Origin of the sequence: Acinetobacter sp. IK31 (assembly GCF_035615195.1) — a bacterium.
GTDB classification, from domain to species: domain Bacteria; phylum Pseudomonadota; class Gammaproteobacteria; order Pseudomonadales; family Moraxellaceae; genus Acinetobacter; species Acinetobacter calcoaceticus_C.
In genome coordinates, this window is sequence record NZ_JANBOB010000008.1 from 173,015 (window position 1) to 285,191 (window position 112,177).

Sequence of the window (112,177 nt, forward strand, 5' to 3'; positions counted from 1 at the left end):
TTTAATGATTCTCCCATTGCATTAAAAGGGATTTATGCTATTGATATGCAGGCAAACTGTGTAGGACTTTATTGGGATGAGGAATCAGACCTAAGAGCAACACAATTAGATGAGATGAAGGCTTATCTGTTGGCCTTGGCTACAGCCTGATTTTTAAATTTATTGGTATAGGAATAACATTTTATATGGCGAATACCTCGCGCTCTGCATCTCAAAGCACAGCATCTACTGCACCTGCTGCACCTAAACGTGCCTTAGTGATTGTGGAGTCGCCTGCCAAAGCGAAAACCATCAATAAATATTTGGGTTCGCAGTTCATTGTAAAGTCTTCTGTAGGTCATGTACGTGACTTGCCAACGGGCGGCAGTAAATCAACAGAGAAAAAGCCGGCTGCTCGGACCAAACTCTCTGAAGCCGAAAAAGAACAAAAAGCTAGTCAAGCTTTAGTTAACCGTATGGGAGTTGATCCAGAGCATGGCTGGGAAGCTCATTATGAAGTTCTGCCAGGTAAAGAAAATGTCGTTGCTGAACTAAAGAAACTTGCCAAAGATGCAGATGCGATCTATCTCGCAACGGATTTGGATAGAGAAGGGGAAGCCATTGCTTGGCACCTAAGAGAAGTTATCGGTGGTGATGACAGTCGTTATCACCGCGTAGTGTTCAACGAAATTACTAAAAATGCCATTCAAGAAGCATTTAAACAGCCAACACGTCTAGATCTAAATCGCGTAAATGCTCAGCAAGCACGCCGTTTCTTAGACCGAGTCGTGGGCTTTATGGTTTCGCCATTACTTTGGGAAAAAATTGCCCGTGGTTTATCTGCCGGACGTGTACAGTCTGTTGCAGTGAAACTGGTTGTTGAACGTGAACGTGAAATTCGCGCATTTATTCCTGAAGAATATTGGCAAGTTTTTGCAGATACGGTTTCTAAAAAAGATGATATTCGTCTTGAAGCGGTTAAACAGGCTGGAAAAACATTAAAGCTAAAAAATAAAGCTGAAACTGATGCTTTATTAGATGTTTTAAAAGGTGCTGAATATAAAGTTGCACAACGTGAAGATAAACCGACTAAGGTTAATCCAAGCGCGCCTTATATCACTTCAACTTTGCAACAAGCTGCAAGTACACGTTTAGGTTTTTCTGTGAAGAAAACCATGATGTTGGCGCAGCGTTTGTATGAAGCGGGTTTCATTACCTATATGCGTACTGACTCAACTTTCTTGAGTGATGATGCAGTAAGTATGGTCCGTGCACATATTGAAAGCCAATATGGTGAAAAATATATACCGGCAAAGCCAAACCGCTACGGTAACAAAGCGGGTGCTCAAGAAGCCCATGAAGCGATTCGTCCGTCAAATGTTGCGCTTACTGGTGATCAACTTGCGGGTGTAGAGCGTGATGCTCAACGTCTATATGATTTGATCTGGCGTCAGTTTGTTGCGTGTCAAATGACACCAGCAGAATATTTATCTTCTACTTTGATTGTTGAAGCAGCGAATGTTGAGTTAAAGGCGAAAGGCCGTACGCTTGTATTTGAAGGCTTCACTAAAGTACGCGGAGCGAATAAGTCAGATGACGATATTATTTTACCTGCAATTAAAGTAGGTGAAATCTTAAAGTTAGAAAAGCTCGATCCAAGTCAGCACTTTACTAAACCACCTGCACGTTTTACTGAAGCATCTTTAGTTAAAGAGCTTGAAAAACGTAGTATTGGCCGTCCTTCGACCTATGCAGCTATTATTTCTACCATTCAAGAACGTGGTTACGTTAAGTTAGAAAACCGTCGTCTTTTTGCCGAAAAAATGGGCGAGATTGTGACGGATCGTCTGGATGAAAGTTTTAATAACCTGATGAACTATGCTTTTACGGCAGATCTTGAAGGACAGCTTGATAAAGTCGCAACGGGTGAGCGTAACTGGAAAGAACTATTAGATACTTTCTATGGTGACTTTAAGAAACGTTTAACCAATGCTCAGGGTGAGCAGGGAATGCGCCGTAACCAACCGGTTGAAGTACCTGCAGTACATTGCCCTGAATGCTCACGTCCAATGCAGATTCGTACGGGTACAACTGGCGTATTCTTAGGATGTTCTGGCTATAACTTGCCACCTAAAGAGCGTTGCAAAGGTACACTGAACTTAACACCTGTTGAGTCGTTAGCTGCTCTATCTGATGATGATGGTGCTGAAACTGCTGACTTGATGTCAAAGCATCGCTGTGAGAAATGTGGCACAGCCATGGACAGCTATGTGATTGATGGTGGCCGTAAGCTTCACGTATGTGGTAACAACCCGGACTGTGATGGTTTTGAGCTTGAAGAAGGTGAGTTCAAGATTAAGGGTTATGATGGCCCAACCATTCCATGTGACAAATGTGATGGCGAAATGCAACTTAAGACGGGACGTTTTGGTCCATATTTCGCTTGTACGAGCTGTGACAATACCCGTAAAGTCTTGAAAAGTGGTCAACCTGCACCACCGCGTGTAGAACCAATCAAGATGGAGCATTTACGCTCAGCGAAACATGATGACTTTTTTGTGTTACGTGATGGCGCGGCTGGTCTATTCTTGGCAGCGAGTAAATTCCCGAAAATTCGTGAAACACGTGCACCAAAAGTTGCAGAGCTACGAAGCGTTGCAGCTCAGCTTGATCCAAAATATCAATTTATTTTGCAAGCCCCAGATGTAGATCCTGAAGGGAATCCAACAGTTGTGAAATTCAGCCGTAAGAATCAATCACAATATGTAGGTTCAGAAACACCAGAAGGTAAACAAACCAAATGGAGCCTGATTTATCAAGATGGTAAATGGGTTGAGGGCTAAACAAGTCCACAATAAAAAATGCTAGCTCAGCTAGCATTTTTTATGTCTAAAACAATAAAAGAAAAATTTAATTTTATGGGGAACAAGAATGTGGAAAAACATTCGAGTCTTATGCTTATTCATTATTTTAATGATTGTGGCAGTTCAGGCATGGCGAGATCAAAATCAAGACTGGAATCAGACAGTTGTAGTCGTTTTACATCCAGTGAATGCTGATGGTTTACAATCAACACAGAGCTATATTCATCAGTTAAAAAACGAAGATTTTTGGGCAATCAGAAACTATTTAAATGAGTGGGCACAGCATTATCGCGGGCAATCAGGGAACTTTGAAATTCGCTTAGGACAACAGTTGCAGCAACGACCACCTGAGGTTCCTCAAAATGCCAATATCTTGCATGTTATGTGGTGGAGCCTAAAGTTTCGTTTTTATGCATGGCGACAACAACAACCCGAGGATAGTGGAGCCTCACTCAAACTTTACTTAAATTATTATGATCCGAATTATCAGAAAGTCTTGATCCATTCGACTGCTTTAGAAAAAGGTCGTATTGGTAGCGTTAATTTATTTGCGACCAAAACACAAGCTTCACAAAATCAGGTTGTGATTGCTCATGAGTTATTGCATGGCTTTGGAGCACAGGACAAATATGATTTAAAAACAGGACAACCTATTTATCCTTTAGGTTATGCCCAACCTGAAAAAGTGCCTCTATATCCACAGACTGATGCCGAAATCATGGGTGGTCGAACGCCCTTATCTGAGCAGAGCAGTAAAATGCCGAATGGCTTACAAGAAACAATCATAGGGTTACCTACTGCCCAAGAAATTGGCTGGGTGAAATAAAACTGTGGATAAATACTGCTTTATCCACATCAATTGTTAAGAAACGATGCAGATTTTATACAGACAAAAAGTGTGAAGTACATCACTATTGTTGGGTAGATGAAATTCTAATACCTGATAATAAGAGTAGCCATGATGAAAACTGTAGGTAATGATTTGGTACGTAATCAGTTACATGCTGACCGTAAATGGTATTTGATATTAGGCTTTGTGCTTATTGGTTTTGGTCTGATTTTATTTAGTTCATTGCCATTTGCGACTTTTTCTGTCGTTTTTTTATTTGGAATACTCATGATGGTCGGCGGTGTGTTACATCTCGTCGCGGCTATGAGTGTTTTTAAAGGTGCAAGCCGATGGTTATGGGCACTGTTTGGTGTGCTGTATCTCATGGCTGGCTATTACGCTTTTTCTACTCCAGTCACTACAGCTGTTGTTTTGACAAGCCTATTGTCTATAGCGCTGATTATTGCTGGTGCTATACGTACTATAAATGCAATTTTACTTAAGCCTATTACAGGATGGGGCTGGACCTTGTTTTCAGGATTGCTCACCTTATTTACAGGTATTCTAATTTTAGTATCTAAAGATTCACCTTTCTGGGTGCTGGGAATGTTCCTTGCTGTTGATATCTTATTTCAGGGAATTAATTTCCTTGGTCTGGCTTCTGCTATCAAACATCTTCCATCCAGTTCAAAAACAGTATTTTGATAAGCGATATACTTTCAAAGAGCACTTTAAGTGCTCTTTTTGTTTTTAAGAGTCTAAGGTTCATCTCTGTTCTGGGTCTGCTAAACTATGCCTTGGTGTGTTAGCGATATGTGTTATGAGTCTTGCAAAATTAATTAATGAACTAAATGCTCAGCAAAAAAAAGCAGCGACTACCTCCGCACAGAACTGTTTAGTTTTGGCGGGTGCTGGTTGTGGCAAGACTAAAACGATTGTTGCGCGTGCAGCCTATTTAATTGATCAAGGCTTACCAGCAAATCAAATTCAGATTTTAACTTTTACGCGACGTGCTGCGAGTGAGATTGTTGCAAGAGTAGAGCAACATGTAGGAGCACAAGCAAAAGGTTTGCGAGCTTCAACTTTTCATACTTTTTGTATGTATTTACTACGCCGTAACCCACAAGCTTTTGGGTTAAATCAATTTAGTATTATTGATCGCGATGATCAGTTGCTCATGTTTCGTTTATTAAGAGGCAAAGATAAAGATAATGTTTTGCCTAAAGCCGCAGAGCTGTGTGATTTATATTCTTATGCTCGAAATACTCAAACAAAGCTTTCGGAAGCATTAATCAAACAGCTTCCAGATGCATATGAGCATAAAACTCAAATCGCAGATTTGATGAAAACCTATGAGCAGCGAAAAAGAGAACGTAATTTTTTAGATTACGACGATATCTTGTCGATTGTGGCTGTACATTTACAAAACTCGGAAGCACTCACCAACTGGGTTGCAGGTTTTTGTCAGGCACTGCTGGTTGATGAAATGCAAGATACCAACCCTTTGCAATGGGCTTTATTGCAGCCGTTAATTGGTAAAGTGAAGCTGTTTTGTGTTGGTGATGATGCGCAGTCAATTTATGGCTTTCGTGGTGCAGACTTTGAAAATATCCATTCTTTTAAAGAGCGGATACCTGACGCAGTCATTCATACACTGGATTTAAATTACCGCTCGACTCAAGAAATTTTAGATTTATCAAACTGGTTATTAGCAAATAGCCCAATTGATTATCAAAAACAGTTACAAGCACATCGTGGTCAAGGCCAAAAGCCACAGCTACATTTGTTTGGTAACGAGTTCGAAGAGGCGAATTGGATTGCGCAAGACTTAATTACACGGCATCAGCAAGGTGCGGGCTGGTATGACCATATGGTTTTAGTCCGTTCTGGTTATAGCGCTCGTTATTTGGAAGGGGCTTTTATTGCTGCTGAAATTCCTTATCGTTTTATTGGTGGTGTAAAACTTCTTGAGTCGGCACATGTGAAGGATGTGCTTAGCCTACTAAGGATTGTGAGTAACCCTCACGATGATTTAGCTTGGATGCGTTTTTTAACCTTGTGGGACGGTATTGGCGATGTTGGAGCGAGTAAGCTCGCTCAAGAGCTAATGGGAATTACTGATGTTGAGGAGCGCTGCAAGCGTCTAGAGCGCCATGGAAAAGTTCCCTTACAAGCGATTTTAATTTTAAAACAGCTAGATGTATTACAGCAGCATGTTGAAGCAAGTATTGGTTTAGCACTTGATGCTTTAGGTGAACAGCTAGAACAAAATTATAAAACTAAAGATTGGTCACGTCGGTTAAAAGACTTTGATTTGGTCAAACAACTTGCACGCAAACATGCATCTTTGGGCGAATTTCTTGAAGAATATGTGCTTGAACCAATTTCAATTTCTGAAATTGAAAAAGCAGCTGATCAGGATTTAGTAACTTTAATTACGATTCATTCAGCTAAAGGTGCGGAGCAGAAAGTCTGTTATGTACCTCATGTATCGCCCAATCAATATCCTTATGCAAGAGCACAGGGCGATTTTGATGATGTCGAGGAAGAGCGCCGCGTATTGTATGTTGCATTAACACGCGCAGAAAATGAATTAATTTTGACCAAGCAAAACCTCAATACATGGTCAGAAGACAATTATGATGAGCAAGGCCGTAAAATCGAAAGTTATTTCCTAAATGACCTTCCAACACATTTGGTTCAGGCAAAGATTCATAGGCAAGTACCTCAGCCGTTTGCCAAAAAGCAATGGAACCGTTCACCTACAGTAAATTTAGGTTTTGGTATCGATCTGGATTAAACTACTGTATAAGACACTGTGATTACTTAAATATATATTGGCTGCTCCCTTTTATTGCCAATTAAGGTTAGAAAATGAAGATATTAGTTCGTAATTTAGATCGTGCTGTGAGTGAAACTGAAATTTTAGAGTTATTCAAAGCATATGGTAAAGTTGAGACGTGTGTTCTTGTTACTGATAAAGACACAGGTAAATCAAAAGGTTTTGGTTTTGTTGAGATGCCTAACCCACGTGAAGCAATTAAGGCAATTAAAGGCTTAAACCTGCTTAAAGTTAAAGGCAATGGAATTCGAGTTAAAGCAGCCGAAGAGTAAGTCTTTATTGTGAAAAGACAGTTTTTAGCTCTTTCGATTGTCGCGCCAAATGGTACTCGCATAGCTGAAGGTATAAAAACACTTGAAGTGCGTTCATGGGTGCCGACACAGTTACCAGTGAAAGATCTATTAATTGTCGAGAACCAAAATTTTTTAGTCAAAGATACTGATGAAGAAGAGGGAATTGCTGTCGCTTTGGTTGATGTCGACTCTATTCATGCTTGGCGAAATGACGAAATTGAGTCTGCATGTGCAACTGCTTGGGACGAAGGGTATTTTGCTTGGGTTATAAGTAATGTCCGTCCTATAAGGCAGCCATTAAAAACTTTAGCTAAACGTAAAATTTATCAGGTTGAGCTGGATTTACCATAAATAACGTTGATTTTATTAATGGAGTCGTTAAGCTAAAGAATAGCTGTTGCAATAGCGATTTTAGAACAGGAAAGTTTAGTTATGTCACGTGTTGCTCGTTATCATGCCGATCGTACCAATCAGAAGCTCTATTTTGCGCGCTTAGCGTGTCAACAGGCAGAACAGACCGATCATGTGCAACAGATACAAGCTTATCGTGAAGCAGCTGTATTCCACTTACATGGCGCAATGTTAGCTTTCTTACAAGAATTGGTACGTTATTACCGTTTAAATGATTTGCAACCTACCTTAAAATCTATTGAGGAACATATGGCGGCAAAAGGGCAAGTTTCTCCTGAAGTGTCCGTTTTGCAACAATTGGCAAAAGATGGCTTCGTTGCTGAATTAAAACGAGCTTATCGTATGTGCCAATATGCGCCGGAACCTAAAGAGCCGACCCCTGAAGAAGAAACATCTTCTAACCTGATTATTAAAGTGACTCAAGGTCCACAATCTTGGTTACCAGATGTTAAGATTTTGCGTGAATGGCATCGCGAATTAAGCCATTTAATCGATGGTTTTCGTAATGAAATGGTCGAGTTCTAAAATTAAACTGCCCGAGTGCTTGAAATTTACTCCGGGTGTGCCTATATAAATAAGACAAGAGATGCAAAGTGCAAGGGTGCTTTGCCACCATGTTGAAACATGGAGGAAGTATATGTCTATACAGCAATTGAAAGAGTTATTTGGGAATCAAGAAGCCGTTTTGGAATTAGTCCAACTCGAAGGTGGCGAACTCGCCTTGCGTAATGCAGGTTCTGAGAATGAACCCTTGGTTAAAATTCAATTTAGCGATGAAGTAAAAGCAATCTTGGGTGAGCAAACTCCAGTTGTTGCTCAGCATATGATTCAGGCTGCATTGTTTGGGCTGCTTGAAAAGCAGGTAAACGAGTGGCAGGCTGAGGTATTAGACGAACAGCCTAAATTCTTGAGTTAAAAAAAGCGTACTCTTGAGTACGCTTTTTTTATCGGGTTAATGAATAGTTGACTGATGGGCAAGCTCGATCTGATTTAATATATGATGGCTCATATTCTTTGCCATTTCCTCTTTGGCATAGAACACCTCACCAATATTTTCATCTCTGATCACCGCAGCTTCTTCTTTACTTTCCGCACAAATTAACACCTGAATTTGAGGGTTTAATTGCTTAGCAATAGCCACAATACGGTGAATGTCTAAAATATCCATAGGTGAGATCACCAAGAGTCTTGCATGCATAATGTGTGCTTGAATTAAAACACTTGGTTCAGTTGCCACACCACTCACAGCAGCAATGTTCGAATGACGTAGCTTTTCTACGATTTCACGATTCTCTTCGGCAATAACGACTTTAATATTTTCATTAATTAAATTTTCAGTAATACGCCGTCCAACACCGCCATATCCGACAATAACGACCTGATCGCGTAAGTAAGCTTGATCAACTTCATCAGGTAACATGGCTAATGGGTCGCCACTACGTTCAAGAAGACGAGCTAAATGAGAGCGCTCTCGAATCCAGCGTTGTACAGGTTCAATGGCTGAGAATATAAAAGAGTTAAGCGTAATTGAAAATAAAGCACCTGCCAGAATTAGGTTTTGCGCTTCTAAAGTTAATAAACCTAATGAGACACCGAGAGTTGCTAAAATAAACGAGAACTCACCAATTTGGGCCAAACTCGCCCCCACTGTAAGGGCTGTATTGATGGGATAACGAAAGAATAAAACCAAAGCCATTGCCGCAAGTGTTTTCCCCACCATGATAATTGCGATAACAGCCAAAATATGTAGTGGACGTTCTACAAGAATATTTGGGTCAAACAGCATTCCCACCGAAACAAAAAACAGAATTGAGAAAATTTCACGTAGTGGAAGCGTTTCTTCTTCTGCACGGTGACTAAAGTCCGATTCTTTAACAACCATCCCAGCAAAGAATGCGCCTAATGCCATGGAAACCCCAAAAATGGCATAAGATCCGTAGGCAATTGAAACAGCTGCTGCAACAACAGTTAGAGTAAATAGCTCTCTTGAACCTAAACGAGCAACAAATTGCATGATGATAGGAACAACACGTTTACCCACAATAAGCATAAAGGCAATGAAGCCGATCACTTTTAATAAAGTTATCCCAAGAGTTAACCAGATGTTGCCGTCAGCACCTTCAGGGGCTTTGCCACCTAATAAAACAGCAGTGGCTGGAAGTAGGACTAAAACCAGTACCATCACTAGATCTTCGACCAGCAGCCACCCCACCGCAATTTTGCCGTTGACTGAATCTAAAAGACCTCTGTCCCCTAAAGCTTTTAATAATACAACCGTACTCGCACACGACAGACTTAAGCCAAAAACGAGTGCAGAGCCAAAGCTCCATCCCCATAGCATGGATACGCCAACTCCCAATAGAGTAGCGACCGCAATTTGTAAAATCGCGCCTGGCAGGGCAATACGGCGAACGAGCAACAGGTCATTTAATGAAAAGTGCATTCCTACACCAAACATCAGAAACATGACACCGAGTTCTGCAAGCTGGTTAGCAAGATGAATATCTGCTTCTATACCCGGGGTATTCGGGCTAATAATAATTCCGGCAATTAAATAGCCGATAAGAGGGGGAAGTCGTAATCGGGCTGCAATATAGCCAAAAATGAGGGCAACGCCGAAACCAACAGCAAGTAAAATAATTAAATCTACGTCATGCGGCACTAAAAACTCCTTTTACGTGAGTTAGGCTAAAGACAAGCATAAAAAATGCCAAGGCGAAATATGTGGAAAGTTTAACAAAAAAAAGCTACGTATAAAAAAAATGCAAAAAAAAACGACTTCATTGTGAAGTCGTTTTTTTGCGAGGCTAAAATTATTTGATTTTAGCTTCTTTGAAAATCACGTGTTGACGGATTTTTGGATCAAATTTTTTGATTTCCATTTTTTCCGGCATAGTACGTTTGTTTTTAGTCGTGGTATAGAAATAACCTGTACCAGCTGTAGAAACGAGACGAATCTTATCACGCATTGTTCAGACTCCTTAGATCTTTTGACCTTGAGCACGAAGGTCTGCAACAACCTTTTCGATACCCAATTTGTCAATAATACGCATACCTTTAGTGGTTAAACGAAGACGTACAAAACGTTTTTCGCTTTCTAACCAGAAACGGTGGTGGTGCAGGTTCGGCTCGAACCGGCGCTTGGTTTTGTTGTTGGCGTGTGAGACGTTGTTACCAACGACTGGACGCTTGCCGGTAACTTGGCAAACCTTAGACATGGTGTAACTCCATTGATTCAGCCAACAGCAAATCTGTGGCCAGTCATACTAAATGTAAACGGATGAATTCATTCAAGGGGCGTTTTATACCAAAAATACGATTAAAAGACAAGCGGAATTGGTAAAAACGAGGCATGATTTAGTATAACAGATCATGCCTTGATCAGTTAGCGCAACAAGGTTTTCGAAATGAAACGATGAATGGGCTTATTGAACGGTGGAAGAATGTATTTAAGGCTATAAAGTTTTGGATTTGACATTACCGAACGTTCATGAGAAAGGCTAAAAAAGCCCTCTGGTCCGTGATATTTACCCATACCTGATGCCCCAATTCCGCCAAACGGTAAATCATCCTGAGCCACATGGGTAATAACCATGTTGATTCCGAAATGTCCTGAGTGGGTGTGCTGTGCAACATAATCAGCACGCGCCTGATCATAGTCGAAATAATACATCGCTAGAGGACGTGGGCGACTATTAATGAATTCGACGACTTCTTCTAGTTGGTCATATTCTAAAATTGGCAGGATAGGACCAAAAATTTCATTTTGCATAATGTCCATTGCAGTCGTTACACCTGTAACTAAAGTCGGTGCAATTTTACGGACATCATCTAAAATTTCATTTTGTGGGTTAATTTCAACAATACGAGCACCTTGATCGCGGGCATTTTCAAGGTAGCCCTGAATACGGTTGTATTGCTTGTCATTAATAATAGAAGTGTAATCTTGATTATTGCGGAAGTGTGGATACATGCCAGCCACAATCAATTTAAAGTTTTCGATGAACTCAGCAGTTTTTCCGCGCGGTAAGAAAATATGGTCAGGTGCAACACAAGTTTGTCCTGCATTCCATAATTTCCCTACAGCAATACGTTGGGCCACATCTTTCATATCCATTGATGCATGCACAAGTGCAGGAGATTTTCCGCCTAATTCAAGAATAACAGGAACTAGATTTTGAGCTGCGGCTGCCATGACTGTTTTACCAACAGAAGTTGAGCCTGTGAAAATCATTTTGTCAAAAGGCAAATGACTAAAAGCATCTGAAATAACGCCACCACCATTTACCACAGCAACTAATTCTTGTGGAAAGGCTTCTGCTAATACACTTTCAAGAACTCGCCCAAAGTTTGGGGAGGCACTAGAAATCTTGATCATGGCATGGTTGCCCGCTGCCAGCGCACAAATTAATGGCCCAACTGAGAGCAGCAATGGATAATTCCATGGTGTAATAATACCAATTACACCCATAGGTTGATATTGTACCCAACCTTTTGCGGGTTGATGTAATACACTGATATGGCGTTTTGAAGGTTTCATCCACGCTGTCAGATGTTTACTATAATATTTGATTTGTTCCAAACTGGTGAGTAACTCACCAATTTTTGTTTCCATAACTGCACGATTGCCATAATCAAGGTTAATTGCGTCGGCAATCTGATCTTGATATTTTACCAAGACTCTTTTAAGACGAGCTAAACGATCAATACGCTCTTTAGCAGTGGGTACCGGATGACGTAAATAAGCAAGCTTTTGTTGTTCAAGCAAATCATGTAAATGCTTAACATCATAAGGAAGCTGAGTCTCTGGATTTGTTTTTGTTTGACTGTTCATCGGTACTTACCAAATATATTGATATGTTTATTTTTTAGAGTAAATACTCTAAATAGTCAAGTCAGTTTATGTGTTTAAGTCTTAACCATTTGAATTATTAAAGGTTATTAAAATGTCTCAACCTAAAGCTCTGAAGACAAAAGACCGGATTTTACAAATCAGTTTGCAGCTTTTTAACGAGCGAGGTGAACGGTCGGTTACAACCAATCATATTGCTGCGGAGTTAGGTATCAGTCCTGGGAACTTGTATTATCATTTTCGGAACAAGCATGAAATCATTAAGGAATTAATGTATCTATATCAGGCCGAGACGTTGGAAGTACTTTCTTTACCTGACGATAGACCATTAACGACCAATGATAAAATCAACTATTTTCAAGTGCTCAGTGGCCAGTTATGGAGCTACCGTTTTATTCATCGTGATGTTTATCATTTAGTTGAAAGTAACGAAGACTTTAAAAAGATTTATCCACGTTTTGCAGGGCAGGTCATGCAACAGGGGCAAAAGATTTACCAAGCCTTTGTAGATGCAGGTCTTATGAAAATGACGGCATCGGAAATTGAAGCGCTCATTATTAACCTCTGGATTGTATTAACAAACTGGACAAACTTTTTATATATGTCTGGTCATATTAGTGACAATAACCATTTAGAAGAAAAATGGGTTTGGCAAGCATTACGCCAAATGGTTTTCCTTGAAGGGCCTTATCTGATGGGTGAAAGCCGAGCAACTTATGAGCAGTTGCTTGAATCTCTTGGCCCTTCAGATCTATTTGCCAGCTTATCGTCCTTAAAAGACGAATAGTTGTGCTTGTTTATTTAGGGCGCTAGAATACTCGGCCTATTAAAAAATTTATCTCAATTAAGTGATATTAACCAAATGAATATGACCACTGCCAATACAGCCCGTTTACTGATTACTTGTGAAGACAAGCCAGGGATCGTACAAGCGGTATCGAGCTTTTTGTATCACCAAGGTGCAAACATTACCGCGCTTGATCAGTATGCGACGGAAGCTCAGGGCGGACGTTATTTCATGCGTGTTGAATTTGAACTTGATCATTTACAGTCGCGTAAAGATGCATTAATTCAAACTTTTGCTGCGAACGTTGCTGAGCGTTATGGCATGCAATGGCGCCTTGCTTTCGTAAACGATGTTAAAAAAGTTGGTATTTTAGTTTCTAAAGTTGACCATGCATTGCTTGAGTTGTTATGGCGTCATGCACGTGGTTCATTACCTTGTGAAATTACTCATGTCATTTCAAATCATGAAGATCTACGTGAATCTGTTGAAAACTTTGGTATTCCATTTACGGTAATTAAAGTCACCAAAGACAATAAAGCTGAAGCTTATGCGCAAATTGATGAATTGATGCAAGGCAATGATTTATTAGTTCTTGCACGTTACATGCAAATTTTAAACGAAGATTTTGTTGCGAAATGGGAAATGAAAATCATCAATATTCACCATTCTTTCTTGCCAGCATTTGTGGGTGCAAATCCATATAAGCAAGCTTATGAGAAAGGTGTGAAGTTGATTGGTGCGACAGCTCACTATGTGACTGCTGACCTTGATCAAGGCCCAATTATTGAGCAAGACGTTGAGCGTGTGAGTCATAACTATAATGTTGAGCAATTACGTGAGCTAGGTGAAGATGTAGAACGTAATGTATTGGCTCGTGCCGTAAAGTGGCATTTAGAAGACCGTATTATTGTAGATGGTAATAAGACCGTTGTTTTTTAAATAACGCTTATTCTAGAAAAGCACGCTTCTTGCGTGTTTTTTTATATTCAAAACACATTTGGAATAATATAACATATCAGTGATTGGATAGGTCTGTGGTAATATTGGTTTTGTTCAATATGAAATTATTCAAGCAATACAAATTTGATTAAGTGAATGATGAGCAAGTGATCAACACTGATGTAACTATGAGAAAACTAAAGTAAAGACACTCAATAGTTACAAATGGATGACATAGCGCAGATGATTTTCTCAAAAAATAGTTGCAAATGAAAACACTTCTCATTTATTATTGTGGCACTTTATTGTTCTATCCGATGTTTGAAATCGTTTCTATAAATAGAAGTCGGAAATCATCATCCATTAGGTAATTAGATTCTTATGAGTCAATCTTCCGCAGCCTTAAATTCTCCCAATCCGATGAAAAAGAAAGTCATCACAGCACTAATTGCGGTTGCAATTGGTCATATCGGGGTTTTATGGGCAGTCAACCATATTAAGCCTGCTGAATTAAAGCCAATCGAGAAGAAACCTTTACAGGTACGTTTCGTAAAAATTCAAGAGCAACCAAAACCACTACCTCCTAAGCCAAAGGAACCGCCAAAAAAACCGGAACCTAAGAAAGAAGTGAAGGAAGTTAAAGTTGTTGAAAAACCTGTAACACCACCGAAAAAAGTGGAAAAGATTCAACAGGTGAAAAAGGCTGAAACTCCAAAAGAAACAGTAAAGACAGAACCTAAAGTTGAAACCAAAGTGGTGACAACGACAACAACTGTTACTGAAAAAGTCGTTGAAAAACCAAAGCCAGTAGTACAAGAAGCACCTAAAGCTCAACCCGCTCCAGATCCATCACCGAAACGAGTTTCAATTGGTGGTTCGGGTGTACAGTGGAGTCGTTCACCGAAGGTATCTATAACGACGAAAGAATTAGATAATAAAGCTTGTTCTGCAAACGTTTCTATAGATGCGGATGAGAAAGGCCGAGTGACTGATGTTCGCTTCTTGCGTAGTAACTGTCCTCCTGTTGTAGAGGCAAAGATTTTGCGTGCTGTAAAAAGTGCGAAGTTTAAACCTTATATGGAAAACGGGGTTGCTTATCCAATTAAAGGTCCAGAGCAACCATTTGATTTCGTTCCTTAAATAACTTTGAGTCCCAACGGCTAACCTTAATCAGGAGTTCAATATGAACTTTTCAATCTATTGGCAACATGCAGATGCAGTGAGTAAAACCCTGTATTTCATCTTATTGGCAATGTCGATTGCTACCTGGACAGTTTTCATCTTACGTTTGATGGGGACTCGCCAATTAAAGCAACAAGCTTATGCTCAACTTTCTCAGGCTATTACTTCGCTAAAAGCAAAGTTACAACCTTTGACTTTTGAACAGCGTAAAGCGGTTGCAGAACAGGCTCTACTTCGTCAAATTTCTGCTGAAAAAGTCAATGCTGAAAAAGGTATTTCTGTTTTAGGAACAATTGCTTCAATTGCACCATTCGTTGGTTTGTTTGGTACGGTATGGGGTATTTTCCATGCACTTGTTGCAGTAGGTAAGAGCGGACAGGCAGGATTGGCTCAAGTGGCTACACCAGTAGGTGAAGCGCTTATTATGACGGGTCTTGGTCTTGCAGTTGCGATTCCTGCGGTATTGGCTTACAACATCTGTGTACGTGCTAACCGTGGTCTTGCTCATGATTTACAAGATCAAGCGCACAGCTTGTTAATTGACACGATGTTGCAGCAAGACTCAACTGTAAAATCTGATGTTAAAACTGCGCAGCAAAGTTATGTTGGAGGTCAAGCTTAATGGCTTTTCAATTGGGTGAAGACCACGATAGTGGCATAAATGAGATGAACCTCATTCCGCTAATCGACATTATGTTGGTGTTAATGATCATCTTTTTGGTCACAGCAACAGTTGCCAACCCATCGATTCCATTAACGCTTCCTAAAACAACTGCTGAAATTATTGATCCACCACCAAAAGCTATTACGATTAGTATTAATGCAAATGGTGAAGTGGCTTGGGATACTCAAGTAATTAGCCTTGATGAGCTTCAAAAACGTTTTCAAGAAGCAGGTCAAGGTGATGTTAAACCAACAGTTCAACTTCGCGCTGATAAAGAGTCGAAGTACGATACTGTTGCACAGGTAATGTCTCGCGCCAGTGAAGCCGGACTGAGCGATATTGCCTTTGTAAGTGAAAACTAAAATTTAGTTTACTCAATAAAAAAGCAACCTCATCGGTTGCTTTTTTTATTGCTTTAATTTATTGATCTTTCATAAGATGCTGGAATTTACTATATAGCTTGAGCAACTTAGGTGGAATCGCAAAGTTGCAATAACCTTGGGACGGATTCTTTGCATAGTAGTTCTGATGGTATTCTTCTGCTGGATAGAACGTCGGAACAGGAGATAACTCAGTCACAATATCAAGCTCATCATCTTTTAGAGTTTGAATCGTATGTTCTGCTGCCTGCTTTTGCTCTTCATTAAAATAGTAAATAACAGAACGGTATTGAGTGCCCATATCATTACCTTGACGGTTTAAAGTCGTTGGGTCATGAGTCGCAAAGAACACATCGAGTAACTGAGAGTATGTTACTTGCTCTTCATCAAAATCTACCAAGATAACTTCAGCATGCTGAGTATCGCCCTGACAAACTTGCTCATAAGTGGGATCAGTTGTATGCCCACCCGCATAGCCACTTGTCACTTTTTCTACGCCACGAATTTGTAAAAATACGGCTTCGACGCACCAAAAGCAGCCGCCGCCAAATAATGCCTGTTGCATTGTTTTTTCCTCTATTTCCTGCCTATTACAATAGGGTTTATATATTTAGATTACAAAGTAAAGCATGTATAAAAAAGTAAAGAAAAGTGCCTTACTTATTTCGGTTTTGGTAAACCTTGGCGAACGATTTGAGAGAAATGTTCACTACTTTGATCTGAAAGACGCTCAAAATTTTCAGTACGTGGGTTGATGTGTGCAATTTCATACCACTGTTTTAAACTAATATTTTGATTAAGCGCTTTAAGATCATATAAATAATTAGGTAAGTAACCTGAAGCGATTAGACGATAATCTTTAGGAAGTTGATAGGGGTTAATCGCTTGAACCATATCAAAAATTAAGGTGGTACAATTACTGGTTAGGGTGTTGTACCACTTAGGTTCTGCACGAAGTTCATCCGATTTCTTTAGATATTCTAAAAATAAGGCCTTCTGCTCGCGACGTGGCATGTTGACTGGAAAATTATAAACTTGCTCTTTGCGAATGTTACTGCGGGTGTAGACAATATCTTTTTCATCAGAAGCAATTAGACTAAGTTCATATTTCCTAAAAAATCCACCAATTGCCGAAAACTCTTCGCTTTTTTCTTTACGAATTTCGATTGAAAACACTAAAGGTTGTTGGTTGTTAAATTCAAAGCTCACAAGTGTATGAGCAATTTGCGGTCCCATCCAATAAGAAGCAATGATATTTATACCATTCAACTGGTTAAGATCAAAAGTTCGAGTTTCCCACCGCACATCATAAGTACCATCAGGATGCCAGTTGAAGTTACGCACATTATGCAGAGTAACTACATCGCCGTGCTTTTCGTAGCTCAGCATATTGGCAACTTCAGGGTTCCAGTCGCGGTCCTGACGTGCAGTAATCGAAAAATACCAAACAAGTGAACAGGCAAATGCCAAAAGGTAAATCAGGATATCAGTACGGCGGCTAATAATATGGCCTTCAACATATAAGCCAGCCATACTGAGCGCAAAAGCGATCCAGATACCAATGAGTATGCGGCTACCTAACCAGCCAAAAGGGTGTTGAACCCAGAGCGCTACACATACCCAAATGCTAGAGAGCACAATAAACAGCGTGAATAGACTATGTAAAAACCCGAAAAGTAGGGCAGTAATAAATTCACGCGATCCAATATTGTGCATAGATGTCCATAGAATTATTTTTTATAAGTTGCAAATTCGAATGAAGTTCCTGATTTTTCATCTATTTGCTGTTCACTCGCAGTTTTATGAAATTCACTCGGGATTGTTGGATAATGTGCATCACCTTGCACATCTAAGTCAACATGAGTGAGTTCAAGACGGTCTGCAATTGACAAAGTTTGCGTAAATATTTCACCGCCACCAATAACGAAAAGCGCCTGCTTCTCGGTATTTTTTACATCTTCTAATGCTGCGTTTAAAGCATCTTCAATTGAATGGGCAACTTTAACACCGTCAAATTGCCAGTTAATGTCACGGGTAATGACCCAGTTCACACGGTTCGGTAGAGCACGGCCCATCGACTCAAGCGTTTTACGACCCATCACGACCACGCCGCCTTGTGTGATTTCTTTAAAGTGTTTTAAGTCGGCAGAAATATGCCATGGCAACGCATTGCCTTTACCAATACAGTGGTTTTTGTCCATTGCCACAACGTGAACAACTTCTACATTTTGCCATGCCATAATCTTATTCTCTAAACCGTAAATCTAATAAAAATTGAGCCTTCGTTATACTGCAACGGGTGCTTTAATTGCAGGGTGTGACTCATAACCTACAATTTCAACATCTTCAAATTTGAAATCAAATAAGTCTTTTACTTCTGGATTCAGTTTCAATTGGCATAGTGGTAAAGGTTCACGTGTCAATTGAAGTTGTGCTTGTTCAAAGTGGTTAACATAAAGATGCGTATCACCGCCAGTCCAGACAAAATCACCTACACCTAAGTCACACACTTGAGCAATCATATGAGTGAGTAGAGCATAGCTGGCAATGTTAAAAGGAACCCCTAAAAACACGTCTGCACTACGTTGATAAAGCTGGCATGACAACTTGTTATCTTGTACGAAAAATTGAAAAAGCGTATGACAAGGCGGTAAGGCTACTTGTCCAGCTTCGTTCGGGTTCCAACCAGAAATAATTAAACGACGTGAATTCGGATTGGTTTTGATTTCATTAATTAACCATTTAATTTGGTCAAAACCATCTTGGTTATAAGTGCCATCAGCATTTTTAGTTGCGCCGAAATTACGCCATTGATGACCATAGACAGGTCCAAGTTCATGCTCTGGGCGGCCAAAACGGGCAGTTTGTTCTGCTGTTGCCCATTCATCCCAAATTGAAACTTTATTGTCTTTTAGATATTGGACGTTGGTGTCGCCTTTTAAAAACCAAAGTAACTCAATCACAATAGAACGGAAGTGAACTTTTTTTGTGGTGAGTAAAGGAAAACCTTTAGAGAGATCAAAACGCATTTGATGACCAAATACAGAACGGGTTCCTGTGCCTGTACGGTCGCCTTTGTCACCGCCATTATCAAGGATATGTTGTAGAAGGTCTAAATATGCACGCATAACACTCTCGAGTTCGGATTAATTCCATAAAATAAAGGGGGAGATAGCTCAACGATAAATAATTACGCAATAGAGCTGCTTCATCATGAACCACTGAAGATGATACCTGTTGTAGCTCAAGATGAAAATCTAAAAATGGTTCTATGGCCTTCCGATGAACATAATTAGTCAAATCGTTTAGCACGATTTTGGTAAATCGAAACAAGAAAAAAGCCAACCAGTACAAAGCCTAAAGCTTGTAGCACAAGAATCCATTTATGTTGAGCAGGAAGCAGGTACATCAAAATAATAACGATGAAAATAGGGTAAATTCTCAGCAAAAACTGGAAGCTAGATTTGTATGAGTTGCCATCTGGAATTTTTGTTTGTAGATATTGCCCAAAATGCAGACCTAATCCGAACACGAGACTCAGCACGGTATAAACAGGGGGCAACGGTTGAACTTGATTAGCTAAATAAACTGCCACACAAACGGCAACAATACAGATGAGTTTGATATGGCGTGGAGCGTTGTACCAATAAGCCAACATGAAAACTAAACCTGTTTATTAAAAAGCGATTGAGGTGAAAAAATAAAAACAGCCAGCGCCATAAAAGCAATCCCTTGTATGCCCCAGATGAGTAAATTAGGCATAGCTTTCACAAAAATAAGGGCAAATAACAGTGCAATAGGCACCCAAGTTAGCAGGCGGTAAAGTAAACCAGTCGGATTTTTTTGAGCAAAATGTAATTTGAAATAGCGACAAATTAAAAAAATAACCCCAGTTCCGGTGAACATCAAAATCGTATCTAAAGGCAATGGTTGGTATTGATAGAGCGCAATACAAATGGCTAAAGTAATAATTAAAATCACTAATTTTTTAAATGACGGGACTTGAGTGTTAAACCAGAATTCCAGCATGGTATATCTTCATTTTGGGAGAATAAAAACTGTAGCATAAAAAAGAAAAGAGGAGCCGAAACTCCTCTGATTTATCATGTTAACTATTTTTTTGTGGACCCCAGTCGTAAATTTTCTTTTGGTAGGCGTACCACATCATCCAAAGACCAATCAGCAACATTGGAACGGTTAGGATCTGACCTTTCGTCATCCAGCCAAACAGAATAAAGCCTTGGTCTGCATCGGGCTGACGGAAAAACTCCATCACAAAACGGGCAACCCCATAGCCCATTAAGAATAGAGCAGAGACGGCCATACGTGGACGTGGTTTTGAACTAAACCACCACAAGGCAATAAATAGGATTAAACCTTCACAAATGGCTTGATAGATTTGTGATGGATGGCGAACCAGCTGTAGAGGATCGGTTGGGAAGATCATACCGAATGGGTAATTCGGGTTTGTTACCGCACGACCATATAACTCGCCACCAATAAAGTTACCGAAGCGTCCAAACATTAAACCTGTTGGTACACATGGAGCAATAAAATCGAGTGTCTGGAACCATGTTTTTTGGTATTTTTTACACCAAAATAACATTGCAATCATGACGCCTAAAAAGCCACCGTGAAAACTCATGCCACCTGTCCAGACTTGAAATAGCCAGATTGGGTTTTCGAGGAATTTATCAAACTCATAGAAAAAGACATAGCCGACACGACCGCCCAGAACAACACCTAGGGCACCATAGAATATTAGGTCGGAAACCATTTCTGATGTCCAGCCATCACGTTGTTTGGCACGGTAGGATGCAAGCCCCCAAGCACATAAAAATGCCAATAAATACATGAGTCCATACCAATGGACTTGAAGAGGTCCTAGATGTATTGCGACCGGATCGATATTAGGATAGGTCAGCATTGCTGCTCCTTGATCTTACGTTTTGACAGATTGTAGCGGAATGATGTGAAAAATGTTGTACATTCAATGTGTAAAGATAGGGAACAAGAAAAGATGTGTATTGTGGCTTTAGCATGGCATGTTCTGGATGATATGCCCTTGTGTCTTATGTCAAATCGAGATGAGTTCTATCATCGACCAACGGCGTTGTTGCATGCTTGGGAAAACACACCAATTGTTGCAGGGCAGGACTTACAGTCGGGTGGTACTTGGATGGGGGTAACACCTCAAGGCCGATGGGCTGTTTTGACCAATTTCCGTGATGGGCGAGACCAAAAAACTTATAAGACTTCTCGGGGCCATTTAGTTCAGGCCTTTTTAGAATCTGATCTATTACCCATCCGTTTTGCCCAACAATTAGAGCAACAGCAACAAAATTTTGCTGGCTTTAACTTATTTATGGGTAACTCTGATCAAGCTGTCTATATGAGTAACCGAGGTGAGGCACCGCAAGTTTTAGCCAATGGCGTCTATGTCGTCTCGAATGGACTGATGTCTGAACATTGGGAAAAAACCAAACATTTGCGAACACGCTTTACGCAAGAGTTTTTACCCATGATTCAACATGAAACAGAAGAGTTGTTTTTACAAGACGTTGCGTGGGATATTTTAGAAGATGAGCGTAAAGTCACAACGGCATTATTACCCAAAACGGGCATTCAACCAGAAATGGAAGAGTTATTATCTTCGACCTTTATTCAGAGTCCCGTGTATGGAACACGTTGTTCGAACTTTCTAAGAATGACCAATAATGAGTGGCTTTGGTTGGAAAAGACTCAACAAGGTGAACACAGCGGTCAAATTGTGCAGCAGCAGATTCCTTTAAATAGATAGAAATAAAAATGCCGATCAATTGACCGGCATTTATTCTTAATGAATATAACAATTATCCAGCAATTAAGCCGCCATCTTTACGGGTGATTACAACAGTTGCTGAACGCGGACGAGCCGTTTTATTGCTTGGGTCTTTTTGGGTTGCAGGCCAACTACTCTCTGGCGTTGCATAGCTAGCAGAATCTTCACCTGGATGCTGAACATTAATAAAGATTGCTTTGTGATCAGGTGTCATGGCGATGCCTGTAATTTCACACTGCTTTGGTCCAACCAAGAAACGGCGTAATGTTGAGTCTGTAACTTTAGCGCCGACTAGCGTTTGTTGGCCATTTGAAGTGGTTGCAGTAGTTCCATCACCGATTTGGCCCGGTAGTGCAGCAAGCATCATACAGTTGGTAACATCGGTGTAGGCACCATCGTCTGTTTGAATCCAAAGCACACCACGTGGGTCAAACCACATGCCATCTGGTGAAGATAAGTCGTTATTATCAGTTAAACCAGATAAGTTAATATTTGAAGCCATAGATGCTTCTGCACCGAACAAGTAGATATCCCACTTGAACGTTTCAGCAGTGGTTTTATCATTGGTTTCTTTAAAACGGATAATATGACCGTTCACGTTACCTTTTTGCTCTTTGGTGCCGTTATATAAATCTGTGTAGTTACGTGGGTTGGCTGCGTCTGTTGGGTAGTCTTTACCACGATTTGAGTTATTGGTAAGAGTTACATAAATTTCGCCATTCACTGGGTTGACCGTACACCATTCTGGGCGGTCCATTTTTGTAGCACCGACAGCGTCGCCAGCCAAACGTGCAAATGTAACAACGTCTGCTTGAGATTTGAATGGGTAAGTGGTGTTGCTTTCATTTAAGCCATTTTTGCCATAGGCAAGTTCAATCCATTGACCTGAACCGTCGTTATTAAACTTGGCAACATACAATTTGCCTGCATTCATATATTTATCGCCGGCCGTATAGCCGCCGTTTACATCTTTAGCATCCCATACAGCGGTAGAGACAAATTTATAGATGTATTCTCCGCGAGAATCATCACCCATATAAAACGCTAATGGTTGACCTACAACGGCACGGCAAGCACTATCTTCATGTGCAAAACGACCTAATGATGTTCTTTTTACTGGGTTTAGGCGGTTATCAAAAGGATCAATCTCAACCATCCAGCCGAATGTATTAGGTCCATTGCGGTAGTCTTGTGTCGGCTGTGCAGCTTTTACATCTGCATTCCAGCGGTCATATAAGTCTTGTGACTCTACTTGACCAATTGCTGTTTCCCAACCGTAACGTGAACTTGCGCCTAAATAAATTTGTCGCCCTTGTTCATCAACGTTAGGGATTAACTCACCATTTTTATCTTTTAAATAAATAACCTTGCCATCTTTATCTTTTTTAGGGGCACCTTTTTCATCTTTCTCGTAAAGATACGGTTCATCTTTTTTAACGCCTAAACCGTAACGTTTTAATGCAATTTTTTCTGCATCTGTACGTGCATATTCATCGCTACCTGAACGTTGGAAATAACCAATAAAGTTTTCTTCGGTAGTTAAATACGTGCCCCAAGGAGTATGACCATTACCACAGTTATTATGTGTGCCGCGAGTTTGACGGCCAGCAGGCGAGAAGCGAGTTGCAAGCAAGCCAGAACCAGCTGCTGCACCTGCAAAATCCATTTCTGTTGATGCTGTAATACGGCGGTTAAAAATAGAGTTTTTATCAATTACTACTTTTTGAGTTGCAGCATCTTTTTTAATGTGAACGACAGATACGCCATGTGCATTTGTTTCACGAATCACTTCATCTTCAGGGCGGCGTCCATCAACTTTTGTTGGACCTTTTGGATGAAGGAAGGTCTGATTGATATATTCGTGATTCATCACCAACAAACCTTCAGCTGAAACACTTTCATCGAAGTTATTTTTCGAAGTATTTAAACCAAAGAAATGCATACCGTCATGGCAGTCGCCAGAGCGGAACTGGAAACTTGGACCCGATGGGATATTATTATCATTCCACTCTCCAAAGGTTGGGTTGATTGAGTCCCCTAAAGCATAAATGACATTCGCTTCATAACCTTCAGGTACAGTCACAATATCGTTGTGGTTTTTTGCAACTGCTGTAAAAGTTAGTTTTTCTGGTCTTTTATTTGGGTCTACAGGTGTGGTTCCACCATTATTAGAGCCAGAGTCATCATCGCTATCATTACAGCCAGTTAATGTAGAAGCTAAAGTTAATGCTACAGCACCGCTTGCTGCTTTGGTGATTAAACTACGGCGGCTTACATGTTGTTCTAAAATGTCACGGAAGTGGATGTTGTCTGAAGTATTGTTATCCAGTTCTTGGTCTTCATGATATGGCGTCAGCTCTGTCATGGGAAATTCCTAAGTAAATATAAAGAGATTGTTCTAAAAGTCCTCATGAGCTTAGTTTGTGAATGTGACGTGACGTTGACGTTTTGATGATAAGTTGGTTAAAAATTCTAGTGATTTTTCATTTCATTTTTATAAAAAGTAAAAACTCTATTTAAAAACATTAAAGCTGACCTTAGCCAGCTTTAATGTTTGGAGCATATTAAAAATTATTTGGTTGTGACTGAAGGGGCAATTGGGTCTGCTGTAATATAACCCACGTTAGCGCTATAACCATTGTTATAATTTTGGTTAATTAATGCCTTAACGTCTTCAGGGACACTGCTGCTATCGCCTGGGTGCTGGAAGTTACTCATGATATAAGTCCAACCATTGATTGAATCTACTGCATGCAAACCAGTTGACTCAGCACCAGCCGGTGTAGAAAGTAATCGAATTAACTCTTTGGTATCTACATTGTAGGCCCACAAGAAGTTATTAACATGATTGCCTGAGTCTTCACCAATGAATAATGTACGTAAAGTTTCAGAGAACTTCAGATTGTCTGGGCTGGCAATTTTGTCTGGATGAGCTGTATTACCTAAGCTATCTTTCGCAGCAAGATCTTCGCCCATTAACAACATATATGAGTAAAGAGGAACCCATTCACTATTAATTGCGCTACCTTGATTATCTGTAAAGCTATTGCCTAACTTATGTGCAAGAACCCCACCCGCAGTAATTTTTTTAGAGAACCCTACATTATGTTCTGCAACATAACCTTTACCGCCCACGACCATTGAATCTTGAATATTAGCTAAAGCAGAGTAGGCCACTTTATCTTTAATATTCACGTTTGTTCCTTCCATCTTGGTAAACGCCATACTTGCACCTTTTAGTGCTGCATAGCGATGTGTTTCCAAGAAAGCTGCTGCTTTTTCCATACCTGGCTTAAGTTTGACCCAAAGCGTTTTCTTTGCCAAAGTAATTTCAGTATAGCTGGCATCATTTGGGTTCGTTGTTAAACTTTCCATAATGTCAGTTGACTTAATTCCACCCGTAACTAAATCTTCAATTTCTTTACTTGTCGCATGACCAAGTTTGATCCATTGAATACTTGCAGTTGAAGTTTCAGTTAAAGTATTAATGTATTTAGCGACGTACAGCGTACCTGCCGATAAGTCTTTTTCTTTGTCAGCAATGAACATGAAGAAACCACCATTTGTGTAGTCATCTCCCATAAGTGCTGTGCGGTTGTCTGGCATTACATGAATAAGTTCATGAGAAATACGGCCTAGGCAGTAATGCTTTTTAATACTACCTGTACCATCAATATTGACAGTAACTTCTGGCAAATGACCGTAGTTATATGGGTTTGCTTTAGTTTCATCACCAAAGAAGTATTTACCAAGATATTTTGGATCTGTACCACCAATACCTTGATTAAATGCATCAGGTTCATACTCTTCACTTGATAAGTGAGTATTCCAAGGCGATAGGCTAGCACCGCAAGTAATCCATAGACCGTGGACCGGAGCGGTATCAATATTGAAGTATTTTTTAAGTTCTAAATGACCAGTTTTTTGGTCTTGATCTAAAGTCAAAATTGCAATTGGTGATGGCAGTTGTCCATAAGTATCTCCACCAGCTTGGTCTTTTGAGCTGTACTCAAATTGAACAACATGAAATACAGGATTTGCTACGCCATCAACTTTCGCACCTTCTAACTGAATTAATGATGAACCATCTGGACAGTCTGAAAAGAACTGACGCTCTTTACCCGCAACAGACTTATCCATAATTGGATTGCCGTTAACATCAAAATAACCACCAGCGATAATTGTTCCACCACCAAGTTTTGGTACGCTATCACCAGTTTTAAAGAATGATTTATAAGCAAGTTGGTATTCAGTACTAGTTGAGTTTTCCCAATCAATTTTTAATTTAGAATTTACTAAAGTTGTTGCACGGTCTGCTGCTGCTGTTGGAGCTGACATTGCCGTAAATTTTGCATTTTTTAATTTGCTTGGTTGCGGTGTTGGAGTGACTACAGAACTGTCATCACTATCATTACAACCTGCTAACGTTGCTGCCGTAGCCATCGCCCCTAATGGTAGAAAAGGAATCCCCGAGAACCATTTTAAAATTTCGCGACGTGTTGGTTGAGTAGAAGCAGTTGTCATAATAAATCCGTAACTTTTGTGGGTATATTTGTTGAGTTGATTCTATGGCCTGAAAATGACACTTTTCTTACATTTTTAAGTCACTTTGAAGACAGTTTATGGCTTTGTAGATTGAAAAGTGCTCTAAAAGAAAAAAGCCTGAACTTTAATATTCAGGCTTTTATATATTCATTTTATTCAGCAGAATGAGTTTTTCTTTTCTCAAGAATTTTACCAAAGAGCAATCCGAGCTCAAAAAGCAGCCACATTGGAATAGCTAACATCACCATTGAAATTGCATCTGGCGGTGTAATGAACATCGCCACAAAAAAACATCCCACAATAATAAAGCGTCTTTTTTCAGCAAGACTTTTTGTGTCTACTACACCTATTAAAATGAGTAGTAGGGTTGCAATTGGAATTTCAAAAGTGAGACCAAAAACTAAAAATAGCTTTAAGCAAAAGCTTAAATAGCTATTAATATCTGTCATAGGTGCGACGGTTTCAGGCGATACACTAATAAAGAAATGTAAAATAGCAGGAAGGGTAATGTAATATGCAAAAGCAACTCCAGCATAGAACAAAACAATACTGCCAATGAGTAACGGAATCGCTAAATGTCGTTCTTTTTGATATAACGCAGGGCGAACAAAAGACCATATTTCATAAAGAATAAATGGCATTGCTAACACGAGCGCGACAAATAAATTTAATTTAAATGGAGCCATAAAGGTTGCAGTCACATCTGTAGCGATCATTGAAGATGATGCCGGAAGTTGCAGCCTTAAAGGTTCAGATAATAGTTGGTATGTATTATTTCGAAAGGGTAATAAACAAAAGAATAAAAATAATGTTACCCCAACAATTCTAAATAAATGACGCCTTAAAATAACCAAATGGCTCATGATGGGCATTTGGTCTAGATTTTCCTGAGAATTTACAGTGGTTGAAGGCAGTTGGTTCATACGGCGATCTTCAAGTTAACGGGAGATGTCTCTGAAATTTCGGGTGTCGATACCAAAGGAATAAACTTTCCAATGTACGGCACTTTATACTGACCCGAGATAGGCAGACATATCCGAATAGGCTTTGGCAATATTTTAGAAGCCTCAGTTTTATCTACAGTTTCGGAAATATTCTGTTTTTGTATTTCTTCAAGTTGTTGTTGTACTTTCCGTTCCAGTGCTTCAATGCGGTTGAGTTCATCCTGCATTTCTTTTCGAAATTCAGAAAGACGCAACTCTTGATCAATATCATTTTGCAAATTAGTAATATAACGTTTTAGGCGAACATACCAACGACCAGCAAAGCGTGCAGCTTCCGGAAGTTTATCTGGGCCTAAAACTAAAATTGCAATAATTGCAAAACAGAGTAGCTCTGTCATTCCTACATCAAGCATGGTTGAAAACCTTTAGCTTTTTACTGATGTGCTGTCAGGCGTTTTGACTTGGGCATCAATTGTACGTGGAGTATTAAGAGCAGCAGCTTCGTCTTCTTCACGAACTGATTTTTTAAAGTCTTTTACTGCACCGCCTACGTCTTTACCGATATTTTTTAATTTAGATGTACCAAATAATAAAATAACGACAATTGCAAAAATAACGACGTGCCAAATAGATAAACCAGCCATGATCTTATACCTCTTTTCAGTTCGCTTTATATCAACAGGTTGCCATGACAGGAATGTGACATTTATATGTCATTTTTAAGACAGTGATAGTCAGTCGAGACATAAAAAATGATATCTATAAAACTTATTTCTTATTTTTTTCCTTGTGTAGGCCTAAAAAAGAGAAGCTTAAATTACTTGAAATGGAGAGTACATTTTAGTTTGAAAAGGTGTAGCATTACAGGCTGGTTTTGATGGGGGAAAGGAGAAAACGTGGCGTTATTACTCCCAATACTGGCATTTATTACAGGTCTTCTACTTGCCCAAACGTCTATTTCAGAAACGATAAAACCCATCCTTTCAGCTTGGCTTGCACGTCTACTCATTCCAGTTGTTATTATTTACAACATGGTATTTTATCAAGCGGGTAGTTTGAGTTTAATGCTGTTCAGCTTCGGTTCAGCATTTCTTATTTTCTTTGCTTATTTAGCTTTATTTAAAGACAGATTATTGGCGCTTTGTGTGAGCTATACCAACATGGGCTGGCTAGGTTTTCCTTTTGCCATGGCTTTATTTGGTCCTGAAGCGACTGCACCTATCGTCGCGTTATATATTGGTATGTCTCTGTTTGGCAATGCCTGGGCTGTGACTGCCGTAACGACTACGCCGCAAAGTAAACTCAGCATATTAAAAAAGGTTTTAACTTCTCCACCATGTATTTCAATATTCGTTGCGCTTGTGCTCAGGCTTTTAGGTGCTCAACATATTGAACATCCAGCCATACATTGGGTTTATGAAGTTGCCAAGTTCGCAATGACTTTTGCTGGGATGTGTGTATTGGGAATGTGGCTGCGCCGTACCCGAGTTCATGTAAAAGACTTAATCTATAGTACGAAAGCTCAAGCTTTTAAGGTGGTATGTGGGATTATTCTTTGCGGGCTTACTTATAGGTTTTTACCTATTCCAAATATGAGCCAGCAAATTGGAGTGATGTTTTTAATGTTCTGTCTGCCACCCGCAGCCAATATTGTAGCGTTAGAAACGCACTATCAAGGAACAGGAAGATCTGCGGCTTATATTGCTTCAGGTACGATTGTGAGTTGTGTGTGTATTGCGATTTATGCAGTGTTTTTACACATGTTCGTCTAATTAATTATTTAATTCTAACCCTGCACTTGCTTGTGCGAAGGCAGCATGGATGCAGCCATGTCACTTGCCTTGCGCTGATTTCCAAAGCAGTGCTTTGGAAATCGCTCAGGATGTACCGTCAGTGACATAAATGGTTTTGTTACTTTTGCCTAAACAAAAGTAAAGTAGTACCTATACAAAGCCGAATACTCTCTAACGTGGTATTCAAAGGCTATAGGGAGAGAAAATTTATACTAAGCTCTCTCTAAATAACTGCATCGCTTGTCCACGATGGCTAATCTTATTTTTGTCTTCTTTAGACAGTTCAGCACTAGAAACTTGCAATTCAGGTAACCAGAACAGCGGGTCATAACCAAAGCCATTTTCACCACGTGCAGCTTCTAAAATTTCGCCGTGCCAAATGCCTTGGAAAATTTGTGGTAAAGGATCTTCTGCATGAGTCACTAAAGCAAGTACACACACAAACATACCTTCAATCACTTCACCATTTTTACGAAATGGTAATAAATCATTAAGTAATTTTACATTATTTGCTGCATCATCACCGTGTTCTCCAGCATAGCGTGCTGAGTAAATACCAGGTGCACCGCCTAAGACAGGAACACAAATACCTGAGTCGTCAGCCATAGCTGGTTTGCCTGAAATTTTAGAGGCATGACGAGCTTTAATAATGGCATTTTCAATAAAGCTTAAACCATCTTCAATTGCATCAGGAATATTAAGACGACCTTGAGGAATAATTTCTACAGGTAACTTAAGCTGTTCAAAAAGTTTTTCAAACTCTGCGACTTTACCTTTGTTATTGCTGGCAAGAACTAAACTGCCCTGATCAAACCAATGTGGGGTAGACATAATAAAACCAAACTTTATAGCGAATATCGAACGTGAGTTATGTTACGTGTTTTTTAAGAGGGGATATAGAGGGAAATAGATAGAATATAAATGGGATGATCTAAACTAAAACCACCTTGTAGAGCATACAAGGTGGTTTTAGTCGAGTAAGTTTTTTTACGGATGAACCGTTATTATTGTGCTTGAATCCATTTGTCTGCACGGTCACGTGCTGTACGAATTTGTTCTTGAGTCAAGTTCGCCGCAAGAGCAGTTTTCTTACCTTCAGATAAGCTAATTACTTTATTGTCGAGCATGCCGTCACGAGTTGAAAGCTCATACCACTGGTAAGCACCTACGTAGTTTTTCTTTTGCTCTTCCATCATCGCAAGGTTATAGCTTGCACGGTTATCACCATTGCTTGCTGCTTTTTCAAAGTATTTACGAGCCATTGACTCATCTTTCTTAATACCAATACCGTCGGCGTACATGCGGCCTACGTTTAATTGTGCTGGCGATAAACCTTGATCAGCCGCTGCTTTAAACCATGCAAAAGCCTGTTTTTCATCTTTTGCTACATCTTTACCATATTGGTAGTGTGTACCAAGATAAAATTGTGCGCCTGCTTGGCCTGCTTTTGCAGCTTTCTGAAGGTCATTAACCCCCATTGTTGAAAAACGTGCAGCCTGACTCGCAACCGATTGTGGCTGGGCGATATAATCTGCATGAGCCTGCATACTTAGCAGTCCTGCAAATAGTGTGCTAAATAATGTCTTTTTCATAGTGCACTCACTCGATAAATAGCGACTTCACCAAACAAATTAGGAATATGTTTGCTTAACAGGCTTCCCTGCTGGTTTCCATTGACGGCGAGTCGATTAATAATTTGTATCTGATTTTCCACACACAGTGCTTCGAAATCTTTAAATGTACATAAATGAATATTGGGGGTGTTATACCACATATATGGTAGAGCATCCGATACAGGCATCATACCTTTTAATGCAAGAAAAGAGCGAGTCTTCCAATGCGCAAAGTTTGGAAAAGTAATAATTGCCTGTTTACCCACACGCACCATGTCTCTTAATAAAACATCCGGTGCATCTACGGCTTGCAAAGCTTGTGCCATGACCACATAGTCAAAAGACTGGTCAGCAAAGCGGCTTAAACCGAGATTCAAATCTTGTTGAATAATATTTAACCCGCGACTGACGGCAATTGCAATCTTTTCTTGATCAATTTCTAAACCATAAGCACGAATTTGATGTTTTTGGCTCATATGAGCAAGTAATTCACCGTCACCACATCCCAAATCGAGTACGCTTGAGCCCGGTTTAATCCACTTTTCTGCCAGTTGTTGATCAATACGCATTAGCTTGCCTCCAGTGATGTCGATTTTAAGTGTTCTTCACCGCCTAAGAAAGCGCGCATGGTTTTGACATACAGTGGAATCGGGAATAAGAACGAATCATGGCCCTGTTCAGCATCAATATCGAGATAACTTACAGGCTTATGATTGGTAATAAGCGCATCAACAATCTCTTGAGAGCGACTTGGTGCAAAACGCCAGTCTGTTGTGAACGAGACAATCAAGAATTGGCATTTAGTTTTACCCATCGCTTCAGTTAACGAATGACCATACTCACGTGATGGGTCAAAATAATCTAAAGCTTTGGTCATGATGAGATAAGTATTGGCATCAAAGTTACGGCTAAATTGTTCACCTTGATAACGCAGATAACTTTCAACCTGAAATTCGACATCAAAACCATACATAAATTTGCCGGACTTTAAATCGCGACCAAATTTTTGTTTCATGGCTTCTTCAGAAAGATAGGTAATATGGCCTACCATGCGGGCCAAAATCAGACCACGACGTGGATAGCTATCATTTTCTAGATAACGTCCATGATGAAATTCAGGATCAGATAAAATAGATTGGCGTGCAACTTCGTTAAAGGCAATATTCTGTGCTGAAAGCTTTGGCGCGCTGGCAATAATGACGCATTTTTTTAAGCGGTCAGGGTAGTCTACCGACCATTGAAGCGCTTGCATGCCCCCTAAAGAACCACCAACAACAGCGTACCAAATATTTACACCCAAACGGTCAGAAAGCATGGCCTGAGTTTTTACCCAGTCACGTACTGTAACTAAGGGGAAATCTGGTCCGTAAGGACGATTATCATTTTCAGGATTTGGCGACGTTGGGCCGGTTGAGCCGTTACATCCACCAATGTTATTGATTGAAACTACAAAAAACTTATTGGTATCGATTGCCTTACCCGGGCCAATACAGCTATCCCACCATCCAGCTTTTTTATCATCTTCATGGTGATAACCCGCTGCATGATGATGTCCAGAAAGAGCATGACAGATTAAAATAGCATTTGATTTATCTGCATTTAAAGTGCCGTAAGTTTCGACCATTAATTCAAAACGTGGCAAAACACGGTCACACTCAAGATGTAATGGTTCTTCAAATTGGAACTTTTGCGGAGTGACTAACCCCACTGAATCAGCTGGAAAAGACACGGGAACATTTCGCCTTTTAAATCTTTCAGGAATAAAAAGAAAGGATACCAAGCTAGGTATCCTTTCAAAAGAGTTTTTTTTAATTAAACAGCAGCGGCAACAACCTGGTCTGTGCTTAAAACCCCTTGATCAATCAAACGGTTGGTACATGCAATAATTGCTTCAATTGATGAGGTGACTGTATTGTCATGAACACCCGCACCAAATGAGCCTTTACCCGTACCTTTCACTTGAAGCTCAATTAAGGTTAATGCTTTTGCATTTGCCCCTGAACTAATACTACGTTCTTCATAGTTCAACACGTCAATTGGTAATTGAAGCGCATTCAAGAATGCAGAGATCGGGCCGTTACCTTCACCACGAAGTTGTTGTATTTCACCTTCGACTTCAACGTCAAGTTCGATGATTTGAGTACCGTTAATGTCAGATAATCTGTAGTTTTTGACCGTGTAGTGATGGTTTTTCACATCGACATAAGTGTCTTTAAATAAAGTCCAGATTTCTTTGGCATTAATTTCTGTACCGTTGTCATCAGCATATTGTTGAACAACCTGACTGAATTCGATTTGTAAACGGCGAGGCAACACCACGTTGTAATTCGCTTCCAATAAATAAGCGATACCGCCTTTACCAGACTGACTATTTACACGAATAACTGCATCGTAGTCGCGGCCCAAATCTTTCGGGTCGATTGGTAAGTAAGGCATATCCCAAATTTCTTCGTTTTTCTGGAATTCGAAACCTTTTTTGATTGCATCCTGATGTGAACCCGAGAATGCGGTAAATACTAAGTCACCTGCATATGGATGGCGAGGGTGCACAGGTAAACCAGTACATTCTTCAACCGTTGCAATTACTTCATTAATATTAGAAAAATCTAACTCTGGCGCTACGCCTTGGGTATACATATTCAATGCAATAGCTGCAACGTCAACGTTACCTGTACGTTCACCATTACCGAACACACAACCTTCAACACGGTCAGCACCCGCCATAATGGCAAGTTCTGATGCAGCAATACCACAGCCGCGGTCATTGTGACAGTGAACAGAAATGATCACGCCATCACGACGTGCCAAATTACGGTGCATCCATTCAATTTGGTCTGCATACACATTTGGAGTAGAGACTTCTACAGTCGCTGGTAAGTTTAAAATAACTTTATTGGTTGGAGATGCTTCCCAAATTTCTGTGACGGCATCACAGACATCTTTAGCGACTTCTAATTCTGTTGCAGAGAAACACTCTGGGCTGTACTGGAAAATCCAGTCAGTTTGAGGATACTGTGCAGCATATTCTTTAACTTTTTGAGCAGCATTAATTGCTAATTGTTTTGCACCATTAGCATCTACATTCAATACCTTTTGACGGAAGGTTGGAGAATTAGAGTTATAAATATGCACAATTGCACGTTTAGCACCTGCCAAAGATTCAAAGGTACGTTCAATTAAATGGTCACGCGCCTGAACCAAAACTTCAATATATACGTCATCAGGAATATGATTTTCTTCGATCAACATGCGTGTGAAATCGAAGTCAATTTGAGATGCAGAAGGGAAGCCGATTTCAATATGTTTAAAACCGATTTTCACAAGCATTTTGAACATTTTGAATTTTTGTTCCATGTCCATTGGTTCAAAAATTGCTTGGTTCCCATCACGTAAATCGGTACTCATCCAGATTGGCGCTTTTGTAATTTCGTTATTCGGCCATTGGCGATCTGGTAAATCCACTCGTTGGTACATACGGCGGTATTTTTTGCTTGGGTCAGCCAACATCATGAGAAAACTCCTTGTCTCGTAGCGCGGTTGCTCTGGATAAATTTAAAAGGCAACGTCTCTACAGTTATATATGGTATCTAATTCAGAAAAATTAAAGCTAATTTCGAAGTGCTGCTTTAAAAAGCAGACAATATTTATACGCGCGCTGGGCGCAGCATCAGGAGTTGCAGATGATGTCTTGCTTGAAGAGGCGGGGCAAACAAGTAATTCGTTTTCATCTCTAGACCATGAAATAATAAGTTTGGTGGTTTGCTGGTATGTTTATTATTTAGATATATCACATCTAAACAATGATTACACCTTGTGCAAAATTCTTATAGTAATTTTAATCTCAGCAATAAGAAAATAATTTTCTTATTTTGCGCTGTTTTAAGTTTTGTGGAAAATAATTTTCATATTTTCACCATATTGAGATAAAAATAATTATCTATCCTCAATAAGGTAAAAATAAATATAGTTACAGCTCAGACCACATGCGAATTAAATTGTGATAAATGTTGGTGAGTTTCATCACTTCAGAATAGCTATCGCCATGTGCTTTACGCAGTTCCCGAATACTTTCATCTAAGTTAAATAAAAGATGTCGCTTACTATCATCGCGTACCAAACTTTGTACCCAGAAAAAAGAGGCGAACCGTGTACCTGAGGTAATACTGCTGACTTCATGTAAGCTCGTCGATGGATAGAGTACGACATCACCTGCTGGTAATTTGACTTCATGATAACCATAGGTGTCTTCAATAACCAGATCACCACCTTCGTACTCATCAGGTTCACTTAAAAATAATGTACAAGATAAATCGGTACGAATTTGTTCTGAAGTACCCCGAATAAGACGAATCGAGTTATCAACATGAAAACCGAAGCTTTCGTACTCATCATAACGATTAAAAAGTGGGGGAATAATTTTGTGAGGAAGGGCAGCGGCCTGAAAAACAGGGTTTTGCCAAATTGCTTTAATGACAATATCACTTAAATGATGAGTCAGCAGGTCTTGTTCAGAGAGTTGCTGATTTCTTTTAACTGAAGCTGATAGGGTGCCAGCAGTTACTTTTCCACCCACCCAATTCGCCTCTTTCATAAGCTTCCGAAACTCGGCAACTTGTTCTTTGCTTAACACATTAGGGATATGATGAATCACAGCCAACACCTTTTTAATAGATACTTCATTTGTAAAAATAGCCTCGTGACGAGGCTATCTTATATGAACTTTAATTAACTCCATAAATAAACTATGGAATTTAACCTTAGTACTTAAAATTAATCGCTAATACTGCGTTACGGCCATTACCTTCAAACGCGTAGTGAGCTGCATGTGCACTTGTGAAATAACGTTTGTCAGAGATATTGTTGATATTAAGCTGTAAATTTACATTCTTGTTAACATCATATTTAGCCATCGCATTGTAAATGGTATAGGTTGGCAAATATTTAGGTGCAGTCGTGTTTACAAACACTTGATCACGATATTCAACACCAGCGCCTAAAGTCAATTGAGGCATCACTCTATAAGTAGACCATAAGGTAGCGCTGTTTTTCGCTACAAATGGTAAAGGTTTACCTTCTTGAGCAATCGAATTGTATGCAGCTTCTGTGATTTCGCTATCTAAATAACTATAACCTGTAGATACATCCCATTTGTCGGTAATTTTCCCATTCAAGCTGATTTCAAATCCATCAACTTTACTTTTACCCGCATTCGCGGAAGTAGTAGGATCGATTTGAATACGAGTATTTTGCTTTTCAGTACGGAAAACTGCGGCAGTTAAATTTGCACGATTATTAAACAGATCCCATTTCGTTCCTACTTCAAAAGTACGAGCCTCTTCTGGTTTAAGTTCATTAATAATATCGGTAGTACCAAGTGCATTGTCACTACTGTCGCCTTCAGCAAGAACGCCTACTGGGTTAGCAGAAGTTGCAAAGCTTGCATAGATACTGCCGTTCTCAGTTGGTTTATATACTAAGCCCGCTTGATAAGTGAAGAAATCTGAATCACTTTCATATTTTGTTCCTTCTGGAGTGGCAACTTTTGAGTAGTTATATGCCCCTTTTTCAGTAGCATATACATCTTTGTTATATTTTTTCTCTGTTTCAAACTTATCCCAGCGGACACCTACATTTAAAAGCCATTGAGGGTTAAATTCGATGCTATCTAAAGCATAAACAGAAACAGTGTGGCTACGCGTTGTAGATTGGCCTTTAATTGTTCCAAGTTTGTCGGTGAAAGCACCATTTCTTGGATTATTTAAACCAGTACACCAACCATTTGATGCGGCAGCAGTTGAAGTACAGTTATTAATATTATCTTGTAAAATTGTCGAAGTTGTTTGTCCAGCAGCATTGGTAAATGTATACATACCTTGGTCAGTTTCTTGGAGACTCCATTCTGTACCGACATTAAAAGAATGCTTTAATGAACCAGTATTAAATTTACCTCTCAAAGAAAGTTGATCACTATACGCATCAGTATCTAAGATACGGCTTAAAGCACGGCGAGCGATAGTCCCTCTGTAAATATTACCCTTAGAGTCATCAGCATTGGTATAAACATAATCAGATTTAGATTTGTTGTAAGTCGCTACATTCGACAAGGTAAGATTTTCACTAAAGTCATGTTCTAATTTAAACGTACCGATATGGTTTTCACGTTTATCAAAATCACGAGCTTTCCAGCCATAGTAAGTTCCCGCTTTTACATCAACAGGTTTACCATTACCAGGAGTCACAGTAACTCCAGCAGGAGGAGTCGCTGGATTTGCATTGTTAAATGGAATACCTGCATCTGGTTCATCATTACTACGTAAATAGTAGTAGCTAAGTGTTCCACGAGTTGCTGTATCTAGGCCAAATGCAAGGCTTGATGCAATACCGGCACGAGCATATTCAGCTCCGTTACTCTGACCAGCTTTTTCATTTTCATGACCCATGATAACAACACGACCAGCAATGCCATTACCAAAGTCTTTGTTGGCATCAAGTTGAATATGACGATAGTTGTCAGTACCCCCTTGAACACTGCCTTGGTAGACATCACCTTCGTGAGCAACTTTAGGAATTAGGTTAATACTTCCACCAATGCTACCACCACCACCAAGGGCAGAGGAAGAACCCTTAATAACCTCAACTTGTTCAATCGCAAACATATCGCGGCTTTGTGACGTTGTATTGCGAACACCATCCACATAAATAGAAGACTGTCCGCTATAACCACGAATGTAAGGCATATCTGTAAATGGGGTACCACCTTCACCCGCACCTAGAGTAATGCCTGGTTCGTAACGTAAAGCTTCGAGCAAGGTGTTAGAGTTTGTATCTTTAATTAGTTTTTGAGAAAGGATAGAGACCGATTTCGGCGTATCTTTGAGAGGAGCCACAAATTTTGAGTTGGCTGACTGATCTACCTTTAAAGATTCCTCTTGAGTCGCTTGAGTATGAATTGTGGGTAATTGTGAAATTGCTTCTTGTGCCATGGCTGTTGTCGCAATCATTGATAGTGATGAAGCTATCGCAGAAGAAACAATTTTTTTACGTGTTCTAATCAAAGACATGACTTCAGGACTCTAAAACTAAAAGGTTATGCGAATAATAATAATTCTTATTTATATGTACAGTTTATGTTAATTGAATTTGCCAATTGAATTATGAAGATAGAGTGAATGGCTGAATAGGTAATTGTGCTTTTATGTAGTTAATCTACTGATTTTTAGTAATTGTTTGTAAAAGCGATTAACTTTAGATTTTGATTGTAATTTTAGATTTGTGAAGAATAACTAAAAAATTAGTTTTACTTAAGGCTTTATGAAAAATATTTAAAGAATCATAAAATTACTGTGAAATTTACGAGAATAATGACCTTAACTTAAATGAAGTGGTCGGTTAATTTTGTATATCTTGAAAGTTGTCATATAATACAGCACTTTTAAAAAAACTGTTCCTACTCACTAATTTTTATCGAGGAAGCCATGCAAGTAACGACTGAAGCGGTTTCGGGCGTTGCCCGTCGTTTAAATGTTTCTGTACCGACGAGCCGTATTAACGAGCAATTTGAAGCTCGTTTGAAGCGCACTGCCAAAACTGTGAAGATCAACGGCTTCCGTCCAGGTAAAGTACCTGAAAACGTTGTTCGCCGCGAATATGGTGCGGGCATTTATCAAGAAGTTGTAAATGACATCATTCGTGATAGCGTTTTTGAAGCAATTCAACAAGAAAAAATCAATGCGGTAGGTATGCCTAACATTGATAAAGTTGAACATAAAGAAGATGCTTTAGTTTTTGAAGCGACTGTAGAAGTTTATCCAGAAGTTGCAGTACAAGCATTCGACGGTTTAGAAGTTGAACGTAAAACAGCTGAAATTAAAGATGCTGACGTTGATGCTATGATCGAAAACTTGCAAAAACAACGTCAAACTTGGGCTGTTACCAAGGGTATGGCGAAAAAAGACATGCAAGTGACTTTCGACTTTGAAGGCACTATCGACGGTGAAAAGTTTGAAGGCGGTTCTGCTGAAGACTTTAAACTTGTGTTAGGTTCAGGTCGTATGATTCCTGGCTTTGAAGACGGCATCGTTGGCATGAAAGCTGGTGAAGAGAAAGTAATTGACGTTACTTTCCCTGAAGACTACCAAGCTGAAAACTTAGCTGGTAAAGCAGCTCAGTTCAAAATCACTGTGAAGCAAGTTGAAAAATCAAAACTTCCAGAGATTGATGCTGAATTCTTGAAAATCTTTGGTGTAACTGAAGAAGAAGGCGTTGAGAAATTAAAAGCTGACGTTCGCAAGAATATGGAACGTGAAGTTCGCAATGGTTTACGTAACCAAGTTAAACAAGCTGCTTTTGATGCACTTGTTGCTGCGAATGAAGTTGAAGTTCCAACTGCTATGGTTGCTCAAGAAATTGACCGTCAACGTCAACAAATGGTTCAACAGTTCACTCAACAGTTCGGTGGTGCAGGCGCGCAATCTTTTGATAAGAGCATGCTTCCTGACGAATTGTTCAAAGAACAAGCAGAACGTTCTGTTAAGCTTGGCGTGTTAGTAAGCAAAGTTTTAGCTGATGCTAAACTTGAAGTTGATCAATCACGCGTTGATGCTTACATTGACGACATGGCTTCTTCTTACGAAGATCCAACTGAAGTGATTGAATACTTCAAAAATGATGCTCAACAACGTGCTCAAATCGAAGCAGTTGTATTAGAAGATCAAGTTGTTGACCACATCTTAGCTGCTGCTAAAGTGACTGACAAACCAGTATCTTATGATGATTTGTTAAAAGAACAACAAGCTCGCCGTATGGGCTAATCTTTTAAGAAGTCAGAAAAAGGCGCTTTAAGCGCCTTTTTCGTTTTTCAATATGTGGTTAATTTGAGTGCGACATTAAGTACTTAGGTATAAATAATATAATATTTCAGTGCGAACCTTTTGCAATTTGAGAAATTATCCCGCATATTGTTGCCATAGGTTAAGTCACAAAAAATTTAGGAATAAATAACGTATGTATGTTCCAACAATTGAAAATGCTTTAGTTCCTGTTGTGGTTGAACAATCTTCTCGCGGCGAACGTTCTTTTGATATTTATTCACGACTTTTACGTGAGCGCGTCATTTTTTTAACAGGTGAAGTTGAAGACAACATGGCAAATCTAATTGTTGCCCAAATGTTGTTTTTAGAAGCTGAAAACCCTGATAAAGATATCCACCTTTATATCAACTCACCAGGTGGTTCTGTGACAGCGGGCATGGCTATTTATGACACAATGCAGTTTATTAAACCTGATGTTGTGACATATTGTATGGGTCAAGCTGCTTCAATGGGTGCATTCTTGTTAAATGCTGGTGCTAAAGGCAAACGCTATTGTTTAGAAAATGCGCGTGTCATGATTCATCAACCATTGGGTGGTTTCCGCGGTCAAGCATCGGATATTGAAATTCATGCGCGTGAAATTCTATTTATTAAAGAACGTTTAAACCGCTTAATGGCAGAGCACAGTGGTCAAGACTACGAAACAGTTGCTCGTGATACTGACCGTGATAACTTTATGACAGCACAGTCTGCTAAAGAATATGGTTTGGTTGATCAGGTGCTAAGTAAGCGTCCATAAGGACCTTCTTAATATAAATAACTTGAGATGTTGAAAAAGATCTCCATTTAGTTATTTATGCAGTGCATCTTGCCCTAATATTTAAGATTCTATTTGTGGAGTGAATATGTCCGAACATCCTCAAGGACAAAAACATTGTTCATTTTGCGGTAAAACGCAGTCTGAAGTCGGGAAACTGATTGCAGGTGAGGACGCATATATTTGTAATGAGTGTGTGGATGTCTGCTTAGACCTTGTACAAACCAGCCAACAGGTTGAAGCAGGGGACTGGGCGAGTAAGGCATTACCAAAACCACATGAAATACGTGCTGCGCTTGATCAATATGTGATTGGTCAAGATCTTGCCAAAAAGACATTATCTGTTGCGGTTTATAACCATTATAAACGCCTGAAAGTTGGTCATAATGGCCATGTGTCTAAAGAAGTAGAAATTGCTAAAAGTAACATTCTACTGATTGGACCTACAGGTTCGGGTAAAACTTTACTTGCGCAAACATTGGCTCGCCTTTTAGATGTTCCATTTGCAATGGCAGATGCAACGACATTAACCGAAGCTGGTTATGTAGGTGAAGATGTTGAAAATATTGTACAAAAGCTTTTGCAAAAAGCAGACTACGATGTAGAGAAAGCTCAGAAGGGCATTATCTATATTGACGAAATTGACAAGATTACTCGTAAATCTGAAAACCCGTCAATTACACGTGATGTTTCTGGTGAAGGTGTACAACAAGCATTGTTAAAAATGATTGAAGGTACAGTGGCTTCTATTCCTCCGCAAGGTGGACGTAAGCATCCGCAGCAAGAGTTTATCCAAATTGACACTTCGAATATCTTGTTTATTTGTGGTGGTGCTTTTTCTGGTTTGGAAAAAATTGTACAGCAGCGTCAAGAGAAAGGCGGTATTGGTTTTACAGCTGATGTTAAAAACAAAGATGAAACCAAAAAACTTGCTGAATTGTTCCGTCAGGTTGAGCCAACCGACTTAGTGAAATTTGGTTTAATTCCAGAATTCATTGGTCGTTTACCGGTGATTGCGACTCTTGAAGAGTTGGACGAAGAAGCATTAATGCAAATTTTGACTGAGCCAAAAAATGCATTAACTCGTCAATATCAATATCTTTTCACTATGGAAAATGTTGATCTGATTTTTGAAGACTCTGCATTGCGTGCTATTGCAAAGAAAGCACTTGAACGTAATACGGGCGCGCGTGGTCTACGTTCTATTATGGAGAACGTACTGCTTGAAACCATGTACGATTTACCAAGCCGTAATGATGTTGGAACAGTCATTATTAATGAGGCGGTAATTAATGGTGAAGCAGAGCCTGTTTATCAGTCTGAGCGTCAGCCTAAAGAAGCTGTAACACATGAAAGTGTTGCAAAAGCCGATTTAAAGGTGATTGATTCGAAGTCTGCATAGATTTCATTCATCTAAAAAGCATGAATCGCTTCGGTGATTCGTGCTTTTTTTGTTTTCAATTTATGTGGGTGGTGTTAATCTTAAAAATACAAAATACGCATAGTTTTGCGGTGTAAAAAATAAATCAAAAACAAAACGCTTTGAGGGATGCCATGCGTTATTTAATCGTATCTTTGTGCTGTGCCGGACTGTTTGTGGGCTGTCAAAGTTCATCTCATTTAGAAAAAAATACGGGTGAATTGACTGCAACCTTACCTAAAGTCGATGTTGAAAAAGAACCCGGACTATTAGATCAATATCACGTAGGTGGTTTTGCTGTGGGTGGTTGGGTTAATCAAAAATTGGGTCAGACCTTTGCTCCGATCAAACCGCAAAATGAACAAGCTGCTGTTGTTTATCTCTATCGTCCAGATACGAAATGGAATCGTCAGGAAATTGCTGCGATTAACCTTTTTGTGAATGGCAAGCGGATTCCGAGCCTTCTACATAATCATTATTACTGGATTGAATTGCCAGCAGGGACTTATCGTCTTTCTGCGAGCCGCCCTTTATTAGGGATTCATTTTCAAGAGCCAAAATATATGGATATAACAGTGGAGGCAGGAACGTCTTATTACTTGAAATATGATGAAGAAAATAAAATGGATCGAGGTGAACACACTGGGCCATTTATGTTAATGCAAGATAATATTGGCCGTAGAGAAATTGCCTTTACCGAATTGAAATCTTCAAGCTACAACTTTGTGGCCGAAGATGCTTCAGGTAAGATTCGACATAAGCCGCAAGAGTTAAAACCTGCCAAATATGATGAAAAATCAGATGTACATCTGATTAAGCCTTTTAAATTATGGAATCCTTTAACTTGGTAATGGTCTACAAAAGATAAAGAAAAGTTAAGACTTTTCTTTATCTTTCATCAGTGGAGCAATAATTTTAAGCATCTCTTCTTGCATATGATCCCGTGCTTTAGGGTCATTAAAGGTCTGTTGTCCTAACTCCATCATATATTCTGATATTTGCCCCATAATCTGTACGTTTTTACGCGTAATCGATTGGCCTTCTGGGGTTTTTAAAAATTTAAGATTCGCTTGAATCTCTTCTTCAGAATATGTCTTTAAGTAAATATCTTGTAAAGCTTGCACAGTTTTAGGATTGCTGATCAGTTGGTTACTTGAATCTTTCAATAGTAAACCGAGCTTTTTCGCAGCTTCTTTTTCTTTCGGGCCTAAAGTTTTAATACCCGTGATATTACTAACGATCTGTTCTGCCTGTTGGTCATAATAAGGCGTTAATTCATTAATTGATTCTTTAAGTAGGTAATCAATTTGGCTAATTTGCATGAGTTCTTTCACTGAACTTAACTTAGCAGGAGAAGCAAATAAGCTTGTGGTAATGCAGCTTAGGCAGAGACTAATTGAAAGATTTTTAAGAATAGGGCGAATAGTCATGAAATGACCTATATTCAATATATGGTGAGAGAGTGCATTTATTAATAGCACAGATTAACGAAGCAATTGTTACAATTCTTTTCAATGTTTAAAATAAAAAAGAAGGTAAAAAAAGCACCGAATTCGGTGCTTTTCTTGATTAGCCTGCTGCGGCATCAACTACTGGAATTTTTCCAATTTTTGCTTGCCAGATTTTTGGAGCAATTGCATGAATTGATGTACCATTTACATCAACTGCAACAGAAACAGGCATATCTTCAACTACGAATTTGTAGATTGCTTCCATACCTAAGTCTGCAAACGCAACAACTTCAGCTTCGCGAACAGCTTTAGATACAAGGTAAGCTGCACCACCAACTGCCATTAAGTAAGTTGCTTTGTTGTCTTTGATTGCTTCAATCGCTGTAGGACCACGATCAGCCTTACCGATCATGCCAAACAAGCCTGTATGCTCAAGTACTTTACGTGTGAATTTATCCATACGTGTTGCAGTTGTAGGACCAGCAGGACCAACAACTTCGTCACCCACTGGATCAACTGGGCCTACGTAGTAAATAAACTTACCTTTAAGATCAACTGGTAATTCTTCACCGTTGTCGATCATTTCAACCATACGTTTGTGCGCAGCGTCACGACCTGTGTACATTGTTCCGCTAAGGAGTAATGTGTCACCTGGTTTCCAAGAATCCATTTCTGCTTGAGTAATGGTATCAAGGTTTACACGTTTAGATTTTGAAGAATCCCAAGTTACAGATGGGTAGTCTTCAAGTTTAGGTGCCTGAATATGAGCTACACCTGAACCATCAAGCTGGAAGTGTGCATGACGAGTAGCAGCACAGTTAGGAATCATACCTACTGGTTTGCCCGCAGCGTGACATGGGTAATCTTTAATTTTAATATCAAGAACAGTTGTTAAACCGCCAAGACCTTGAGCACCAATACCAAGTGCGTTTACTTTTTCAAAGATTTCGATACGAAGTTCTTCGATTTTGCTTTCTGGGCCACGACGAAGTAATTCGTCCATGTTGATTTCTTCCATGAGTGCTTCTTTAGCAAGCATCATGGCTTTTTCAGCAGTACCACCAATACCAATACCGAGCATGCCAGGAGGACACCAGCCTGCACCCATTGTTGGTACAGTTTTAAGTACCCAATCAACAATCGAGTCAGATGGGTTAAGCATCGCAAGTTTAGATTTGTTTTCTGAACCGCCACCTTTAGCAGCAACAGTAATATCTACTTTGTTACCCGGAACGAGTTTGTAGTGAATTACAGCAGGGGTATTATCTTTTGTATTTTTACGACCAAATGCTGGGTCTGCAAGTACAGATGCACGAAGAACGTTACTATTTTCAAGGTAACCTTGGCGAACACCTTCATTTACTGCATCATCTAAGCTCATTGATAAATCAAATTTAACATCTAAGCCCACTTCAAGGAAAACGTTAACAATACCAGTATCTTGGCAAATTGGACGATGACCTTCCGCACACATGCGAGAGTTAATTAAAATTTGTGCAATTGCATCCTTTGCAGCTTGGTTTTCTTCGCGATCATAAGCACGGCTCATCGCTTGGATAAAGTCTTGCGGGTGATAGTACGAAATAAACTGTAGGGCGTCCTTGATCGATGTAATCAAGTCATCTTGTTTGATAATCGTTGTCATACCAGAAAATCTCTTGAGCGGGCTGTTAGCTAGCGGGCTAAATTATATGACAAAAAGATCGTTTTGTGGGAGATTGGTTGATCTTTTGACCGAAAGTCGCATAGGACTATATAGGGGACATTTAAACGTCAGAGATAGGAAAATTATTTATTTTGAAACGATTAAAATAAAAAAAGCCATTTGAGCGGACATCAAATGGCGAGAGGTAGAAACAGATAAAATTATATTAATTATTTAGCAGCAGCTTGCTGTTCAGCCTGAATTGCTGTTAATGCAATGGTAAAGACGATGTCATCTACCAAAGCTCCGCGAGACAAGTCATTTACAGGTTTATTTAGACCTTGCAGCATTGGTCCAACGCTCACAACATTTGCAGCACGTTGTACTGCTTTATAAGTTGTGTTGCCCGTATTTAAGTCAGGGAAAATAAATACATTGGCACGGCCTGCAACTCGCGATTCTGGGGCTTTTTGGCGTCCCACGCTTTCAACTGAAGCTGCATCGTATTGAAGTGGACCATCAATAAGTAAATCAGGGCGACGTTGCTGAGCAATTTGAGTGGCTTGTTGTACCTTCTCAACATCTGCACCTGTGCCAGATGTTCCAGTTGAATAACTGATCATGGCAATACGTGGGTCAATTCCAAAAGCTTTAGCCGAGTCAGCAGACTGAATCGCAATTTCAGCCAGTTGTTCTGCTGTCGGGTCTGGGTTAATCGCACAGTCGCCATATACATAAACTTCATCTGGTAAAAGCATAAAGAAGATGGATGAAACCAGTGAATATTCAGGAGCTGTTTTGATGAGCTGGAAAGCTGGGCGGACAGTATTTGCTGTGGTGTGTACTGCACCGGAAACTAGGCCATCTACTTCGTCTAAAGCTAACATCATTGTACCCAGCACTACGGTATCTTGAAGTTGTTCTTTCGCTTGAAGTTCGTTGAGTTTACCTTTACGCAGCTCGACCATTGGTGCTACATATTGATCGCGAATACTATCTGGATCAACAATTGCTAATCCGGCTGGTAATTCAATACCACGAGCTTTTGCAACGTCCTGTACCACATCTAGTTTAGCTAGCAAAATGCAGTCAGCAATACCACGTGCCTGACAAATTGCCGCAGCTTGAATGGTGCGTGGCTCATCGCCTTCAGGAAGTACAATTCGTTTTTTAGCTGCAATCGATTTTTGCACTAGTTCATGACGAAAAGCCGATGGAGATAGGCGAGGGGTAGCTGCATTATTACTGTGCTGCTTAAGCCATTCGACATCAATATGACTTGAAACAAAACGAGTCACTTGTTCTGCACGTTCAGTATCATCGACGGGAATTTCATTACCAAAGTCAGATAAACGCTGAGCAGTTTCAAGTGTGTGTAAACGGGTATGTAAAATTGGCAAGCCTTGCTTGATCGCACTTTGGCAAAACTCTAAAAGCTCAGGAGCTGGTGCTTCACGTTCAGTAAGAACCAAACCTGCGAGTGGAATACCATTGCTGGTTGCCAAACTGCTTGCAAGTAATACATCTGTACGTTCAGATGCACTAATAATCAGTTCACCCGCAATAAACTTATTGAGTTCATATTCAATGCTTGAGGCAATTAAACTCGAATGCAAAATACGGCGTGTTTTAGCTTCACCTTGATGTACCCATTGCCCATCAATAACATTCGCAATATCTAATGTTCTAGGTACGCTTAGGGTGTTACTAAATGGAACCAGTCCAATAATCGGTAAATCGCTAGAGCCAAAATAACGATTGTATTTTTGCAGTTCGGTCGTAAATTTTGCGATGTCTTCAGTTGGACGTAATGATGGATCAAATGCGACAGGAATTTGTGCTGTTTCTTCAGTTAATCCACGTGTACGCATGAAAAGCACACCCGCAGTACGATTTGAAGCCGCACCACCAAACTGGCGTAAATGAGCATCTACTTTTTCTGCGGCTTTTTTCGGGTTTTGAATATCTGCTGTACTGACCAATACGACTTCTGCATCAAGCGCTTGAGCCAGACTCGCGTTAAGTTCACTGGCGAAGTGGTCTTGTCCATTTGGCAATAAGCCTTCCACAATAATGACATCATGGTCTGCTGCAACACTGCGGTGTAGGCTTACAGCTTCTTCAAGTAATTCATCTACTTCCCCAGCAGCAATAAGCTGAGTTAATTTTTCATGCGAAATAGATTGAACGGTTTTACTTTGAAATAAATGACCAAATAATGAAGTTGTTCGGTCAAGATGCTCTTGGTCTTCTTGAGAAAATGGTTTTAAAAAGCCTGCTTTAATCCCGTTACAATCAAGTGCGTAAATCATGCCTAAGCAGGCAGAGGTTAAACCAACCCCTTCGCCTGTAGGAATCAATAAAATTGTATTCATATAAACCTATAAATAAACGAATATCGAGTTTTCGCTAAGATCTGATTAAGCAAGGCTCGCTACAGATGCTGTATTTTCTGCCGCTTCAACAACTTGACGAGTTTCTTTGGCAATACGGCCTTCTTCATCTGTAGGAATGACCCAAATTTGTGGTCCTGTTCCATTGTCGATTCGCCCTTCAGTGCCACGTTTTAGGTTGTTGTTTTGATCTTTATCAAGCTGTAAACCAAAATGAGGTAAATACGCTAAGGTTTTTTCTCGAATATATGCTGAGTTTTCGCCAATACCGCCTGTGAAAATGAGGCCGTCTAAAGTTGGTAAACCACAGCTTAATGCTGCAAGTGATTTTGCAAGGCGATAACTAAAGACTTCAATTGCAAGACTAGCATCTTCATTGCCATTTTCTGCCGCTTCAATGACCGTACGCATATCATTAGACAGTTGTGATAAGCCAAGTAAGCCACTTTCGTTATTTAAAACTTTATCAATTTTAGCAAGGTCCCAACTAAGATTTTTGGCAAGGAAGCTATGTAAGCTTGGGTCGACATCGCCACTACGAGTTCCCATCACCACGCCTTCGAGTGGAGTAAGGCCCATAGAAGTATCAACACTTTGTCCATTCCATACCGCACAAGTTGAACTGCCGTTTCCTAAATGCGCTGTTAACCATCCACCTTTTTTCAGGTTGCCTGCAAGTTCACTTGCTTTATCAGACACATAAGCATGACTTGTGCCATGGAAGCCATAACGGCGGACGTTGTGGTCAGTATATAAAAACTTAGGAATTGCATAACGGTATGCATGCGCTGGCATGGTTTGATGGAATGCTGTGTCAAATACGGCAACTTGAGGTAATTCAGGGAATAGGCGTACGGTTGCGTCAATACCAATTAAATGTGCTGGGTTGTGAAGCGGAGCCAAAGGCGTCGCAGCGCGAATGCGTTCAATAATTTCAGGAGTGAGTAATTCTGCTTTGGTTAAACTACCGCCGTGTACAACACGATGTCCGATTGCTTGCGGTTTGTAGTTGGCTAGACGTGCAAGTAAAGTTTCTAAAGCTTTGGCATGATCAGCATAAGGGATAGCAAGTTCAAGTGGTTCACCACCAACTGTCACTCCCTTAATCCGAGCATCGGCTGCCCCTAGGTTTTCTGCTAAACCGTAAATACGATCTTCACGACGTTCTGAAACCAGCGCGTATTTAATAGATGAAGAGCCGCAATTGATAACTAATACTGATGTAGCCACGTTGAAATACCCACGTCCTGATTTAAAATAGTTTTCCTAACTTCCTGTTCGACATGTATTATTTCTAAATACACTTTGAACTGGTTGTTATGTTTTAACATGTGTTGTTTTTCTGTCCAAGATAGACTTTAGCCCATTAGACTTAAGCACTATGATTTTTAAGCTGTTTATAACTAATATTTAGTCAGTATAGATGTTAATCTCTGTGTGGCTTATTTTTTATGCAGGAATTGACCAGTTTTTTGTATATTTTTATGAAAAATAAAACCTGAACCAAATATGTATTTTAAGAGCCAGAGGTCGATCCTTTAATAAAAGGACGAGCAAACTCCTTAAATTAAATTTTAAGAATATATTACAAATAATATACGTAATTGAAATTCAGATTTAGGGGTATTAATGGAAATTAAAAAGAATAAAAAGTGGACTTATTAAAACTAAGAACTAGAGTGAAAAGCTCATCATTTATATATTGTTAAATATATTTTATTGTATTGATATTACAATAATTTTCCCGTATTTACCGAAGTTTGGTTTCAGCATAAATATATCCAAATTTTAAATGGGCTTTCTGTCTCAAACCTAAGCTTGCTCTACCGTTAAGCTTTGTGCTGAGGTCATTACAGCAGTATTGGCTGGGGTTGCATGTCGCTTTTTGCCTGAATAATATTGTTCATCCTTTTTCAAATGATCATAAAAATATATCATTTGGTTTATTTTTATTTCCCGGCTTATCCGGTTGTACAGGAGCGTCCTGCATGGACTTGCCGAATTCTATACTGGCAAAAGTTACCGAGCGTGTCATCGCACGTAGTCAAAAAACTCGTTCTGCATATTTACAACGTATTGAACATGCACAAGGCAAATTTCCTGCTCGTGGCGCACTTTCATGTGCCAATCTGGCTCATGGTTTTGCCAGCATGGAAGATAATGAAAAATTAATTATTAAAGTAGGTCGTGAGCCAAATATTGGGATTGTATCTTCATATAACGAGATGCTTTCGGCTCATGCACCCTATAAAACATTTCCAGATCTAATTAAAACAGCTGCTCGCGAAAATGGAGGGGTAGCACAGTTTGCTGGTGGTGTACCTGCAATGTGTGATGGTATTACTCAAGGTAATGCTGGCATGGAACTATCATTGTTCTCTCGTGAAACGATTGCAATGAGCACGGCTATTGCATTATCTCATAACATGTTCGACGCAGCTTTATGTTTGGGTGTTTGCGATAAGATCGTGCCGGGATTATTGATTGGTGCTTTGCAGTTCGGCTATTTACCTACTATTTTTGTGCCGGCTGGCCCAATGACTAGTGGTTTGTCTAATGATGATAAAGCTAAAATTCGTCAGCAATTTGCAACTGGTCAAGTTGGCCGAGATGCTCTGCTAGAGGCTGAGTCAGCTGCCTATCATGGACAAGGTACATGTACATTTTATGGTACGGCTAACAGTAACCAGATGCTGATGGAAGTGATGGGTTTACACCTTCCAAGTGCTGCATTTGTTCATCCTCACACACCATTACGCGATGCACTCACCGCAGAAGCTGCGATTCGTGTACTTGATTTAACAGTTGAGCGCGGAAACTACACGCCAATTGGTCATGTTGTTGATGAAAAAGCAATTATAAACGGCATTGTGGCATTGCTCGCAACAGGTGGTTCAACGAACCATACTTTGCATCTTATTGCGATTGCTCGTGCTGCTGGAATATTAATTGACTGGGACGACTTTGATGAATTGTCGGCTGTTGTTCCATTGCTCGCAAAAATCTATCCAAATGGTAAAGCCGATGTAAACCATTTTCAGGCTGCGGGTGGGGTTGCTTTCTTAATTCGTAATTTGCTTGAAGCTGGCTTGTTGCATAACGATGTAACTACAGTGGCTGGTAAAGGTTTGCAACATTACACCAAAGAACCAAAACTGATTGATGGCAAGCTTACTTGGGTCGATGGCGTGGTTCAAAGCCTTGATGACAAAGTATTGCGTAGCATTGATGCGCCGTTTCAACCAGATGGTGGCTTGCGTTTAATGCAAGGACGTTTAGGCCGTGGTGTAATCAAGATTTCTGCTGTTGCGCCAGAACATCGTAAAGTTAAAGCGCCAGCAATTGTGTTTGATTCTCAAGAAGCGGTGCAAGCAGCGTTTGATCGTGGTGAGTTGCATCGAGACTTTATTGCAGTCGTTCGTTTCCAAGGCGCACGCGCTAATGGTATGCCAGAACTACATCGTTTAACTCCTGTGTTAGGTGTTTTACAAGACCAAGGTTTTCATGTTGCTTTAGTGACCGATGGCCGTATGTCTGGTGCTTCAGGCAAAGTTCCTGCGGTGATTCATCTATCTCCAGAAGCATTATTGAGCGGTCCGATTGGCAAAGTTCAAACAGGAGATATGTTGGTTATTGATGCTGAAGCTGGCGTGCTTGATGTCGAGCTAGATGAAGCTGTTTGGCAGTCACGCCCTGTTGCACAGCCAGAACATCAGGCAGAAAACGAAGTTGGCTTTGGCCGTGAATTATTTGGTGTGTTCCGTGCTGCTGCTGCGCCAGCTGAACATGGGGCATCTGTATTTGGTGCACTGGTTGGTGAAACTGCTCCAGAGCAGATTTGAATCAAAGGAACTGAAAAATAATGATTAAAATTGAAGATATCGTCAAATTAGGTCCAGTTGTTCCCGTATTGGCATTTGATTCTGCCGAGCAAGGTGAACATGTATCACGTGCTCTACACGCTGGTGGTGTGAAAGTATTAGAAATTACGTTGCGTACCGCTGCTGGTCTTGCTGCTATTGAGCGTGCGAGCCAGTTGGCAGATGACATTGTGGTGGGTGTAGGAACAATTACCAAACCAGAACATTGTGCTCAAGCTAAAAAAGCAGGTGCTCAATTTGGTGTGTCACCGGGTTTGACTAAAGATCTGCATTTGGCTGCACAAGATGCTGGCTTGCCTTTATTACCGGGTGTGATGACACCAAGTGATTTGATTCAGGCAATTGAATTGGGCTATGAGATTGTAAAGTTTTTTCCAGCTCAGCAAGCGGGTGGAGTTGAGATGCTAAAGGCCTTTTATGGTCCATTTCCAAACTTACGTTTTTGCCCTACAGGTGGAATTACGGCAGAGTCAGCGCCAGATTTCTTAAAACAACCAAACGTAGTGTGTGTGGGTGGGTCATGGTTAACACCTAAATCTGTTGTAGCTACACAAGACTGGGCTGAAATTACTCGTTTAGCTCAAGTGGCTAGTCAGTTGAGAGCACTTTAAATGTAGTTAATATTTATAAAAAAATGAAGTGCATTTGTTGTGCTTTAGTGATTGCGTCGATGTGACCAGTAAGTGCTGGTCACACCTAAATATAAGAAATTAGTGTCTTAACAGTAGGAATTACTGTGGCTGAAGACCTTTGTTTGGGCAGTCTGCCTAAATAGCATTATTCCAAGGAGAAGTGTCACATGGAGACCGTTCAGGGTGGCATGTTGCTTATCTACACTGTAATCGCGATTATTGCTTTAGTTGTCATGATCGCGAAATTCAGAATTTATCCATTTCTGGTTCTTATTATTGTTTCACTCGGTTTAGCTTTGGCTGTTGGCATGCCAATGGGCGACATTGTTAAGTCATATGAAGCTGGTACTGGCAAAACCTTGGGTCACCTTGCAATTGTGATTGCACTGGGAACCATGCTCGGTAAAATGATGGCCGAGTCAGGTGGTGCCGAGCGAATAGCAATTACTTTAATTAAATGGTTTGGTGAGAAAAATATTCACTGGGCCATGATGTTTATTGCCCTTATTGTTGGTCTTCCCGTATTTTTCGAAGTAGGTTTCGTTCTACTCATTCCAATTGCATTCAATATTGCAAAAAGAACAGGTAAATCATTACTGATTGTTGGTTTGCCGATGGTCGCAGGTTTGTCCGTTGTGCATGGCTTAATTCCACCACATCCGGCAGCATTGTTGGCAGTACAGGCATATCACGCTGATATTGGTAAAACGATTGCCTACAGTTTGTTAGTGGGCGTACCAACGGCGATTGTTGCAGGGCCGTTGTATGCATTATGGATCAACAAATATGTCAAATTGCCTGAGAACAATCCATTGTTTAAGCAATTTGTTGAGGTAGATAAGAAAGAAACTCGTGAGCTACCAAGCTTTGGAATTACCTTATTTACGATTATGTTGCCTGTCGTATTAATGTTAATCGGAAGCTGGGCTGATCTTTTCTTTGCACCACAAACTTTCGCAAACGATTTACTACGTTTCATTGGTACTTCTGATATCGCATTGCTTATTGCCGTACTGGTCAGCTTTATTACCTTTGGTACCATGCAGGGCTTTAACCGTGAACAGATTGAAAAGTTCTGTGGCGGATGTTTGGCTTCTATTGCCGGAATCATGTTGATTGTCGGTGCTGGTGGTGGTTTTGGCGGTATTTTACGTGACAGTGGTATTTCTAATGAGATCGTTTCTACAGCCTTGAAGGCAAATTTGTCACCGTTATTGTTGGGCTGGTTAGTTGCAGCATTGATTCGTTTGGCAACAGGATCGGCAACGGTTGCTATGGCTACTGCTTGTAGCATTGTTGCTCCGATTGCAGCCACGGCAGGTGTTGCAGTTAGACCTGAACTTTTGGTACTTGCCACAGGCTCAGGTTCATTAGTTTTCTCACATGTAAATGATGCGGGTTTCTGGTTAATCAAAGAATATTTCGGTATGACAGTGGGGCAGACACTCAAAACTTGGTCGGTATTAGAAACGATCATTTCGGTGTTGGGATTATCTTTCACGCTACTGCTTAGCACTATTTTATAATTAGAGGTAAGTGATCCATGATTGTGATTGCAATGGGTGTCTGTGGAACAGGCAAAACGCTGATTGGTGAGTTGCTATCGGAGCATCTGGCTTGCGAGTTTCTCGATGGAGATACACTGCATTCAGCTGCAAATAAAAGTAAGATGAGTCAAGGTATTCCTTTGACTGATGAAGATCGCTTACCTTGGTTACACGCGATTCGTAAGGCTATCGAAGAGAAACAGCAGGCAGGTGAGACGGCGGTTTTTACCTGTTCTTCACTGAAGCGTGCTTACCGAGATATTTTACGTGGATATGACCAGAATGTGCAGTTTGTATATTTAAAAGGGTCATATGAATTGCTACAGCAACGTCTTGCTGAGCGGGCAGGTCATTTCTTTGATCCATCGTTATTGCAGACTCAGCTTGATACATTAGAAGAGCCTGATGTAAATGAAGCAATTACCATTGACATCATATTGACCCCTGAGCAAATTGTTACGCAGGTAATGCAGAAACTTGGTGTGATTAGTGATGTGTGTCAGGAATAATAATCCTAAAAATACTGAATGATGGAAACAAAAACGCCTGATCAATATCAGGCGTTTTTGTTGGTTTAGCTCGATTATTGGCGAATCTGGCCGTCACCTAACACAATCCATTTTTGAGAAGTTAGGCCTTCTAAACCTACTGGACCACGCGCATGAATTTTATCGGTAGAGATACCGATTTCTGCACCTAAGCCATATTCAAAACCATCAGCAAAACGAGTTGATGCATTGACAACCACTGAACTCGAATCTACACGAGCTAAGAACTGACGGGCCAAAGTATAGTTTTCAGTCACAATTGCATCAGTGTGATGTGAACCATATTTGTTGATATGGTCAATTGCTTCATCAATACCGCTAACAACTTTAATTGCAAGAATTGGCCCTAAATATTCGGTATACCAATCTTCTTCTGTCGCAGGTTTTACAGATGCACCTAAAATACGGCGTGTTTCTGGACAGCCACGGAGCTCAACTTGTTTTTCTGCATAAAGCTCAGCAATGCGTGGTAAGAAAACGTCTGCAATTCTTTCATCAACGAGCAGCGTTTCCATCGCATTACAAACGCCATAACGGTGAGTTTTGGCATTTAAGGTAATTGGTAAAGCTTTTTGCAAGTCTGCTTGCGCCTCAACAAATACATGACAGTTGCCATCAAGATGCTTAATGACTGGAATGCGCGCTTCATTGGTTACACGCTCAATTAAGCTTTTGCCGCCACGTGGAACAATCACATCCACATATTCAGTCATGGTAATGAGGTGACCAACAGCCGCACGGTCAGAAGTGCTAATAACTTGAACTGAATGTTCAGGTAAGCCAGCAACTGTTAAGCCATGCTTAATTGCTTCAGCGATTGCTTTATTTGACTCTAGGGCTTCTGAACCACCACGCAAAATAATAGTATTGCCAGATTTAATCGCTAAAGATGCAGCTTCAAGGGTTACGTTTGGACGTGATTCGTAAATCATTCCAACCACACCTAAAGGCACACGCATTTTGCCAATTTGTATGCCTGTGGGGCGATATGCAAGATCAGTAATTTCCCCAATTGGATCGATAAGTGCGATCACATCTTTAAGACCTTGCAACATTCCTTTAAAGCGTGCGGGTGTAAGTTCAAGACGATCAAGCAATGCGCTGTCGAGCTGATTGCTACGACCTTTATCCATGTCGATTTGATTCGCTGCCAAAATTTCTGCCTGATTATTTTCTAAAGCAGTATAAATAGCAGAGAGAGCATGGTTTTTTAGTGAGGTAGAGGCACTTGTTAAAACACGAGAAGCTTGACGTGCTTGTTGTCCCACCTGTTGCATATATTGTTCAATTGAGTCTTGCATAGCATTTTTTAATCATTTACCAATGACTAAGATAGTAGCAGTCAAATGCGGAACAATGAATGGCTTTTTTGGAAAAATGTGACCGCCATAAAAAAACATTTAAATATTTTGCAAACTATTAGCGACTTAAACAAGATGAGCGGTCATTTGAGCGATTGCGTATATTTCACACAATTGTTTAGAATGTTATTGTGCAATACAAACTAATACAAATTTTAAAGTTTTGTGCATAAAAGATTACGTGTTCAAGAAGGAACTCTTGCAGCATAAAAAAATTACAGCAAGGAGGAAGCAAGGATATGAATTCCATTATTCAAATGGATTCGGAGATCAACCAAGCTTATGCCGGTTTTGGCTTTTTCGATATCTACCATAGAGATAGTTTTAAACAACCTGCTCGGACAACATGGATTGACGGCTGGAAAATTGAATATATGGCGATTGCCGATCCAAAAACGATTCACAATACGCCAATTGTGATTGTGGGCGGTGCTTTCCAGAATTTTAATTCTTATAAATATTGTGTTGAACAATTATTTGAAAGTGGTCCGGTCATTTTAATCGATTTACCTTCGATGGGCGCAAATCAGCAAATTACCAATCGGGATACAGGAGTATCTGCGGGTACTTTAGAGCTACCTGATTTGTCTAAAATGTTGGGGCGCTGGCTAGATATTGTCGGACTACAAAAAGTTTCTGTTATGGGAATGTCTTTGGGGTCGGTAATCGCATCTTGTTTCGCTTATCATCGTCCAGAATTAATGGACCGCATGATTTTGATGGGCGTTATGCAAAAGACCCGAAAAAGTTGGCGAATGATTTTGGAAGAGTCGCTTAAGCTCATGCAAGAAAACCGCATGGAAGAGTTTGGGCAAGCTGTGATTTTGTATCTGGTTAACCATGCCAAATTAGATAAAACCCGCATGTCACCTACAGCTAAAAAATTATTTTTTAGACAAATGGCTGAGTTTACGGGCACAGAGCGAGAACGTTATGAAATTAACTGTAATCGTCTTTTGCGTTTAACGGATGTACCCATTCCAGATTGTAAAACGCTGGTTGCTGCAGGTCAGTACGATAGTTTTACTTTGCCTCATGAAAATGCAAATTTTGCGTTGCAATGTCCTGACATGGAGTTTGCACTTATTGCAAATGCTGACCATGTACCTCAGTTGCAGCGCCGTAAAGAAACCATGAGTTTGTTCACCACTTTCTTGAAAGGGGAATCTATCCAAAATCTGGATGGTATTATTCCCATGACACGTGAACAAATGCAAAAGATGGAACGCCGTGGTGAAGAACGAGTTCGAGTTTTGCAGCCAAAAACTCAACTTACTCATCGCGAATCTGATGTACAGGTGCCAGTGACGATCGTTGATGTCACATTCTTTGGTATGTATTTAAAAATGGATGATATTTCGCAGCTTGATTTTGTGAATGATCATCCACGTGACTTGGCACTGCATTTAGAAGATGAAGAGGGTACTTTTGCAATTGAGTGCTTAATTTTTGAAAGTACAGATCAAGGTATTCGAGCTTTGTTCAAACATGGTAGTTTTGAGCTAGCTGATCGTTTAAGCCGTTATATTACTCGTCAAAAACAAACCGTTTAATTTAATCCTTATAATTGGAAGCCCGTTTAATACGAGCTTCCATTTTTTATCTTTATTATTTTGTTTGAGCATGAATGGTCCAGACTAGATCACCTAAATGCTGTTCATGAGCCTCAGATGAAACTTGCCCAAAGAATATTTGTGGCTGTTCAACACTAACTTGACCAAACCCTGCATCTTCAAAAAAGTCTTGAACTTCCTGAGGGCTTTTAAAGTGAAAACTAAAAGAGCTGCGCGACATTAATTTAAGTAATTTACTACTGTTCCAGATAATGCTGGCGAGTTTATTTTTAACAGGTTCAGGGTAAAGGTCAGTTAAATAGTGAAGCTTTTTAAAAGAAGCGCCATAGTGAGCAATTGATTGAATCAGTTGTTTTAATAAATCTTTATCAAAATAGTTAATTAAACCTTCACTTATTACAACTAATGGACGGTTCAGATCAAATACCTCAAATGCTTGTGCAAAAGCTTCTGTAAATAAATCAACTGATAAAATTTCGGGCGCATTTTGTTCAATTTGCTGAAGTGCATTTTGTTTGGTTTGTGCCATATCGGGTAAATCAAGCTCCCGATAGGTAATTGAAGGGTAATGCTGTCTAAACCACCATCCGCGAGGGGATAGGCCACATGCTATTTCAAGGACTTGTAGATCAGGATTCTCTTGAATTAACTTCTCTAAATGATGATCAAGCATCGTGTGGCGTTGTTTGAGTGTAGTGCGCATGCTGCCACCCACATATTTCTCCGCCCAAGATTCTATCGGGTGAACCAAATATGCCAGTGATTTTCCTTTGGTTGTGGTAAGTGCTTCGTGAGAGATCCCCATTTGGTACCAGATATAACCCGTATAGTGGGCTGTAAAAGAGATGTGGCGGTGTTTTGAAAGTTGTTGTGTCATTCGTCCTGAGCTCGATTTATTGTTTTTCTGTGATCTTCATTATTCATAACAATGAAGAGGTTTTAATGCATTGATGTTGAATGAACCTGCATGACGGAGTCCTGTCAATTAGGTTGGCATTCTGGGATGAACTTTCAGTTAGAGTTACTTTTCTTTCGGGAAAAGTAACCAAAACCATTGTCATACGCAAAACCTGTTCACTTTCTGTATCTATCGAATATATTGAAGCAATCAATATATTTCATAAGATGAGCAGGTTGCGTATGACTTAACCGCGTATCAGATAGTGAATAGGTTTTTGTAGCCAATTGAAATTTATACTAACTTAAAACGAATTCTTAAACTCTTCAATGGCTGTTCTGACAGCTTGCCACTCATTTCCAAGCGATAAGGTTTCACCAATCTGAATTTGTGGAATTTGACCGCGCATACGTTCTAAGCGTTCTTGGTTTGGCAGTGCAAGTTTTTCGATACCTTCTAGTGCTGTGCATGCCGCACTTCGGTCGTTACACACAAGTCCCATATCACAACCCGCAGAAAGAGCTGCTTGAATACGAGCATCTGCACCACCTGCTACACATGCGGCCTGCATACTTAAGTCATCAGAGAAAAGTACACCATCAAACTTCAAACGGTTGCGTAGAACTTCTTGAATCCAGAAAGGAGAAAAACCAGCTGGATTTGGGTCAATCTGATCATAAATGACATGTGCAGGCATAAGTGCATCAAGCTGAGGCATGAGCTTGATAAAGCTTTGCATGTCATGATTATAGATTTCGTCATAGCTACGGCTGTCAATTGCAGCTGAGACATGAGAATCTGCTTTCACTGAACCATGACCTGGGAAGTGCTTGCCCGTATTTGCCATTCCGGCTTTTTTCATGCCTTGCATAAATGCGCCAGCAAGTGGTGCGATATCTTCAATGTTTTTAGAGAAACCTCGGTCACCAATCACGTCACTAATGGCATTAAGGTCTAAAACTGGTGCAAAACTAAAATCGATGCCTACAGCAAGGACTTCGGTTGCCATGAGCCAACCACACTGTTCAGCTAGCTCAAGTGCTTTTTGAGGTTGGGTAATATAGAGTTCACCAAAACGGCCCATAGCTGGTAATAAGGTGAAACCAGATCTTAGGCGCTGAACTCGACCACCTTCTTGGTCAACAGCAATTAAAATATCTGGACGAATTTGACGCATATGGTCGGTTAACGCACGGACTTGTTGTGGAGATTCAATATTTCGTGCAAATAAAATCATGCCACCGACTTGCGGAGCGCGTAATAGTTCAATATCTTCTTGAGTAAGTTCTGTGCCGGCGATATCCAGCATCAATGCGCCAATCATATTGGTTCCATTTGAATTTTGATAAAAAACAATAAGCGAATTTTGCAATGTTTTGCTACATTTTGTCAGTACAGAATATGATAAAACTACACGGTATAAACAATTTAGTTGGTTAAGATTTTGAATCTGCTTAGTTCATATCGAAAACAGAGCATGTAAGATAGGAACACCCAAGGAAGTATTAAGAATTTATGAAACTTCAAACTATAGCTTGTGCAGTAGCGATCGCGACTGGCGGTTTATTCTTCTCTCATACGATGAACGAAGCGAGAGCAGCAACGAATACTGCTGTGGTTTCTCAATCGATCCAGCCAACGCAAGAACAGGCTTTGGTGGCCCGCCAACTGGCAACTTTAGTTGATCGGCAGCATTATTTAAATATGCGTCTGGATGCGACAACATCAAATCGCATTTTAGATATGTATTTAGACAGCCTTGATCCAGATCACTCATTATTTTTAGACACTGAAGTTCAAAACTATAAAAAACTATACGGTTCAAATTTCGGTGCTTCATTAAAATCGGGGAATTTAACGGGGCCATTTGCAATTCATCAGCAATATCGTGAACGCTTAAAACAATTTTATGAGTTCATGTTGACTGAGTTGAAACAGCAGCAAAATCTAAAACAGCCAAATAGCTATATTGAAATTGATCGTGAAAAAGCACCGTATTTCAAAACGACGGCTGAGCAACAAAATCATTGGCGCAAAATGTTGGCTTCACAGTTAATCAACTTAACCATTAGCCGTGAAGAAGAGCAGGCTAAACAAAAAGCGCTTAAAGAGAATCCTTCACTTGCTGATGGTCAAGACTTAACTGGCCCAGAAGATTTAACACCAGCTCAGACGTTAACTAAACGTTATACACGTCAGCTTGAAAGAATTAGTCGTGTGAAAAGCGATGATGTTTTGGACAAAACATTAAATGCAATGTTGGCGACCTATGATCCACATAGTAATTATTACCCGCCAATTGATGCGATAGAACTTAATCGCCAAACGACTTTGCAATTAGAAGGTATTGGGGTATCGATTCGTCCAGAGCGTGGCAACGAAGATTACACCAAGATTGAAACTATTGTAGAAGGCGGTCCTGCAAGTAAGTCTGGTCAAGTGAAGTCAGGAGATCGAATCATTGGTGTCGCTCAAGGGGGCGAGAAAATGATTGATGTGGTTGGTTGGACAAGTTCTGAAATTGTGGGACTCATTCGTGGTAAACGCGGAACGAAAGTAACTTTAAAACTTCTTGGTGCTGGAGCATCAATGAGTCAGGCGCGTAATGTGACGTTAGTGCGTGATGTGATTCAAGAAGAAGATGCAGGTGTCCGTTCACGTACAGTTGAAGTTAACCGCGATGGTAAAAAGCATCTGTTGGGTGTGATTGAAATTCCATCTTTCTATTTTGACTATCGTTCACGTCGCGCGGGCCAACAATACCGTTCAGTTTCTGAAGATACTGCAAATGCTTTTGAAGCGTTAAAAGCGAAGAAAGTAGAAGGTATTATCATTGATTTGCGTAATGACCCAGGTGGTTCATTAGAAGAAGTTGCACGTATGCTTGGTCAGGTAATCAAGTCTGGTCCAGTAGTCCAAATTCGTGATGGTAATGGCAACGTAAGCGTTTTTGAAGATAACGATGGTGGTCAACAAATTTACACTGGCCCCCTTGCTGTCATGGTGAACTTGGCATCTGCATCTGCAAGTGAAATTTACTCTGCTGCAATCCAAGACTATGAGCGCGGTATTATTATTGGTAGTACAACAACTGGTAAGGGTACAGCTCAGGTACAACTTGATACTCTGGCATACGGTCAAGCGACTTTAACTCAGCGTAAGTTCTACCGTATTACCGGTGGTAGTACACAAAATAAAGGTGTAGTGCCTGACATTAAACTCGTCGATATCTACAACGAAGAGTTTGGTGAGCGTAAATCGAAGAATGCGTTGAAGTGGGACACTATTCCTACAGCGCCATTTAAACGTGAAGGTTCTGTTCAACCTTATGTCACAAAGTTATCTCAATTTTCTGAACAACGTGTAAGTGCTGATCCGCAGTTTAAATATTTGAATAAACGTACTGCAATTGCTAAGGCTACAAGTGAGCAAAAGCAAGTTGTACTTGATATTGATAAGCGCCGTGCGGAATTACTTGCTTTAGAGAAACAGACTCTAGACGCAGAAAATGAACGCCGTGCAGCAAGTGGTCAAAAGCCTTTTGCAAACTGGGAAAGCTATCAAGCTTCATTAGATGCTCTAGCTGAATCTCGCGCTAAAATGAAAGCTTCACAACGTCCTGCATTGCCAGAAGAGGAAACTTTTGTGACTGAAGCTGCAAATGTACTCATGGACTATGCAAAATTGCAAAATCGCTAAGCGTTATTAAGTTTTAAGAGAAAAGCATACTGTCTCAGTGTGCTTTTTTATTTTTCATGTCAGTAAACTGTCATGCATTTATCATCAAAGTGTCAAAAAAACTGCTTAATCTTTAAGCATGAAAATAAATACATTGATGGATGGCGCTATGCAAAGCTCATACGCGACAGCACTATTAAAACAACAGCAACTTCCTGAAAGCTTCCAATTCTTTTTTAAACAAAAGCAGCAGATATCCAATACGCATTCGTTGCACGATTTGGTTCGCCCACGTTTAAAAATTGCGATTGTTACCGAAACATGGCCACCTGAAATTAATGGTGTGGCACTTTCATTATTACAATTATGTCAAGGTTTACAAAAACAGGGGCATAAGATTTTATTGATTCGCCCAGAACAAAAAGCAAAATGCCATGACTTTACGCCAGAGCAAGAATGTTTGGTGATGTCGCAGGCTATTCCGAAATATCCAACTTTGCAGTTTGGTTGGCCACAATATTTAAAAGTATCGAAAGCTTTTGAAAAGTTTGTGCCGGATGTAGTCCACATTGTGACAGAAGGTCCTTTAGGCTTAACTGCCATGCAGGCCGCAAAAGCAAAAGCTATTCCGGTTTCTAGCGGCTTTCATTCACCCTTTCAAGATTTTAGTCGATTCTTCGATTTGGCTTTTTTAGTAAAGCCGATTCAAAAATACCTGTGCTGGTTTCACAACAATACTCAAGTGACCTGTGTGCCGAGTAAAGATACACAAGAAGCGTTACGTGGTTTTGGTATTACTTGCCCGTTGGTTGTTGTTGGGCGCGGCGTAGATACAACAAGATTTTCACCAAAGCATCGCTCTGAAAATTTGCGAAAACAATGGGACGCCGATGAGAATACGCGCGTTATGCTTTATGTGGGGCGTTTGTCACCAGAAAAAGAAGTGCAAGTGCTCATTGAAAGTTATGCCAACTTACAAACTGTTCCTCCACATAAAACTAAATTAGTGATTGTAGGAGATGGCCCAGATTTTGCTCGGTTAAAGTCATTACCTGAAGCGAAGGGTGTTATCTTTACCGGAAGTCTGAGAGGTCAAGATTTGGCAGCTGCCTATGCGAGTGCAGATGTATTCGTATTTGCGAGTCAAGTTGAAACGTTTGGTAACGTAGTTTTAGAGGCGATGGCAAGCGGTTTGCCCGTTATCGCGTATGATTATGCATGTGCACATCAATATTTAACCCATGGTGTGAATGGCTGGTTAAGCCCACTTGGACAAAAAAACCACTTTATACAACAAATTTATCAGCTTCCTTCAGTACAACAACTTAGAGAAATGGGCGTACAAGCCTGTCATAAAGTACAGCAAAGCGGTTGGCAACTTCCGGTTCAGCAATTGGAGCAGGCATTTTATCAGGTAGTGAAGGAGCCCTTGGTGGACTTCACCTAAGTATCCTAAAATAGGAGAATGACCATGAAACTTAAGAATGCAAAAATAAAAATACTCGATTTAGATTTGAGAGGCTGTTTATATCTTAATAATTTCTCTCACTCACAACGTGTTGCCCTTTTTTTCAAAATCATCAGTCGTGTGGGTGATGGTCCATTTTGGTATCTCATGCTGGCAATCGTGTGGGGGATGCAAGGCATTACCTATAGCCTGCAAATCATCTACTTGTTATTAGGTGGTTCTGTTGGGACAGCGATCTATAAATTCTTAAAACATAAAACAACACGACCGCGTCCTTATCAGGTGCATCAGGTAATTGTGCTCGGTGAAAGACCACTTGATCATTTCAGTTTCCCATCTGGCCATACACTTCATGCCGTGATGGTCACGATAGTTTTAGGTTATATCCAGCCTGCGCTGCTTGCGGCGATGTTTCCTTTCATGGTGCTTGTTGCATTGTCTCGTATGGTGCTTGGTCTTCACTACCCAAGTGATGTGATTGTCGGTGCGCTCATTGGTGCGGCAGTCGCAAGTATGATTATTTTTATGGCTCCGCTATTGAACATCGCTTTATAAACATCGGTAATTTTTATCAGCTTAAGCTATCGATTAGGTTTGTGGATTTGCTAAAGTACACAGTTCGTGATTTAGCAGATTAAACAGATAGGAGCCGCTATGGGCTTACGTTGGACAGATACGATTGAAATTGCGATTGAATTGTCGGAAGCACATCCAGAAGTTGATCCGCAATGGATCCGTTTTACCGATTTACACGCATGGGTATGTGCATTACCAGATTTCAGTGATGACCCAAATAAATCGACAGAAGGATTGCTAGAAGGGATCCAAATGGCCTGGATAGACGAAGTTCGCTAAAAACAGTAGAAAAAATCGCAACTTTTACACATTCAAAGCTGATTATTGCCTATGACATCGGTATAATGCGGCAAATTTTTTAAAGTTTAAATCTTAAAATAAAGGAGCCACTCATGGCTATTGAACGTACTTTGTCTATCGTAAAACCTGATGCAGTGTCTAAAAACCACATCGGTGATATTTTTGCTCGTTTTGAAAAAGCGGGTTTAAAAATTGTTGCGACTAAAATGAAACACCTTTCTCAAGCTGATGCTGAAGGTTTCTATGCTGAGCATAAAGAACGTGGTTTCTTTGGTGACTTAGTTGCATTCATGACTTCTGGTCCAGTTGTAGTATCTGTTCTTGAAGGCGAAAATGCAGTTCTTGCACACCGTGAAATTTTAGGCGCTACAAACCCTAAAGAAGCAGCTCCTGGCACGATCCGTGCTGACTTTGCTGTAAGCATCGATGAAAACGCTGCTCACGGTTCTGACTCAGTTGCTTCTGCAGAGCGTGAAATTGCTTACTTCTTTGCTGACAACGAGATCTGCCCACGCACTCGTTAATCGAAAGCATTCAAACCAGATAAGTGGTATACTACTTATCTGGTTTTTTTATTCTCTCAAGAGAATATTGTTTGATTCTTGAACAATATCTTCAGTTTTTTGACATGGTTTAGGTAAATACACATGAGTTCTGCAGAGGTCGTTTCATCTGAAAATCTTGATGGACAGCAGCAATCTTCGTCCACGCTGGTCATGCCTGCTGCCGAAAATAAAGTGAATTTACTCGGCATGTCTCGTCCGGAATTAGAAAAATTCTTTGAAGATATTGGCGAAAAAAAGTTTCGTGCCGGTCAGGTCATGAAATGGATACATCAATACTTCATTACTGATTTTGCTGAAATGACCAATATTTCAGGAAAATTACGTGAGAAGCTTGAACAGATTTGTGAAGTCAAGGCTCCTGAAGTTGTTCACCGTCACTATTCAAAAGATGGTACACGTAAGTGGGTTTTTCGTGTGGGCGATGGTGCGGGTTCTTTGGTTGAAACCGTATTAATTCCTGCTGAAGATAAAACAGGCTTGCGCAAAACTTTGTGTATTTCATCACAAGTGGGTTGTGCATTGGACTGTTCATTTTGTTCAACAGGTAAACAAGGTTTCCAACGCGATTTAACGCCAGATGAAATCATTGGACAACTCTGGATGGCAAACTATTCTTATATGGAAGAAGTGCCTGTTGCTGAGCGTGAACGTTCAGTGACCAATGTCGTGATGATGGGTATGGGTGAGCCATTACTCAACTATGATGCCGTATTAAGCTCAATGCGGATTATGCTTGATGACTTTGCCTATGGCATGTCTAAGCGCCGTGTGACTTTATCAACGTCGGGTGTTGTACCGAAAATTGATCAACTTGCAAAAGACATTGATGTTGCTTTAGCAATTTCTTTACATGCACCAAACGATGAATTACGTAACGAATTAGTACCAATTAATAAAAAATATCCATTGGCTCAGTTAATTGCTGCATGTCAGCGTTATATTGCCAAAGATGGTAATGAAAGTTCACGTAAACATGTGACCATTGAATATGTGATGTTAGAGGGTGTAAATGATCATCCTGAACATGCACAGCAAATGATTAAATTATTAAAAAACTTACCAAGTAAAATTAATTTAATTCCATTTAATCCGTTCCCGCATGCACCATATGGTCGCTCAAGCCGAAATCGAATTATCTCGTTCCAAAAAACTTTGTCTGATGCTGGATTTGTGTGTACGATTCGTCAAACACGTGGTGATGATATTGATGCTGCATGTGGACAGTTAGTCGGTCAAGTGGCTGATAGAACGCGTCGTGCTGAACAGTGGCAGAAAAAAGTCACACAGCGTCAAGAGATTTTGCGTACACAAGGGTAAAATTGAGGGCAGGCTTTGAGTAATCCAAAGTTAAAAACGGTATTTTGTATGGGGGTTGCAGTTGCGCTTTTGGCAAGTGGTTGCCAAACAACGCATGTGCAAAAAAAAGACCCAGAAAAAGCGGTAAAGGTGCGTACACAACTTGCTGCTGAACATATCCGTTCGGGTGACTTGGATTCAGCAAAGCGAGCGCTTGATCAAGCTTTAAGTGTAGATAGCCGTGATGCAGCGGCAAATATGATGATGGGAATTTTACTACAGCAAGAAGGTAGTAAGCCGAACTTAGAAAAAGCAGAACATTATTTTAAACGAGCAATTTCATCTGAACCAGATAATGCTCAAGCACATAATAACTATGGTACTTATTTATACCAAATGGAACGCTATAATGATGCGATCGAGCAATTTCGCATTGCTGGCACAACATTAGGTTATGATCAACGCTATCAGGCGTTAGAAAATCTGGGTCGTATTTATTTAAAATTGGGTGATGTTGCGAGTGCTGAAAAAACATTCAAACAAGCACTCCTTGCTAACCGCGACTCTTATATTTCAATGTTAGAGTTAGCGGAAATTTTTTATTTGCAGCAGCAGGTTCCGGCTGCTACACAAATGTATGAGCAATATGTTCGTACAGTGGGGCAGAAAAATCAGGGTGCAAGAGCACTTTGGATTGGTGTAAGAGTGGCTCGAGCCAATGCGGATAAAATGGGAATGCAAGTGTTAGTAAACCAATTACGTGCCTTGTTCCCGGAAAGTCCAGAATATCAACGTTATTTGCAATTACAGTATAGTACTGAGGCCGTATGGAAATAAATCCTAATTCACAGCAGCCAACTGGCTCAAGCTTACCGACTTCTGCTTTAGGAAATATTCAACGTCCTGGTGAGTATTTACGTCAAATTCGGGTTGCTCAAAATAAAGAGTTAGTGCAAGTTTCCTCAGATTTAAACATGCCAGTTAAAACTCTAACTGCTTTAGAGCAAGATGATTATAAGTCATTACCAGAAGCGACTTTTATCAAGGGTTATTACCGTTCATATGCGAAATATCTAAATACAGATGCGACGGCAATTATTCAGCGCTTTGATGAGATTTATGCAAATGATACCGGGCTTTTACCGAACCATGCCTTAAATAATTCGCCAATTAAAATCATGGGTAAACTCCCTGGTTCTAATAGTGATCGTAATAAGAAATGGTTAAAGCGCGCACTGCTTGCAATTCTGGTTATTGCTGTTGTGTCATTGATTGTTATGGGTATTCAAAAATGGACTTCAAAGAAAGAAGATGCTGATTTACCTAAAGTAAATCAATCTAATGTTGAAGTTCTACCTATGAAAGGAGATACCACCTCAACAGTGGGTGATCAATTGGTGCTAAACTTTAACCGACCAACTTCTGTTCATATTGTGGATGCAACAGGTAAAGTTTTGGCGACTGGTCGTCAGTCATCAACTTTAACTTTAAATGGTGAGTCACCATTCCAGATTCGTCTTGATGATGCAACTGCTGTGTCATTAAGCTTAAACCAAGAACAGATTTCATTGTCTCCATATACGGTAAACGGTAAAGCTGAATTCCGTTTATCCCGCTAATACCATGAGTTGAGCGATACAATGATAGAGAACCCAATTAAACGTCGACCAACACGCAAAATCCGTGTTGGGTCGGTGTATGTCGGTGGCGATGCACCTATTAGTGTGCAAAGTATGACAAACACTGAAACTTGCGATGTTGATGCAACCGTTGCTCAGATTGAGCGTTGCGTCGATGCAGGTGCTGATATTATGCGTGTTTCGGTCCCGTCTATGGAGGCTGCTGAGGCATTTGGCGCAATTCGTAAGCGCGTTTCAGTACCATTGGTTGCCGATATTCATTTTGACCATAGAATTGCTTTGGCAGTTGCTGATTATGGTGCAGACTGTTTACGCATTAATCCAGGTAATATCGGGTCCGACCAGAAAGTTCGTGAAGTCGTTGCTGCGGCGCGTCATCATGGCATTTCTATACGTATTGGTGTTAATGCGGGTTCTTTAGAAAAAGATTTACAAAAAAAATATGGTGAGCCTACAGGTCAGGCATTGCTTGAATCAGCACTACGCCATATCGATATTTTAGACCGTCTTGATTTTCATGAATTTAAAGTAAGCGTAAAAGCATCTAATGTGTTTTTAACAATGGATGCTTATCGTTTACTCTCTCAACAAATTGACAATCCATTACACCTTGGCGTAACCGAAGCTGGTATTTATCGTACGGGTACGGTTAAATCGGCGATCGCATTGGGCGGTTTGTTGATGGAAGGCATTGGCGATACGATGCGTATTTCGCTTGCTGCCGAACCAGAAGATGAAATCAAGATTGGTTTTGATATTTTGAAATCACTTGGTTTGCGTTCTAATGGCATTAACTTCATTGCATGCCCAAGCTGTTCACGCCAAGAGTTTAACGTTATTCAGGTGATGCAATCTTTGGAAAAACGTTTAGAAGATATTCGTACTCCAATGGACGTGTCCGTGATTGGCTGTAAAGTAAATGGCCCGGGCGAAGCGAAAGAAGCAGATATCGGAGTGGTCGGGGCAGCGCCTCGTTCATTGGTTTATCGTAATGGTGAGAAAAGCCATTTAATCGATACCGATCAATTGGTTGATGAAATCGAAACAATGGTTCGTCAACGTGTCCAAGAGCTTGAAGAAGCTAAATCTAAAGAAATTATTCGTAGTTCATCATGAGTTCAATTGTCGCAATCAAAGGTTTTAATGACGTCTTACCAACGCAAACAGTAGCGTGGAGACGTCTCGAGCAATATTTAGCATCTTTAATGGATGCTTATGGTTATCAACAAATTCGTTTGCCGATTATTGAACAAACGGGCTTGTTTAAACGTACCATTGGTGATGCAACCGATATTGTTGAAAAAGAAATGTATACCTTTTTTGACAAAGGTAATCCACCTGAGTCGTTAACCTTACGTCCAGAAGGTACGGCTGGTTGTGTTCGCGCGATGCTTGAACATAATTTGTTGCGTGGTGCTACACCGCGTGTGTGGTATATGGGACCTATGTTCCGTTATGAAAAGCCACAAAAAGGCCGTTACCGTCAGTTTCACCAGTTTGGCGTGGAAACTTTTGGCGTAGCAACACCTGATATTGATGCCGAATTAATTTTGTTGACTGCACGCTTATGGAAACGTATGGGTGTTGCTGATAAGGTTCAACTTGAGTTGAATACTTTAGGTGAGGCTGATGAGCGTACAGAATACCGTAATGCATTGGTTGCTTTTTTAAACGAGCATAAAGATGCGTTAGATGAAGATTCTCAGCGTCGCCTAACAACAAATCCACTACGCATTTTAGATTCTAAAATTGAATCTACCCAGAAAATTCTGGAAAATGCACCGAAATTGCATGATTTCTTAAAAGAAGATAGTTTGGATCATTTTAAGCAGTTACAAGACTATTTAACTGCTGCTGGTATCCAGTTTGTAATTAACCAGAAGTTGGTACGCGGTCTGGATTATTACAACAAGACTGTTTTTGAATGGACGACTACGGCACTTGGTTCGCAAGGTACAGTATGTGCGGGTGGACGCTACGACGGTTTAGTTGGCCAGTTAAAAGGTAAGCCGGATCAATCTGTACCAGCTGTTGGTTTTGCGATGGGTATGGAGCGTTTATTACTTCTGCTTGAGCAAGTTGAACAGGCCGAAGTTATTCGTGATTGTGAAGTCTTTTTGGTTGCAGAACCTGCTTATCAAACGAACGCTTTGATTTTAGCGGAACAATTACGTGACCAGTTAGAAGCTGCTAATAGCAGTATTCGAATCAAAACAGGTTCGCAAGGCAGCATGAAAAGCCAGATGAAAAAAGCTGATCAGGCTGGAGCAATCTTTGCTTTGATTTTAGGGGAACGAGAGTGGGATGCACAGCAGCTTGCAGTAAAAGAACTCGCAACAGCTGAACAGTCACAAGTCGCAATTGCTGAACTCGTACCATTTTTAATCCAAAAATTTACAAAATAAACTGAAACATCTGGAAAAGGACAATCACATGAGCGTAAGTGATGAAGAACAATTCGACAGCTTAAAGTCGTTCGCCAAAAAATATGGTTCTGCCATCATTAGCGGAATTCTCATTGCGTTGATTGCCTTTTTCGGGTGGACATATTGGCAGAAAAAGAATCTGGCAACTAGTCAGGTGGAAACTGCAAAAGTACAGCAGTTAATGGATGAGGCAAATGCAAGTGCCGATAATCCTAATGCTTTAACTTCGGTAACTGCATCGGCAGATAAAATTGTAAAAGATGATATCGACTCTGTTCAGGCAATACAGACTCAATTTGTATTAGCAAAATTAGCCTATGAAAAACAGGATTATGCTGCTGCTGAAAAAGCATTAAAGAAAGTTGAAAATTCAAAAGTAAAAGATGAAGGTTTGATTCAGGTTGTAAAATTGCGTTTAGCAGATGCACAATTGGCACAAAACAAATATGATGAAGCACTAAAAACCCTGTCTGGTAACGTCGATCCTGCATTTAAAGCAACGGTAGAAGAGTTACGTGGTGATATCTTTGTTGCTAAGAAAGATGTTGATTCTGCTAAAAAAGCGTATCAGGCAGCTTGGAATTCGTTACTAGAACGTAAACAAGAGCGACAAATTTTACAAATTAAACTCGAAAGTGTTGGCGTTTTAGTTGAAGATCCACAGATTGAGCGCCCAATTTTGGAAACACAGGTGGAAGAGTCTTAATGAATCATAAATTCAAACTGCCTTTGGCAATTGCAATCGCATCGGCTGTACTGGTGGGATGTTCGAGTAATAAAGTAAAAGAAGTTAAACCTAATCCGCTACCGAAATTGACCGAGTCGAAAAAGACCTTAACGCCAGTGTTTTCGCGTAATGTTTCTTCTACTGATAAGGCTGATCCATTACGCTTACAACTTGATGCAAGTGACGGTGTGGTTTTCACGCTTGATCCAAAAGGCGAAGTAGCTGCATATCGTGGTAAACAACGCATTTGGGAGAAAAAAGTCAGCAAATTAGGCTTGAGCTCTGGTGTTGAAGCTGCTGAAGGAATTGTGGTTGTTGGTAATAGTAAAGGGCAACTTTTTGCACTAGATCAGGCAACAGGCGAACAGAAGTGGACTGCACAGTTATCGGGCGCATTGTTAAGCCCGTCTTTGGTTCAATCTGGACGTGTTATCACTGTTGCGAATGACGGTACTGTATTTGCACATGATGCTGCTTCAGGCCAACAAGTTTGGGCTTATAAATTACCAAATGTACAATTTAGTTTGCGTGGTCAAGCATCACCGGTGAGCCTTGATCCTCGTACTGTATTAATTGCATCTGCGAATGCATATGTTTATGCAATTGATACCATTAGTGGTATTCCACGTTTCCAACGTCGTGTTGCAGTCAGCGAAGGTCGTTCTGATATTCAGCGTTTGGTTGATATCGAAGGTGATCCTACTGTAGCTGGACAATTTATGGTAACGACTAGTTTCCAAGGTCAAGTGACTGTAACCGATCTTGCTTCTCAACGCGTAGTTTGGAGTGAAGATTCGAGCAGTACTAAACGTCCTGAAGTTTATGACAATAAAGTATTTGTTTCTTCAACAAATGGTAAGTTAACAGCTTACGATTTAGCGTCTGGTGAAAAAATCTGGGAAAATGATAGTTTGTTAAACCGTCATTTAAGTAATCCAGTTGTGCTAGGACAAGATCTTGTTGTAGGTGATTTAGATGGCGTATTGCATCTTGTTGAACCAGCAACAGGTAAATTAATTGGTCGTTCAAAAACAAGTGGTGAAGTTAATACATTACGTGTTATCGAGAACCAACTCTATGTTTCGACCAGAAAAGGCGATTTAAGTATTTGGCAGAATCGTTAATTTCGTTCGCTTGTGCTAAAATAAGCGCTTAACAAATTACGCTGTTAAAAATATCGGGGTGTTTGAATTAAATCAGTTCAAAGCCCCGTCTTTTATTATGGTCATCTCTGACCTTAAAATATATCTCCTGTACTGTTTTTAATGCTCATGCCATGAGATATGGCTGGTCTTGAATTAAGGTTATTGTATGAAACCCGTTATTGCGCTCATTGGTCGTCCGAATGTCGGAAAATCAACGTTATTTAACCAGATTACCAAGAGTCGTGATGCACTTGTAGCCGACTTCGCGGGCCTGACTCGTGACCGTAAATATGGTGATGCGACTTATCAGAATAAGTCTTTCATTGTTGTTGATACTGGCGGTATTGGTGAAAATGAAGGCGGTATTGATAACTACATGGCCGAGCAGTCAAAAACAGCGATCAATGAAGCAGATATCATTATTTTTGTGGTTGATGCGCGTGCTGGCTTATTGGCTTCGGACGAACAAATTGCCCGTGAACTGCGTACTTTGGGTAAAAAAGTTTACTTGGTTGCCAATAAAGTTGATGGTGTCCATGCAGAAGCTGCGTTGGTTGAGTTCTACAAACTTGGTATGGGTGAACCCTTACAAGTTGCTGCCAGCCATGGACGTGGTGTACAGCAAATGCTTGAGGATGTCTTGGTAGACGTACCTGAAGATGAAAATCCAGAAGAACATGACAAAGCAACAGGCTTACGTTTAGCGATTATTGGTCGTCCGAACGTGGGTAAATCGACTTTGGTCAATCGTTTGTTAGGCGAAGACCGTGTAGTTGCATTTGACCAACCGGGCACAACGCGTGATTCGATTTATATTCCATTTGAACGTGATGGTCGTCAGTACACATTAATTGATACAGCGGGTGTACGTCGTAAAGGTAAAGTTGATGAAATGATTGAGAAATTCTCAATCGTGAAAACACTACAAGCCATTAAAGATGCACATGTGATTGTGGTGGTGTTGGATGCCCGTGAAGGCGTGGTTGAACAAGATTTACATTTGATTGGTTACGCACTTGAAGCTGGTCGTGCCATGGTGATCGCCATTAACAAATGGGACAACATGACTGAATACGATCGTAAACAGTGTAAGTTGGATGTTGATCGCCGTTTTGACTTTATTCCTTGGGCGAAAGTCCATTTAATCTCGGCATTGCATGGCACTGGTGTAGGGGAAATGTACCCATCCATCCATCGTGCTTATGACTCATCACATTTAAAAGTTTCACCTGCGAAATTAACCCAAATTTTGAATGATGCTACAGATGCACATCAACCGCCAATGGTGGGTGGTAAACGTATTAAAATGCGTTATGCGCATATGGGTGGGCAAAATCCACCAACGATCGTAATTCACGGTAATAAAGTCGACAAAACCCCAGCGGATTATCGTCGTTACCTTGAGAATGTGTTCCGCAAAGTTTACAAACTGGAAGGAACGCCAGTACGTGTCGATTTTAAAACGTCGGAAAACCCATTTGAAGGACGTAAGTCACAAGTGGACGAACGCGTTGCGGCACGTAAACGTCGTTATGTACAGAAATTCAAAAAAGCTGAGAAAAAGTTTAAACGTTAAGCTTTTTAAAGTTCAAAAACCCAAAGTCTTCTTTGGGTTTTTTATTGCAAATAAATGAGCATGAGCCAAGATTTATGAAAAAGTGTGAATAATAAACGTAATTTTTTGTAAATTTCATAACGAATGCTATAATCAGCATCTTTATAAAATAATTTATATTTCGACAGAATAACGCTGCTTAGGGTTCACTTTTAGCATGGTAACATTACATCTTGCTCAGCTTACATTTACACATGCTCAGCCCTCATATACAGCCCTTGACTGTATTCCAGCTATGCAACGTAGGCGGTTATCGCCATTAGCTAAACTTGCTTTAAACAGTGCACTTGGTGCATTAAGTGGTAGTAAAGTCGATTATATTGTTTGGGTGTCACAATATGGTGATGAGTCTAAAACGTTGAATATCTTGCAAGACGTTTTAAGTGAGCAAACCCCGTCACCCACACAATTTTCAACCTCTGTTCATAATGCAATTTCTGGGCTTTATTCTATTTTATGTCAAGATGACACGCCATCTACCAGCTTAAGCTGTTCATGGACTGAAAGTTTGATTGAGGCCTATGCTCTTTTAAAGTCAATGAAAGATATCCAGCGGGTATTGGTCGTTGCCTATGATGAGCCTTTACCCCAAATTTATGCTGAGGCAGTCGATTTCCCTGCCTATGCGATGGCTGCTGTCGTTACTCTAGAGCAACCTAATTTACAAATTACTGCGTGGACGCATACAGATGAAGCAGAGGGTCCTAGTTTTGCTCATTTTTGGCAGGATGCTGACCAGTTAATATCTGCATTTGGGTGGAACAAATGCTAAATCTTAAAAATCTGAAACAAAAGGGTAATTATTGCTGGCGTGTAGCTGCAACTGGTTTTAGTTTTGCCAGTTTCGGGCTGGGCGGTATGGCAATTGCCACAGTCATTGCACCTGTGCTGAATGCCACAACCTCTGACTCTGAAAAGCGTCAGCAGCGTGCGCAGAATGTGATTAAGTATAGCTTTAAAGGCTTTACCGAAATGATGGTCAAACTGGGCATCATGACTTACTCGGTCGAAGGTCTGGAAAAGCTACAGAATAGTCGCCAAGAGCTTGTAATCGCCAATCATCCGAGTTTGATTGATGTTGTAGTACTAATTGGTATGATGCAGCAGGCTAATTGTGTGGTGAAGCAGTCTCTTTGGTCGAACCCATTTACCAAAGGACCTGTACAAAGTGCGGGTTATATTTTAAACGCGGGTTCTCAGCAATTTGTTGAAGACTGTGTGATACGTCTGAAAGAAAATAATGCGGCTTCTCTTTTAATTTTTCCGGAAGGAACGCGTACTGAAAAAGGGATGACCCTAAACGAATTTCAGCGCGGTGCAGCCAACATTGCCATTCGTGCAAATGTACCAATTCGCCCAGTAGTTATTACCTGTACACCATCGACATTAACCAAGAATGAAAAATGGTACCACGTACCATCTCGACCATTTCATATCGAAGTGAAAGTACTCGATGCTGTACAAGTTTCAGATTTGTTAGATGATTTAACAGTAGGACCTAAACAAGTTCGTCAGTTAAGTCGTAGTTTTTATAAAATTTTTGATGAAGAGTTATCGTGAAATGAGCAATCTTGCTGATGAACTAAAGCAAATGATTATTGATGTTTTGGCACTAGAAGATATTACTATTGCAGATATTGATACAGAAGCTCCATTATTTGGAGAAGGTTTAGGATTAGACTCGATTGATGCACTGGAGTTGGGACTGGCTTTGAAAAAGCGTTACAACATTCATTTAAATGCGGAGTCGGATGAAACCAAACAGCATTTTAAATCAATCCAGAGTTTAGTTGCTTTAGTTGAAGCACAGCAGAAGTCATAAGGAGTGTGATGATGTTATCTCAAGAGCAAGTATTAACTAAACTCCGCGAATGGATGGAAGATTTGTTTGAAATTGAACCGGAGTCTGTTCAACTCGATTCAAACTTATATTCAGATCTTGATGTAGACAGTATTGATGCAGTTGATTTAGTTGTAAAAATTAAAGAATTAACTGGTAAGCAAGTAAAACCTGAAGATTTTAAAAATGTGCGAACCGTACTGGATGTTGTGACGGTTATTCGGAATATGACTGCTGAATGAAGCTCGTGATTAAAGGGATGATTACAGCACTTTTTGTGTTGTATCCCTTTATTGTGGGTTGGAGTTTGACGCACGGTCAATTTGTTTGGGTGAGTGTGTTACTCATCGGATTAGGTGTGGTCAGACTTTTTAGTAAAGGCAACTCATTATTATGGCCTTTAACTGGTTTTGCCATTGTTTGTGGCAGTCTTAGCTTACTGTCACATAATCACGCTTGGTTAAAGTTATATCCAGTCGGTATGAGTTTGGGTGCATTGGTTATTTTTGCACTGACACTCATCAAACCGCCGTCTATGATTGAGCGCTTTGCCCGACTCGTTGAACCTGATTTACCTCCTTCTGGTGTGCAGTGGACCAGACAGGTGACTAAAGTCTGGTGTGCTTTCTTTTTCTGTAATGCATTGATTGCTTTGACTACTGTGCTTTTTACTTCAATGCAGGTTTGGGTCATTTATAATGGCTTTATTTCTTATGTGCTGATGGGTATTTTGTTCGTTGGTGAATTTATTTTGCGTAAGCGACATCAGCGTTTACATTCTTCAAATCATTAATTAAAAATTATGCATTGTCATTTTCAGAAATTCATCGATTCAGCTCATCCACTTTGTATAGATGGTGCTCTACATTCGACCAGTTTTACTCAATTTTGGCAGGATGTTGCTTTGCAAGCTGCTGCAATTGCTCCAATGGAAAATTTAACTTGGGCACTATGGGAAGCAGACAGCTATGAATTTCTGGTTTTATTCTTTGCCGCTTTGTTAGCGAAAAAACAGATACTTTTACCACCAAATCGAGTACGCGAATTAGAACAAGATTTCGCAGCACAGCAGATTTATTTTTTAAAGCGTCAAGATGTTGAAAAAGTTGTTCCTTTATCTTTAATTTTGGATGATGCTTTTTTACAGCAAGCGCAACTCTATTTTTATACATCAGGTTCAACTGGCGAACCTAAAAAAATCCCAAGAACACTCAGACAACTACTCAACGAAGTTCAAGGATTAAGTCAGAGTTTTACTTTCGATGAAAATGCAATTGTGATCGCAACGGTCAGTCATCAGCATATTTATGGATTACTGTTTAAATTATTGCTACCACTTGCTGTGGGTCGAAGTTTTTATGTGCCTCAAATGGCATTCCCTGAAGATGTGGTACAAGCTCAAAAACAATTAGAAACGTTGGGTTTAAGCAATTATTTGATCTCAAGTCCTGCATTATTAAAACGCTGGACAACCGATGTGGTTTTACAACACTGTCAGATGGTCTTTAGTTCGGGTGGCAAACTGGAAAGTGGTGTTCGTCCTTTATTAAATCGTCCGATTATTGAAGTTTTGGGAAGTTCTGAAACAGGTGGTATTGCCCATCGTGCTCAAGATGAGGATGCTTGGACTGCTTTTAGCAATGTGGCTATTCGTATTGAAGACCAACAACTCTTGGTGAAGAGTAATCATGCCTATGAGAATGACTGGATTACGACAGGTGATGGCGCAGCATGGGCAGATGCAAAGTGTCAGACATTTAAGCTGATGGGGCGTACAGATCGAATTGTAAAACTTGAAGAAAAGCGTTTGAGTCTAGATGCGATCGAGCAAAGCATTCAAACTTTGGATGCAGTGCAACAATGTCATGTATTGGTACTTGAACATGGGCATCGTCAAATAGTGGGTTGTATTGTTGTTTTAAAAGAACAAGCTCGGGAACAGTTACAGCAACTAGGTAAGTCAGCTTTTGTTGGTCATTTAAAACAACTGTTAAAAGATCGCTTGGAAACTTTAGCGATTCCTCGTCAATGGCGTTTCCTCAGTCAGCTACCGCAAAACTCGCAGTCTAAACTTAACAAAAACTATTTGAAAACTCTATTTAAGCCTATGTTACAACCTGTGGTTTTGTCGCAGTCTCAAAGTTCAGATGACCATATTTTGAGCCTTGAGTTTCCACCAGAGTTAGCTTGTTTTAAAGGGCATTTCCCAACACAACCGATTTATCCTGGGGTTGGGCAAATAGGTTTTTTACAATATTTTGCTAAGTCAATTTGGTCGGACTTAAATTGGTGTCAGGGTTATGAACAGCTAAAATTTCAAAATCTGATCCGTCCTTATGCAATTGTACAACTTAAGCTTTCTCGAAAAGAGCATAAAGTGAGTTTTGAGTTACGCGATTCAGAACAGATTTTGGCTTCTGGGCGTTTATTATTCGCTTTGCAAACGGAAGTAGAGGGTTAAAAATGCAGACCAACTATGGCTTTGTTATCCCAGTTTATAATCATCCTCATTATTTAGCTGACTTGATTGCCTATCTAGATCGTTTTCATTTACCGATTGTATTGGTAAATGATGGAAGTGATGATGCTTGTAGCCAGATTTTACGAGCATTGGCCGATCAATATTCCCAAATTCATTTAATTGAACATGAAGTGAATAAGGGCAAAGGGCAAGCTGTGATTACAGGATTGCGTGCGGCACATGAGTTGGGTTTAAGCCATGCCTTACAACTTGATTCAGATGGGCAACACCACTGGGATGACATTCCTAAATTTATTGAACAGTCCCAGCAATATCCCAAAGCTATGGTGATTGGTCAGCCGTACTTTGATGAATCTATTCCTAAAAAACGGTTGTATGGTCGTTACATTACCCATTTCTGGGTGTGGCTTAATAGTTTGTCTTTTGAAATTAAAGATAGTATGTGTGGGTTTCGCGTGTATCCGCTCGAGAGCACCATTAAAGTTTTGAACAGCGCTAAGTTTCAGCCACGTATGGGTTTTGATAGCGAAATTTTGGTGCGTTTAAAATGGGAAAATACCCCATTTATTAATGTGCCGACACCTGTGGTTTATCCAGAGCAGGGCATCTCCCATTTTCATGTCTGGCGAGATAACTTAGGGCTGAGTAAAGCACACGCAAGCTTGTTTATGGGTATGCTGATTCGTTTGCCGAAGCTACTAAAACAAAAGCTGCAAGGTTAATTATGACTGATTCAGCTTCACCAAAATGGAACGATATTAAAGAGCGAGGAGGCGTGTTGCCGCTCATGCTCGTGTTGTGGTTTTATCGTTTTGGTGGGCGTTGGTTATGCAAGTTGGTGATGTACTTTGTCATTATGTGGTATTGGCTATTTGCCGCCACAGCACGCCAAGCTTCCTTACTTTATTTACAAAAACTGCATCATTTTGCCGGAACACAATCTCCGTTTAGCCACCAGCCCAATTGGACAAACAGCTACGCGCATTTTATGCAATTTGGTGAATGTATTTTAGATAAGATTGAAGGTTGGCTAGGTCATATCTCCGAGCAAAATCTGGAAGTTTTTGGACATGAAAACTTCTCACAGCATTATCAAAAAGGTGCTCTTATTATTGTCTCGCACTTTGGCAATATTGAGTTGCTTCGAGCAATTAAGTCAGAGCATCCGCAGAAAATTAATGTGCTGGTTTATCAAAAACATGCGACCAAGTTTAATGAGTTTTTGAAAAAGCTAAATGATAAGGCTGATGTTTGCTTATTGCCCGTCGATGAGTTGGGTATTGAAACTGCTATGATTTTACAAGACAAAATGCAACAGGGTGAGTGGGTCATTGTGGCGGCAGATCGAGTCCCTGTGCAGTCAGATCGTGTCCAGCATATCGAGTTTTTAGGAGAGCCAGCATCCTTCCCTCAAGGCGCATGGATTTTAGCAAATTTGCTCAAAGTGCCTGTTATTGCGGTTTTTTGTTATCGAGTGCAACAGCAGTTTCAAGTTCATATTCATTCAATTGCCGAGCAGGTGAGTTTACCTCGTGCTAACCGTATTGAAAGTATGCAAACCATAACTAAAACGTATGTTGCTGTACTAGAACAGCATTGTCTGCGTGCTCCTTATCAATGGTTTAATTTTTATAATTTTTGGACGAAATAACATGCGTGTGTTAACCGTAGGTGAACAGCCACTGAGTATTGAAGATGTTGTTTCTGTAGCAAGAGGCGAATGTCAGGTCGCTTTACCTGAAACATCTGAGTGGCGTGAACTGATTCAAAAAGGTGCTGATTTTCTCGATCAGTTACTTGAAGAAGAAGGCGTTATCTATGGTGTGACCACGGGTTATGGTGACTCGTGTTTGGTTGAAGTACCATTACATCAGGTTAATGAATTACCTCTACATCTTTCACGCTTTCATGGCTGCGGTTTAGGTGAAAATCTGGATGTGATTACCGCACGTGCAGTAGTCCTGACACGCCTATGTTCGTTGGCTCGCGGTTATTCGGGTGTGTCGATAGCATTACTTGAACGCTTGGTTTGGCTACTCAACGAAAATGTGATTCCAGTTATTCCATCTGAAGGTTCAGTGGGAGCAAGTGGTGACTTAACGCCGTTGTCTTACATTGCTGGAACGTTAATCGGAGAGCGAGATGTCTATATTGATGGACAAATTGTTCCTGTTGCTCAAGTTTATGCTGAAAAAGGTTTGCAACCATTAACGCTCAGACCGAAAGAAGGTTTGGCGCTTATGAACGGCACAGCGGTAATGACGGCAATTGCTTGTTTAAACTATAAAAAAGCAGAGCAGATTTCACTCGCAAGTACTTTGATTACGGCTATGAATGTATTGGCCTTGGAAGGTAATCCAAGCCATTTTGATGAAGTACTGTTTGCTCAGAAGCCTCATCCGGGGCAGCAGCAAATTGCAAAGCAATTACGTGACTGGCTTAACAGTGAAGTACAAACAGCACATCAAAGCCCACGTTTGCAAGATCGTTATTCGTTGCGTTGTGCGCCTCATATTATTGGTGTATTTGAAGATTCAAAAGTATGGTTGCGTCAGTTTATTGAAAATGAATTGAATTCGAGTAATGACAACCCCTTGATTGATCCAGTGGGGATGCGTGTATTGCATGGTGGGCATTTTTACGGTGGACACATTGCGCAGGCGATGGACAGCTTAAAAATCATGATTGCCAATATTGCTGATCTGATGGATAGACAGATTGCACAGCTAGTCGATCATAAAATGAATCATGGTTTACCACGTAATTTAACGGGCGCAATGACCGAACGCTTACCACTCAATCACGGTTTTAAAGCTGTGCAAATCGGGGTGTCGGCGTGGACTGCTGAAGCCTTGAAAAATACTTTAGCAGCTTCAATTTTTTCACGTTCAACCGAATGTCATAACCAAGACAAAGTCAGTATGGGAACCATTGCTGCACGTGATGCGAGCCGCGTGATCACCTTAACCCAACAAGTGGTTGCAGCCCTCTGCTGTGCCAGTGTGCAGGCCATTCATCTGAAAGGTTTAACAGCACAGCTCAGTCCGACATTGCAGGCATTTATGCAATGGACCTTACAAAGCTTTGCATTTGTCGAAGAAGACCGACCATTACAAACCGAATTACAACAGATTGTTGATCGTTTAGACCAACTTGAATTGTTTAATCAACCAGAATTTATGGGATAAGGTGAGCCAATGCATGCAGATGTAATCATTGAAATTCCATTTCATGATGTCGATACCATGAATGTGGTTTGGCATGGACACTATTTAAAATATTTTGAGATTGCGCGCTGTAAATTGCTCGATCAATTTCATTACAACTATATGCAGATGAAAGAATCAGGCTACGCATGGCCTGTGATTGAAAGCCATGTTCGCTATGCATACGGTATTGAGTTTGAACAAAAGATTCGAGTGCGAGCCATTTTAAAAGAATGGGAAAACCGCTTGAAAATTGATTATCTGATTTTTGATGCTGAGTCTGGGAAGCGTTTAACCAAAGGTTATACCACCCAAGTAGCTGTGAATATTGAAGCGCGTGAAATGTGCTTTCAATCGCCGCAGGTTTTGTTTGATCGTTTAAATGCATGGTCTGAGTTTCAACCGAAGGGAGGCGTATGATGTCTAAATTCATCAAAACTTTAGGTTTGGGTACTGCTGTTTGGATGAGCAGTTTAAGTGCGGTCTATGCAGCACCGGCACAGATCACTCAAATTTTTCAGCAATTGTCACAGTCTCCTACAGTTCGTGCTGATTTTGAACAGCAAAAAAAATTGCCATCGTTGAATAAAACATTTGTGTCGAACGGGTCTTTATTATTTGCAAAATCTTATGGCGTGGCATGGCAAATCAAACGCCCAGTGCAAGCAGATTTGATCGTCACCCCAACCAAACTGGTACAAAAAACTCAGCGTACATTTAGCCAAATACAAGTTAATCAATCGCCATATAGTTCGGTCGCGACTTTATTTTTGCAGCTGATGTCAGGTAATGAACAGGCCTTGGCAAAGAATTTTAATGTAGTAAGTGCGAACTATAGTCCAGCGGGTTGGAGCATGAGCTTAACTCCGAAAAGTAGCCTATTTAAAAAGCTGTTTGTGCGTGTTGATGCTCAAGGGCAACAGTACGTTAACCAAATTGTGATTACCGAGAAAGCCAATAATTTGACGACCATTCGTTTTAGTCACCAGACTTCTCAACCGACGACTCTAACGGCTGCTGAACATGCGCTTTTCCAACTGGCAAAATAAGTTCACCGCACTTTGGTTAATTGCTCTGCTGTTTATTGCAGTGGGGCTTGGCGTGACGTGGTTGAATAAAGGTATTCATATTCAAACCAATATTTTTGCGTTATTGCCTAAAGTTCAGCAAGACCCAGAACTTGCACGTACTCAGCAGTACATGAACGAGCAACTCAACAATAAAGTATTTGTGGTAGTAGATGCTAAAGATGAGGCTGCGATACAACAAGCGACTCATTTCTTAACAGCGCAAGCGAAGCAAAGCCAGTTGTGGCAACCTCTAAAACCACAACTTGATTTTGATCAATTTGCAAAACAGTTGTATCAACATCGAGTAGGTTTGTTGAGTGCGCAAGATCAAGCGTTATTGAAAAAAAAGGACTATGCTGCGCTGACGGAACAAAGTCTGATGCAGATGATGAGTCCCGGCATGCCTGTCACTGCTGAGTCACTTAAGCAAGACCCGCTATTATTATTCCCTCGTTATGCCATGCAGTTGGCGAATCCGTCACAACAAGATATTGAAATGGAGCAGGGCTTTGCGACCATTCACCATGAGCAAGGTATCTCTCGGCTTTTCGTATTACAGTTAACGCAAAGCCCATACAATATTGATTATCAAGAACAAACATCTGCTTGGATTGAGCAAACTAAGCAAAAGTTAGCGGCAATGGGATTAAATTCTCATTGGACTGGGACTATTTTATTTTCAAATTTTGGGACGCAATCAGCTAAACAGGAAATCTCAACCATTGGCGTGGGCTCTACACTGGGCTTAATTTTTCTGGTTTGGTTTGGCTTTCGTTCACTGCGTCCGTTATTTACCGAGTTTGTTGCCGTTTCAACCGGAAGCTTTGTGGCATTTGCGGTCACACATTGGATATTTGGTGAAATTCACCTGATGACATTGGTGTTTGGTGCGAGTCTCATTGGTGTTTGTGTCGATTTTTCATTTTATTTTATGGCGATGCAATCGCAGCACAGACAGCTTGGCGGTTTCCAAATTTTAAAACCACTATTGCCAAGCTTGTTTATGGGCTTAATGACTACATTGGTTGCATATATCTTTTTGAGTTTTACCCCATTTCCTGGGTTCAAGCAGATTGCAGTCTTTTCAATTGTGGGGCTGACTGCGGCGTGGATCAGTAGTGTACTGCTATTACCAAGGTTACCTGCCCTAAATGCTCAGCCAGCCATAAAAGCACTGTCGTGGATTGGACAAGCACGGTTATGGTTTCAACAACGAGCTAAAATACGTTATGGCTTAATTGCAGCCATTTTAGCAGTGGGTACGGTGAGTCTTTTCTATCTCAAAAGTAACGATGACATCCGTAACTTACAAGGTATGGATGTGAGTCTGAAACAGCAAGATCAGGCTGTTCGTGAGCAATTTGGCCAGCAACAAAGCAGTGATTATTTTGTAGTACGAGCAGCCTCTGCAAATCAGATGCAACAACAAGAGCAGCAACTGATTGGACAATTACAACAGTTACAAGCTCAAGGAAAAATCAGTGCATTTCAAGCTTTGGGACAATGGATTCCACCATTGGCAGAGCAGCAAAACAATGTACAACTTTTAAAAAATATTCCAAAAGTGACATTGCAGCAATATGCCCAAAGTATGGGCCTAAATGTCACTGACATATTGCAATGGCAACAGCAACTGGCAACACAACCACTATTAGATTTTTCTGTATTTAAAAATCACCCCTTAGCTTTTTTACAGCCTCAAACTAATGAACGATTAGTCATGGTGACAGGAGTGAAACAGCCTGAAGTGTTGAAGCAGCTTCAGAATGATCACATACATTTCCAGCAACCCATTACTGCAATGTCGGAAATGTTTGCCGAACATCGAGTTCAGGCTCAACATCTTCTCATTTATGCCTTAATGGGTCTGGCGGTTGGTTTAGCGCTTATTTATGGGCTAATTTCAATTGTGCCTTTGGTCTTGCCAGTAAGCTTGGCATTACTGAGCACTTTTGCTGTTCAGGCATGGTTAGGTGTTGAGATTAATCTGTTTAGTATTATGGCGACTTTCCTGATTATCGGGATCGGCGTTGATTATGCAATTTTCTACCGACATGGACATGATCACCCGCAAGTAGTTGGAATGGCGTTATTTTTATGTATGATGTCGACTTTACTTGGCTTTGGATTACTTTCATTTAGCCATACTTACGCAATTCATTGTTTTGGTTTAACGGTTTTATTCGGGGTTATTTTCTCATTTATCTATGCGACTTTGTTAACCCCCGCAGATGAAAAACATATCGTGAATTTACAAGACCATTCATAATTTGAATAAATTAAAAAGGAAGTTGTGCTATGAGCACTATAGAAAAAATTGACATCGTCATTATTGGGGCTGGACCATCAGGTAGTTCTGCTGCGGCACTTCTTCGAAAAAAGGGTTATACCGTTACGGTTATTGAAAAACAGCATTTTCCTCGTTTTTCGATTGGCGAATCATTGTTACCGCAATCTATGGCGTTCTTAGAAGAGGCAGGTTTATTAGAAACGGTCCGTGAACATGTCGATCAATACGCTTTTCAATTTAAAAATGGCGCGGCTTTTTTACGCGGTAAACAACGCAGTTTTTATAACTTTACAGAAAAATTTACGGATGGACCGGGGACTACTTGGCAGGTTCGCCGTGCCGATTTTGATAATTTGCTAGCAAAGCAGGCTCAAGTTTATGGTGCAGACATACGCTTCGGACATGAGGTCTTAGATGTTGATGTTGCATCTGAACAGCCCGTACTTACTGTGTTAAATGAAGAACAACAAAGTTATCAGATTCAAACCAAGTTCTTGCTAGATGCGAGTGGTTTTGGACGGATTTTGCCAAAGCTCTTAGATCTAGAGAGTCCATCCAATTTCCCGGTACGACGTGCACTGTTTACCCATATTGCAGATGGAATTACAGATGACCCAGAGTTTGATCGCAATAAAATTTTAATTACAGTACATGAAAAAGATCATCGCGCATGGTATTGGCTTATTCCATTTGCAGATGGTCGTGCTTCTTTTGGTGTGGTTGCAGAACAAGATTTTTTTGATAAATACACGGTCGACAATGCTGAAGATAATGAACCTGAGGTAATGTTTAAGCGTATTTTAGCCGATGAGCCAAGCTTGTCACATGTCTTGCGCCGTGCAAGATTTGATACACCAGTACGGACCTTGGTCGGCTACTCAGCGAATGTAAAACACTTAGCAGACCGTAATTATGCGCTATTAGGTAATGCCGGTGAGTTTCTTGATCCAGTCTTTTCATCAGGTGTCACAATCGCCTTAAAATCTTCCAGCTTGGCTGTACCTTTGGTTGAACGAGTTTTACAAGGTGAGCAAGTCGACTGGTTACAAGAGTATGAAAAACCATTACGCCGTGGTATTCAGGTATTTCGTGCCTATGTTGAATCATGGTACGAAGGCGAGTTCCAAGATGTGGTGTTCTCGCAAAATCAGAATGAAGGCATTCGCCGTATGATTTCTTCATTATTGGCTGGTTATGCATGGGATGAAAAAAATCCAATCCATAAAAATGCTAAGCGTAGACTTACTACTTTGGCAGAATATTGTCGTGAGGGCTTGGCGCAAGAACAGGCACTTGAGGGCTAATCATGCAACGCAAATGGGCAACGATATTACTCAGTAGCTTTTTATTTTTAAATGGTTGTCAGGTCATGCCACATGCCAAAGGGCTGCAAAGCCCACTATGGCAGGCACAAGCTTATCAACGACAAGATCAGGTTGAAGTTCAGTGGAAGCAGCAAAGTTTTAGCTTCTTGTTATACCAACAGCAAAAGGGTGCTGTACTGGATATGGTGGCTTTGAGTCTGACAGGCCAACAATTATTTAAGTTACAGTTTGATGGACATCTTGTTCATGTTGAACAGCGTATTGATCAAATGCGTTTATTGCCTTTTGAGTTTGTAGTGCGTGACCTTTTGTTTGCGACATACCCTCAATTTTCGCATTTAGGGCAGAAAGCCGTAGAGATGAAACAACAAGCTGGCATGCAAGTTGTCTATATTGAAAAGCAGCCTGTGTTGCAGCTTAAACAGGGACAAGGCAGCATTGAATTGATTAATCAACAAGTCCCTTATACCATGACGTTGAGTTCGATTGAAAATACGTTGCAGACAGAAGAAAGTCCTACACCATGAAACATTTACCTTCAGAAAATGCAGCCACAATGGCAGTAGGCATACAATTCAGTGTCGGTTTATCTGCATTAGGTTGCGAACTTAATCAAATCAAACAGGCATTACAACAGCCACAGCAAACCTTAAGTTTGCGAGATGATTTAATTGCTGATCGTAATGTTTGGGTGGGGCAATATACACATCCATTATGCTCGAATGTACCAGACACCTTACAGTCTGTAGATTCACGTAATCTACGTTTTGCATTAACTGCATTATCCGAAATCGAAGCAGCGTTAAGAGACTATACGGCATCCTTTGAAAATAAACGTTTGGCAATTGTGGTAGGTACATCTACTTCTGGTATTGCAGATAATGAATTATTACTTAAGCAATATTTTCAAGGGAAAACCGATCTTTCAATATCTCACTATCCACAAGAAATGGGCTGTTTAGCAAAAGCATTGCAGCAGTACTTAGGATGGGAAGGGCCTGCATATACTATTTCAACTGCTTGCTCTTCAAGCGCAAAAGCATTAGCTGCAGGTCAGCGTTTACTTCATGCAGATTTAGTCGATGTTGTACTGGTGGGTGGCGTCGATACCTTGTGTCAGTTGACACTCAATGGATTTAATAGCCTCGAGAGTTTATCTGACTATATTTGCCAACCCTGCGGTGTGAAACGTGATGGTATTAATATTGGTGAAGCAGCTGCATTTTTTGTATTAAGTAAAGCCTCTGCTCCTGTCATGTTAATGGGGGCGGGCGAGTCGATGGATGCATGGCATATTTCGGCTCCACATCCTGAAGGTAAAGGTGCGGCATTAGCTATGCAACGTGCACTAGACATGGCTCATATTTCCCCTCAAGAAATTGGTTATCTGAATTTGCACGGCACAGCAACTCCACAAAATGACGCAATGGAAATTAAGGCCGTACGACAAGTTTTTGGTGATTATCAGGTGGCTTTAAGTAGCACCAAACACAAAACTGGACATTGCCTTGGTGCAGCTGGCGCTATAGAAGCTTTTATTTGTGAACAAGTTCTAAAAGATCAAAGTTGGTTGCCGTTGCATCAAAATGTTGAGATTGATCCGGATTTTGCTGACCAAAACTATGTGCAAGATGCCGAACTAAAACAACCCATCCGCTATGTGATGAGTAATTCTTTCGCTTTTGGGGGAAGTAATATTAGTCTTGTTTTTGGAGTGAAGCCCTGATGAAACTTGATGCAATTCAATATATTCCTCATGAGCAGCCTATGGTTTTTATTGACCATTTAACTGATGTAGCAGAAGGGCGTGCACAAGCCGAGCTAACGATTACACCCGAGCTGATGTTTTGTGAAGCAGAAGGCTTGCCGACATGGGCAAGTATTGAAATTATGGCACAAACCATCAGCGCTTATTCAGGCTGGCAAGGTCAGCAGTCAAAACAAGCGCCAAAAGTCGGTTTTTTATTGGGAACACGTAAATTAAATTTACCAATCCCTTATTTCGCTTTAGGTTCACGATTGATCATTCAAATAGAACAACAATATTTTCATGAAGGACTTGGGCAATTTTCCTGTGAAATTCAATATGCTGAACACTGCATTCAGGCAACGCTAAGTGTATTTGAGCCAACAGAAACACCATTTGAATAACCACAAAAATTAGGAATACATTGTGACAAGACGAATTTTAGTAACGGGTTCAAGTCGAGGAATTGGAAAGGCGATTGCATTACAACTTGCAAAGGCGGGTTTTGATGTAACTGTGCATGCACGTTCGCGTCAGGCAGATGCAGAACAAGTTGTACAAGAGATTCAAGCGCTAGGCCAAAATAGCCATTATTTAATGTTTGATGTAACTGAACGCCAAACCGTTCAACAAATTTTAGAACAAGATGTAGAACAGCATGGCGCATTCTATGGCGTTGTATTGAATGCAGGTCTTACCCATGACGGGGCTTTCCCAGCATTAACAGATCAAGATTGGGATGAAGTTATTTCGACGTCTTTAGATGGTTTTTATAACGTATTGAAGCCATTAGTTATGCCAATGATTCATTTGCGTAAAGGCGGTCGTATCGTCACGTTATCTTCGGTCTCTGGGATCATGGGTAACCGTGGACAGGTTAATTATAGTGCTGCAAAAGCAGGATTGATTGGTGCGACCAAGGCCTTGGCACTCGAATTGGCCAAGCGAAAAATTACCGTGAACTGTGTAGCACCAGGTCTGATTGAAACTGAAATGGTGACAGATGAAGTCAAAGAACATGCGCTTAAGATGATTCCGTTGCAACGCATGGGACAGGTCGATGAAGTTGCTAGTGTGGTGAAATTTTTGTGTTCAGATGAAGCATCCTACATTACCCGACAAGTTATCTCGGTGAATGGGGGACTTATCTGATGAAACGCGTTGTCGTGACAGGAATGGCGGGGATTACTTCTTTAGGTGAAACTTCAGATGAGATTTTTGCTCAATTTGAAGCCGCTAAAAGTGGTATTCGTTACATGCCGGAATGGGAACAGTACTCTGACCTTAGGACCAAGCTTGCTGGACCTGTTGAAACATTTCATGTGCCAAAGCATTTTAATCGTAAAGTCACCCGTGGTATGGGCCGTGTTGCGCTCATGTCTGTGGTTTGTGCCGAAACTGCTTTGCAAAATGCAGGTTTGCTTGGGCACGAAATCTTGAACAGTGGAGAAACTGGCGTTGCATTCGGTTCTTCTGCTGGTAGTGTAGACGCGGTGGGTGAGTTTGCAAGCATGCTGCTTCATCAGAGCATGAGTAAGATCAATGCAACAACCTATATCCGCATGATGTCGCATACAAGTGCGGTGAACATGACCGTATATTTTGGCCTAAAAGGCTTAACTTTACCGACGTCAAGTGCCTGTACCTCTGGTTCTATGGCTATTGGACAGGCCTATGAAGCCATTAAATATGGCAAACAACAGGTCATGATTGCTGGTGGTGCAGAAGAACTCAGTGCAGCAGGTGCTGCGGTTTTTGATGTATTGTTCGCGACCAGTGGTATGAATGACCAACCAGAAAAAACACCACGCCCATTTGATGCAAAAAGAGATGGTTTAGTGATTGGTGAAGGGGCTGGCTGTTTAATTTTGGAAGAATACGAACATGCCAAAGCTCGAGGTGCCCATATCTATGCAGAAGTGATTGGCTACGGTAGCAATACTGATGGTCAACATGTCACTCGCCCCGAGTCAGAAATGATGGGGCGCTGTATGCAATTGGCACTTAAAGATGCATCTGTAGAGGCTAAAGATATTGCTTATGTAAATGCGCACGGCACCTCAACTGATCAGGGTGATGTGGCTGAAAGTCAGGCGACAGCAGCAGTTTTGGGACGTAAGCCGATCAGCTCTTTAAAAAGCTACTTTGGACATACGCTGGGAGCGTGTGGGGCCATTGAAGCTTGGCTGAGCATTGAAATGATGAATCGTGGCTGTTTTATTCCAACTTTAAATCTAGATGAAATCGATCCCCAGTGTGGCGATCTAGATTATATCGTTCAGCAGCCAAGAACTCTGGATGCTGACATTATTATGAGCAATAACTTTGCTTTTGGCGGAATTAATACTTCGCTTATTTTTAAACGTGTTAAACAATAAGGAACACAACAATGTTAAATAAAAAACTTTTATTTGTAGCAATGCTAAGTGCGGGTTTTACTGCCACTGTTCAGGCTGGAGATGAAGTACATCAGTTCAATTTTAAAGAAGCTGTAGACCGTGCAGTTGCAGATGGCACTTTAGATGGTTCAGTAAAGTTTTATTTAAATGGTACAAAGTCTGGCGGTAAAGTGATTCAAAAAGATGCGGTGACCAATAAAAAAACCAATGGTTTTGGTAAGTCAGCAGCAACTTCTTGTGACTGGGTTTTACGTTCAGCACTCATCCAAATGCAAAACAATGCTAAAGCACAAGGTGCAAACGCGGTTACCAATATTGTGAGCTATTTTAAAGCCAATGAAACCACAAGTACGACAACTTACGATTGCTATAAAGGTGCCATGATGGCGGGGGTTACCTTAAAAGGCGACGTGGTTAAATTCTAATTAATTGTAAATAAGGGCGGGATAATGTCTAAGCGTAATATTGAAGTCTACACACAGACATTGTCCCAGCTTTTTTTAAAATCTAAACAAGATTTTCCTGACTTTCGTACATTTAATCATTATAAAAAACAGCAAATACATAACATTAGAAATGAGCTGATAGCACAGAAATTACAAATTACAATAACGGATTTAGAGTTTGCAAAGCATGAGCATGGCAAGCCATATTTATTGAATCAACATTTAGATTTCAATCACTCTCATAGCCAACAATATTATGCTTTAGCAATGAGCCCGAATGTTAAAGATATAGGCGTAGACGTTGAAGAGTTAGACCGTAAAGTTCGTTTGGAAGCTTTAGCCCAGCATGCATTTCATCCTGATGAATATGAAACTTGGCTAAGCTTAGATCAAGACAGAGAATACTGGTTTAAAGTCTGGACAACTAAAGAAGCGGTTCTAAAAGCCTCTGGGCTCGGCATACGATTAGACTTAAAGACCTTAAATACCCATGCACATCCTACAGACAATGGTGGAATATGTTCTCATTCACTTATTGGGACATTTGCTTATCAAAACTTTGTTCTGGGCAATATGATGCTAACAGTGGCATGGCGTTCGGAATTATCTTGCCGCGGATTTCAGTTTCCTACTATTCAGCTTATTTCTCTTGATGATTAATTTTTAAATTATTCAAAACATAAAAAACCGCGATAGACGCGGTTTTTTTATTCAAGGAGAAGCTAGAAAATTAAGCTTGACCTTCAACAGCTTGAGCACGTTGCATATTTGCTTCGAACTCTGCATCAAAGTTGATTGGAGTAAGAAGTAACTGTGGGAAGCTACCTTTAGTTACTAAATCATTTACCGCTTCACGTAAGAACGGGAACAAAATATTTGGGCAATAAGCGCCTAAAATATAAGGTAAACGATCTTCTTCAATGTTATCAATCAAGAAAATGCCTGATTGAGTGATATCTACAATGAACGCTGTTTCGTTGTCGTTATCAGCTTGTACCACAACTTTTAAAGAAACTTCAAAATGAGTTGGATCAATTTTTTCTGCAGCAGAAGAAAGATTGATATTGAGTTCAGGTTGCCATTGTTTAGTAAAAACCTGTGCCCCAGGAACCTCAAAAGAAATATCTTTTGTATAAATACGCTCTAAAGCTAATTGTGGTTGAACTTGTTGTTCTTCGCTCATTGTTTTTTCCTTAATATGGATGCGATGTTAAGCCAATAATTCGTCAAGTTTACCTTCACGCTCTAAAGCATAAAGTTGGTCAAAACCGCCAATAAACTGATCGTTAATAAAAATTTGTGGGACAGTACGGTGATTGGTGCGTTGCATTAATTCAACACGTACTTCCGGTGCTTCAACAGAAAGATTCACTTCTTTGTAAGCAATACCTTTACGCTCAAGTAACTGTTTAGCACGAACGCAATACGGACATACAGAAGTTGAGTAAACAATGACATTTGCAGCCATAATAATTCTCCTTAAGCTTTTGGTTTGCTTTTTACAAGAGGTAAGCCTTGTGCTTTCCAGTTACTAATACCACCATCAAGACGATAGCTGTCATGGTGAGCAACTTTTTGCAAAGCACTACCAGCAACTTGTCCGAGGTTGCAAATAAATACCAATGGACGCTCACTTGCTTTTAATTCATCAGCATGACTTGCAATTTGGCTGAAAGGAATATTGCGGCTGCCACTAATATGACCTTCACGGAAGTCTTTACTATCGCGCAAATCGATTAGTATGGCATTTTTCGCTTTCACTAAAATACCAAGCGACTGTGGTGAAATTTTACGACCGTTACGTTGACCTTCAAAAATGAAGAACAACACGACCAAGACTCCGAGCGTACCAAACAAAATGGGGTGATTCCCCATAAACTCTAACCAGCGTTCCACAAGTCACCTAAAAAAAATTAAAAACAAAATTGACCTAGAGTATAGCGTATATAGATGGTGATCAAAATCACCACTTCAAGGGTAAAGCGGACAGAAAATTAGTTTTTTTGCTGTGCTTCTTGAATCTCATCATTTAAACGCAAAAAGCTATCTAGGCGCCGTGGTAAAATTTCACCAGATTCTACAGCGCGTTTTAATCCACAGTTCTTTTCATGAGTATGGGTACAATTACGGAATTGGCAAGAACCCAAATGTGCTTCAATTTCTGGAAAGCCCATACGAATTTTTTCTAAATCAAGATGCCAAAGCCCAAATTCACGAATTCCCGGCGAGTCGATTAACGCACCATTTTTACCGAAATTCATTAAACGTGTAGAAGTTGTTGTGTGCTGACCGAGTGCAGAGTTTTCAGAAATAATATTTGTTTTTTGCTCTGCATCTGGAATGAGTACGTTAATTAGAGAACTTTTTCCTACACCCGATTGACCAACGAAAGCTACTGTTTCACCATCTAAACGTTCAGATAAAACAGAAATATCTCCCTTTTTAGACTGACAAATCATCACTTCATAACCCAAAGTTTTATATTCTTCTAATAGCGTAAGAATTGGGTCATTTTCAGTGAGTAAATCTGATTTATTTAAGACTAAAAGTGCAGGAATGTTAGCGTCTGCGCAAGCTACTAAATAACGCTCGATTAATGTCGGAGCTGGTTCAGGAAGGGGAGAAAATACAATTACAATCAAACTGATATTTGCTGCAACTGGTTTAACCTTGTGATAACGGTCTGGACGGGTAAGTAACGAGTTGCGTGGATGAATGGCAGTAATAATGCCTAAACCCGTGTTTGGGTCAGCCTGCCATTTAACTCGGTCACCAGTCACAAGTAACTCAAGGTTTGTTCGAGTATGACAGCGCCATATGCTTTTGAGTTCGATAGGTTTCCAGAAGGGTTCTGGCTCTCCTTCAGCAACTTGAGGTTTTTCTGGGTGATGCTCAGGTACAGAGAGTGCCTGTACTTCGAGTTGGCGGCCATAGTGTTGTACAACCAGTCCGTCCAGATCTTGTGAAGTATCGGCCTCTTCTTGGCGAGTTTTGTGCTGTTTTTCAATACGACGTTGCTGCTGTTCAGTTAAACGACGCTTACGAATTAAAGCCATTCATATCCCAAAAAAACCACTGTTTGAAGATGGCAAAAATAGCATGAAGCGGCTATAGAATTACAGCGCAGATGCAAGAAATTTGCTACTATTGATGTTTTTACGGCATTTTAGAACGTACATACATGAGCAGTACTTTAAATACACGATTAATTTGGATTGATCTGGAAATGACCGGTTTAGATACCGATAATGACCAAATTATTGAAATCGCAACAATTATTACAGATGATAATTTAAATGTACTTGCCGAAGGTCCGGTCTTGGCTATCCATCAACCTGATCGTATTTTAAATGCAATGGATGAGTGGAATACTCGCCAACATGGGCAATCTGGGTTAGTTGAGCGAGTTCGTCGTAGCAAATTGACAGCTCGTGATGCTGAGTTACAGACTTTAGAATTCCTAAAAAAATGGGTCAATCCAAAAGTTTCACCGATGTGCGGTAACTCGATTTGTCAGGATCGCCGTTTCTTACATCGTCTTATGCCTGAACTTGAACAGTATTTCCATTATCGTAATCTTGATGTATCTACCGTAAAAGAGCTTTCAAAACGCTGGCGCCCTGAAATTATGAGCGGTCTGAAAAAGAATGCATCACATTTGGCAATGGATGATATTCGTGACTCAATTTCCGAGTTGAAATATTACCGTGAATACTTTTTTATTATGAACACTGACGGTAAAGATTAATTCTTTGCTGAAGTGATAAAGAGGGGGCTGCTGCCCCCTTTTTTATTGTTTAAAGGACATTGTTACAATAATGCCGATCGTCTGATTTGGCTTTCATATTCATTTTGCTTAAAATGATGTTTTAAATTTTTTATTATAAAAAGAGAGCATTTATGCAAAGTAATAACCCGATACTGACGCGTGTTGAAACGGTCAGTGACTATAGTCAACCAATGACTGTGCAAGGTGCGATTCAAAAATCTATTCTGCTGACAGTCATTGCAGCGGCTGTGGGCATTGCTTTATTTTTATACGCAGCTTTTACTGCAAATGTTGGTATTGCTTACGCTGCTTCAATTGTTGGCGCGATTGGTGGATTAGTTCTAGCTTTGATTGCCACATTTAAACCGACGACTGCACCAACCTTAGCAATTCCTTATGCACTTTTTGAAGGTGCATTTTTAGGTGGTATTTCATTTACTTTTCAAATGAAGTACCCAGGTGTACCGTTACAGGCCTTACTTGCCACTTTCGTGACAACATTAGTCATGTTTGGCTTATATAAATTCAAGATTGTACGTGCAACTGAAAAATTCAAGTCAGTCGTGATTTCTGCATCTTTGGCTATTTTTCTTGTATTTATTGTGCAGATGATCATGCGTTTAGCATTTGGTTCAAGCATTCCTTATATTTTTGAGAGCAACTGGTTAGGCATTGGCTTTGCTGCATTTATTGCTGTGATTGCGTCACTTAACCTGATTTTAGATTTCGATTTAATTGAAACCAACGCAGCTTACCGTGCTCCAAAGTTTATGGAGTGGTTGTGTGGAATTGCGTTACTCTCAACTTTAGTTTGGATGTATATCTCTTTTTTACGTTTGATTGGTTTGTTATCTGACGACTAAGATTATATTCATCGAGAAGTCGCTCCTCATGAGGGGCGATTTTTTTTCGTGCGATTTTTGAAAAAAGATGCATTATGCAATTTCGAAAACCGTTGAATATTGGCATTATGCTTTAAATTGTTTTGAGTGAGATCGGCATGACACAAGGACTTTTAGCAGGTAAACGCTTTTTGATTGCAGGCGTTGCTAGTAAATTATCAATTGCTTTTGGTATTGCCCAAGCATTACACCGTGAAGGTGCAGAGCTTGCGTTTACTTATCCAAACGAAAAATTAAAAAAACGTGTGGATGAATTTGCTGAGCAATTCGGTTCTAAGCTTGTGTTCCCATGTGATGTTGCAGTTGATAGCGAAATTGACAATGCATTTGCAGAACTTGCAAAACATTGGAATGGTCTAGATGGCGTAGTTCACTCTATCGGCTTTGCTCCTGCACATACACTTGATGGTGATTTTACTGACGTGACTGACCGTGACGGTTTTAAAGTTGCTCATGACATCAGTGCATACAGCTTTATTGCGATGGCACGTGCTGCAAAACCATTATTACAAGCTCGCCAAGGTTGTTTATTGACTTTGACTTACCAAGGTTCTGAGCGCGTTATGCCTAACTATAACGTTATGGGCATGGCAAAAGCTTCTTTAGAGGCTGGTGTTCGCTACTTGGCATCAAGCTTAGGTGTTGATGGTATTCGTGTAAACGCGATTTCTGCGGGTCCAATCCGTACTTTGGCTGCTTCTGGTATTAAATCTTTCCGTAAAATGTTAGATGCTAATGAAAAAGTTGCGCCATTAAAACGCAATGTGACCATTGACGAAGTGGGTAATGCAGCATTATTCCTATGCTCACCATGGGCTTCAGGTATCACTGGTGAAATTCTATATGTAGATGCTGGCTTCAATACTGTTGGTATGAGCCAATCTATGATGGATGATGAATAAGCTTTTTAGTTTATTTATTTAAAAAAAAGCCGTAGTTGAAGGACTACGGCTTTTTTAATGGGCGCAATTTATTGAGGAAGTTCTTTTACAGGTGAACCACCTAAAGCTTGCATGAGGGTCACATAAGCATTGTATTGGCTTTGCTTGGTTTCAACTAGACTTAAGCGAGCAGTACGTGTGGTTTGCTGGGCATCAAGGAGTGTTTTTAATGCGACAGCCCCATAACGATAACGAACTTCTGTTAGGCGTTCAGTTTTTTCTGCAAGTTCAACATTACGCTCTTGTAACGCTACTTGTTTGTCGAGTTCTGTACGACTTGATAAAGCATTTTCTACATCAGCAAAAGCCTGATAAAGCGTTTGGCGATATTGAATAATCGCTTTTTCATAATCCAGATTGCTAATCGCGATGTCTTTCTTCATATCGTTATATTGCAAAAACGGTAAGCTTAAACTTGCACCTAAAGTTAGGGCAGGATTACGTAACAGTTCTGTCAACGATGTACTGCTTGAGCCCAAACTACTGGTTAAACTAATCGATGGATAGTAGCTTGCCTTAGTAGCATCTTTAGTCGCGAGCGCCTTTTTTAAACGAAGCTCAGAGGCTTGTAAATCGGGACGACGCGATAGAATATTGGCAGGTAAGCCTGCACCAATTGCTGGTAGTGCATTGCGCGGTAAACGTTTGGGCTCTTGAATGTTTAACTGTTGCAATGGTTCATGTAAGAGCACGGCAATGGCAGTACGTGTTTCAACCAGTTGTTGCTCAATTTGACTTAAGCTTGCTTTTTGGCTTTGTACCGATTGTTCTGCTTGAGTAAGATCTACACCTGAAACAGCACCAGCTTTATACTGAATCTGTACGAGTTGATATAGCTTTTGTGAGGTCGCCAGACTCTGCTGAGCAGTCGCATAACGTTCATTTAAATAGCCAAGTTGCCAATACAATTTAGCCGTGGTTGCAATTAAACTTTGTCCAGTGGCTTGTAGGTCTTGTTCAGTCGCTAAAGCCTCCCACTTACTTGCTTCAGTTTGGCGTGCAAGCTTACCAAACAAGTCAACCTCATAGCTTACGCCTGCACTCATTGATAAACCTTTAGCGCTGTCATCTCCTGAGTTCAAATCGAAAGAATGTCCTGTAGAAACACTAGAACTGGTACGTAAACCTTGTTTATTTGCGGTTAGATCAGCTTGTAAGCGTGCTTGCCTTAAGGTAATTCCGGCAACAGCCAAATCGCTATTACGTTCTAATACATTGCTTACGAGCTGATTAAGCTGTGCATCACCAAAAAGTGTCCACCAACGGTCAGAATATTGATCGGCAGACATGGTTTTTGCTTTTGTGGCGTCATACTGAAAACTACCCGGAACTTGTACCGCAGGTGTTTCATAAGGGGTTTTTACCACAGCAGCACATCCAACAAGAGAGCTTGTGAGGAGAAGTGCTGTGCTGAGTTTAGTCATAGAGAAAGACATGCAATTTTCCTTATTCTCGTGATAGTGCTGCAACTGGGTCGAGTTTTGCCGCATTCTTGGCTGGTAAGAAACCAAAAACGACACCAATCAGTGTTGAACACACAAATGCTGCAATAATAGAAGTGCTTGAATAAGCCACGCTAAAGTTCCCGCCAGCAAATTTATTAATGAGTTGTCCAAGACCAAGTGACAGTAAGACACCAAGCACACCACCAATTAAACAGACTAAAATTGCTTCAATAAGAAATTGCTGCAAAATATCACTTTGACGTGCGCCTACAGCCATACGTACACCAATTTCCTGAGTACGTTCAGTCACAGAAACCAGCATAATATTCATTACCCCAATACCACCAACGACCAGTGAAATTACAGCAATCGCTGAAACCAGAAGTGTCATGGTGCTGGTTGTTTTCTCAATGGTTTGACGGATACTGTCACTGTTCATAGTGAAAATATCTTGTGCACCGTGGCGCTGGGTTAATAAGTTTACAATCGCATTTTCTGCGGCTGTAGTTGAATATTTGTCATTAATACGAACCACGATATTGCGGACATTAGACTGTCCCAACATACGGCTCATTACGGTTGTATAAGGCATATATACATTTAAGGTGTCATCTGAACCCATGCCGCTAGTTTGCGGTTCTACAACCCCAATAATACGTGCTGGTACACTACCGAGTAGTACGACTTGGCCAATTGGATTGCTACCATCACCAAAGAATTGTTTTTGAGTATTGGTATCAATTACAACATCTTGTGAACGATCACGAACACTACGTTGATCAAAAGTTTGTCCATCTTTAAAGACTAAACCTTTTACATCGAAATAGTCGTTACTCACGCCATTAATGGTTGCATTTGCTTCATTCTGTTGGTAACGCATGGTCTTGGATGTACTGACCATCGGACTGACTGCACTAACATAAGGTTGAGTCATTAACGCATCAGCATCGGCAGGAACCAAGGTTTTAAAGCTCGCAGTTTTAGAATTATCACCAAAACCACGACCCTGAAATACCGTAATTGTATTGGTTCCCAGACTACTAATATTACTTAAAATTTGTTGTTGAGACCCTTTACCTAGAGCGACCACTGTAACAACAGATGCAATACCAATAATGATCCCAAGCATCGTTAAAAAAGTACGCATGCGATGGGCATTCATAGACAGTAAAGCCATTTGGAAGGCTTCAGACAAACGATCTAAAGTTGAACGCCATGCGGAAATACTTTTGCCTTTCTTCTGTTTACCTTGTAAAGCAGGAGCGGCATCAGGATCAGACTTGATTGGTTCGGCTGCTTGATCAGGAACATTAGGACGGTCACTAATAATTTCTCCGTCACTAATTTCGATAATACGAGTCGCATTTTTTGCAACTTGCATATCGTGTGTTACCAAAATGATGGTGTGACCAGCAGCATTGAGTTCACGCAAAATACGCATAACTTCAACACCACTATGAGAGTCGAGTGCTCCTGTCGGTTCATCCGCAAGGATAACGTCACCACCATTCATGAGGGCACGGGCAATAGAAACACGTTGCTGCTGACCCCCAGAGAGTTGGCTTGGTCTATTGAGTGTTTTAGTTCCCAAACCTAGCTCGGTGAGTAGTGCCGTTGCACGTTGTTTACGCTCTGAAGGAGTAACGCCTGCATAAACTGCTGGCACCTCAACGTTGCCTTCAGCAGATAAATCGCCTAGTAAATGGTAGCGCTGGAAAATAAAACCAAAATATTCACGGCGTAATCGAGCGAGCTGATCTGGCTCTAACTTACCCGTCTCTTGTCCACTAACCTTGTAACTACCACTGGTAGGGCGGTCTAAGCAGCCCAAAATGTTCATGAGCGTTGACTTACCCGAACCAGACTGGCCGACAATGGCAACCAGTTCGCCTTCATAAATGGTAAGGTCAATCCCTTTTAAAATTTGTATTGTGCTTTCGCCAGCAGGAAATTCCCGGACCAGATTGCTGACTTCAAGCAGAGCTTGTTTTGTCATGCTTACATTCCCATTGGGCCACTACGGCGACGGTTATTACTACTATTTGCTGATGCCGCAGAAGTGTCTGCACTATCAGCAATCACAACTTGATCACCTTGTTTTAAGCCCGCAAGAACTTGTGCATTTACACGGTTGTTAATACCAACCAAAATCTGAGTTGGTTTAGTTGTGCCGTCGGCTTGTAATATGCGTACAACACTTAATGTTAATTTACCTTGTTCAATTAACTGTTTTTGCTCAGCAGTCAAATTAAGGCGCTCTAGACGAGCTCCATTTCCTTGAGATTTCTTAGCTGCTTCTGGTGAAGAACTAGATTTATCAGATGATTGACCTGATTTTCTTTGACCTGAAAATTGTTTAGAGCTAAGCGCTGATGAAGGAACGAGCAGGGCATTTTTAGCTGAATTTAATACGATATAAACTTGTGCAGTCATATCAATACGTAATTTACCATCCGTGTTTGGCACATCGAATAAGGCATTATAGTAAACGGCTGAACTGGTCGTTGAACTTGTCGTATTGGTTGATTCGCTAGAAATTGAATCAGGAGCAGGTTCAATTTGACGTAAGGTTGCGTAACGCTTAGTGTCCTCACCTAAAGTCGTGAAATAAACCTGTTGACCTTTCTCAACTTTCATAATGTCAGCTTCACTGACCTGCGCTTTAATCGTCATATTTTGTAGTTTTGCAATTTTGACAATTGTTGGTGCACTTTGATTTGCGTTTACCGTTTGGCCTTCTTCCGTCACAATCGCGACAACTGTACCATCAGTTGGAGCAAGAATACGCGTATAACCAATATTGGTTTGTGCCGTAGATCTAGTCACTTTCGCAGACTCGATTTGTGCATCTAGTGCTTTGATTTGTGCTTGAGCTGTTTTATAGCTTGCTTCAGCCGATTCTAGATCTGCACGCGGTGTTGCATCTTGCGCATACATTTGTTGCTGACGACGAAATTCAAGCTGTTTTTCATTCAAAGACGCAACTTGTTGAAGGCGTTGTGCTTCTAAATTTTTAATATTTGCATCAGAAGTTTTTAAACTATTTTCTTGTGTGGTTGAATCAATTTGTGCAATAAGTTGACCTTGCTTAACCTGATCGCCCAGTTGAACATACATCTTTTTGACCTGACCAGATACCTGCGCACCGACACTAATAAGTTTGGTTGCATCAAGTGTACCCGTTGCAAGTACATTATTTTCAATATCCCCGCGTGTTACCTCGGCAGTAATATATTGTGGCTGCTGCTGTTTTGGCTTGAAAAACTTCCAAGCTAATACAGCAATAATGGCTATACAGACGATGATAATAACAAGTTTGATTGGCTTTATTTTTGGCATGGTGAGAGGTCGAAAAGTTTAAAATTTAATTTAGTATAAAAGCGAAATGAGGATAAAGCGTGAATTTTTATGATATTTCAGGAATGAAGAAAAATGATTTAGCCGAATTATTGTATAAAGAGTGTTTTTCCACATAACTCAGCAATCGCTTGCTGCATTAAATGTTCTGCATTTTCGTTCGACATTCCTTTAATTGCTGCATCAATTTGCAATAGAAGGGTAGACCAACCTAGAAACTGTTGCGGATTTAATCTTCGCAAGGCTTGTTGATATAGACCAACTTTTGTTTTCCATATACCGAGCTGTAAGGCGTTATGAGGCTGTTCAAATAATTGCATCAATAAGCGCATTTCTTTACTTAAAGTCCATAAAATCAGACTATCTGGTTCGCCTGCCGCAATTAAATATTGAAAAATCTTAATAGATTGGCCGAGGTTGCCTTCTAATAACGCATCACTTAAATCATAAGTGGTATAACGAGATTGATCTTGCAGGCAAGCATACAATTGCTCAATTTGAATAAGTTTCTGGTCTGGGAAAGTATCTCTTACACGCATTAAGCTATTTTTAGCAGCTAATAAGTTGTGCTCATGATGTTGCATTAACCATTGCCAAGCATCATTGTCGAGCTGGATCTCAAGCTTTTCGGCTTCTACGTTTAAAATACGTTGACGGTCTTGCGGATAATTTGCTGTTAGGGCAACAACAACGCCGTTTGCTTCCACAACTTGAAAAAAAGCAGATTTTAAGCTGCTACTATCTTGTTTGGGTAAAACAATTAACAGCAAGTTGTGTTCGTTATTTTGGATATAACTTTTGAGTTGTTTTAAACCATTTGCATCAGGTTTGATATTGCCATGTACTTCAATAGCAAGCTGCTGAGAAAATAAAGATAAACTATTAAGTGCATTAAAGACATTTTTCCAGTCACTCACGCTACTAATATCATAGCGCTGTCTTTCAACCTCTTGTTGCTGCCAGCTTTTTCGAAAAGCATCTAGTAAATTTTGTTCTAATAAGGGCTCTTGCCCATGCAAAATCCACGCACCCCGAGCTTCCGAAGTGCGTTTTAGAGCTTGTAAATAGTCAATTTTCATTAATAGCAGAAATACAGATTAAGGCTGAGCTTTTGGTAAACGATTTGCTGAGATCTGACGAGTAATCTGTTGTGCAATATCATCAATCACAATACGTTGTAAGTAACTTTCTTGCTGATTTTCAGTGTTGACTGTTGCCAAGTCATATTGGTAACTACGAGATGCAGTTAATGAGCGTGGTTCAGTAATTTTATTACCCTGACGATCTTCAATCTGGAAGGTTACAGTTAGGCGTAATAACACTTCTGTCAGTTTTCCATTTAAAAGCTGACGACGTGGTGTGTACTCTAAAACACGAAGTACATAGGCATCATTATCATTGCTGAATTGAACACCATTGGCAGCCAAATATACTTTTAACTGCGTTTCCAAATCATCAGTTTTAGCTGGTAACTCAAGGCTTAACTTTTTATATACAAGCGGAGTCGCAGTCGGGTTGGTTCCTTTTAAATGAAATCCACACCCGACTAAGCCTGCACTAAGGCCTAAGGTTAAAACAACAGCGGCTAAACGTTTGGCTAAGTGCATGCTTGATCCTCTCATTAATAACTTTAATTAAACCACGAGGTTAACTAGTTTATTTGGAACCACAATTTCTTTTTTTGTTGGTCCAGTTAAGAATTGTTGAACTTCTGGTAGAGCTTTAGCTTGAGCTAATAGATCTTCTTTAGAAATATCAACAGAAACTTCAAGTTTACCGCGAAGTTTACCGTTAACCTGTACAACAATCGTTTGCGTATTACGTGTTAACGCAGAAGCATCGACTTCAGGGAACGTTGCTGCTGTAACATCTGTACCAAATTGAGCCAATAAAGTTTGGCTTAAATGTGGTGCAAACGGTTCGAGCAAAGTTAAAAGTGTAGTGATCGCTTCTCGTTCTACAGCAATGTCGTTGTCATCTTTTGCTTCAAACTTGTTGCTCGCATTTAATAACTCCATTAAAGCAGCAATAGCAGTATTGAATGCATGACGACGTTCAATATCATCACTTACCTTTTGAATGGTTTCGTGTGTTTTACGGCGTAAATCTTGAGCGTCTTTAGACAAGTTTGCAGTATCGATTGTAGAAGCCGATTTGCCTTTTTCAAGGAAGCCCGCTACAAGGCGCCATACACGTTTCAAGAAACGGTTTGCACCTTCAACACCTGCATCAGACCATTCTAAAGATTGATCTGGTGGAGCAGCAAACATCATGAATACACGAGCAGTATCTGCACCGTATTGGTCAATAATTGCTTGTGGGTCAATACCGTTGTTTTTCGACTTAGACATTTTTTCTTGTCCGCCGATGACAACTTCTTGACCATCACCTGAATATTTTGCAGAAAGAATACGACCTTTTTCATCGCGCTCTAACTCAATATCAGCTGGGTTAAACCAAGTTTTCTTACCATTTTCTGCTTCACGGTAGAACGTGTCTGCAAGCACCATGCCTTGAGTTAACAAGTTGGTAAATGGCTCGTTACCTTGTACAACGCCTTCGTCACGCATTAATTTGTGGAAGAAACGTGCATAAAGTAAGTGAAGAATTGCGTGCTCAACACCACCAATATATTGGTTCACAGGAAGCCAGTTTTGAGCAGCTTCAGGTTTAACCATACCACCAGTAAAGTCTGGAGATGCATAACGTGCATAGTACCAAGATGACTCTACGAAAGTATCTAAAGTATCGGTTTCACGACGTGCATCGCCGCCACAACAAGGACATTTAGTTTCATAGAATTCAGGCATTTTGTTAAGCGGGTTGCCTGAGCCATCTGGAACAACGTCTGTTGGTAATACAACAGGCAGTTGATCTTCAGGAACTGTAACTTGACCACAAGTATTACAGTTAATCATTGGAATTGGACAACCCCAGTAACGTTGGCGAGAAACACCCCAGTCACGTAAACGGAATTGAACTTTAGAGTTTGCTAAATCTTGTGGTTCTAATTTCGCAAGGAATGCATCGAAAGCAGCTTGGAACTCTAAGCCGTCAAACTCGCCAGAGTTAACAAGTTTACCTTCTTTAGAACCGTACCATTCTTGCCATTGGGTTGCAGAGTAGTCTGCATCGTCAGCGCCTTTAGCATCAATCACTTGTTTGATTGGCAAATTGAATTTGTTTGCAAATTCAAAGTCACGTTCGTCATGCGCTGGTACAGCCATTACTGCGCCAGAACCATAAGACATTAATACGTAGTTTGCGATCCAGACAGGAAGCTCTTCACCAGTTACAGGATGTTTTACAAACAAGCCTGTTGCCATGCCTTTTTTCTCGGCTGTTGCCAAATCCGCTTCTGCAACTGAGCCCATGCGGCATTCTTCAATGAATGTAGCCAATTCAGGGTTGTTTTCAGCAGCTTTAAGCGCAAGAGGGTGTTCTGCTGCAACGGCAACATATGTCACACCCATTAGAGTGTCGGCACGAGTTGTATAAACAGTTAAACCGTCAGCATAAATTTCAGTATTGGCAGATGGGAAAGTAATTTCCATGCCGGTAGAGCGACCAATCCAGTTACGTTGCATGGTCAACACTTGTTGAGGCCAGCCATCTTGTAAAGTGTCAAGATCGTCTAATAATTCTTGTGCATAATCCGTAATACGGAAGTAGTACATTGGAATATCGCGTTTTTCAACTAATGCACCTGAGCGCCAGCCACGACCATTTTCAACTTGTTCGTTTGCCAAAACTGTTTGGTCAACCGGATCCCAGTTTACTGTTGAAAGTTTACGGTAGATCAGGCCTTTTTTATAAAGCTGAACAAATAACCATTGTTCCCAGTGATAGTACTCTGGTGTACAAGTTGCAAATTCACGGTCCCAGTCTACAGATAGGCCCAATTTTTTTAATTGGTCACGCATGTAGGCAATGTTTTCAAATGTCCATTTTGCTGGAGCAACTTTATGGGCAATTGCTGCATTTTCAGCAGGTAAACCGAATGCATCCCAACCCATAGGTTGTAGCACAGTTTCACCTTTTAAACGGTAAAAACGGCTAATCACATCGCCGATTGTATAGTTACGCACATGCCCCATATGCAGCTTGCCGCTTGGGTAGGGAAACATTGACAGGATGTAGCGATGTTTACCTTCGACAGTGTCGGCAACTTTAAAGACTTTACGATTTTCCCAATCTTGTTGAACTGATGGTTCAATCGTGTTTGCTTGATATTCGGGGTCAATGTGAGAAATAGTCATAGACGTAAGCTATACAACGAAAATTGAAATGAAAGATTGCTGCACAGCATAGCGCAAAATAAAGGGAAATGTCAGTTTTTAGATCAGGATTTTATCTTTTAATATGGGCAATAAACATTTCTCAATCTATTCTTCTTTATTTTAAATAATAGAAGAGTGATGAAAATATTCACCACTCTCATTTTGGTTACCGTGCTGCTGCGGATGGGGTGGGCGGAACAGGTACAGCGGGTACACTTTTTTCCTGTTCTACGTTAGCTGCCTCTTGCACTACTTTATCGGTTTTAACTTGAGGTTGTTGTTCTGAGGTGGGGGCCGAATTTTTTAGGGATGGTTGGCTGCCGTAAGTTGAAACTTTGTTCAAATGTTTTGCACTCTTCGGTGGTGGCGTTGTGGTGTAATGAGTGGAGCCACTTTTATCCATCCATTTATAATATTGCTGTGCCTGAATTTGGCTTGAGCAAACTAAAATTGCTGTTATTACTGCTATATATAAGCTTGTTTTTAAATAAGATAAATTCATATCAGATCTTCCCCAAAGAATGCTGGCTATATTTAAATAAAGTTCATAAATAAGCAATTTACAATGTATGGTTTTATATAAAAAAGAATAATTATTTTTTAATAAGTAGGGATTGGAACTACCAAATTTACGATTTGATTTTAGATTAAAAAAGCAACAGCTAAAAATTTTTATGGAAAAACTTTTTCTTTAATCTTGACTTTAGTGAATTAAACAACAAAAATGCTTCCTTTAGTTTTATATGCGATTATTTGATCACCCTTCGAATAACCGTCATGTTTTGTAATAGACATTCTCTCTAGCCGAGAGATTGATTTTACTTAAAGTATGTATATCCAGACATGCTTTATTAATGTTAAAAAAGCTTATACGGCTGAAAAACAGAAATTTTTCTATTGCAACGAAAACTAGACAATATGTGTGCTATAACAGTGCAGACAATTCAATGAATGAAACACTATTTGTGCCTTCCATAAATAGTGATAAAGATTTTAGGGTGAATCACGTTGGAACTTTTATCTGGTGGTGAAATGCTCGTTCGTGCTCTTGCGGACGAAGGCGTTGAACATGTTTTTGGTTATCCAGGCGGCGCTGTATTACATATTTATGATGCGCTATTTCAACAAGACAAAATTAATCATTACCTCGTACGTCATGAACAAGCTGCTGGTCATATGGCAGATGCTTACTCGCGTGCGACAGGTAAGACTGGCGTAGTACTGGTCACTTCTGGACCTGGCGCAACTAATACTGTGACTCCAATTGCAACAGCTTATATGGACTCAATCCCAATGGTGATTTTGTCTGGCCAGGTTGCATCACATCTTATTGGTGAAGACGCTTTCCAGGAAACTGATATGGTGGGTATTTCACGTCCTATCGTGAAACACAGCTTCCAAGTTCGTCACGCAAGTGAAATTCCTGCAATTATCAAAAAAGCATTTTATATTGCATCAAGTGGCCGCCCTGGCCCAGTTGTAGTCGATATTCCAAAAGATGCGACAAATCCTGCAGAAAAATTTGCGTACGAATATCCTGAAAAAGTGAAGATGCGTTCTTATCAGCCTCCTTCACGTGGTCATTCTGGTCAAATTCGCAAAGCGATTGATGAACTTTTAAGTGCAAAACGCCCTGTAATTTATACTGGTGGTGGTGTTGTTCAAGGTAATGCATCAGCATTATTGACTGAGCTAGCTCATTTGTTGGGTTACCCAGTGACAAATACACTCATGGGTCTTGGTGGCTTCCCTGGCGATGATCCACAGTTCATGGGCATGCTTGGGATGCACGGTACTTATGAAGCAAACATGGCGATGCATAATGCTGACGTCATTCTTGCGATTGGTGCGCGTTTTGATGACCGAGTAACCAATAACCCTGCAAAATTCTGTGTGAATGCCAAAGTTATTCATATTGATATTGATCCGGCGAGCATTTCAAAAACGATCATGGCGCACATTCCGATTGTAGGGGCGGTTGAGCCTGTACTTCAGGAAATGTTGACGCAATTGAAACAATTGAATGTGTCTAAGCCAAATTCTGAAGCAATTTCTGCATGGTGGGATCAAATTAATGAATGGCGTAAAGTTCATGGTTTGAAGTATGAAACACTCACTGATGGCACGATGAAGCCACAGCAAGTTGTTGAAGCTTTATATAAAGCGACCAATGGTGATGCCATCATTACTTCGGATGTGGGTCAACACCAAATGTTTGGCGCGTTGTATTACAAGTACAAACGTCCACGTCAATGGATTAACTCAGGCGGATTAGGCACCATGGGCGTAGGTTTACCTTATGCAATGGCAGCTAAGTTAGCTTTCCCTGATCAACAGGTCGTTTGTATTACCGGTGAAGCTTCAATCCAAATGTGTATTCAGGAGCTTTCAACTTGTAAGCAATACGGTATGAATGTGAAGATCTTGTGCTTGAATAACCGTGCTTTAGGTATGGTTAAACAGTGGCAAGATATGAACTATGAAGGCCGTCACTCAAGCTCATATGTTGAATCATTACCTGATTTTGGCAAGTTAATGGAAGCTTATGGTCATGTTGGTATCCAAATTGATCATGCTGATGAACTAGAGTCGAAGCTTGCTGAAGCAATGGCAATTAATGATAAATGTGTATTCATTAATGTCATGGTTGATCGTACAGAACATGTTTATCCAATGCTGATCGCAGGTCAGTCCATGAAGGATATGTGGTTAGGTAAAGGGGAGCGTACATAATGAGACATATTATTTCTGTACTCGTTGAAAACGAAGCTGGTGCGCTTTCTCGTTTGGTGGGTTTATTCAGTCAACGTAACTACAACATTGAAACGTTGAATGTAGCTCCAACCGAAGACCCAACGTTATCACGTCTGACATTAACTACTTATGGCGATGACCATAAGATTGAACAAATTACAAAGCAGCTCAACAAGCTTGTTGAAGTTGTAAAAGTAGTAGATTTATCAGAAGGTTCACACATTGAGCGTGAACTGATGTTGATTAAAGTAAAAGCGTTAGGTGCTTCACGTGCTGAAATTAAGCGAACAGCGGATATTTTCCGTGCGCAAATTGTAGACGTGACACCAACTACCTATACCATTCAAATAGCAGGGACAACTGAAAAATTAGATGGTTTTATCGATGCACTTGCAGAAAACACTATTCTAGAAGTCGTTCGTTCAGGTGTATCTGGTATCGCCCGTGGCGAAAAAGTATTAGCCATTTAATTTTTTAAAAGTATTTTAGCGGAGAACACAAATGCAAATTTTTTACGATAAAGACTGTGACTTATCAATCATCCAAGGCAAGAAAGTAGCGATTGTTGGTTACGGCTCTCAAGGTCATGCTCACGCACTTAACCTTAAAGACTCAGGCGTAGACGTAACTGTAGGTTTACGCGCAGATTCAGCTTCTTGGAAGAAAGCTGAAAATGCTGGTCTTAAAGTTGCAGAAGTTCCTGCTGCTGTTAAGCAAGCTGACCTCGTAATGATTTTGACTCCAGATGAATTCCAATCACAACTTTACCGTGACGTGATTGAGCCAAACATCAAAGAAGGTGCAACTCTTGCATTTGCTCATGGTTTCTCGATCCTTTATAACCAAGTTGTTCCACGTAAAGACTTAGATGTAATCATGGTTGCTCCGAAAGCACCTGGTCACACAGTTCGTTCAGAATACCAACGTGGTTCAGGTGTTCCTGATCTAATCGCAATTCATCAAGATGCTTCTGGTAATGCACGTAATGTTGCTCTTTCTTATGCTTCAGGCGTAGGTGGCGGCCGTACTGGTATTATCGAAACTTCATTCCGTGAAGAAACTGAAACTGACTTATTCGGTGAGCAAGCAGTTCTTTGTGGTGGTGCAGTTGAACTCGTGAAAATGGGCTTTGAGACTTTAGTTGAAGCTGGTTATGCACCAGAAATGGCTTACTTCGAATGTTTACACGAACTTAAATTGATCGTTGACTTGATGTTCGAAGGCGGTATCGCTGACATGAACTACTCAGTATCTAACAATGCTGAATATGGCGAATATGTAACTGGTACTGAAGTAATTAACGAACAGTCTCGTGAAGCAATGCGTAATGCATTGAAACGTATTCAATCTGGCGAATATGCGAAGATGTTCATTCAAGAGGGTGCATTAAACTACCCATCTATGACTGCTCGTCGTCGTCAAAATGCTGCACATGGTATTGAAGTAACTGGTAATAAATTACGTTCAATGATGCCATGGATTCAAGCGAACAAAATCGTAGACAAAGAAAAGAACTAATTTTCTTTTTCTAAAGCTTCAAAAGAACCCTGCGCTAAGCAGGGTTCTTTTTTATACTGTTTTTGTTTGAATATGAAAAGAGCCATTTAAATAACTCAACTGGATTAAAGAAATTCTATATTTTTCATATAATTGGATGCTTAATTTTTAGTTACTTTATTGATTTATAAAGTAAAAAATACTTGACCAAAAGATAGATAATGTTATTGTTTATAACTGACTTAAAAAGTCAAATTTAATAGAATGTATTGAACATGTTTAGTTGTATTTTGGGCAATGAGTTGAACAAAATAAAAAAAAGTATTGAATAATCATGGAAGTCCAATATGGGTCATGTTGATTACGATAGCACATTGATCGTCGGCTCTTTTATTGCAGCCGGCATTATTTGCTATATTGTGATTTCCATGGAGCAATTATTATTCAATAAAACCCTCAAAAAATTTGAATCTCTAATTTTACTTATCAATAGCTTATTGCTCGCATCAGCAATTAGTATCGTTCATATTGTTGGAATACAAGCCTACCATTTGCTTGGAACAATCAATTCTAATATTCCTTTAATTGCCGTTTCTTTTGCCGTAAGTGCTTTGTTATCTTACATTGCAATGTGGTTAACTTCGCGTTTTACTCTACCTTTATTCAGGCTTATTTTAAGTTCGGTTGTAATGGGAATCGGAATTTCAGCTTCATATTACATTAGTATGTTGGGCTGGAATATTGATATCTATAAAAAAGACTATACCGCTTTCTTGCTATTATTTTCTGTACTCATTGCTATGAGTGGGGCAGGATTGGCTTTTTTATTGTCCTATAAATTAAAAGATACAGAGCATCATCGATTAAATCTGAAAATAGCATTCGCGATCATGATGACCTTAAGCATTATGGGAATGCACTATACTGCTCTGATTGCGACCAACATTACTGATAAATTTATTAGCCAATATCAGGCTGAGCATGACTTATTATTATTTACAATTATTTTAGTCACGTGTCTGGTACTGGTCGCAAGTTTTATTGTGGCGATGTTGGAGCAGCGGCTTACTCAACAAAACTTAGAGTTACGTAAGGCAAATAAAGAATTATCTAATCTTTCTATACAAGATAACTTAACTAAACTGCCAAACCGTCTTTATTTGGTTGATTATGCTGAAGTATTGCTTTCAGATCATCGATATAAAGACCAAAAAATTGCTTTTTTATATATTGATTTAGACCGGTTTAAATCGGTTAACGATGCTTTTGGACATCATGTTGGTGATCAATTACTCATTCAAATGGCGAACCGTTTGCATTGGCAACTCAATGAAAAATGTAAGCTACTTAGAATTGGTGGTGATGAGTTTTTGCTTATTGCAGAAAATACAAATGCAGACGAAGCAGTTGTTTTAGCCGAGAAAGTTTTACAACTGATTCAGGAAAGTTATCAAATTTCTGGCAAGGAAATTAATATTTCTGCAAGTTTGGGTGTGGCGCTATTTCCTGAGCATGGACAGAATGTTCAGGACTTACTCATGAACGCTGATGCCGCCATGCTGATGTCTAAGGAACAAGGTCGAAATACGTATACCATCTTTAGTTATTCAACCCATCAGCAAGAAACGAGAAGTCAGTCGAAACTGATCAATGATCTTTATAAAGCCGTCGAAGAAAAACAGTTCATCCTATATTACCAACCAAAATTTAATACGAATCTTGAAGTTTGTGGGGTTGAGGCATTAATCCGTTGGAATCACCCAGCCTTAGGCATACTTACTCCGCATATGTTCATTGAAGGTGCGGAAAAAACGGGTTTGATCATTCCAATGGGATATTGGGCGCTTGAGCAAGCTTGCCTGCAAATTCAGGAGTGGGAGCGCAGTAACACGCCATTTTATCCAGTTGCTGTGAACTTGTCGGCACTACAATTTGAAAATAAAAAGCTATTTAGTACGCTCGAAGCACTATTAAAAAAATATCAAATTCAACCTTATCATTTAATTGTTGAAATTACTGAATCAACTGCAATGCGACATATTGACTTGAGTATCCGAGCATGTGAACGGCTGCGGGACATGGGAATTCGTGTTGCGATTGATGATTTTGGAACAGGGCATTCGAGCTTCTTATATTTAAAAGATTTGCCCGTAGATGAATTGAAAATTGATCGTGGTTTTATTGTTGATTTAAAACCGGGTTCGAAAGAAGAAGTTATTCTCGAAAGTATTATTCATCTAGCTAAAAAATTAGGTTTAACCGTAACGGCAGAAGGGGTAGAAACTCAGCAGCAGGTTGAGATTTTAACCCGTTTAGGATGTCAGCAATTCCAAGGCTATTTATTAGGAATGCCTGTTCAGGTTGATCAACTCATTGAGTCCCAAGGCGCTCATTTTGCTTAGTCTTAATGCATAGATTAAGCTATTCCAATTTTTAAACGACTGATGATCGATTTCTCAATAAATTTTTAATTAAAACTAGTTGATTATATATAATATTTAAAATAATAATTAATTTAATCTAATGAAAAACAATAAGAAATTTAAAATCTTGTCATAAATTCTACATTGACACCTGTAAACTCTCAGATTATCCTTTGCAAGCTGGCCTACATTGCCAGGTGGTTTTGACAGACCACATACGACCGCATCAGAGTTATTCCGTCTGAGGGATAGTTCTGTGTGTAAGCTCCTCGTTCCCTCCCGTAGCGGTAGGATGATCTGACCCCATAAAGTTGGACAGTTAATTAAGCAGTTTTTAAAAACTGATTTCTATATTGTACAGGGGATAAACCTTGTAGCTTCACTTTGATTCTCTCATGATTATAATAATGGATGTACTCTTTTACAGTTTTCTCTAATTCATCAATTGATTGAAATTTTTCACCATGAAAGCACTCCGATTTTAATATTCCAAAGAAGCTTTCTATTACAGCATTATCCAAACAATTTCCCTTACGAGACATACTCTGAATTAAACCATGTTGCTTTAATTGCTGCTGGTAATGGGCCATTTGATATTGCCATCCTTGATCGGAATGGAGAATTGGTTTTTCATGACGCTTAAGTTTAGCCAAAGCATGAATGAGCATCTCTTTTACTAACTCATAATTGAGTTTGCGTTGGATTCGGAATGTAATAATTTCCCCATTAATAAATCTATAATTGGGGAAAGGTAAAGTTTTTCACCGTTCACATTAAATTCCGTTACATCAGTTGCCCATTTTTGGTTGGGACGATTTGCTGTAAATTGCCGTTGTAAAACGTTATCAGCCG

Annotated in this window: 108 protein-coding genes and 1 pseudogene (1 of these 109 only partly in view); 65 read left to right on the forward strand and 44 right to left on the reverse strand. The window is 40.2% G+C overall.

Annotated elements, in window-relative coordinates; genetic code table 11:
• The 9 genes from MSG66_RS05570 to MSG66_RS05610 form a co-directional block, all read left to right on the forward strand.
• Positions 1-150 carry the 3' end of a hypothetical protein gene (locus MSG66_RS05570; protein ID WP_042894701.1) on the forward strand. Its footprint begins 300 nt before the window's first position, so the window shows 150 of its 450 coding nt (coding positions 301-450); its start codon lies beyond the left edge, outside the window; it ends in the stop codon at positions 148-150.
• A 35-nt stretch (positions 151-185) separates the two neighbouring features.
• A complete protein-coding gene (gene topA, locus MSG66_RS05575) occupies positions 186-2,822 on the forward strand; it encodes a type I DNA topoisomerase (RefSeq protein ID WP_042894703.1) in 2,637 nt (878 codons plus the stop codon).
• Between the two features lie 88 nt (positions 2,823-2,910).
• Positions 2,911-3,669: a hypothetical protein gene (locus MSG66_RS05580; RefSeq protein WP_324652828.1), complete on the forward strand. Its 759-nt coding sequence runs from the start codon at positions 2,911-2,913 to the stop codon at positions 3,667-3,669.
• 135 nt (positions 3,670-3,804) lie between these two features.
• A complete protein-coding gene (locus MSG66_RS05585) occupies positions 3,805-4,377 on the forward strand; it encodes an HdeD family acid-resistance protein (RefSeq protein WP_202742700.1) in 573 nt (190 codons plus the stop codon).
• A gap of 115 nt (positions 4,378-4,492) precedes the next feature.
• A complete protein-coding gene (locus tag MSG66_RS05590; protein WP_324652830.1) occupies positions 4,493-6,472 on the forward strand; it encodes an ATP-dependent helicase in 1,980 nt (659 codons plus the stop codon).
• 74 nt (positions 6,473-6,546) lie between these two features.
• The gene (locus MSG66_RS05595) at positions 6,547-6,786 is read left to right on the forward strand and encodes an RNA recognition motif domain-containing protein (RefSeq protein ID WP_005302115.1); all 240 of its coding nucleotides are present in this window, start codon (positions 6,547-6,549) and stop codon (positions 6,784-6,786) included.
• Between the two features lie 9 nt (positions 6,787-6,795).
• Entirely contained in the window at positions 6,796-7,158 is a 363-nt protein-coding gene (locus MSG66_RS05600; RefSeq protein WP_202742579.1) for an ASCH domain-containing protein, read from the forward strand.
• Between the two features lie 81 nt (positions 7,159-7,239).
• Positions 7,240-7,743 carry a DUF6586 family protein gene (locus MSG66_RS05605; RefSeq protein WP_042894711.1) on the forward strand — a complete coding sequence of 168 codons (504 nt, stop codon included), beginning with the start codon at positions 7,240-7,242 and terminating at the stop codon, positions 7,741-7,743.
• 112 nt (positions 7,744-7,855) lie between these two features.
• Positions 7,856-8,134, forward strand: a complete 279-nt coding sequence (locus MSG66_RS05610; protein ID WP_002114792.1) for a hypothetical protein — start codon at positions 7,856-7,858, stop codon at positions 8,132-8,134.
• Positions 8,135-8,170: 36 nt separating this feature from the next.
• On the opposite strand, the gene MSG66_RS05615 is transcribed toward MSG66_RS05610, so the two are convergent.
• The 4 genes from MSG66_RS05615 to MSG66_RS05630 all read right to left on the reverse strand — a co-directional run bounded on the left by MSG66_RS05615 (position 8,171) and on the right by MSG66_RS05630 (position 12,052).
• Positions 8,171-9,880, reverse strand: a complete 1,710-nt coding sequence (locus tag MSG66_RS05615) for a cation:proton antiporter (RefSeq protein WP_324652834.1) — start codon at positions 9,878-9,880, stop codon at positions 8,171-8,173.
• A gap of 151 nt (positions 9,881-10,031) precedes the next feature.
• On the reverse strand, positions 10,032-10,187 hold the full coding sequence (gene rpmG, locus MSG66_RS05620; protein WP_003654787.1) for a 50S ribosomal protein L33: 156 nt from the start codon (positions 10,185-10,187) through the stop codon (positions 10,032-10,034).
• Positions 10,188-10,199: 12 nt separating this feature from the next.
• Complete coding sequence (rpmB, locus tag MSG66_RS05625; protein WP_000048256.1) at positions 10,200-10,436, reverse strand: 50S ribosomal protein L28; 237 nt, start codon at positions 10,434-10,436, stop codon at positions 10,200-10,202.
• A 167-nt stretch (positions 10,437-10,603) separates the two neighbouring features.
• On the reverse strand, positions 10,604-12,052 hold the full coding sequence (locus tag MSG66_RS05630; RefSeq protein ID WP_324652836.1) for a coniferyl aldehyde dehydrogenase: 1,449 nt from the start codon (positions 12,050-12,052) through the stop codon (positions 10,604-10,606).
• A gap of 112 nt (positions 12,053-12,164) precedes the next feature.
• Between MSG66_RS05630 and MSG66_RS05635 the strand changes: the two genes are divergently transcribed.
• From MSG66_RS05635 to MSG66_RS05655, 5 genes are all read left to right on the forward strand, one after another.
• Positions 12,165-12,857, forward strand: a complete 693-nt coding sequence (locus MSG66_RS05635) for a TetR/AcrR family transcriptional regulator (protein ID WP_042894718.1) — start codon at positions 12,165-12,167, stop codon at positions 12,855-12,857.
• A 75-nt stretch (positions 12,858-12,932) separates the two neighbouring features.
• A complete protein-coding gene (gene purU / locus MSG66_RS05640) occupies positions 12,933-13,796 on the forward strand; it encodes a formyltetrahydrofolate deformylase (protein WP_324652838.1) in 864 nt (287 codons plus the stop codon).
• Between the two features lie 381 nt (positions 13,797-14,177).
• Positions 14,178-14,936: a TonB family protein gene (locus MSG66_RS05645; RefSeq protein WP_324652840.1), complete on the forward strand. Its 759-nt coding sequence runs from the start codon at positions 14,178-14,180 to the stop codon at positions 14,934-14,936.
• Between the two features lie 43 nt (positions 14,937-14,979).
• Positions 14,980-15,600, forward strand: a complete 621-nt coding sequence (locus MSG66_RS05650) for a MotA/TolQ/ExbB proton channel family protein (protein WP_042894723.1) — start codon at positions 14,980-14,982, stop codon at positions 15,598-15,600.
• Positions 15,600-16,004 (forward strand): ExbD/TolR family protein, encoded by a 405-nt coding sequence (locus MSG66_RS05655; protein ID WP_003654800.1) that lies wholly within the window; start codon positions 15,600-15,602, stop codon positions 16,002-16,004. Before MSG66_RS05650 ends, MSG66_RS05655 begins: the two co-directional genes overlap by 1 nt.
• Before the next feature lie 58 nt (positions 16,005-16,062).
• Here MSG66_RS05655 and msrA read toward each other — a convergent pair whose 3' ends face one another.
• From msrA to lgt, 7 genes are all read right to left on the reverse strand, one after another.
• Complete coding sequence (gene msrA, locus MSG66_RS05660; protein ID WP_202742583.1) at positions 16,063-16,587, reverse strand: peptide-methionine (S)-S-oxide reductase MsrA; 525 nt, start codon at positions 16,585-16,587, stop codon at positions 16,063-16,065.
• A 95-nt stretch (positions 16,588-16,682) separates the two neighbouring features.
• Positions 16,683-17,738 carry a DUF4105 domain-containing protein gene (locus MSG66_RS05665; RefSeq protein WP_133975507.1) on the reverse strand — a complete coding sequence of 352 codons (1,056 nt, stop codon included), beginning with the start codon at positions 17,736-17,738 and terminating at the stop codon, positions 16,683-16,685.
• A gap of 14 nt (positions 17,739-17,752) precedes the next feature.
• Positions 17,753-18,262, reverse strand: a complete 510-nt coding sequence (locus tag MSG66_RS05670) for a dihydrofolate reductase (RefSeq protein ID WP_133975505.1) — start codon at positions 18,260-18,262, stop codon at positions 17,753-17,755.
• A 45-nt stretch (positions 18,263-18,307) separates the two neighbouring features.
• Complete coding sequence (thyA, locus tag MSG66_RS05675; protein WP_075431260.1) at positions 18,308-19,150, reverse strand: thymidylate synthase; 843 nt, start codon at positions 19,148-19,150, stop codon at positions 18,308-18,310.
• Between the two features lie 164 nt (positions 19,151-19,314).
• Positions 19,315-19,680 carry a hypothetical protein gene (locus tag MSG66_RS05680; protein WP_042894733.1) on the reverse strand — a complete coding sequence of 122 codons (366 nt, stop codon included), beginning with the start codon at positions 19,678-19,680 and terminating at the stop codon, positions 19,315-19,317.
• Positions 19,681-19,685: 5 nt separating this feature from the next.
• Positions 19,686-20,051, reverse strand: a complete 366-nt coding sequence (locus MSG66_RS05685; RefSeq protein WP_324652846.1) for a hypothetical protein — start codon at positions 20,049-20,051, stop codon at positions 19,686-19,688.
• A gap of 79 nt (positions 20,052-20,130) precedes the next feature.
• Positions 20,131-20,949: a prolipoprotein diacylglyceryl transferase gene (gene lgt / locus MSG66_RS05690; RefSeq protein WP_133975503.1), complete on the reverse strand. Its 819-nt coding sequence runs from the start codon at positions 20,947-20,949 to the stop codon at positions 20,131-20,133.
• Between the two features lie 93 nt (positions 20,950-21,042).
• Here lgt and MSG66_RS05695 point away from each other — a divergent pair, with 93 nt between their 5' ends.
• Complete coding sequence (locus MSG66_RS05695; RefSeq protein ID WP_324652957.1) at positions 21,043-21,822, forward strand: NRDE family protein; 780 nt, start codon at positions 21,043-21,045, stop codon at positions 21,820-21,822.
• Between the two features lie 52 nt (positions 21,823-21,874).
• Here MSG66_RS05695 and MSG66_RS05700 read toward each other — a convergent pair whose 3' ends face one another.
• The 5 genes from MSG66_RS05700 to MSG66_RS05720 all read right to left on the reverse strand — a co-directional run bounded on the left by MSG66_RS05700 (position 21,875) and on the right by MSG66_RS05720 (position 27,976).
• Positions 21,875-24,208, reverse strand: a complete 2,334-nt coding sequence (locus tag MSG66_RS05700; protein WP_324652849.1) for a PhoX family phosphatase — start codon at positions 24,206-24,208, stop codon at positions 21,875-21,877.
• A gap of 206 nt (positions 24,209-24,414) precedes the next feature.
• On the reverse strand, positions 24,415-26,367 hold the full coding sequence (locus MSG66_RS05705) for a PhoX family protein (RefSeq protein WP_324652850.1): 1,953 nt from the start codon (positions 26,365-26,367) through the stop codon (positions 24,415-24,417).
• A gap of 173 nt (positions 26,368-26,540) precedes the next feature.
• A complete protein-coding gene (gene tatC, locus MSG66_RS05710) occupies positions 26,541-27,311 on the reverse strand; it encodes a twin-arginine translocase subunit TatC (RefSeq protein WP_003654824.1) in 771 nt (256 codons plus the stop codon).
• The gene (gene tatB, locus MSG66_RS05715; RefSeq protein WP_202742590.1) at positions 27,308-27,745 is read right to left on the reverse strand and encodes a Sec-independent protein translocase protein TatB; all 438 of its coding nucleotides are present in this window, start codon (positions 27,743-27,745) and stop codon (positions 27,308-27,310) included. The genes tatC and tatB overlap by 4 nt, the downstream gene beginning before the upstream one ends.
• 12 nt (positions 27,746-27,757) lie before the next feature.
• The gene (locus tag MSG66_RS05720; protein ID WP_003654829.1) at positions 27,758-27,976 is read right to left on the reverse strand and encodes a Sec-independent protein translocase subunit TatA; all 219 of its coding nucleotides are present in this window, start codon (positions 27,974-27,976) and stop codon (positions 27,758-27,760) included.
• A gap of 252 nt (positions 27,977-28,228) precedes the next feature.
• Between MSG66_RS05720 and MSG66_RS05725 the strand changes: the two genes are divergently transcribed.
• A complete protein-coding gene (locus MSG66_RS05725) occupies positions 28,229-29,104 on the forward strand; it encodes a permease (RefSeq protein ID WP_324652855.1) in 876 nt (291 codons plus the stop codon).
• Positions 29,105-29,332: 228 nt separating this feature from the next.
• Here MSG66_RS05725 and rdgB read toward each other — a convergent pair whose 3' ends face one another.
• The 7 genes from rdgB to MSG66_RS05760 all read right to left on the reverse strand — a co-directional run bounded on the left by rdgB (position 29,333) and on the right by MSG66_RS05760 (position 37,799).
• Complete coding sequence (gene rdgB / locus MSG66_RS05730; RefSeq protein ID WP_324652857.1) at positions 29,333-29,956, reverse strand: RdgB/HAM1 family non-canonical purine NTP pyrophosphatase; 624 nt, start codon at positions 29,954-29,956, stop codon at positions 29,333-29,335.
• A gap of 173 nt (positions 29,957-30,129) precedes the next feature.
• Positions 30,130-30,717, reverse strand: coding sequence for a tetratricopeptide repeat protein (locus tag MSG66_RS05735; RefSeq protein WP_042894755.1), 588 nt, complete (start codon positions 30,715-30,717; stop codon positions 30,130-30,132).
• Entirely contained in the window at positions 30,714-31,307 is a 594-nt protein-coding gene (gene metW / locus MSG66_RS05740; protein WP_042894757.1) for a methionine biosynthesis protein MetW, read from the reverse strand. Before metW ends, MSG66_RS05735 begins: the two co-directional genes overlap by 4 nt.
• Positions 31,307-32,467 carry a homoserine O-succinyltransferase MetX gene (metX, locus tag MSG66_RS05745; RefSeq protein ID WP_133975490.1) on the reverse strand — a complete coding sequence of 387 codons (1,161 nt, stop codon included), beginning with the start codon at positions 32,465-32,467 and terminating at the stop codon, positions 31,307-31,309. The genes metW and metX overlap by 1 nt, the downstream gene beginning before the upstream one ends.
• A gap of 83 nt (positions 32,468-32,550) precedes the next feature.
• On the reverse strand, positions 32,551-34,248 hold the full coding sequence (leuA, locus tag MSG66_RS05750) for a 2-isopropylmalate synthase (protein WP_042894762.1): 1,698 nt from the start codon (positions 34,246-34,248) through the stop codon (positions 32,551-32,553).
• 457 nt (positions 34,249-34,705) lie between these two features.
• Positions 34,706-35,389, reverse strand: coding sequence for a Fe2+-dependent dioxygenase (locus MSG66_RS05755; RefSeq protein ID WP_324652861.1), 684 nt, complete (start codon positions 35,387-35,389; stop codon positions 34,706-34,708).
• Positions 35,390-35,495: 106 nt separating this feature from the next.
• The gene (locus MSG66_RS05760) at positions 35,496-37,799 is read right to left on the reverse strand and encodes a TonB-dependent receptor (RefSeq protein ID WP_133975488.1); all 2,304 of its coding nucleotides are present in this window, start codon (positions 37,797-37,799) and stop codon (positions 35,496-35,498) included.
• A 414-nt stretch (positions 37,800-38,213) separates the two neighbouring features.
• Here MSG66_RS05760 and tig point away from each other — a divergent pair, with 414 nt between their 5' ends.
• From tig to MSG66_RS05780, 4 genes are all read left to right on the forward strand, one after another.
• Entirely contained in the window at positions 38,214-39,548 is a 1,335-nt protein-coding gene (gene tig, locus MSG66_RS05765; RefSeq protein WP_042894770.1) for a trigger factor, read from the forward strand.
• 193 nt (positions 39,549-39,741) lie between these two features.
• Positions 39,742-40,347 (forward strand): ATP-dependent Clp endopeptidase proteolytic subunit ClpP, encoded by a 606-nt coding sequence (clpP, locus tag MSG66_RS05770; protein WP_003654845.1) that lies wholly within the window; start codon positions 39,742-39,744, stop codon positions 40,345-40,347.
• A 106-nt stretch (positions 40,348-40,453) separates the two neighbouring features.
• Complete coding sequence (gene clpX / locus MSG66_RS05775; RefSeq protein ID WP_133975486.1) at positions 40,454-41,767, forward strand: ATP-dependent Clp protease ATP-binding subunit ClpX; 1,314 nt, start codon at positions 40,454-40,456, stop codon at positions 41,765-41,767.
• A 152-nt stretch (positions 41,768-41,919) separates the two neighbouring features.
• Positions 41,920-42,636: a DUF2846 domain-containing protein gene (locus tag MSG66_RS05780; protein WP_324652864.1), complete on the forward strand. Its 717-nt coding sequence runs from the start codon at positions 41,920-41,922 to the stop codon at positions 42,634-42,636.
• 24 nt (positions 42,637-42,660) lie between these two features.
• On the opposite strand, the gene MSG66_RS05785 is transcribed toward MSG66_RS05780, so the two are convergent.
• The 6 genes from MSG66_RS05785 to MSG66_RS05810 all read right to left on the reverse strand — a co-directional run bounded on the left by MSG66_RS05785 (position 42,661) and on the right by MSG66_RS05810 (position 49,212).
• Positions 42,661-43,215 (reverse strand): DUF2059 domain-containing protein, encoded by a 555-nt coding sequence (locus tag MSG66_RS05785; protein ID WP_202742595.1) that lies wholly within the window; start codon positions 43,213-43,215, stop codon positions 42,661-42,663.
• Between the two features lie 139 nt (positions 43,216-43,354).
• Positions 43,355-44,881 carry a fumarate hydratase gene (locus MSG66_RS05790; RefSeq protein ID WP_324652866.1) on the reverse strand — a complete coding sequence of 509 codons (1,527 nt, stop codon included), beginning with the start codon at positions 44,879-44,881 and terminating at the stop codon, positions 43,355-43,357.
• A 230-nt stretch (positions 44,882-45,111) separates the two neighbouring features.
• The gene (gene pta, locus MSG66_RS05795; RefSeq protein ID WP_324652868.1) at positions 45,112-47,256 is read right to left on the reverse strand and encodes a phosphate acetyltransferase; all 2,145 of its coding nucleotides are present in this window, start codon (positions 47,254-47,256) and stop codon (positions 45,112-45,114) included.
• A 45-nt stretch (positions 47,257-47,301) separates the two neighbouring features.
• Positions 47,302-48,504: an acetate kinase gene (locus MSG66_RS05800; protein ID WP_324652870.1), complete on the reverse strand. Its 1,203-nt coding sequence runs from the start codon at positions 48,502-48,504 to the stop codon at positions 47,302-47,304.
• Positions 48,486-48,605, reverse strand: a complete 120-nt coding sequence (locus MSG66_RS05805; protein ID WP_324652872.1) for a hypothetical protein — start codon at positions 48,603-48,605, stop codon at positions 48,486-48,488. The genes MSG66_RS05800 and MSG66_RS05805 overlap by 19 nt, the downstream gene beginning before the upstream one ends.
• A 481-nt stretch (positions 48,606-49,086) precedes the next feature.
• Positions 49,087-49,212: a hypothetical protein gene (locus MSG66_RS05810; protein ID WP_324652961.1), complete on the reverse strand. Its 126-nt coding sequence runs from the start codon at positions 49,210-49,212 to the stop codon at positions 49,087-49,089.
• A gap of 50 nt (positions 49,213-49,262) precedes the next feature.
• On the opposite strand from MSG66_RS05810, the gene edd reads away from it, so the two are divergent.
• The 4 genes from edd to MSG66_RS05830 all read left to right on the forward strand — a co-directional run bounded on the left by edd (position 49,263) and on the right by MSG66_RS05830 (position 53,843).
• Positions 49,263-51,116 (forward strand): phosphogluconate dehydratase, encoded by a 1,854-nt coding sequence (gene edd / locus MSG66_RS05815; protein WP_262473206.1) that lies wholly within the window; start codon positions 49,263-49,265, stop codon positions 51,114-51,116.
• A 20-nt stretch (positions 51,117-51,136) separates the two neighbouring features.
• Positions 51,137-51,766, forward strand: coding sequence for a bifunctional 4-hydroxy-2-oxoglutarate aldolase/2-dehydro-3-deoxy-phosphogluconate aldolase (gene eda, locus MSG66_RS05820; RefSeq protein WP_133975470.1), 630 nt, complete (start codon positions 51,137-51,139; stop codon positions 51,764-51,766).
• Between the two features lie 188 nt (positions 51,767-51,954).
• The gene (locus MSG66_RS05825; RefSeq protein WP_042894797.1) at positions 51,955-53,313 is read left to right on the forward strand and encodes a gluconate:H+ symporter; all 1,359 of its coding nucleotides are present in this window, start codon (positions 51,955-51,957) and stop codon (positions 53,311-53,313) included.
• A 17-nt stretch (positions 53,314-53,330) separates the two neighbouring features.
• Positions 53,331-53,843: a gluconokinase gene (locus MSG66_RS05830; RefSeq protein ID WP_042894800.1), complete on the forward strand. Its 513-nt coding sequence runs from the start codon at positions 53,331-53,333 to the stop codon at positions 53,841-53,843.
• Between the two features lie 74 nt (positions 53,844-53,917).
• Here MSG66_RS05830 and MSG66_RS05835 read toward each other — a convergent pair whose 3' ends face one another.
• Complete coding sequence (locus MSG66_RS05835; RefSeq protein WP_324652875.1) at positions 53,918-55,183, reverse strand: glutamate-5-semialdehyde dehydrogenase; 1,266 nt, start codon at positions 55,181-55,183, stop codon at positions 53,918-53,920.
• 299 nt (positions 55,184-55,482) lie between these two features.
• Here MSG66_RS05835 and MSG66_RS05840 point away from each other — a divergent pair, with 299 nt between their 5' ends.
• Positions 55,483-56,796 (forward strand): alpha/beta fold hydrolase, encoded by a 1,314-nt coding sequence (locus MSG66_RS05840; protein WP_202742601.1) that lies wholly within the window; start codon positions 55,483-55,485, stop codon positions 56,794-56,796.
• Between the two features lie 55 nt (positions 56,797-56,851).
• On the opposite strand, the gene MSG66_RS05845 is transcribed toward MSG66_RS05840, so the two are convergent.
• Together MSG66_RS05845 and nagZ are read right to left on the reverse strand one after the other, a co-directional pair.
• The gene (locus MSG66_RS05845; protein ID WP_324652877.1) at positions 56,852-57,694 is read right to left on the reverse strand and encodes a class I SAM-dependent methyltransferase; all 843 of its coding nucleotides are present in this window, start codon (positions 57,692-57,694) and stop codon (positions 56,852-56,854) included.
• Between the two features lie 325 nt (positions 57,695-58,019).
• Positions 58,020-59,039, reverse strand: a complete 1,020-nt coding sequence (gene nagZ, locus MSG66_RS05850) for a beta-N-acetylhexosaminidase (protein ID WP_262473202.1) — start codon at positions 59,037-59,039, stop codon at positions 58,020-58,022.
• 191 nt (positions 59,040-59,230) lie between these two features.
• On the opposite strand from nagZ, the gene MSG66_RS05855 reads away from it, so the two are divergent.
• The 33 genes from MSG66_RS05855 (at position 59,231) to MSG66_RS06015 (ending at position 90,617) form a co-directional block, all read left to right on the forward strand.
• Positions 59,231-61,414, forward strand: coding sequence for a carboxy terminal-processing peptidase (locus tag MSG66_RS05855; protein WP_133975462.1), 2,184 nt, complete (start codon positions 59,231-59,233; stop codon positions 61,412-61,414).
• Between the two features lie 136 nt (positions 61,415-61,550).
• Positions 61,551-62,840: a glycosyltransferase family 4 protein gene (locus MSG66_RS05860; protein WP_262473345.1), complete on the forward strand. Its 1,290-nt coding sequence runs from the start codon at positions 61,551-61,553 to the stop codon at positions 62,838-62,840.
• A gap of 24 nt (positions 62,841-62,864) precedes the next feature.
• The gene (locus tag MSG66_RS05865; protein WP_316249455.1) at positions 62,865-63,416 is read left to right on the forward strand and encodes a phosphatase PAP2 family protein; all 552 of its coding nucleotides are present in this window, start codon (positions 62,865-62,867) and stop codon (positions 63,414-63,416) included.
• 99 nt (positions 63,417-63,515) lie between these two features.
• Positions 63,516-63,716: a Fe-S cluster assembly protein IscX gene (gene iscX, locus MSG66_RS05870; RefSeq protein ID WP_069036256.1), complete on the forward strand. Its 201-nt coding sequence runs from the start codon at positions 63,516-63,518 to the stop codon at positions 63,714-63,716.
• A gap of 113 nt (positions 63,717-63,829) precedes the next feature.
• A complete protein-coding gene (gene ndk / locus MSG66_RS05875; RefSeq protein ID WP_003654870.1) occupies positions 63,830-64,261 on the forward strand; it encodes a nucleoside-diphosphate kinase in 432 nt (143 codons plus the stop codon).
• A gap of 123 nt (positions 64,262-64,384) precedes the next feature.
• Positions 64,385-65,620 (forward strand): 23S rRNA (adenine(2503)-C(2))-methyltransferase RlmN, encoded by a 1,236-nt coding sequence (gene rlmN / locus MSG66_RS05880; RefSeq protein WP_262473196.1) that lies wholly within the window; start codon positions 64,385-64,387, stop codon positions 65,618-65,620.
• A gap of 15 nt (positions 65,621-65,635) precedes the next feature.
• Complete coding sequence (gene pilW / locus MSG66_RS05885) at positions 65,636-66,436, forward strand: type IV pilus biogenesis/stability protein PilW (RefSeq protein ID WP_262473194.1); 801 nt, start codon at positions 65,636-65,638, stop codon at positions 66,434-66,436.
• Positions 66,427-67,218 carry a helix-turn-helix domain-containing protein gene (locus tag MSG66_RS05890; protein WP_202742607.1) on the forward strand — a complete coding sequence of 264 codons (792 nt, stop codon included), beginning with the start codon at positions 66,427-66,429 and terminating at the stop codon, positions 67,216-67,218. Before pilW ends, MSG66_RS05890 begins: the two co-directional genes overlap by 10 nt.
• Before the next feature lie 21 nt (positions 67,219-67,239).
• Entirely contained in the window at positions 67,240-68,355 is a 1,116-nt protein-coding gene (gene ispG / locus MSG66_RS05895; RefSeq protein ID WP_042894817.1) for a flavodoxin-dependent (E)-4-hydroxy-3-methylbut-2-enyl-diphosphate synthase, read from the forward strand.
• The gene (hisS, locus tag MSG66_RS05900) at positions 68,352-69,644 is read left to right on the forward strand and encodes a histidine--tRNA ligase (protein ID WP_202742608.1); all 1,293 of its coding nucleotides are present in this window, start codon (positions 68,352-68,354) and stop codon (positions 69,642-69,644) included. Before ispG ends, hisS begins: the two co-directional genes overlap by 4 nt.
• A gap of 28 nt (positions 69,645-69,672) precedes the next feature.
• On the forward strand, positions 69,673-70,371 hold the full coding sequence (locus tag MSG66_RS05905) for a YfgM family protein (protein ID WP_324652887.1): 699 nt from the start codon (positions 69,673-69,675) through the stop codon (positions 70,369-70,371).
• Positions 70,371-71,516 carry an outer membrane protein assembly factor BamB gene (gene bamB, locus MSG66_RS05910; protein ID WP_324652888.1) on the forward strand — a complete coding sequence of 382 codons (1,146 nt, stop codon included), beginning with the start codon at positions 70,371-70,373 and terminating at the stop codon, positions 71,514-71,516. The genes MSG66_RS05905 and bamB overlap by 1 nt, the downstream gene beginning before the upstream one ends.
• Before the next feature lie 187 nt (positions 71,517-71,703).
• A complete protein-coding gene (der, locus tag MSG66_RS05915) occupies positions 71,704-73,113 on the forward strand; it encodes a ribosome biogenesis GTPase Der (protein ID WP_042894826.1) in 1,410 nt (469 codons plus the stop codon).
• A 196-nt stretch (positions 73,114-73,309) separates the two neighbouring features.
• The gene (locus MSG66_RS05920; RefSeq protein WP_324652890.1) at positions 73,310-73,924 is read left to right on the forward strand and encodes a beta-ketoacyl synthase chain length factor; all 615 of its coding nucleotides are present in this window, start codon (positions 73,310-73,312) and stop codon (positions 73,922-73,924) included.
• Positions 73,909-74,712, forward strand: a complete 804-nt coding sequence (locus MSG66_RS05925) for a lysophospholipid acyltransferase family protein (RefSeq protein ID WP_324652892.1) — start codon at positions 73,909-73,911, stop codon at positions 74,710-74,712. The genes MSG66_RS05920 and MSG66_RS05925 overlap by 16 nt, the downstream gene beginning before the upstream one ends.
• A 1-nt stretch (position 74,713) precedes the next feature.
• Positions 74,714-74,974 (forward strand): phosphopantetheine-binding protein, encoded by a 261-nt coding sequence (locus MSG66_RS05930; RefSeq protein ID WP_000067033.1) that lies wholly within the window; start codon positions 74,714-74,716, stop codon positions 74,972-74,974.
• Positions 74,975-74,979: 5 nt separating this feature from the next.
• A complete protein-coding gene (locus MSG66_RS05935; RefSeq protein ID WP_080592314.1) occupies positions 74,980-75,234 on the forward strand; it encodes an acyl carrier protein in 255 nt (84 codons plus the stop codon).
• Entirely contained in the window at positions 75,231-75,785 is a 555-nt protein-coding gene (locus MSG66_RS05940; RefSeq protein ID WP_171459074.1) for a Clp protease, read from the forward strand. Before MSG66_RS05935 ends, MSG66_RS05940 begins: the two co-directional genes overlap by 4 nt.
• A gap of 9 nt (positions 75,786-75,794) precedes the next feature.
• Positions 75,795-77,453 (forward strand): AMP-binding protein, encoded by a 1,659-nt coding sequence (locus MSG66_RS05945; RefSeq protein WP_324652898.1) that lies wholly within the window; start codon positions 75,795-75,797, stop codon positions 77,451-77,453.
• Positions 77,454-77,455: 2 nt separating this feature from the next.
• Positions 77,456-78,196 carry a glycosyltransferase family 2 protein gene (locus MSG66_RS05950; protein WP_324652900.1) on the forward strand — a complete coding sequence of 247 codons (741 nt, stop codon included), beginning with the start codon at positions 77,456-77,458 and terminating at the stop codon, positions 78,194-78,196.
• A 2-nt stretch (positions 78,197-78,198) separates the two neighbouring features.
• Positions 78,199-79,125, forward strand: a complete 927-nt coding sequence (locus MSG66_RS05955) for an acyltransferase (RefSeq protein ID WP_324652902.1) — start codon at positions 78,199-78,201, stop codon at positions 79,123-79,125.
• 1 nt (position 79,126) lies between these two features.
• The gene (locus MSG66_RS05960; protein WP_324652904.1) at positions 79,127-80,662 is read left to right on the forward strand and encodes an aromatic amino acid ammonia-lyase; all 1,536 of its coding nucleotides are present in this window, start codon (positions 79,127-79,129) and stop codon (positions 80,660-80,662) included.
• A 9-nt stretch (positions 80,663-80,671) separates the two neighbouring features.
• Complete coding sequence (locus tag MSG66_RS05965) at positions 80,672-81,100, forward strand: acyl-CoA thioesterase (RefSeq protein ID WP_042894852.1); 429 nt, start codon at positions 80,672-80,674, stop codon at positions 81,098-81,100.
• Positions 81,100-81,729, forward strand: a complete 630-nt coding sequence (locus tag MSG66_RS05970) for an outer membrane lipoprotein carrier protein LolA (protein ID WP_324652906.1) — start codon at positions 81,100-81,102, stop codon at positions 81,727-81,729. Before MSG66_RS05965 ends, MSG66_RS05970 begins: the two co-directional genes overlap by 1 nt.
• On the forward strand, positions 81,704-84,019 hold the full coding sequence (locus MSG66_RS05975) for a hypothetical protein (RefSeq protein WP_324652908.1): 2,316 nt from the start codon (positions 81,704-81,706) through the stop codon (positions 84,017-84,019). The genes MSG66_RS05970 and MSG66_RS05975 overlap by 26 nt, the downstream gene beginning before the upstream one ends.
• 29 nt (positions 84,020-84,048) lie before the next feature.
• Positions 84,049-85,344: an NAD(P)/FAD-dependent oxidoreductase gene (locus tag MSG66_RS05980; RefSeq protein WP_324652910.1), complete on the forward strand. Its 1,296-nt coding sequence runs from the start codon at positions 84,049-84,051 to the stop codon at positions 85,342-85,344.
• A gap of 2 nt (positions 85,345-85,346) precedes the next feature.
• Positions 85,347-85,892 carry a DUF3261 domain-containing protein gene (locus MSG66_RS05985; RefSeq protein WP_324652912.1) on the forward strand — a complete coding sequence of 182 codons (546 nt, stop codon included), beginning with the start codon at positions 85,347-85,349 and terminating at the stop codon, positions 85,890-85,892.
• The gene (locus MSG66_RS05990; RefSeq protein ID WP_324652914.1) at positions 85,889-87,091 is read left to right on the forward strand and encodes a beta-ketoacyl-[acyl-carrier-protein] synthase family protein; all 1,203 of its coding nucleotides are present in this window, start codon (positions 85,889-85,891) and stop codon (positions 87,089-87,091) included. The genes MSG66_RS05985 and MSG66_RS05990 overlap by 4 nt, the downstream gene beginning before the upstream one ends.
• Positions 87,091-87,516, forward strand: coding sequence for a 3-hydroxylacyl-ACP dehydratase (locus MSG66_RS05995; RefSeq protein ID WP_000762336.1), 426 nt, complete (start codon positions 87,091-87,093; stop codon positions 87,514-87,516). Before MSG66_RS05990 ends, MSG66_RS05995 begins: the two co-directional genes overlap by 1 nt.
• Before the next feature lie 22 nt (positions 87,517-87,538).
• Positions 87,539-88,264: a 3-ketoacyl-ACP reductase FabG2 gene (locus MSG66_RS06000; RefSeq protein ID WP_133747633.1), complete on the forward strand. Its 726-nt coding sequence runs from the start codon at positions 87,539-87,541 to the stop codon at positions 88,262-88,264.
• A complete protein-coding gene (locus MSG66_RS06005) occupies positions 88,264-89,490 on the forward strand; it encodes a beta-ketoacyl-ACP synthase (protein ID WP_324652918.1) in 1,227 nt (408 codons plus the stop codon). The genes MSG66_RS06000 and MSG66_RS06005 overlap by 1 nt, the downstream gene beginning before the upstream one ends.
• A gap of 11 nt (positions 89,491-89,501) precedes the next feature.
• Positions 89,502-89,936: a hypothetical protein gene (locus MSG66_RS06010; protein ID WP_042894871.1), complete on the forward strand. Its 435-nt coding sequence runs from the start codon at positions 89,502-89,504 to the stop codon at positions 89,934-89,936.
• Positions 89,937-89,960: 24 nt separating this feature from the next.
• Positions 89,961-90,617 (forward strand): 4'-phosphopantetheinyl transferase family protein, encoded by a 657-nt coding sequence (locus tag MSG66_RS06015; RefSeq protein ID WP_324652921.1) that lies wholly within the window; start codon positions 89,961-89,963, stop codon positions 90,615-90,617.
• A gap of 70 nt (positions 90,618-90,687) precedes the next feature.
• Here the strand turns inward: MSG66_RS06015 and secB are convergent, their stop codons facing one another.
• The 4 genes from secB to rsgA all read right to left on the reverse strand — a co-directional run bounded on the left by secB (position 90,688) and on the right by rsgA (position 93,013).
• Positions 90,688-91,140 (reverse strand): protein-export chaperone SecB, encoded by a 453-nt coding sequence (gene secB / locus MSG66_RS06020; protein ID WP_003654925.1) that lies wholly within the window; start codon positions 91,138-91,140, stop codon positions 90,688-90,690.
• A 27-nt stretch (positions 91,141-91,167) separates the two neighbouring features.
• A complete protein-coding gene (gene grxC / locus MSG66_RS06025; RefSeq protein ID WP_009390671.1) occupies positions 91,168-91,425 on the reverse strand; it encodes a glutaredoxin 3 in 258 nt (85 codons plus the stop codon).
• 11 nt (positions 91,426-91,436) lie between these two features.
• On the reverse strand, positions 91,437-91,853 hold the full coding sequence (locus tag MSG66_RS06030; protein WP_003654928.1) for a rhodanese-like domain-containing protein: 417 nt from the start codon (positions 91,851-91,853) through the stop codon (positions 91,437-91,439).
• Positions 91,854-91,951: 98 nt separating this feature from the next.
• The gene (gene rsgA, locus MSG66_RS06035) at positions 91,952-93,013 is read right to left on the reverse strand and encodes a ribosome small subunit-dependent GTPase A (RefSeq protein ID WP_324652924.1); all 1,062 of its coding nucleotides are present in this window, start codon (positions 93,011-93,013) and stop codon (positions 91,952-91,954) included.
• 125 nt (positions 93,014-93,138) lie between these two features.
• On the opposite strand from rsgA, the gene orn reads away from it, so the two are divergent.
• The 3 genes from orn (at position 93,139) to MSG66_RS06050 (ending at position 95,530) form a co-directional block, all read left to right on the forward strand.
• Positions 93,139-93,705 (forward strand): oligoribonuclease, encoded by a 567-nt coding sequence (gene orn, locus MSG66_RS06040; protein ID WP_005036888.1) that lies wholly within the window; start codon positions 93,139-93,141, stop codon positions 93,703-93,705.
• Positions 93,706-93,857: 152 nt separating this feature from the next.
• Entirely contained in the window at positions 93,858-94,589 is a 732-nt protein-coding gene (locus MSG66_RS06045) for a Bax inhibitor-1/YccA family protein (RefSeq protein WP_324652927.1), read from the forward strand.
• 137 nt (positions 94,590-94,726) lie between these two features.
• Positions 94,727-95,530 carry an enoyl-ACP reductase gene (locus MSG66_RS06050; RefSeq protein WP_324652929.1) on the forward strand — a complete coding sequence of 268 codons (804 nt, stop codon included), beginning with the start codon at positions 94,727-94,729 and terminating at the stop codon, positions 95,528-95,530.
• A gap of 68 nt (positions 95,531-95,598) precedes the next feature.
• Here the strand turns inward: MSG66_RS06050 and MSG66_RS06055 are convergent, their stop codons facing one another.
• The 7 genes from MSG66_RS06055 to MSG66_RS06085 form a co-directional block, all read right to left on the reverse strand.
• Entirely contained in the window at positions 95,599-96,993 is a 1,395-nt protein-coding gene (locus MSG66_RS06055) for an efflux transporter outer membrane subunit (RefSeq protein WP_324652959.1), read from the reverse strand.
• A 22-nt stretch (positions 96,994-97,015) separates the two neighbouring features.
• Entirely contained in the window at positions 97,016-99,010 is a 1,995-nt protein-coding gene (locus MSG66_RS06060; RefSeq protein WP_017391269.1) for a MacB family efflux pump subunit, read from the reverse strand.
• A gap of 2 nt (positions 99,011-99,012) precedes the next feature.
• The gene (locus tag MSG66_RS06065; RefSeq protein ID WP_324652932.1) at positions 99,013-100,353 is read right to left on the reverse strand and encodes a MacA family efflux pump subunit; all 1,341 of its coding nucleotides are present in this window, start codon (positions 100,351-100,353) and stop codon (positions 99,013-99,015) included.
• A gap of 107 nt (positions 100,354-100,460) precedes the next feature.
• Positions 100,461-101,450, reverse strand: a complete 990-nt coding sequence (gene holA, locus MSG66_RS06070; RefSeq protein ID WP_003654944.1) for a DNA polymerase III subunit delta — start codon at positions 101,448-101,450, stop codon at positions 100,461-100,463.
• 18 nt (positions 101,451-101,468) lie between these two features.
• Positions 101,469-101,978: an LPS assembly lipoprotein LptE gene (gene lptE, locus MSG66_RS06075; protein ID WP_003654946.1), complete on the reverse strand. Its 510-nt coding sequence runs from the start codon at positions 101,976-101,978 to the stop codon at positions 101,469-101,471.
• A gap of 27 nt (positions 101,979-102,005) precedes the next feature.
• Positions 102,006-104,630, reverse strand: coding sequence for a leucine--tRNA ligase (gene leuS, locus MSG66_RS06080; RefSeq protein WP_324652936.1), 2,625 nt, complete (start codon positions 104,628-104,630; stop codon positions 102,006-102,008).
• A 187-nt stretch (positions 104,631-104,817) separates the two neighbouring features.
• Positions 104,818-105,153: a DUF4124 domain-containing protein gene (locus MSG66_RS06085; protein WP_324652938.1), complete on the reverse strand. Its 336-nt coding sequence runs from the start codon at positions 105,151-105,153 to the stop codon at positions 104,818-104,820.
• Positions 105,154-105,659: 506 nt separating this feature from the next.
• On the opposite strand from MSG66_RS06085, the gene MSG66_RS06090 reads away from it, so the two are divergent.
• The 4 genes from MSG66_RS06090 (at position 105,660) to MSG66_RS06105 (ending at position 111,304) form a co-directional block, all read left to right on the forward strand.
• Positions 105,660-107,384 carry an acetolactate synthase 3 large subunit gene (locus MSG66_RS06090; protein WP_262473173.1) on the forward strand — a complete coding sequence of 575 codons (1,725 nt, stop codon included), beginning with the start codon at positions 105,660-105,662 and terminating at the stop codon, positions 107,382-107,384.
• Positions 107,384-107,875 carry an acetolactate synthase small subunit gene (gene ilvN, locus MSG66_RS06095; RefSeq protein WP_001215920.1) on the forward strand — a complete coding sequence of 164 codons (492 nt, stop codon included), beginning with the start codon at positions 107,384-107,386 and terminating at the stop codon, positions 107,873-107,875. Before MSG66_RS06090 ends, ilvN begins: the two co-directional genes overlap by 1 nt.
• A 31-nt stretch (positions 107,876-107,906) precedes the next feature.
• Positions 107,907-108,923: a ketol-acid reductoisomerase gene (gene ilvC / locus MSG66_RS06100; protein ID WP_004641176.1), complete on the forward strand. Its 1,017-nt coding sequence runs from the start codon at positions 107,907-107,909 to the stop codon at positions 108,921-108,923.
• Between the two features lie 326 nt (positions 108,924-109,249).
• Positions 109,250-111,304, forward strand: coding sequence for an EAL domain-containing protein (locus MSG66_RS06105; RefSeq protein ID WP_324652941.1), 2,055 nt, complete (start codon positions 109,250-109,252; stop codon positions 111,302-111,304).
• Positions 111,305-111,648: 344 nt separating this feature from the next.
• On the opposite strand, the pseudogene MSG66_RS06110 reads toward MSG66_RS06105, so the two are convergent.
• Positions 111,649-112,177, reverse strand: a pseudogene (locus tag MSG66_RS06110) (IS3 family transposase); the annotation flags it as partial.

Coding starts and splice junctions, on each gene's coding strand:
- MSG66_RS05840 (WP_202742601.1), top strand. CDS start 55,483: ATGAATTCCATTATTCAAATGGATTCGGAGATCAACCAAGCTTATGCC.
- pta (WP_324652868.1), bottom strand. CDS start 47,256: ATGAATACAATTTTATTGATTCCTACAGGCGAAGGGGTTGGTTTAACC.
- rdgB (WP_324652857.1), bottom strand. CDS start 29,956: ATGTCTACCCCACATTGGTTTGATCAGGGCAGTTTAGTTCTTGCCAGC.
- ispG (WP_042894817.1), top strand. CDS start 67,240: ATGATAGAGAACCCAATTAAACGTCGACCAACACGCAAAATCCGTGTT.
- leuS (WP_324652936.1), bottom strand. CDS start 104,630: ATGACTATTTCTCACATTGACCCCGAATATCAAGCAAACACGATTGAA.
- MSG66_RS05585 (WP_202742700.1), top strand. CDS start 3,805: ATGAAAACTGTAGGTAATGATTTGGTACGTAATCAGTTACATGCTGAC.
- MSG66_RS05995 (WP_000762336.1), top strand. CDS start 87,091: ATGAAACTTGATGCAATTCAATATATTCCTCATGAGCAGCCTATGGTT.
- MSG66_RS06010 (WP_042894871.1), top strand. CDS start 89,502: ATGTTAAATAAAAAACTTTTATTTGTAGCAATGCTAAGTGCGGGTTTT.
- MSG66_RS06015 (WP_324652921.1), top strand. CDS start 89,961: ATGTCTAAGCGTAATATTGAAGTCTACACACAGACATTGTCCCAGCTT.
- clpX (WP_133975486.1), top strand. CDS start 40,454: ATGTCCGAACATCCTCAAGGACAAAAACATTGTTCATTTTGCGGTAAA.
- MSG66_RS06055 (WP_324652959.1), bottom strand. CDS start 96,993: ATGACTAAACTCAGCACAGCACTTCTCCTCACAAGCTCTCTTGTTGGA.
- MSG66_RS05760 (WP_133975488.1), bottom strand. CDS start 37,799: ATGTCTTTGATTAGAACACGTAAAAAAATTGTTTCTTCTGCGATAGCT.
- MSG66_RS05610 (WP_002114792.1), top strand. CDS start 7,856: ATGTCTATACAGCAATTGAAAGAGTTATTTGGGAATCAAGAAGCCGTT.
- rlmN (WP_262473196.1), top strand. CDS start 64,385: ATGAGTTCTGCAGAGGTCGTTTCATCTGAAAATCTTGATGGACAGCAG.
- msrA (WP_202742583.1), bottom strand. CDS start 16,587: ATGCAACAGGCATTATTTGGCGGCGGCTGCTTTTGGTGCGTCGAAGCC.
- MSG66_RS05865 (WP_316249455.1), top strand. CDS start 62,865: ATGAAACTTAAGAATGCAAAAATAAAAATACTCGATTTAGATTTGAGA.
- MSG66_RS05890 (WP_202742607.1), top strand. CDS start 66,427: ATGGAAATAAATCCTAATTCACAGCAGCCAACTGGCTCAAGCTTACCG.
- MSG66_RS05650 (WP_042894723.1), top strand. CDS start 14,980: ATGAACTTTTCAATCTATTGGCAACATGCAGATGCAGTGAGTAAAACC.
- ndk (WP_003654870.1), top strand. CDS start 63,830: ATGGCTATTGAACGTACTTTGTCTATCGTAAAACCTGATGCAGTGTCT.
- MSG66_RS05605 (WP_042894711.1), top strand. CDS start 7,240: ATGTCACGTGTTGCTCGTTATCATGCCGATCGTACCAATCAGAAGCTC.
- MSG66_RS05970 (WP_324652906.1), top strand. CDS start 81,100: ATGTCTAAATTCATCAAAACTTTAGGTTTGGGTACTGCTGTTTGGATG.
- secB (WP_003654925.1), bottom strand. CDS start 91,140: ATGAGCGAAGAACAACAAGTTCAACCACAATTAGCTTTAGAGCGTATT.
- tatC (WP_003654824.1), bottom strand. CDS start 27,311: ATGAACCAACTGCCTTCAACCACTGTAAATTCTCAGGAAAATCTAGAC.
- MSG66_RS05695 (WP_324652957.1), top strand. CDS start 21,043: ATGTGTATTGTGGCTTTAGCATGGCATGTTCTGGATGATATGCCCTTG.
- nagZ (WP_262473202.1), bottom strand. CDS start 59,039: ATGATTGGCGCATTGATGCTGGATATCGCCGGCACAGAACTTACTCAA.
- tig (WP_042894770.1), top strand. CDS start 38,214: ATGCAAGTAACGACTGAAGCGGTTTCGGGCGTTGCCCGTCGTTTAAAT.
- MSG66_RS05645 (WP_324652840.1), top strand. CDS start 14,178: ATGAGTCAATCTTCCGCAGCCTTAAATTCTCCCAATCCGATGAAAAAG.
- MSG66_RS05790 (WP_324652866.1), bottom strand. CDS start 44,881: ATGACAACGATTATCAAACAAGATGACTTGATTACATCGATCAAGGAC.
- holA (WP_003654944.1), bottom strand. CDS start 101,450: ATGAAAATTGACTATTTACAAGCTCTAAAACGCACTTCGGAAGCTCGG.
- eda (WP_133975470.1), top strand. CDS start 51,137: ATGATTAAAATTGAAGATATCGTCAAATTAGGTCCAGTTGTTCCCGTA.
- MSG66_RS05670 (WP_133975505.1), bottom strand. CDS start 18,262: ATGGCATGGCAAAATGTAGAAGTTGTTCACGTTGTGGCAATGGACAAA.
- MSG66_RS05945 (WP_324652898.1), top strand. CDS start 75,795: ATGCATTGTCATTTTCAGAAATTCATCGATTCAGCTCATCCACTTTGT.
- MSG66_RS05955 (WP_324652902.1), top strand. CDS start 78,199: ATGACTGATTCAGCTTCACCAAAATGGAACGATATTAAAGAGCGAGGA.
- MSG66_RS06050 (WP_324652929.1), top strand. CDS start 94,727: ATGACACAAGGACTTTTAGCAGGTAAACGCTTTTTGATTGCAGGCGTT.
- metW (WP_042894757.1), bottom strand. CDS start 31,307: ATGCGTATTGATCAACAACTGGCAGAAAAGTGGATTAAACCGGGCTCA.
- MSG66_RS05855 (WP_133975462.1), top strand. CDS start 59,231: ATGAAACTTCAAACTATAGCTTGTGCAGTAGCGATCGCGACTGGCGGT.
- rpmB (WP_000048256.1), bottom strand. CDS start 10,436: ATGTCTAAGGTTTGCCAAGTTACCGGCAAGCGTCCAGTCGTTGGTAAC.
- ilvN (WP_001215920.1), top strand. CDS start 107,384: ATGAGACATATTATTTCTGTACTCGTTGAAAACGAAGCTGGTGCGCTT.
- MSG66_RS05950 (WP_324652900.1), top strand. CDS start 77,456: ATGCAGACCAACTATGGCTTTGTTATCCCAGTTTATAATCATCCTCAT.
- MSG66_RS05685 (WP_324652846.1), bottom strand. CDS start 20,051: ATGCTGGAATTCTGGTTTAACACTCAAGTCCCGTCATTTAAAAAATTA.
- ilvC (WP_004641176.1), top strand. CDS start 107,907: ATGCAAATTTTTTACGATAAAGACTGTGACTTATCAATCATCCAAGGC.
- MSG66_RS05580 (WP_324652828.1), top strand. CDS start 2,911: ATGTGGAAAAACATTCGAGTCTTATGCTTATTCATTATTTTAATGATT.
- MSG66_RS05720 (WP_003654829.1), bottom strand. CDS start 27,976: ATGGCTGGTTTATCTATTTGGCACGTCGTTATTTTTGCAATTGTCGTT.
- MSG66_RS05960 (WP_324652904.1), top strand. CDS start 79,127: ATGCGTGTGTTAACCGTAGGTGAACAGCCACTGAGTATTGAAGATGTT.
- lptE (WP_003654946.1), bottom strand. CDS start 101,978: ATGCACTTAGCCAAACGTTTAGCCGCTGTTGTTTTAACCTTAGGCCTT.
- MSG66_RS05735 (WP_042894755.1), bottom strand. CDS start 30,717: ATGAAAAAGACATTATTTAGCACACTATTTGCAGGACTGCTAAGTATG.
- MSG66_RS05805 (WP_324652872.1), bottom strand. CDS start 48,605: ATGTTAAAACATAACAACCAGTTCAAAGTGTATTTAGAAATAATACAT.
- bamB (WP_324652888.1), top strand. CDS start 70,371: ATGAATCATAAATTCAAACTGCCTTTGGCAATTGCAATCGCATCGGCT.
- MSG66_RS05680 (WP_042894733.1), bottom strand. CDS start 19,680: ATGTTGGCTTATTGGTACAACGCTCCACGCCATATCAAACTCATCTGT.
- MSG66_RS06105 (WP_324652941.1), top strand. CDS start 109,250: ATGGGTCATGTTGATTACGATAGCACATTGATCGTCGGCTCTTTTATT.
- MSG66_RS05630 (WP_324652836.1), bottom strand. CDS start 12,052: ATGAACAGTCAAACAAAAACAAATCCAGAGACTCAGCTTCCTTATGAT.
- MSG66_RS05785 (WP_202742595.1), bottom strand. CDS start 43,215: ATGACTATTCGCCCTATTCTTAAAAATCTTTCAATTAGTCTCTGCCTA.
- MSG66_RS05845 (WP_324652877.1), bottom strand. CDS start 57,694: ATGACACAACAACTTTCAAAACACCGCCACATCTCTTTTACAGCCCAC.
- topA (WP_042894703.1), top strand. CDS start 186: ATGGCGAATACCTCGCGCTCTGCATCTCAAAGCACAGCATCTACTGCA.
- edd (WP_262473206.1), top strand. CDS start 49,263: ATGGACTTGCCGAATTCTATACTGGCAAAAGTTACCGAGCGTGTCATC.
- MSG66_RS05635 (WP_042894718.1), top strand. CDS start 12,165: ATGTCTCAACCTAAAGCTCTGAAGACAAAAGACCGGATTTTACAAATC.
- MSG66_RS06045 (WP_324652927.1), top strand. CDS start 93,858: ATGCAAAGTAATAACCCGATACTGACGCGTGTTGAAACGGTCAGTGAC.
- MSG66_RS06065 (WP_324652932.1), bottom strand. CDS start 100,353: ATGCCAAAAATAAAGCCAATCAAACTTGTTATTATCATCGTCTGTATA.
- thyA (WP_075431260.1), bottom strand. CDS start 19,150: ATGCGTGCATATTTAGACCTTCTACAACATATCCTTGATAATGGCGGT.
- MSG66_RS05665 (WP_133975507.1), bottom strand. CDS start 17,738: ATGCACAATATTGGATCGCGTGAATTTATTACTGCCCTACTTTTCGGG.
- MSG66_RS05655 (WP_003654800.1), top strand. CDS start 15,600: ATGGCTTTTCAATTGGGTGAAGACCACGATAGTGGCATAAATGAGATG.
- MSG66_RS05940 (WP_171459074.1), top strand. CDS start 75,231: ATGAAGCTCGTGATTAAAGGGATGATTACAGCACTTTTTGTGTTGTAT.
- MSG66_RS05595 (WP_005302115.1), top strand. CDS start 6,547: ATGAAGATATTAGTTCGTAATTTAGATCGTGCTGTGAGTGAAACTGAA.
- MSG66_RS05700 (WP_324652849.1), bottom strand. CDS start 24,208: ATGACAGAGCTGACGCCATATCATGAAGACCAAGAACTGGATAACAAT.
- clpP (WP_003654845.1), top strand. CDS start 39,742: ATGTATGTTCCAACAATTGAAAATGCTTTAGTTCCTGTTGTGGTTGAA.
- MSG66_RS05830 (WP_042894800.1), top strand. CDS start 53,331: ATGATTGTGATTGCAATGGGTGTCTGTGGAACAGGCAAAACGCTGATT.
- MSG66_RS05930 (WP_000067033.1), top strand. CDS start 74,714: ATGAGCAATCTTGCTGATGAACTAAAGCAAATGATTATTGATGTTTTG.
- MSG66_RS05965 (WP_042894852.1), top strand. CDS start 80,672: ATGCATGCAGATGTAATCATTGAAATTCCATTTCATGATGTCGATACC.
- MSG66_RS05860 (WP_262473345.1), top strand. CDS start 61,551: ATGGATGGCGCTATGCAAAGCTCATACGCGACAGCACTATTAAAACAA.
- MSG66_RS05835 (WP_324652875.1), bottom strand. CDS start 55,183: ATGCAAGACTCAATTGAACAATATATGCAACAGGTGGGACAACAAGCA.
- MSG66_RS05920 (WP_324652890.1), top strand. CDS start 73,310: ATGGTAACATTACATCTTGCTCAGCTTACATTTACACATGCTCAGCCC.
- lgt (WP_133975503.1), bottom strand. CDS start 20,949: ATGCTGACCTATCCTAATATCGATCCGGTCGCAATACATCTAGGACCT.
- MSG66_RS05705 (WP_324652850.1), bottom strand. CDS start 26,367: ATGACAACTGCTTCTACTCAACCAACACGTCGCGAAATTTTAAAATGG.
- der (WP_042894826.1), top strand. CDS start 71,704: ATGAAACCCGTTATTGCGCTCATTGGTCGTCCGAATGTCGGAAAATCA.
- MSG66_RS05990 (WP_324652914.1), top strand. CDS start 85,889: ATGAAACATTTACCTTCAGAAAATGCAGCCACAATGGCAGTAGGCATA.
- MSG66_RS05985 (WP_324652912.1), top strand. CDS start 85,347: ATGCAACGCAAATGGGCAACGATATTACTCAGTAGCTTTTTATTTTTA.
- MSG66_RS05810 (WP_324652961.1), bottom strand. CDS start 49,212: ATGATATATTTTTATGATCATTTGAAAAAGGATGAACAATATTATTCA.
- MSG66_RS05905 (WP_324652887.1), top strand. CDS start 69,673: ATGAGCGTAAGTGATGAAGAACAATTCGACAGCTTAAAGTCGTTCGCC.
- hisS (WP_202742608.1), top strand. CDS start 68,352: ATGAGTTCAATTGTCGCAATCAAAGGTTTTAATGACGTCTTACCAACG.
- MSG66_RS05825 (WP_042894797.1), top strand. CDS start 51,955: ATGGAGACCGTTCAGGGTGGCATGTTGCTTATCTACACTGTAATCGCG.
- MSG66_RS06060 (WP_017391269.1), bottom strand. CDS start 99,010: ATGACAAAACAAGCTCTGCTTGAAGTCAGCAATCTGGTCCGGGAATTT.
- iscX (WP_069036256.1), top strand. CDS start 63,516: ATGGGCTTACGTTGGACAGATACGATTGAAATTGCGATTGAATTGTCG.
- MSG66_RS05975 (WP_324652908.1), top strand. CDS start 81,704: ATGCGCTTTTCCAACTGGCAAAATAAGTTCACCGCACTTTGGTTAATT.
- grxC (WP_009390671.1), bottom strand. CDS start 91,425: ATGGCTGCAAATGTCATTGTTTACTCAACTTCTGTATGTCCGTATTGC.
- purU (WP_324652838.1), top strand. CDS start 12,933: ATGAATATGACCACTGCCAATACAGCCCGTTTACTGATTACTTGTGAA.
- MSG66_RS05780 (WP_324652864.1), top strand. CDS start 41,920: ATGCGTTATTTAATCGTATCTTTGTGCTGTGCCGGACTGTTTGTGGGC.
- MSG66_RS05590 (WP_324652830.1), top strand. CDS start 4,493: ATGAGTCTTGCAAAATTAATTAATGAACTAAATGCTCAGCAAAAAAAA.
- MSG66_RS05980 (WP_324652910.1), top strand. CDS start 84,049: ATGAGCACTATAGAAAAAATTGACATCGTCATTATTGGGGCTGGACCA.
- rsgA (WP_324652924.1), bottom strand. CDS start 93,013: ATGGCTTTAATTCGTAAGCGTCGTTTAACTGAACAGCAGCAACGTCGT.
- tatB (WP_202742590.1), bottom strand. CDS start 27,745: ATGCTTGATGTAGGAATGACAGAGCTACTCTGTTTTGCAATTATTGCA.
- leuA (WP_042894762.1), bottom strand. CDS start 34,248: ATGATGTTGGCTGACCCAAGCAAAAAATACCGCCGTATGTACCAACGA.
- MSG66_RS06085 (WP_324652938.1), bottom strand. CDS start 105,153: ATGAATTTATCTTATTTAAAAACAAGCTTATATATAGCAGTAATAACA.
- orn (WP_005036888.1), top strand. CDS start 93,139: ATGAGCAGTACTTTAAATACACGATTAATTTGGATTGATCTGGAAATG.
- rpmG (WP_003654787.1), bottom strand. CDS start 10,187: ATGCGTGATAAGATTCGTCTCGTTTCTACAGCTGGTACAGGTTATTTC.
- MSG66_RS06005 (WP_324652918.1), top strand. CDS start 88,264: ATGAAACGCGTTGTCGTGACAGGAATGGCGGGGATTACTTCTTTAGGT.